Source organism: Polyangium sp. 6x1 (assembly GCF_029946515.1).
GTDB lineage: Bacteria > Myxococcota_A > Polyangia > Polyangiales > Polyangiaceae > Polyangium.
The window spans coordinates 57,672-173,014 of sequence record NZ_JARZHH010000001.1; the positions used below are offsets into that span (position 1 = coordinate 57,672).

Consider the following 115,343-nt stretch of genomic DNA (forward strand, 5'->3'; position numbering starts at 1 on the left):
CGGGACCTGCGGGAGCAGCGGGCAGCGTCGACGACGCGGAACGTCTACTACACGTTCTTCACGCTGTACGCGGATGCGATGGCGGAGGGATGGGTGAACAGTCCCGCGAACCTGGTCGCGCATCCGGCGGTGCAGCGCGAGCTGCCCGAGCTCGAGGCGCGGGCGGTCGTGCGGATTCCGATCGAGTGGGCGCGGGTGCTCATGGGGGATGAGCGGATCGCGCTGGAATGGCGGGCGCGGTATGCAGTGGCGTTTACGAGCGGGGCGCGGGACGGGGAGATTGCCGGGCTTCGGTGGGGGGACGTCGAGATGGAGGCCGAGCCGTCGGTGTTCCGGATCCAGCAGGCCGTGGCGATCATCGGGGCGAAGGGCGAAGGCGGGTTCGCCAAGGTGAAGGGGCCGAAGACGAAGGGGAGCCGGCGGACGATGCCGCTGCATCCGGCGGCGAAGGCGGCGCTCGTCGCGTGGCGGGAGCGGTGGCCGGAGCTGGTTGGGAGGAGGCCGCGGGCGGAGGATCTCGTGTTTCCAGGGCCAGGTGGGGGGCCGTCACGGCCGAAGAGCGCGGCGCAGATGCGGGAGGATCTCGAGCGGGTCGGGTTGCCGGGGGAGATCCGGGGGCAGGCGGTGGAGTTCAGGGCGACGAGGGCGAGTTTTGCGACGTGGTTGGAGGAGGCGGGCGTGGCGGAGGGAGTGCGGAAGCGATTGATGGGGCATGCGGTGCGGGATGTGACGGAGAGGCACTATACGGCGCGGGAGCTGGAGCAGCTTGCGAGGGCGGTGGCTGCAATCCCGATCGAACCTCTCACTCCCGTGCTGCTATCCTCCGCCCATGCGGATTGTTGCCGTCGCTGACACGCACCTCTACCACGCGCAGCTCGTGGTCCCGCATGGCGACGTCTTCGTCCACGCGGGAGACCTGTGCCGGTTCGGAGAGCTCGACGAGCTCGCCGAAGCCGCCGCGTGGCTCCGAAGCCTGCCCCATCGGTACAAGGTGGTCGTCGCGGGAAACCACGACTGGGCGTTCGTCCACCATCCGCGCGAAGCACGCAGCTTGCTCGGCAAGGGCGTCATTTACCTGGAAGACTCCGGGGTCTGCATCGATGGCATCACCTTCTGGGGTAGCCCGTGGCAACCGGCGTTCCACGACTGGGCGTTCAATCTCCCGCGGGGCGCGGCGCTCGCGGAGAAGTGGGCTGCCATTCCCGAAGGGATCGATGTCTTGATCACGCATTCGCCCCCGTTCGGAATCGGGGATCGCTCGTGGAATGGGGATCGGCATGGCTGCGCGGATCTGATGGCACGTGTTCGGCAGGTGAAGCCCCGTCTCCACCTCTTCGGTCATATCCACGAAGACGGAGGCGTGTTTCGCGAGACGGACGTCACGTACTTTGCCAACGTCACGACCTGGGAGTGCGGGCGGGGGCCGACGGTGCTCGATGTCGAGGGTGGGGTGGTCGAGGAGATCGAGGTTCCGAAAGCGCGCCCCTGAGACAGCGCTGACCTGCCACCGCAATCTCTGCCCGCCCCTTCGCCCCCCATCTCCGCCGTCACGCGAGTACGCCAAGACACCGCCAGGGCTTGCCCTCCCCTGTTGGCTCCTGTACCCTTGGGCACCCTTCCCCGAGTCCCGAACGCGTTAGCTCGAACACCGATGAGGACCATGACCAGGTTCCGGCGAATCATCCTCAACAGAGGAGTCCTCGACACATGACAGCAAAAGCGCCGACCATCTTCATCTCCTACGCGTGGGAGGATGATGTGAAGGATTGGGTGCGCGAACTGGCCACCCGTCTTCGGAAGCACGGCGGTGTTGATGTCCACATCGACCAGTGGCATCTTGCCCCGGGCGACCACCTGCCAGCGTTCATGCAGAATGCCGTCCGCACCAACGATTTCGTACTTCTCGTCTGCACCCCCAAATATAAGGCGAAGGCCGACACAAGACAGGGCGGCGTTGGTTACGAGGGAGACATTATTACGGCCGAAGTCTTCACCAAGGCGAACCATCGAAAATTCATACCTCTCTTGCGCAAGGGCGACTGGCAGTCAGCCGCTCCAAGCTTTCTCCTTGGAAAGGTCTATATCGATTTCCGTGGCGATCCCTACCGTGACTCTGCGTATGAGGACCTGCTGAAGACCCTGCACGGGCAATTGGAGCGGCCGCCCACCCTCGGATACGGACCGGCATCGGGCGGCGCGAGCGCTGGGCCGCGAGGAGGGGCGCAGCCTCCGCTCGATGACAGCGCGCGTCCCTGGGGGCCGGCTATCGATAGCGGCAGAAGCCCACCAGCGAGGGCCAACGGTGTCGCCAAGCCATCTGGCGCCAATCGCATCATCTTCGTCGGCCTCATGATCACGCTACTTGTCGTCACCGCCCTTGCTGGTTTCTGGAAGTGGTTGTTGCCAGCGCCGAGCACTCGAGCTGAACTCCTGGGACAACCCGAGCGCGGATGGGTCGAAGCGTACGGTGCAGCGCTCGACTCGGGTGACGTGGACCGTATCATCGCGTTCCACGTGCTGCCCACCCCTCGCTTCTTTCTGGCGCGAAATCAAGATGCAATGCAGCTTCGCCGGCTTTACCAGGGCTGGTTCGACGGTGACGGGCGGATCCGCCGAACAGGCTTCGACGGGTGCTCGCTCGCGAAATTGGCTGATGATGGATCACGTGCCTTGCGCTGCACAACGTATGTGGATCCGCCATTCTCAAATAGCCCATCGAGGGTGCCGACTTGCCTCGTGTTCAGAGCAGATGGAAAGCTATTGTCACGAACGGAGCTGACGAAAAGTGAAGATTGTCCGCCCAACTGAGCTTGCACGAGCCGCATGACGGTCCCCGCTCGACCTCTCACCCCATCACTGCGACGCGCCTCCTCCGGCTCGCCGGCTTTGGGGCCGTGGGGACCGCGCTCGTGGGGAGCGTCCTCCTGGTGCTCATCCTCTGGCGTTGGCCTCGCATCGCTGCAAAAGGAACTGAGGGACAAGGCTGGACGATGCTCCTGTTGTCGAGCGCCCTCTTGCTCGGTGGATTGCATGGCGCGTTGGAGCGGTGGTCAATGTTGTGGCCTGACAGTCGCCGACTATTTCGGTTGACCTCGCGCGTGCTGGTTGCCTGCACGCGCGCCAGCTCGGAAGGGCGCGCGCTTGGACCGGCGCGGAGCTCCTGATCCTCGCCCTCCAGAGTGATGTGCCCCTCCCCGCCTACGTGGAGGCAGCGCGGGAGGCCTCGATGTCCGTATCCTGATTGCCGAAGGGCGCACTCAATGAGCCCTGCGGATCCGATGGCTCGTGAGATCGAGGTTCCGAAGGCGCGACCCAGAACAGGCGAGGAGCCCTTGTGTGCCAGCCCCTGTTTGGCGTACCTTGCACGTGCATGCCGAACGAACCGTCGGGCCCCCGCCCCCCGCCTCACCGGCGCTCCATTTACGTCGCGCCGAACCAGAAGGGCCAGGTCATCCGCCTGGTCCCCCGCTACCACTGGTACTCCGCGCTTCTGCCGAGCGAATGCGACATGGTCGAGATCCGGGTGCGTGATTCGTCCGGCGGGGTGGCCGGCGCTCTCGACTTCGGTCCCGGTGGCGTGCAAGTCGGCAGCCGGCGGCGGCTCGATCTCACGCACCTCCCCCCGACGGTCGACCACGAGATCAGCATCGGCACCGAGCATGCGCGGCACGCGCCGAATCTGCGAATGAGGCTCGATGCGCTCTGCGCGGCGTTCATCAGCGGGGACGCGGGCTCCGTTGCCCGGGCCATAACGATTCTCCAGCTCGACGAGGAGTGAGCTCCCAGCATGGACGTCATCGTTCTCATGTCCGCCGATCGAAAGGGAAACATCGTCGGCGGTTGTCGGTTCGAGTTCTCCATCGACGGTGGCAAGACCTTTTCGCCGGCCCAGGCGGACGGGATGAAGTGGTCCTTTGCCGTTCCCTCGGCCAGCCAGCTCGCTTCGATCATCATCCGCGGAACGCCGACGGCACCTCATTACTGGGCAGCCGACGGGGCTTTCAAGGCCGATTCGAACGGCGCGCTCGTCCCGGCCGGGGCGTCGCCGGCTTTCTTCTTCGTCGAGGGGACGTTCGTCATGGAAGGCCCTGCGGGCCCGGAGCGGACCTGGGGGACGCATACCGTCACCGTGATCCTGTTTCATCTGTCCATATTCCGGGACAGGACGCAGGAAACTTTCGAGGCACTCAAGGCGAACGCTGACAAATGGGTAAAGAACGCCGATGGCAAGTGGTTACCGCCGGGAGAGCCGACCTCTTGGTCCACGCCCACGCTCCCCAAGGGTGAATTCAGCGTCGTCACGCCCGAGGTCCTCGGCCCGACAACGACGCTGGTCACGCCGCCGCCCGGGCGGGAGCCCCACCCCCCCTTGGTGGTGCCCCTGCTCAGCTTCACGCGCGGGCGGTATTCACCCCAAACGACCGAATTCATCCTCGAGCGCAAGCAGGAAGGCTCACTGCCCAAAGCCTTTCTGGTGAGCTGGCCCAGATCCTTGCGGCGCACCGTCGACGCAGGCCCCACGCCGTTTCTCGTCTACTTCACGCACCTCCTCAATCAGAATTTCGAAGAGCACAATCCTGACGATTCTTTCCAGGATTACCCATTCGGCTGGAACTACCTGTATGTTTCGCTGTACGCCTACCTCAACTACCGCGATGATCCCCTGAAGACCTACTCACGTGGTCTTCTCTACCAGATCGCAGCCTCGCAAAAACGGCTGGTACTGGTCATACCCGTCGGCGACGCTCGCTTGAAGAACAGTCGTGAGGTTGGCGACTGCATCAACGCTGCTCTCCTGGAGGAGCTGCTCGAGGAGATCCAATCCTTTTGTTTCCGGGCGGCAGGACTATTCCGTTCCCCTGTACAACACGTCGGTCGCGTGGCCCTGGCGTCGTTCAGCTCGGGCAACGAGCAACTCGCCCATTTCCTGGCGCGAGAGGCGAACAAGGCCCACCCGTTTTACAGAAACACGCTGCGCGAGGTCTATTGCTTCGACATGCCACGCCACCGCGTCGCTGCCTTGGCTGCGCACGCAGCGAACTGGGCCTCGGCGGGCGAGAGGCACGAGGAGAAGGTGATCCGCATCTACGGAACGAGCGCCCCCGCCTTCGTCCCCGTTCATCAAGCGCTCCTCGGCAAACCTCCGCCCCGGGACCACGCCTATGTCGCGAGCACGACGCACCGCACGGTCGCAGTGCTGCCCGAGCATTCGTGGCTCCCCGTTCTTCCCGACCCGTACTCGAACTGGGAAGACCTCGCGCAGCAGGTGCACCAGCTCTTCTGTGGCGCGATGCTCACGGACGCGCTGCGGAGGAGTCCGGGGTTTTGATTGGACCAGGTGCGGGCCCGAACGCACAGCGAAACCCGAGATCCGCTGCTCGCGTTTCGGGCCGTGTCACATTCACTGGGTACCAGGGTACGCGGTCCGCACCGATACTGCGCCACCCTTCTCCCATGATGATGATACGCTCACCATCCGAAGATGGCTCGCCGCATTTTCCTTCACTGTAACACGTGATCGTCGCAGTCCACTCGGAAGCGTTGCCGTAGAGGTCACGCACGCCGAACGCGCTCTCATCCAGAGAAAATGCCCCGACCGGCGCGGTGACAGGCCATCCGTCCGATGTATTGAATGCGGGCCACCATCGGATCGGCAAGCGGCGGCTGAACCTCTGGGCACACTCCGGCCCGCAAAGGTTCGCGTGTCGATGGGTGGGCAATTCAGCCCCCCAGGGGTACATCCGCCCATCCGGCCCGCGGGCGGCCATCTCCCACTCTCCCTGCGTCGGCAATCGCCCGCCGAACGAGCGGCAGTAATGCTCAGCCTGTTGCCACGTCACGCAGGTGACGGGGTGGTCCAAGAGCTCCTTCGCGCTGCCGGGATTGCAGAACGGCTTGCGCGGCACATAGATCGTGCCGTTCTTGTGATATTCGGTCGCCTCCGCAGGCGTGCATGCGCGAGCGGGATCGGCGACGCAGGCGCGATAGGCGCGGGCCGTGACCTCGGTCCTGTCGATGCAAAACGACGACGTCTCGAGGGACCGCGGGGTCGGCTCCAAGGTCAGCGTCAGCTTGCCGCCGGGGATGAACACCATTCCCTCGGGGCAGTCTTCGGGCTTCATCTCGGGCCGTGCCTGCTGCGACGCAGCAGCCGCGGGCGGGGGGGAGCTCGCGGCCATGGACGGGGAAGTGGATGGTAAAGCGGAAGCCGAACCCATGGCGTGCGGGCCCTCCGAAATCCGCGCCCGCTCTACCGGCGCACACGCGGCGCAGCTCAGCAGGAGCCCGTAAATCAAGGGGTGCAACGCCCCGCCGCTGCTCGTATCGTCGGTCGCCATGAACCTCGCCTCGGCTCTCTTATCAGCAAATGGGAAGAATCGCAGAACCTTTCGCTCGGATCTCGCCACGCGCGTGACACAGCCAACATCGTAGCGCATGTTCGCGCCGTGGAAGCCCCCCAAGAAGCGATGCTCGTCGCGTGGCGGGAGCGGTGGCTGGAGCTGGTCGGAGTCAGCGCTCCGGGAGGAGACTCGGCGGCACGCGTGCGTCGCATCGGAAGCGGTGCCCGCCGTGGCCATCGGGTAGGATGCTCCACTCGCCGACGGCGCGGGGATCATCGTTTAACTTCTCGCGACGTCGCGCACTGAGCGCCGCAAACGCCTCCTTCATGCCCTGCTGTGCGACGGGATCACGGAGGAGCGCCTGCACACGCGCGAGGTGCTCCGGAATGCCCCATATTGGCATGGCCATCACGTGCGCATTCCACACCGTGATCACGATCGTCAACGCGTTCCTCGCAGCGTCGACCGGCGGGACCGGTCCGAGCTGCGAGAGCAGCGGCTCGCCGAAGTCGAGGATGGTCTCGGAGATCTTTCGGTCAGGGACGACGGCGCCGTGAATAGCCCCCTTGCGTTTTCTTTTGGTCATGTCTCTGCACGCCGTCTACCCCACCCGTAGCCCGAACACCAGGTGCTTCGAGGCCCCGATCGTTTGCCCACGAGCGTAGCGGACCGCACACCCGTTTGCCCCGGGATCGCGACGAGCCAACTTTCCCTTGACAAGCAGTACTGGAAGGTAAAACCTTCGTGGCCAAGGGCGGTCCCGACGCCCGCGCCCGACCGCCTCCCCTCGCGAGGCACCCATTGAGGGCCGAAGGGGAGTCGACGCCTCCGGGGGTATCGGTTCGTCCATCTTTCGATCCGTACGGCGCGAGCGGCGAGGGCCTCGCATGCCGGATCGAGGCGAGGGTGTGACCGTGACCGTGAAGAAGGATCTGAAGCGCATCATTCGGGCCCGCATGGAGGAGAGCGGCAAAACCTACATGTCCGCCCGCAACCAGGTGCTGCGTGATCGAGAGGAAATCCTGGCAACAGGGCTCACCGCATCGACGGCTCTGCTTTCCGTACCGCGTTCCTCCGCAACGTCCAAAACCACAGAGCAAGAAGGGCTGGTCGATGCCGCCATTCTGAAGTTAAACCAGCGGTCGGCCCGCGTGCGCCTGCTGAGAACCGGCGAACAGGTGACGTTGCGCTCCTCCAACATCATGGAGCACGTGCCTGGACAGATCGTGACAGTCGATATCGAGAGGCGCTGGTCGCATCGAGGTCACGCCTACGCGAATGGCGCAGTCGTTGGGGCTCGAATCGATATCCCCGCGCTTCAATTGCCGCCCCTCGGTCTGGAGGACCACGGCGTCATGAATTGCTGCCAGGTGTACGGGCCGGAGCGCTCGCCGGGGCGAGTGGGCGCGCTCTGGCGGAAGGTCACTGCCAAACCACGCCGGTATTTCGAGCTGGAGCAGGTGCTTCCGGGGGTTGACTACGAATCTATGGACTTCGATGATCCCATCGTCGAGGCAAGCGAGCTCAATGAGGCGGGCGCTTCTCTCGAAGCGGAGGAGGTGCTCATGGATCTCCTGCTCCAGGACCTACGTTGCCTCGATGCACACGCGCACCTCGGGAATTTCGCCTTCGATCGATATCCGGAGCATGCACGACTTCATTACGAAGTGGGTGTCCGGATCGGAGAGCAGGCCTTCGGCGCCGGATTTACGGGCATGCTGCCATGGGCCTGCATCGACAATCGGCCTTTCCTGCGGTGCCTGCATGGTTACGGTCTATCGTTTTGGAGGCTCGGGCAGATGACGGATGCAGAACACGTCTTTGAGCGGATGATTTGGCTGAACCCGAACGACAACCAGGGGGCACGGTTCTGCTGGCTGGACGTCAAGGAAGGTCGACCGTGGAGGAGGGACGAGGAGGGGACGCGCTGAACGAGCCTTGCGGGTCGCGCCAAGTGGCGTAGGAAAGCGTCCGAGGCAGAGCCGTCATGCCGCTCCCCAAAGGCACCTCCCTCTTCTACCGCCCCTCCAAGAAACGCTGGGTTCTCAGCTACGCCGACCCCGTCCGCGGCCAGCCGCAGAAGATCCTCCCCAAGGAGATCACACGCCAGCGCGACGCCGAGGCCTGGGCGGCCGAGTGGCTCCGCTCCGAGAACCTGCGCCCGGATCTCGCCCTGACGCAGCGCCGCGAGGAGGGCCTCACCGTCGCTGCCTGCGCTGAGAAATGGATCAGCCTGCGTGCTGGTGACGAGCGCGTCTCTCCCGCGACCTAAACCCCCTCCGCCATTCCCTGACAACCACGGTCTTGTCGGAGGTGGTAAACCTCGGCGGTCATGAGCCCGTGGCGCGTTGCTCTCCTCTCGACGCTTGGCATGTTGACCACGGTGGTTGTGGTTTACAGGCTCACTCCACAGCAAGCTCTTCCCCCCGTACCGGCGACGCCGTCTCCGAACGAAGTCTCCGTCGCCGACGAACGCCCCGTAACCGACAGGCTAGCCGAGCCGCCGGTCGCCGACGAGCTGCCGCTGGCGCCGCAGCCCGTGACCGCCGTACCGAACGCACCCCAGCGCGTCAAAACGCGCCAGCGGACCGCCCAGGCGCCGCTCCCGGCCCCGCCAGTGATCACAACGCCGGCCCCGCAGTCCGTGACCACTGCCCCCAATGTCACGACGCAGCAGCCGACCGCGCCCGCCCCGCCCACAATCCCCCTGGCCGTGGCCACCGCTGCGCGTGCGGACCTCGCCGCGCCCGAGCTGGGGACGCTCGTCGCTGTGGCCGTGGGTGGCTCCTGTGAGTTCTCCGTGGATGGCCAGTCGATTACCTCGAGCTCAACCCTTCGGCTGACGGTTCCTTCGGGCCCGCACGTGGTCGAGTGCGGGGCGCATACCCGGAGCGTCATTGTGAGGACTGGCGAGACGTCGATGGCATGATTCAAGCTGTAAATGGAGGCGGGCCCGCCACGCGTCCCCTTGCTGAGCCTGTCCACCGAGCTGGGCGCAGCTGCACGGTCCCCCGATCAGTTCCCGGCGATGTGGATCTGCTCGCGTGGATAGCCCTCGAAGATCGAGCTCGCGATCTCACGCGGATCCTCGCCGACGTCGATCTCGCGACCCGACAGCCAGATGAGCTCGCCGTCGCGCGTGTACAGCGCGGTGGTCACGTCGACCAACGAGGTTTCCTCGCACACTTGTTCGCCGGTGCCGACGGAGCCGACCGCGACGCCGTTGCGGTCGCGCACGGTGCCCGCGACCTCGCGGCACTCGTACTTCACGGCATAGAGCGTGACGAGCAGCGACTGCTCTTCGTCGGGTAGCATGCTCTGCACCGCGGCTCGGACCGCCGGCGTGCCTTGCCACTCGAGCTCGCGGTCGCTCGTGTAGAGCTCGGAGCACAGCGCCTCGGATGTGGTTCCGCTCGACGGTGCGCCGCTGCCGCCGGCGGTGCGCCACAGCTCCGGCATGACGTTGGTCATCAACTGCGTCCGCGTGCTGCGCGCGCGCTCGACGCCGCGGCGCTCGTGCGGACACTCGAATGGCAACGCGAGGTGCGTCGGCCTGGGCACGGAGGTCTTGCCCTCGCGATACTTGGGGTTGGTGCGCTTCGCGATTTGCGCGGCGTGGAGCCAGCCACAGCCGCTGCTCGCGACGGAGAGGATGAGCAAGAGGATGACGTTGCGGAACATGCACCCTGGTGCACGGACCCGCGAACAGGTCGCACAGATTTTTGGCAGAGCCGGTACCTCCGCGCGCCGCCCGGCTCAGCGAGGCTGCGCCGCGAGCCACGCATCGATCTCGGCCTTGCGGCGAGTCACACCGGGCTGCCCCTCCAGCGCGGCGCGCGCGGCGATCGCCATCGCGCGTGCCTCGGAACGACGCGGCCCAGCCTCGCCCCACAGCGCCTGCGCGAGCGCGAAGCGACTGACGGCGAGCAGGACCGGATCGACGCCCGCGCGCTCGCGGATCCGGACCGCGCGATCGAGCGCTGTCGCCGCCGCGGTCCATCGCTCGCGCGCGAGCTCACACTTACCGAGCGAGGTGAGGCTGAAGCCAAGCTGCGCGTGCTCCGCGCCCAAGGCGCGCTCGCGCAGCTCGGCGGACCGCGCGAACCCGGCGCACGCCTCGGCGAGCTCGCCGCGGTCTTGCTGGATCAGCGCGATGCCCTCGATCGCGAAGCACAACGTGGGGTGCGTCGGGCCGAGGTGTGCCTCGTCGATCGACAGCGCGGCGCGATAGTGCGGAAGCGCCGCCGCGGCGTCGCCCTTGGCGCGCAGCAGGTTGGCGAGCGAGACGTGGGCGTTGCCGGTCAGGTGGTGTGTGGATCCGAGGCTCCGCTCTCGAATCGCCAGCGCCCGCTCGAACAGCGCTTGGGCTTCGTCATAGGCGACGGTGCTCTTCTTGACGCTCCCGAGGTTGATCAGCGGCACGGCGATCATCGGGTGCTCGGGGCCGAGCGCGTGCTCGAGCGTGGACAACGCCTGTGTCAGGTAGGGCACGGCCTCGGCGTACTCGCCGGCTTCCTTGTGCAGCCAGCCGAGCGCGTTGAGCACCTGCCCGACCCGATAGTCGCGGTCGCCAACCTCGGCGCGCCACAGCGCGAGCGCTCGCTGCTGGTGCTCCTCCGCTTCGGCGCGCTTGTCCATGTCGCCGTAGATCAGGCCGAGCGTGTACGAAAGCTCGGCCTCGAGCCGGCGGTTCACGCCGACGCGCGTGATCGCGGCCTGCGCGGCGGCGCCGAGCTCGAGGCCGCGGCCGTGCTCGGCGCGCTCGCGACCGACGACGCGCGCCAGCGCGATCCATACCTGCGCGGCGAGGCGATCGTCGTGCGCCATCGCCGCGAGGGGGATCACCTCGCGCAGCGTGGCTTCCCCATCGGCGAGCCGCCCCGCGCCCACCTCGAGGCGTCCGCGCGCGTAGAGTGCTTGCCCGAGCAGCTGCGGATCGTCGATCGCGCGTGCCGAGGCGGCGGCGGGCCCGGCGATCGCGAGGCCATCGTGGAAGCGACCCGACGCGTGCAGCGCCTCGCCGTGCGCAACCGCCTCGACGACGGGCGTCGCAGTAGGTGGCAGCGGGCGCGAAGCTTGCGGGTCATCACAATCGGCGAGCGCCGGCAGCTCCGCGACGATCTCCACCGCGTGCTCGCGCGTGTCGTCGGTGGCGGGCCCCGCGAGCACGTCGACCGCCGCGCGCAACGCGATCAACCGGCGTTCGAGGCAGCCGGCTTTGAGATCGAGCAGCCGCGCCGATTGCTCGCCGCGCGCCGTCGCCTGACACGATCGCTGGTGCCGCTGGCGCCACGCCGCGGCGTACGCATCGAGCTCTTCGATCGCCCGTGTCGCGGTCGCGACGAACGGCTTGCCACCACTCGCGAGGCTTTCGCGCACGCGCTCGCGCTGCACCGGGTTCCAGACCGGTGCGAGCAGCGCCTCGCCACCATCGCACGTAGGCGCGGGATCGCCGCTCCACGCGACGGCGGCGAGCACGGCCGCTGCACCCGCGGCGGTGACGACCACCGGCACCGGCCAGCGGCGCCTGCGCGGTGCGAGCTGCGCGAGCAGCGCCGGCATCGACGGCCACCGCGCTTCGGGCGCGACCGACAGCCCGCGCAGCAGCGCGCGCCGCACGCGAGAGCTCACGTGCCGCGCGTGCGGCGGCGTGGTCACGCGACCCGCGAGCACGGCCTCGGCAATCTCCGGCCACGTCTCCCCGGCGAAGGGCCGCACGCCGAACAGCGCCTCGTACACCAGGACGCAGAACGCGAACTGATCGGTCGCCGGCGTGGTGCGCCGGCCTTGATGCTGCTCGGGCGCCATGTACGCCGGCGTACCCGCGATCTGGGTGCGCTCGCCGCCGCTCGCATGCGAGCGCGCGAGGCCAAAGTCGGTCACCAGCACGCGACCGTCGCGGCTGCACATGATGTTCTGCGGCTTGACGTCGCGATGCACGAGGCCGACGCGATGGGCCGCATCGAGGCCGCGCCCGGCCTCGACACACGCGGCGAGGATGTCGTCGACGGAGCGCGGCGCGGCGCTCAGCCACGCGTCGAACGTGAGGCCGTCGACGTACTCCATCGCGAGGAACAGCTGCTCGCCGAACGTCCCGACGTCGTAGACGCGCACCACGTTGGGGTGGGTCAGGCGGGCCATCGCGCGCGCTTCCTGCCGCACCTGCGCGCTGACCTCGTGACCTTTGACCCACTCGTCGGGCCGCACGATCTTGAGCGCGACCTCACGATCGAGCTCGACGTCGCGCGCGCGAAACACCACGCCCATGCCACCCTGCGCGATCCGCTCGCATGCCTCGTAGCGCTCCGCGAAGCGCGGCTCGGCGGACGGCGGCGCATCCGGCTCCGGCTCGACGCGCGGCGTGTCGCCGACGATCGACGAGAACGCGCCGATGCGCGTGAGATCCGAGACCACGCGGCGGCATCCGGCGCAGGCATCCAGGTGCGCGTCGATCTCGGCGATCTGCGCGCTCGACAGCACGCCGGCGACGCGCTCCACGGCGGTGTTGTCGTCGAGACAGCGCCGGGCGTCGAGCACGCGTCACCCTACCGAGGCTCTTTCGCCCTGGCGATTCTTTTCGCTATGCTTCGCCGTCGATGAGCTCGGCGCTGCGCGAGACGGCCGCACGCATGCTGCGCGAAGGCCACGCGCAGTGGCCCGGCGTCGCCGTCGATCACGCTCGCTTCGAGCCGTTCCTTGCGGCCAAGCTCGCCGACGGCGCCGATCCGAGCGCGCTGTACGGGGCCGATCTCGTCCTCGCGTGCGCGTGCCTCGCGGGTGACCCCGCCGCAGTCGCGCACTTCACGCGCGTCTACGTCCCCGATCTGCGCGCGGCGCTCGGCTACCTGCGCAACTCGGGCGGGGTCATCGACGACACCGTGCAGCAGGTGCTCGAGCTGCTGTTCGCGGGGGCGAGCCCGCACGTCGCGACCTACGCCGGGCGCGGCCCGCTGCGCGGCTGGGTGCGCGCGATCGGCGTGCGCATCGCTGCCCGGAGCGCCCGTGCAGCAGGCGCGCCGGCGGCGGCCGCCGACGAGCTCGTCGCCGTCCCCGACGTCGGCGACGATCCCGAGCTGCGCCACCTCAAGGCGCTGTACCGCCCGACGTTCCAGCGCGCGTTCCACGACGCGCTCGCCGCGCTGCCCGCGCGTGCACGCACGTTGCTCGGCCAGCGCTACCTCGACGGCCTCAACATCGACGAGCTCGCAGCGCTCTATCGCGTTCACCGCGCGACGTGCGCGCGCTGGCTCGCCGATGCGCGCGACGAGCTGTTCACAGGCACACGAAAGCGGCTGCTCGCGGCGCTCGGCGCCTCGCCCGACGACGTCGACAGCATCCTGCGGCTCGTGCAGAGCGACGTGGACCTCAGCTTGCGCAGGATCTTGGCCGCTAGCCCGCTGTGATCCGTCGACGATGGGCAGCCGCAGCTTGCCCTCCGCGACCACCGGCGTGGCCGCGGCGTGCTTTTGCGTGCGGCCTCCTCCCTCGCATTCGAGGGCAGGAGCTAGTGCATTAGGGCCCGAAATAGATCGAAACTGGGTCCAGAACGTCATCTCGCTGAAGCTCGCGGTCGATGACCGGCGCGCTCACGAAGGGCACCGAAGGGAACGAACTCATGCTTGCCGAGAGAATCCTGATTCTGTTCGCCGTTGGCCTTACTGCATGCCAAAGCTCACCCGCGCCGGTCCCGAGTGAATCTCCCAAGAGCTCCGTAACCGAGGCGCCCGCAGTGAAACCGAACGCCGCGGCGACCGAGTCGCCGGGCGTGAAGCCGAGCACGACCGCGCAGCACTCTGGCCTCTACCCGGTTCGCCAGATGAGCGCAGACGCGAAGACGCTCGTCCCCAACGAGGGAGACCATGTCGTCAATCTCCAGGGAATCGACGGCACGTGGTACATGCTCGGCGTGCGCGAAGGCGTTCCGTTTTCGCACGCAGCCAAGATCACGAAGGATGCCCCTCGCGGGGGGACCCACTACGATCTGCAACTCGACGACGCTGGCACGAAGCGGCTGACCGAGCTGACGAAAGCTCAGGTCGGCAAACGAATCGCCGTCGTCGTGAACGACGTCGTCGTCATCGCGCCCGAGACGAAAGAGCCGATTCAATCAGGGCAATTGAAGGTCTCCTGCGCGGCCATGGAAACGCGATGCTACGAGGCGATGGAATCACTCCTTCGCACCAAGGGCGGCCCAACGACCCCCCAATAGTCGTCCAGTCTGCTGCACGTAGCGCTGCGTGGTGGACAGGTTCGTGTGACCCGCCATCCGCTGCACGACGTGCGCGGGGATACCCACCCGCAACCACATCGTGATCGCGTAGTGCCGCAAACAATAGACCGACCACCCCCGACCCCGACCTTCCGCCGCCCCCTCTCAAACGCCTGCACAATCCCGTACTGCCCCCACGCCCTCCCCCGCTCATTCAGCGCCACAAAGTCCTCCCGCCCCGCCCCCGCCGCCCCCTCGCCCCCCGCACGCTCACGAACCCGCCCACGACCCCCCTCCCGCCGTAGCCGCACATCCCGCCACCGTAGCGCCTGCACCTCCGTTCGGCCGCAGCCCCGCGTACGCCATCAACGCGAAGCTCATCCGATTCCGCTCGCTCGCGGCCGCGAGGATCCGCTCGACCCCCACGTCCGACGGAATCTCCAGAATGCTCTGCCCCACCGCCTTGGGCCGCGGCATCCCCTCGGGCATCGCGCGCAGATACTTCCGCGCCACCGCGAATCGCAGCACCGACCGGATCACCACCTGCACTTTGTAACCGAATCTAGGTCAAACAATGTCCGGAGAACCGGCTTTTCATGTGCCGCGTGCGCCATGGACGGTGCTATCCTATCGATACCTCGCGCGCCCCCCCGTTCTGGATGGCGCATGACCGCGCTGGTTGTCATGCGCGTCGGCGCCGCGGGATGATCTCATGAGGTGATCCATGTCCCAAAGCCCTCATATCAAGCAAAAGTTCGAGATCCACGAGCTCGTTGCCAGGTTCGCCGATCTCGTGAACCGCAAGGCGATGAATGAAATGCACCACCTCCTCACGCCGAACGCGGTGCTCGACATCCCCGGCCATCACGTCGCCGGCCGTGACAACATCGTCACGTTCCTGGCCGACATCCTGAACAAGTGGAGCACCATCATTCAGGCGGTCCACTCCGGCACCGTCGAGCTCGTTCCGGAGACGCACCCCCAGCGGGCCACGGGGCGCTGGTACCTGAGCGAGTTCGGCGTGCTGGAGGGCGTCGACACCAACGTGGGCGGCGTCTACAGCGATGAGTACGTGCGGACGGCGAGCGGATTCCGGTTCACCCGGCGTCGGTTCGATCTCCTTTACATGCGCTCCGGGACGAGCGTCACGGCCCAGCCGTTCCCCTCCGACCTGCCCTGAAGAGCCTGCCGAGCGCCGGCATCGAGCCATTGCGCCGCGTATGTCGAGCGGGTTGGGCGCGGATACATGAGGGAAGCGAAAAACCTCTCGCGCTGAAGCGTCACGCGGTCAGGTGGCTGTGACGCGCGAGGCAATCGACGAGCGCGACCTTCCCGACCGCGACCTCGCCGAAGTTCGGCAGTAGCGTCCCCTCGAGCAGCACCGCATCCCCTTGCTACTGGGAATCACCCATGCTCTGCCAGGGGACGGCTTGCCCGCAGGTGCGTTCCACCCCCGTCGGAAACGATGGAGATCAAGGTGTCGCCCCCGTCCCTCGCAGGCTGGGGACGCACGCGCTCCAGGGGGTCAACGATAAGGCCCCCGGGTGCGTTCTACCTCGGATTTGATCGCATAGCCGAACGTGCGCTTCGCCTCGTTCAGGAGCCACTCGATCCGCTCGGGGTCGGCCCCTTTCGCGAAAACGATCTTGCGGACCTCGCGCTCCGTCTGCACGCGCAGAAAATACCCGCGCCGCAAGGCCGATACAAGCACGTAAATTCCCAGACCCGCGAAGGCGCAGCCCGTCGGGAGCAGTTTCGGTATGACGCCGCCATCCACGAGCCACCAAAACAAATACCAGGCGCAGCCGATCCCGATGCCAATGCACACGAGCCCGAAGAGGATCTGGGCCGGCAGACGCTCGCTGACAGTGCCCCAAGACAGGGAGACGCTTTTGATATCGGCGCGGGGGATTCCCTCAGCGCGGCCCCGCGGCCCTCTCGGCCGCGCTGCGGATCACGGGATCGTCGTGGCGTAGCAGCCGATCGAGGCGCGCGCGCTGGTAGCCGCCCGGGCGGCCGCCGTAGAGGAATGCGACCGCGGCGAGCCCGCGCAGCACCTCTGCACGCTTCGCCGAGTCCAGGAGCCCGGCGAGGCGGCTGTCCACCGTCGGGAGGCGGCCAACGTTCACGATCTGGGACGCGAGCGACGCGCTCCGCGGTCCCTCCACGAGCAAGGCGCGGAGCGACGTCTCGGGATCGAAGCGATAACGTACCCGCGCGTCGGCTCCGGCCCACGTCGCCCTGAGCGGCTCGACGGCGTCGCGGCTCGGCTGGATCGAGGCCGCGACGACATGGAGCCCGCAATCGTGCAAGCAGTTGTCGATGTCGTGGAAGCTCGAGTCCGCCGCTGCCACGAGGCGCGCCTCGCGCTCACGATCGGGCGGCGTGCGTATCGCGCGCTCGAAGACGTCGGACGGCATCTCGCCCTCGGCGGCGGGCGCGGCGACCGCGGGCGCGACGGCCGCGGGTGCGACGGCCGCGGGCGTGATCCACGTCAAGAACTTCGCGAGCAGCTTCCGCGTCGTGCCGTCGTCGAAGCGCACCGCGATCATTTTTCGATCGCCGTCGTTCTCCTCCGCGATCACGTCCCCTTCGCCGAATTTCGTGTGCCGCACGCGCGGGCGCGCCGGCTCGGCGACGGCGATCCCTCGCTCGCGCAGCGTCCCGATCCGGACCTCGAGCGCGGCGAATTCGTAGACGAGGGCGTCGAAATGCTCGTTGCCGAAATAGCCGGTGGCGCTCACGTCGGCCTCGTGAATGAGCGTCGCCCACGCGCGCTCTCGCCACGCCCAGATCTCGCCGCGCTCCTCGAGCAGGCGGTCGGTGATCGTCGTGCACGTTTCGTAGCCCTCGTCTTCGTCGGGGATCGGGCGCTCCCCATCCGCCGCGAGGCTGATGACGTCGGGTAGCGAGCCGATCTCCTTCGAGGTCAGCGCGCGATCGAGGCGATACGTCATCGGCGCGGCCCAGGCGACGACCGGCCGATGCTCTCGCGCGTGTTTGCCATCGAGAAACGCGAGGCAAGGACGGACGACGAACGACAAACCCATTTCGCGCAGGAGTTCGGCGAGGGCGCGATCGACGCCGCGGAGCGTATCCTCCGAAATGCCGCCCGCGTCGCTGCGACGGCGCGGCAGGATCACACGCCGCGCGCAGGGGATCACGAGGGCGCCGCCGGCAGGGAGAATCTCGCGATCGCCGAGGCCGCGGACGAGCACCTCGCGGACCTTCGCGACGCGCTCGACGTCGCGAGCACGCGCCCCGCCGCGGAGCGATAGGGCGTAGGTGAGCGTCACGCGGTATCCGCTGGTGACACGCTCGATCTCGTGCTCGACGTCGCCGGGGAACGCGACCCACCGGAGCGATCCGTCGGGCACGCCTCCCCACGCGATCTTCTTCTCCGTCGCGCCGTCGCGCACGATCATCGCGCCGCCTCCGTGCGTGATCGGTAGGCCGACGACGAGCGTGCCGACCATCTCGGCCTCGCGCGGCGTGTCGCGGTGCGCGGCGAAACGGCCGCCGGGCGGGTAGACGAGGACGTCGGTGAGCGTGGCCGCAAGCTGCTCGCCAGGGGAGAGCGCGCGCTCGATGGCGTCGAGCAGCCCGCCGTCCCTCGGGTCGAAGCCGCCCACCTCGACCTGGCCGCGCGCGATCAGGCGCAACCCATTGCGGACCTCGGGGTCGACCCGCGTCTTCGCGCCGTCGCCGAAGGGCGCAGGCTCGGCGTGCGCGAGCAGGGCGTCGACGAACGCGCGATGCTCGTCCTCGGTACGGCCCACCGAGACGACCGGCCCGCCCGGGATGCGCAGCGAGACGGGCGCGGGCAACGTCCACGAGCCGCTCACGAGCAGTGGTTCGGTCACGGCGTCGAGCGCCGCGGCGAGCGCCTTGCCAAACTCCGTCGCAGGATCCATCACGGGGCGAAGATCGCCGCCCCCGAAGATGACTCCTGCCCGGCTCACCCTTCTTTCGCTCATCGGCGCCACGTGTCAGGCTCCGTGCTCAGAATGCCTGGCTCTGCGGCTTTTCACCCTCGGTCTTTTTGCGGAACACCAGGTAGCTGTGACGGGATTCCTTCCTTATTGACCCTCGGTACTCCACGTTCGCCGACGTGTTGACGAGCACGACCTCGCCGCCGAGGGCGCACGCCTCGGGCTTGAGCAGCGAGAGGATCCGTGGGTCGTTCGGCGCTTCGCCGATCTCGCCCTGGACGTTGACCGTGCCCACGGCGTCGTAGCTGGAGAGGAGCTCCTGGGTCATGATGCCCGTGCGCAGCTCGAGCGCGCAGTCCGCTGGCCGCGGCGGAAACACCCCGCCCATGCGCACGGTGGACACAGGGTTGCTCGAACACGCGAGCATCGCCGGAAGGAGCACGAGGAGCCACGCTTTTGTCATGTGTGGCCTCTAGCAACGTGTGCGCGTTGCGGTCAACGATGAATTTCACGAGGAGATCACGGTGGCGCAAACGGCGGGATGAATGGCGCAATGGATCAGGCGGCCGCCCCGTGAACAGGCGCGGCGACACCTCAGAACGTATACAGAAGCGAGCTGGCGCCGGTCGCAACGGGAACCAGGTGTTCCCAAGGCGAGAGCCCAAAGAAATCAAAGTGGGCGCCAACCAGCGGTAACACGACCTCGACGTCCACGCGTGCCGTCAGGTGTGATGAGAGCGGAAACTCCAGCGCGGTGCGCGCCCCCGTGCCGAAGAAACCACCAGCACCCCTCCATGCATAGTCCCTGCTCGACACCGCCGTACCCACGATCCCACCCGTGACCAACAAGCAGCCAGTTGCCGAACGGATACATCTCAAGCGACCCCGCCGAGGACCTGGACGAGGCGTGGCCGTCAGCCGTGGATTCGGATTCGCTTGGCCACGAGATCGATGAACGCGACCACCTTCGGCGAAAGCTGGCGCGTCGTCGGGTAGAGCGCGTGCACGGGCACGGGGGCGGGCGTGCCCCACTCGGGGAGCAGACGACGCAAATGTCCTTTGCGAAGGCCGTCCGTATAGAGGTGCTCGGGGAGCCAAGCGATCCCGACACCCGCGAGGACGGCCTCGCGAATGAGCTCCTGGTCGTTCGCGGTCAGCCGCGGCGTGATACGAACCTCGGACCGCTTGCCGCCGGATTCGAAGACCCAGACGTTTGGCGTCGCGTTGATACCAAAGGCGACGCAGGTGTGCTTCTGAAGATCGGACGGGGTCTGCGGCGTGCCGTGTCGCTTGCAATAACTCGGCGCCGCCACGAGGGCGGTCTTCGCCGTGCCGAGGTGACGTGCGACCAGCATCGAGTCCTGGAGCGGCCCGGCCCGGATGGCCATGTCGAAGCGCTCCTCGACGAGGTCGACCCTGCGGTCGGTGCAGACCATTTCGATTTGAACGTCTGCATGCCGCTCCAAGAACTCGGCGACGATGGGCCCCAGCATGTCGAACCCGAGCGGCACCGTCACGCGCAGCAGGCCGCGGGGGGTCGCTTGCAAGCGACCGACCGCCTGCTCGGCCTCCTCGATTTCGCCGAGGAGGGACGCGGTGCGCTCGTAATAGATACGCCCTGCATCCGTGAGGCTGAGCTTGCGGGTCGTGCGCTGCAGCAGCCGCGCGCCCATCCGTTCCTCCAAATCCGATACCTTGCGGCTCACCGTCGATTTCGGCATGCCCAGGTGCCGCGCCGCCGCGCTGAAGCTGCCGGCCTGCACGACGCGCACGAAGACGAGGATCTGGTTCAGGTCCATGTCGTTCCGGAGGTGGAACGGTCCTACCCGGAATCCCCCCCTAGTGCAAGGGGAGGAACACCGGCATGGTCCGCACGCGTCTTCGACGACGAGGCGCTCGCGACGTGCATCCCGCGTGCGACGAGCGCCAAAAAGGAGATTTCATGAGCGGTTCAAGGAACGCCAGGGTCGGGCTCGATGCGCTGCTGACGCCGGAGAACTCCGTACTCCTCCTGATTGACCATCAGCCGTATCAATTCGCCAATCTGCACAGCCACGAGCCGACGATGATCGTGAACAACGTCATCGGCCTGGCCAAGACCGCCAAGGCGTTCGGCGTCCCGACCATCCTGACGACGGTGCTCGAAGAGCGGGGCGGCTACCTGATCAAGGGGCTGCAGGACGTGTTCCCGGAGCAAAAGCCGATCAATCGGACGTTCATCAATACCTGGGAGGACCGCCGCGTCGTCGAGGCCGTGGAGAAGACGGGCCGAAAGAAGCTCATCATCGCTGCCCTCTGGACCGAGATTTGTCTCGCCATGCCGGTCATCCACGCGCTCGGCGAAGGCTACGACGTCTACATCGTGACCGATGCGTCGGGCGGGGTAACCGCCGAGGCGCACGATATGGCCGTGCGGCGCATGGTCCAGGCGGGGGCCGTGCCGATCACGTGGATGGCCGTGGGCGGAGAATGGCAGCGCGACTGGGCCCGCGAGAAGACGGTGGCGGGCATGGCCGATCTTCTGGGACAACATGGCGGCGCGACCGGCGTCGTGACCGCCTGGGAGTGGCAGCTTCTCGGCATCCATCAGGCCAAATAGCTCCGCGGAGCTCCCGCGACCCGCCGGGCGCGCCTTTGGGTTTGTCCACGGGTCCGGGGGAGCATCACTCTTCTGTTGCTCCGGCCCGCCCCGCGGCCCGGCCGAGGCGCTCGGCCAGGCGGCGGAGGTGCTCGATGAGCTCCACTGGCTCGTGCACCTCGAACTCGAACCCCATGAACCCGAGGTGGAACGCGAGCGCCTCGAGGCTCCCGCCGCCGGTGTGGACCACGCAGCGGTCGGGCGCCAGCGCCTCGACGCGCCCCGCCACGCCCGACAGCCGCTCCGAGACGGCCTGCGCTGGGGCGTGCACCGTCACGCGCGCCCGGTGCGGGTACGCGACGGTGGAGACCGACTTCGACACATAGGCGGCCACGTCCTCCGCGGGCAGGGGGCGCGGCTTGAAGCGCCCCGCCGTCTTCGGCCTGCCCTGGATGCGATCGACGCGGAACGTCCGCCATGCGCCTCGATCGAGATCGTACGCGAGCAGGTACCAGCGGTGGCTCGTGTGCACGAGCCGGTACGGCTCGACGGCGCGCACGCTCGCGGCGCCGCTATGGCTGCTGTAGTCGAAGCGCAGGACCTCGGCGTCGCGGCACGCGTTCGCCATCGCGGCGAGCGCGTCCGCGTCGACGGTGGGTCCGCCGTCGCCCAGCCGCACGCTCACGGCCTCGAGCGCGCTCACCTTGCGCCGGAGCCGCTTGGGGAGCACCTGCTCGAGCTTCCCGAGCGCGCGGACCGACGCCTCCTCCAGCCCCTTCACCGGTCCGGTCGCCGCCGCGCGCAGCCCCACGGCGACGGCGACGGCCTCGTCGTCCTCGAGGGGCAGCGGCGGCAGCTCCTTCCCGGCGCCGAGCTGGTATCCGCCGCCGATGCCGGTGGCCGCGTGGACGGGGTATCCGAGGCTCCGGAGCCGGTCCACGTCGCGCCGGACGCTGCGCTCGGTGATCTCGAGCTCGCGGCCGAGCTCCGCGCCCGTCCAGAAGCGCCGGGATTGCAGCAGCGACAGCAGCTTCAGCAGCCGCGCGGAGGTCTGGACCACGTACCACCTCTCTCCTTGCGGACCGAATCTGTCCGCAATCCAGTGTAGCTTCCTCTCGTCCCTCGAGCGAGGCGTCCCAAGGCGTCCCGCCCCCATCCCTGGAGCTACCGCCCATGAGCCATGCCGCTTCCGAGCACACCACGACGACCCCCGGCCCCCGGACCTACAAGGGCAGCTGCGTTTGCCGCGCCGTCCGCTTCGAGGCCGACTTCGACCCGAGCGCCGGGACGGCGAAGTGCAACTGCACGATCTGCGCGAAGACCCAGTGGTGGGGCATCATCATAAAGCCGAGCGCTTTCCGTCTGCTCGCCGGCGAGGAGGTCCTCGGCGACCACTCGCGATCGGAGGCCGGCCATGCCCGGTTCTGCAAGACGTGCGGCATCCGCGTGTTCGGGCACGGAAACCTCCCGATGCTCGGCGGCGATTACTGCACCGTGAACCTAAACTGCCTCGATGACGCGGACCTCACCGGCGTTCCGGTGATGTACATCGACGGGCTCCACGACACGTGGGCGCCGATCGGCTCCACGACGTATGTCGATCCGTTCTCCGCCGCAAAGGGGGCTTGAGCCGGAGCACGCCGCGGCTCGGCCTCGCCGCGACGATGGCGACGGCGCTCTCGGCGTGAGCGGCGCTCAGCGCCCGCCGGCAGAGCCCGCTGCACCGCTCCCTGACGGTCGCGGTACTACACCTCGCGGTTTTTCGGCAGGATGTGACCTTGAAAGGGGTGGCGCTCAGGGGCTATCGGCAGTGATGCCGTGGTGTCACCGCGACAGCTTCACGAACGCCGCGCCGCAGTCCTCTCGAGCCGACTCGGCGTTGTAGCGCGGGCTGTAATACAGAGTCTCGGAGAACGAGATGCAGCCGCCCACGACTCCGCTCTCCGCGCAAGGTTCGCTCGATACCTTGCCTCCCTGATCGGCGCACCGGCGCGCGGCCTCGCTCTCTTCGGTCGTGCTTCCCACGCGAAAGACGCCGCAGCGGCCCTCAATGTGACAGACTATATCGGTCCACGTCGAGGGCGTGTCGTCGCCGGGAGGCGTACGGCGGCCGGTGGCGCCGCAGTCGGTGGGATAGCCAGGTGGCTTTACCGAGGTGTAGCGGAAGGTTCGATAGCCGGCATAGGTACAAGCGTCGACGCGGCCAGCCGGCTCGCAGGCGACGCCCGCGTGGAACTCGCCGCCGAGCATGGACTTGCAATATTGCTCGCGGAGATCGGCGCGGCCCACGAAGTACTCGGTGCAATGCGCGGGAGCTCCCTCCTCGACGAGGGGCTTCATCCAGCAGGAGCCGATCACCTTGGCCGGAGAGGCGTTGGCGGCCCTGACGGGGGTGAGCGCGGCCGCGCTGGAGGCGATGGCAGGGTAAGAGGTCTCGACGACCGGAGCCGCCTCACGGACAGGCTCATTGTGCGAGCACGTGGCTGTGGCGAGCGAGGTCGCGAGCAGCGCGGCGCGTAGACGCTTCATCGCGCGTGTCGTCGATCGGAGGGCGGGCGTCGTCAAGAGGGTACTCGGTATTTCAGGCGTAATGACGGTCCCTCCGTACCTCGAGGTACCACCGACCCCCCCAAGCTTCTCCTCTTGCACGCCGAGCGGGGGCAATGTCGAAGGCGAGGTCGTGCTCGCGGACCCTGTAACCGTATGCTGCTACTTGCCCGCCAGCTGAAGCGTGGACCCGGCGTATGTTGCTTGCGATGAGCGCGAGCGCGCGCTCGTCAGCGTCAATTCGGCCTGCACGCGTTGATGTTCGGGTCGAATCTGCTGCCCGCCGGGCATTGGCATCCGTACGTCGAGCCGCCCGGGGGGATCGCGCAGGTCGAGCCGCCTCCGCAGTGGATCGGCGGCGGCCCGCCGAATTCGCAAACCCAGTCATAGCCCTGCGTGTTGGTGCACGACACGTCGTCCCACGAGCCGTCGCTTTGGTTCATCGCCGAGCAGTCCTGGTATCCGTCCTCGATTCCGTCGGAGTCATTCGGCTCTCCAGAGCTAAAGGCGGAGTACGAGAGGGGAACGCCATTGGGCATGACCCAGCCGGCGCTCGTTACCGCCTGGCCGCTGAGCTGGCGCGGGCCGAGGAACGTCCGCTGATCCACGAGCAGGCTCTTCACCGCGCCATTCTCGGCGGAGGACATCGGGGTGGCGAGCTGGCCGCCGATCGCGGCGCAGAACGCCTTGGCGTCATTCGCGTTCGCGTCGCTCGCGGCGAAATTGAAATACGTCTTCGGGCCGCTCGTGGTGGTCCTCTGCGGGTCCGTCGGCGTGCACGAGCCGCCCCCGATGGCTTGCTCGGCCTCGGCGGTCATTTCATCGGCGGTCATTTCATCGGCGATCGTATCGTCAACTTCACCCATGCACCCGAGGGCGAGCGACGCGGTCGAGGCGAGCAGGATGGCGGAGAGAGCGGCAATCGATCGGTTGTTCATGACAGGCTCCTTATCTTGGTGTTCGGGATCCGGACCGAATCCCGTGGCTCGGGAGGACCCAAAGCAGGACGTGTGCCACGCGGCGATTCGGCCGTGATCTGCGGGAAATCATGGGTGCTGTGGCGCGCCGATGCGGTTATCGGGGCGAGGGATGGAGGTTGCAGCCTCCATCCTGGAGGCTGCAGCCCCAGCCAGCTCGGAGCGACACCCCGGCGGCGGCTCCGCGGGTCGGTCTCGTTACCCCTCGGGCACGACGTTCACCCCTGGGCGCGACGTGGTCGCTTCCCGACGACTTCCGCCACGCGGATGGGGCTTAGAACGCGTATACGAGCGATACTGCGCCGGACGCGACCGGCGCCGTGCTCGACGGGATGAGCGGGGATCCGCGCCCGTCCACCGCGCGGAACGTCGAATTCACGAACCTCCCCAGCGTCATCTGCGTGCCCTCGAAGCGCGTGTCTTCCACGGTCGCGCGGCGAAACCCCACCTCCACGAGGTTACACCGCGTGAAGGTCGAGCGCCGGATCGTCGCGAGCCCGAGCGCCACGAAATTCATCGCGGTCTCGACGATCGTGCAGCCGAGGAGCTCGACGTTGTTCATGTTCGCGGCGCCGAACTTCATTTTCAAAAAACGACAGTCTTCGAAGCGCGCCCCGACGAGCGTCTCGTTTCCCACGGGAAAGTGGCTGAAGCGCATCCCCTTCACCTGGATGCGGCTCGGAGAATCATCGATGCGCGCGGGGTCGAGCGTCAGCCCCACGTCATCCGGATCGCTCCTCCCGCGCTCGAGGGCCCATTGGCGGTGCTCGATCAGCCGATCATGCGTGATGACGTCTTCCCAGTTCATGGATTCTTCGGCGAGCGGCGCTGCCGCTTCGGCGTCGGGCGCTTCTCGGCCCACGTGAGCAGCTCGTCGAGCGCAGGGCACAGCGACTCGCCCCAGTCGGTCAGGTGGTACTCGACCTTGGGCGGCACCTGCGCGTGGACGATGCGCGCGACGATGCCGTCCTGCTCGAGCTGCCGGAGCTGCTGGGTCAGCATTTTCTGCGAGATGCCCGGGATGGCACGCTCCAGGTCGGAGAACCGCGGCTTCTTTCCGCCGAACAGGTGGAAGAGAATGATGAGCTTCCAACGGCCCTCGAGCATCTGAATGGCGTCCTCGATGCCGCTGGCCGCCGACGCGGGGGTGTGATGGTCATGCTTACCCAAAGGTATGTACCCCACTTTTTGGTGCGTTCTTGCGCAACGGAAGCCTACTCCTTAAAGAATGGGCCATGCAAACGAACTCCACGAACTCTTTCGAGCTGCCTGCGCCGATAGCAAGCTACTTCGCCAAGGAGACGACCGACGCACAGGCCGTCGCCCGGTGCTTCACCGAGGACGCCCTCGTCGTGGACGAGGGACACGAGCATCGCGGTCGCGCTGCCATCGCGAACTGGAACGCCGACGCCACAGCAAAGTTCTCGTTCACCACCGAGCTGCTCGCGGCAGAGACGGACGGCACGCGCGCCACGGTCCGCGCGAAGGTGACCGGCAACTTTCCGGGCAGCCCCATCGAGCTTCGCTTTCGCTTCACCCTCGCGGGCGCTCTGATCGCCCGGCTGGAGATCGCGCCATGAGCTTCGACCTCGAACTTCAGAACCGCCGCGCGCTCGTCACGGGCGGCACCAAGGGCGTCGGCGCGGCGGTCGTGACCGCGCTTCGCAATGCAGGGGCCCGCGTCGTCGCCATCGCTCGCTCGGTGCCGAGCGACGCGGACGGTGTGCACTACGTCGCGGCGGACGCCACCACCGCAGAAGGCTGCGCGCTCGTCGCGCGTGAGGCGCTTGCATACCTCGGCGGCGTCGACATCCTGGTGCACGTCCTCGGAGGCTCGAGTGCGCCTGCGGGCGGTTTCGCTGCGCTGGGGGAGGACGAGTGGAAGAAGGAGCTCGACCTCAACCTGATGCCTGCCGTGCGACTCGACCGCGCGCTCTTGCCGTCGATGCTGGCGCAGGGGTCGGGCGTCATCGTGCACGTCACGTCGATTCAGCACGAATTGCCATTGCCCGAGTCGACCACCGCCTACGCGGCCGCGAAAGCAGCGCTCTCGACCTACAGCAAGGCGCTTTCGAAGGAGGTGAGTCCGAAGCGCATTCGCGTCGTGCGCGTGTCGCCGGGCTGGGTGGAGACGGAGGCGTCCGTGCGCCTCGCCGAGCGCCTCGCTGCCCAGACAGGCACGGACTACGAGGGGGGCAAGAAGATCATCATGGACTCGCTCGGCGGCATCCCGCTGGGGCGACCTGCGAAGCCGCGCGAGGTGGCGGACCTCATCGCCTTCGTCGCGTCACCACGCGCAGGCTCCATCACCGGCACGGAATACGTCATCGACGGCGGCACGGTGCCCACGGCATGAGTGGCAAGCCGATTCGTCGCGCCGTCACGGGCCCTGGATCTTCGTGAGAAACCCCGCCTTCCTCGGGAGGCATGAGCAGAACTCGGGCCAATGCTCGGGCGGCCGATTTTCAGGGCACGAGCCCGCGTGCTGGAATCGACGCGTCAATCACGCGCGGGTGACGCAACAGCGTCCGGCTGACCTGATCCTCCCGCATCGCGGAGGCGCGTGGACCTGGGCCGGGGACGCGTGGGGTTGGCTCGGGAGCGCGTGGAGTCGAGCCAGGAGCGCGTGAAGCTGACCAAGGAACGCGTGAAGCCGACGCGGAAGCGTGATGGAGGTCACACGGCATCGCGTGAGGTTCGCGAGGGGGCGCGTGGACCCGAGCCGGGTGCACATGCGGTTCACGAGCCGGGCAGGTGGACCTCGGAGCCGAGCGGCTGGACCTGGGCGAGGGCATGCGTGGACCTCGTCCGGGAGCGCCCCAGGTTCATCGAAGGGCGCGTGGACTTCACGCGGCAGGTGCGTGGAGCTCAGGGAGGCACGCGTGGGGTTGGAGCGAGGGCGCATGAAGTCGAGCCGGGCTCGACCGCAGCTCGCGAAGAGGCGCGAGGGGCTTTGCCGTGCGCGCAGGGGCCGATGGAAACCACGACGATCACAGCGTCTTGACGAGCGCCGCGCGGCCTGCGTCCACGAATGCCTCCACCCAGCCCTCGACCTCGTCGCGCGAAACACCGAGACGTGCGGCCATCGTCGCGGCGGACGCCGTGCCCCGAAGCACCGCGAGGACGGCATCTTCCCTGCGAATGACCTCCTCCATTCTCCCCGGTGCCGCTCCTGCTGGCGCCGCCCGTCGAATGCCTGCGGGGCATCGCGCGATGGGGAGCCTTGCGGCCGGGTCGCCGAGGAGCACGTAGGCCGCGAGATCCTGTCGTTGCATCCAGAGGTTGGCACGACGCACCCGGCTCGCGTGGTCTTCCGCGAAAGCGGAGGAAAGGCTCGCGCGGTGGGCGCGCTCCTCATAGGAAATCGTGAGCTCCGTGCTCACCGAACGAAAGAATCGGACGAGCTCGTGGTGCGCGACGCCGAACCGATGCCCATGCACGAAGGCCTGGAGGATGCCCTGGAAACGTTCGGCGCGGCTCTTCGGGACGAGGCTGCCGCCCTCGATGTCGTAATCGAGAAAGCTCCAGGTCCATGCGAGCTCCACGTGACCCACCACGCCGAGCGGCCCCTCGGGGTTCGCGAGCGCGGCCTGCGGCAGGGCCGCGACGAAGGGCGGAGCGCCTGCTTGGGGCAATGCGGCGAGCACCTGGTCCGCTGCGTTTCCGATGACGCCGAGCTCGTGGAGCCTGCTCAGCCAAGGCAAATACGCGCTGCGCGAAGGGGTGCCCGCACCGTAACAAGCGAACATGAACCACACGCCGCCGGGCAAAAACGGACCGCGGGCGATGTCGTTCGCCGTGAGGAGGTCCCCCGCACGACCGAGGACCATGGCGCCCTGGTGGGCGTATTGCTCCTCGAGCGATCGCCATCCCGCCCGCGGGATCCCCGCGCCGTGGCTCATGGTGAACAGCACCCCGGCGCGCGTGCGTGCCGCCTCGCGGAGCAAAACACCGGCGGCGCTCGACAGGTCGAGCGTCGTGCCCGCGGGATCCGTCGGGATCTCGACGATTTCATCGGCGTCGAACGTGCCCGCGGCCTGGCCCTGCCGCGCCATTTCGAGGCTCGGCTGCACGAGATGACGATCCCCCTCGACCATCGCCCGCGTGCCGTCCATCACCGCATGATAAAGTGTCCGCGCGCGCGGCGCCTCCATGGCGTCCGCCCAGCGGAGCGCCTTGTCGACATAGGCTTCGTATTCGCGGTCGGTCCTGAATGCGAGTCGACCGACGAACGCCTCGCCGCCGAGCATCTGCTGGAAGTCCCAGGAAATGAGCTCGGGGCCTCCGAGCAGGAGGAGATATCGAGGCCGCGCCGCCTCGCGCCGCCGGACGGCGTCGCGATACTCCGCTTGAATCCAGGCCGCGGCGGCGACGGGATCCATTCCGGGATCGACGCGGTACACGAGCGCGTCCTCCCCTTGCTCTTCCTCACGCCTTTTTCGCAGCGGCTCGAGCAGGGAGAGCAAACGGTCGCCGGCGGGGCCTTTGGGGGCGACGAGGGCCCAGCGTTGCTCGGGGAGCGCGTCCGACGGAGCGTGTACGTTGGCCAGGCGCTGCGGGGCCTCGGGAGGCGCGCTTTGCGCAGGCGCGTCGAGCGTCGCGACGAACGGGAGGCCCTCGGCGAGGACGGGGCGGTGATCGTCGGCGTGGGCGAGGAAGAGCTGGAGTTCGGTCAAGGGGCCCTCGAATCGCAACCATCGTCGTCGAGACGAGCGGAGCGCGCAACCCTCTTCGTGGCTTTCGTGCACGCCCCGAGCGCGCGAGGGCCCCCATTGGATCGATCCGTCAGCCGCAGAAGCCGCTCCAGGACGACATGATGCCCGGAGGCGAGACGGACGCCGCGGACGAGCAGCTCGCGCCGTAGGTGCCGCTCTTCGTCACGCCATAGGTCCACGGGGTCGAACAGACGACGCGCGACGACGAATACGTCGGGGAGCAGCCGAAGTTCGTGCAGGCTTGCGCCGAGATCGTGAACGTCTGGCAGCCACCGGTGCACGCGACCTGCGCGAGCGCGGCCGCGCCGTAGTACCCCGCGTAGGGCGAGCTCGGGCCGGTATAAAAGGCGATGTCACACGAGACCGTCAAATTCGTACCGACCGGCGCCGCCGCGATGTTCTGCGCGGCCTCCTGGAGGTTCGCGAGCTGCGCCTGGAGCTGCTCGATCGCATCGTTCACGGCAGGATCTTCCTCCGCCTGCGAGGCGCTCCGCGCCTGGAGCTCGGAGATCTCCTTTTCGGCTTGCTCGATCGCCCACTTGTGCCCCTCGGCGCCGGCGACGATGCGGCTTCCGCCGTCCTGCGCCCCGTTCTCCCAGACGCCCGGAGCGAGCTCCTTCCACGCCGCATTGGGCACGAGCGAGAGCGCCTCGCCTTCCCCCGTGCGCTCGAGTCGCATTTCACTCTCCGTGGGGATGGAAAGCGCCCCGCTTTCGTCGACGAGCGCCTCCTGGACGTTGTCGGGCCCCAACGAGGCGTCCATACAGCCCGCCATCACGGCGCTGCTGGCGATCAGGGCCGCGGAGAAGAAACGAATCGCGAAGGTCGAACGTGCATTGTTCATGGTGGGGCTCCTTTTCTTTGCTCGGTCGCGTTTGCGGCCGCTGTCCCTCCTCATTGCACCGAGCATGCCAGGCCTGCCGGGCCCCCGCGCTTCCCTTTTCGGGCGAAAAGGGGCGTGACGCCGGGCGCTGACGCGTCAGGAGCCGGATTGGACGTCTGCCGAGGGGATTGTCGCGTCAGCGCTCGCTGACGTCTGAAATCACGAGGCGGAGCTCGCGCACGCGGCGCAAGAGCGCCCGCTCGGAGACCTCCAGCCGCTCGGCCATCCGCGCGAGATCGCCGCCGAGCTCACGGTGGCATTGAACGATCTCCGGCTCCGTGAGGTTACCCGCGGTGCGGAATCCGGGAAGTCGCTCGATGATCATGTAGATGGCTGCCCGTGAGATGCCGAGCTTCTCTGCGGTCGCGGCGAAATCCCAGCGACACGAGCGCAAGGCCTCCCGGAGCTCGGCCTCGGTGATGTCGGCGGGCTTTCGGCGAGTGGCGCTGCGTGAACGGGACGCGGCCTCGTCGCTCGGGGCCTTGATGGCGGCCGGCGGAGGATCGGACGCGGGGGCTTTCGGAGGATCGGGGGGCGCCTGCAGGACGGGCTGCGAGTTCTCCGGCTCTCGTGGAGGTTGCTTCACGAGCAGCCGCTCCACGGCGGGCGTCATGTCCGCACGATTGCGCCCACGATTGCCGACGACGATTTGCCGAACGACGTTTCGCAGCTGTCGCACGTTGCCAGGCCAGTCGGAATCGACGAGGCGCGCGACGAGGGACGCAGGGAGCCACGGCTTGGCGCCGCCAGCCGGAGCTGCGAGGCGCTGCAATTCCCCGACCTCTGCGAGATCCTCGCGCAAGAACCGCACGAGGAGCCGACCAATGTCGTCCCGGCGCTCGCGGAGCGGCGGAATCCATATTTCGTACGCCGCGAGCCGGTTCAAGAGCGGCGCGCGAAACGAACCCGACGCGACCTTTCCCTCGAGATCCGCGTCGGTGGCAGCGACGACACGCACGTCCGTTTTCCGGAGCTGCGTGGAGCCCACGGTCTGGATCTCGCCCGTCTCCAGCGTACGCAGCAGCGCGACCTGAAGCTCGACCGGTGCCTCGCCGACCTCGTCGAGGAAGAGCGTGCCGCCGTGCGCCTGCTCGAAATAACCGACCTGGCGCCGGACGGATCCGGTGAACGCGCCCTTCTCCGCGCCGAAGAGCTCGGAAACGGCGAGCGAAGGTGCAATGGCGCCCAGGTTGACGGCGACGAACGGTTTGTCGCGGCGTGGACTCGCCCGGTGAACCGCGCGGGCGACGAGCTCCTTGCCGCTGCCGGTCTCGCCGCGGAGCAGGACGGGCAGGTCGAGATCGGCGATGCTCTGAATGTCCCAGAGCACGCGGCGGAGGCCGTCGCTCGCACCCACGAGCTCGCGCGTTTCGTCGCCCCCGCCTCCGTCGAGGACGCCTTCGGGCGTGCCGACGTGATGTGCGAGAAGGACAACCCGGTGGCCGAGCTCGATCACGGCGCCGCGAGCGAGCTCCTTGGCAGAGAGCACCGTGCTCCCGACGATCCGCTGGCCGCGCACGGCCACCGCGGTGCTGCTGTCGCCCACATCGATACGGACGCTCCCGTCGGAGGCGGCCGTGAGCAGGATCGGTTTGCGGCTGAGGTGCTCGTCGCCGAGGGGCTCGCCGTCCCCGAGGGCGCCGGGAGGCGCGAACCCCGGCTCGGTGCGAGACAGCGCCAATGGGCGCCCCGAAGAGCCGTCGACGAGGACACGATCTCCCACGCGGTCGAGGGCCGGGTGGTAAACGACGGTCAAGGCAAGGGTGGGAGCGTCGTCGCCGGATGCGGTGGCGGTGCCGCGACCCACGAGGGTGGTGCGCGTGAGCCCGGTTCTCCTGGCGATGGGCATGCGCCGCCGATGGTAAAACGGGGGGAGCGGCGGGGGCAAGGGGAAGCGGCAGCGGTCACGCCAGACAAGGAAGGCGCGCATTCTTCAGCCGCGTGCTGAGCACCGGCTCCTGACGTTCGCCCGTGGCAGTGCGTACGTCATCACAGACCTCTGCGTAGAGGACCCCGAGGTGGACCGTGCGGGCCCCGTCACGCTTTTTCGTGAGAGCTTTGAGCAGATGATACGTGAAGACGCCATGGCCCACGCCGAGGTTCTCCATCGCCACCTGGTCTCGATCCGCAGCGGAGAAAATGGCCTGCCCCTGACCGAGGTCGAGGTCCCGGAACGTGAGGGGATCGGGATCGTCGAATTCGAGATATCCCGGGATCTTGGGGCTGCTCTGCAGGACGGGCCCGGTGAAGGTGCGCCCCCCCGCGGCGCCGCTGAAGCACGTGTCGAGGAGAAGGACGACGAGCTTGGCCCCCGCCTCCGAGAGCCGCTCGAGCCAGCCGGGTACGTCGCGGTCCATGTCGATCGCGGTGGCGTAAATGCGCTGATAGTCGGTGTCGTGGGGGATGAGATAGAGGGAACGGCGATCTCGCGAGGAACGTCGTTCGGGGCTCCCGTGACAGGCGAAGTAAAGCAGCACCGTGTCGCCCGCCTCGACGATGCTCGGAAGCTCATCGCCAATCGTCGCCATGATGTTCCGCCGCGTGGCCCGCTCGTCCTCGAGGAGAACCACGTTCCGCTCGCCTGACGGAATACGACGCTCGAGGAGGCCATGGAGCGCACGAGCATCGGACCGCGCGCACGAAAGCCGGGGGATGGATGCATCCTGGTACGCGTCGATCCCGACGATGACGGCATGAATCATGATGACCTCTCCTTCGTGCCTCGGGCCCGGCGGAGCCCTCGCTCCCACCACCAGAACGACAGACGGCCCACGACGCGAGAGACGAACCCCCCGAACCGGAGCCCCGTCGCGCCCATGTAACGATACTCGAACGAGTCCATCGAGCCATGCTCCCCGAGCGCTTTGCTTGCATCAGGATTTTGCGCGACCAGAGTGCTGCCGTGGGTGCGGAGCACCTCCAGCGTGCGCTGCAATGCCTGCTCCGCGGGCAAAAAGCGCAATGCCCGGTAGAGCACCTCCGCGAAGAGCGGCGCGAGGAGCTGCGGGATCTTCGTGAGCGGGGCGATCACCGCTCCTGCCCCCGCATCACAGAATGCTTGAGGAAAACCTTGCACGGGGTTGGTTCGTCGATGGTCCATCCACCCGGTCCAGCAGCTTTGGAGGACCACGAGCTCGCAGCGGCGCAGCGGCATTCGAAGCACGCCTGGCAACTCGAGGCGCCCGTTCTCCTCGATACCGAGGCGCAAGGCCGGCGAGCGTCCGAAGCCACCTCCTTCATCGCCATGACAGAGAAAGTGCAAGAGATCGAACCCGGGCGCTCGTCCGAGGAGCTCTGCGAGGCTCGTCGCAGCGCCGTCGACCGCTTCCACCCGCGCGAGCGAGGCGATGGCCCCAGCGCCCGAACGGATGGCCTGCTCCTCCTCCGCGGCACAATCCACCTGCGGACCGAAGAAAAACCCCAGAACGGGCCGCCGCCCGAGCTGGGCACGCCCCGCCTCCGCGCTCTCCGCCGCGAGCTGGCCGGTCGGGTGCAGGCTCATCGAGAAACGGTGCAGGAGCGGGCCTTCCCTCGTGACGAGCCTGCCGAAGGGAATCCGGTAAAGGACATCATGGGGTACGATCCGCAGGTGGCGCACGCCGGCCATGGCCAGCGCGTCATCGATCTTGGCCGGCAAAATCAAGGCATGGAGCTCGGCGAGCGCCGCGTCGTCCTCCGGGTGGCCCTCGCCCTGCGTCCACCCGCGGAGCGCACGAAGGAGCTCGTCGAGCCTGCGATGGGCGGGCTCCAAACGAGGGCTCCCTTCGGCCTCCGGAATGGCCGTGACATGCCATTCGAAAAAGCGAGGACCGTAGGCGAACACGAGCACGTACCGACCGAAGACGAAATACTGGAGTACGGCGTCCTCGGGGCGAAGCTTCTGACAGAGAGCGTCGACGACGATCCGCGCCTCCCCTTCCATGGCAACCGCGAATCGGTGCGGCACGGTGCGGCCGTCCTCGAAGGCGATTCGGGCCTCCGCGAGCGCGAGCGCCTGCGATTGCTCGGCGAACGTGTGGAGGACGCGGCCGAATCGAAGAAAACTCCCCCTCGGCGTGTCGGCATCGAGGTGCGGCTCGGGCGCGCCGAGCGGCGTCTCGACGAGCTCGCGGTGGCGACCGACGATCCGCAGCGCGCCCTCGGTATGAAGATCGATCACCCGGTCGATGACGGGCAAGAGGCTCGCGAGCAGCGACCGCTCCCTGCCCTTCTTCGCGCCGGGATCGGCGTTCTCCGCGAGTATCTTCAGCGCAATCGAGGCCGCGCCGGTGCTGTCCGTCACCGCGCCTTTCCAGTCCGGAGGGCTTTTGCGGGCGCGGAGCACCGCGCGCTGGTCGAGGGTGAGCATGCGTAATGGATCGAGGTCGAGCCGCTCGGCGGCCATGAGGGCCTGCTCGAGGATACGTTCGCACGTATCGAACATGTCGTTCTGATCGAGATCCACCAGGAGCCTGCACCACAGCAGCTTCAGGCGCACGAGCTCCTCGGGATGGACCGCGGCCTCGGGGCGAAGCAGGAGCGCCTCGGCGCGACGGAGGACCCTCCGCAAGGCTGGAATGCGACGCGTGGGATCCTTGAACCGACGCGCCTCACGCTCCCGGTGGAGCAAGCGGGATAGCGTGGTCGTGGGAGCTCGACCCGCACGACATAAACCCGCGGCGCGCGCGGCTTGCCGAGCGCGATCCTCCAGGGCGCGCAGGTGATCCGCGGGCAGCTCGAAACCTGGCACCAGCGGCGCCCGCGTGGCCTCGCGGAATGCGCGGTACGTCGCGCGCGCATGGCGGCTCGATCCCCTGCCGGAGCTCACGAGCGCATGCAATCTGGCGCAGAGCAGCTGCACGCGCAGATGTCCCCGAGCTGCGCCCTCGATCGCCCCAAGGCGGCGCAATGCATCGCGGAAGTTGCCTCGCGCAATCGCGTCCTCCGCGAGGGCCAGGGCGACGCGCAAGGCCGAGGGATGGTCCGCGGGCCACATGGCCTGGGCTTCGACCGAAATTCGATCGTGTACGTCCCGGGCCCCTCGTGCCGCGGCGAGCGTGATACGCGTGAGAATGGCAGAGACGACCAGCGGACTCTCCTCTTGCCAGCTTTCCTCCGCGGGGACCGGCTCGAGGAGGCGGATTCGGTCCCAGGCAATGGCGGGCCCCTCGCGTAGCCACACGACGCGGGCGGCCTCGGAGGCGACGAGCCATCGCGCGCGTGGCGGCGCAGCATCGAGCGCGACATCGAGCGCCGCGAGCGCCGACGCGTGTTCCTTCCGGCGCGCGAGGTGGAGACGCACCAGCGCGAGCCACGCGTCGACCGCCGGCAAAACCTCGGCCTTGCTCGCGAGGAGCGCGTCGAGCTCGCGAAGCGCGCTCCTCCCGCGGACGGCCGCGGATGCAAAGAGTGCATCGAGCAAGGGCAGAAGGCGGCGCGCTGCACCCGCATCCGCAGGTGCAGCGACGAACCCGCCGAGCGCGGCCGCAAGAGCATCGAAAGCGCGCTCCCCGGCCGCCTGTCTCGTATCGTTCATGGCGCCTTCGGGGCCGTCCCCGCCGCTGCCGCGTCCCTGCGCTTGCGCAGCGCGTCGAGGCAATCACGCTCCGGCGCGGTCGTGAGCCGTCGATCGCCGTCCAGATCGCATTTCATCGTCTCCTCGTACCTCTGCAATTGCTCGGGCGAGGGCCGCTCGTGGCAGGGAACGACCGCCGGGTCGTGATCATTGCAGGGTACAACCACCCGGATCGGGCGCCTCACGCCGAAGAGCAGGCGGAACGGCGAGCCGACCGCGCCATACTCCAGGGATGCGTCCTTCCCTGGCGCGTGCTGCTTGTACTTGGTGCCGCCCACCTCGATCTCCGCGGGCAAACGCTGCGGCGCCGCATGGTAGATCGCACGCGTCACGTACGCCTCCTCGGGGAGAACGACCTTTCGAGGCGGGTGCACCGCCGGCGGAAGCTCGGCCATGACCGAATAGGACGCAGGCGCATACACCGCGACCTCTCCCTTTGCCGTGCCCCCCAGCGACGCCTCGGCGGGTCCAGGCGATCGAAGCCTGGCCTCGGCGATCGCGAGCCTCATCACCTGCTGCTCGAGCGCGCTCGCATCGCGGCCTTCACGCGCGCGGACGACGGATTCCCTCTGGAGCTTCTCCCCATACGATGAAAGCTCGGCGGGGGACGTTCCCTTGCGAATGGCCTGCTCCACCACCCGCCCGCTCATCGTGTCATTGCCTGTCCCGAGCGCGTGGTCGAGCACGTATGCGCGGGCCGCCGGCGAAGGGCTCTGGTCGAGCGCCTTCATTGCGCCGTCGATGTCGCTGCTCCCGAGCTTGCCCTTCACCATGGCCAGCGTCGGGTCCCGGTCCTCGATGGGCTCGCCTTTCCGCTCTTTCAGCAGGGCTTTGGCCGCCCCCTGGGAGAGGATCGACACCAGCGCGACAGGGGCTCGGAACGCCTGGGGGCTTCCTGGGCGGTGCGACGCCCCGTCGGGCACGCCCACCGAGAAGCTCGCCTCGACCCCGCTCGACGGGGGACCACGATTGCCAGGGCCCGATTCCATGTGCACCCATTTCGTGGCTCCCCCGATCTCGGTCCGCCACACGATGGATCCATCGTCCAGGCGCATGACCGTGCCCGGCGGCCCGAGCACGAGGGCCGCGTCGGTGAGATGGACGCCGTCCGCCGACATGCGCTCGGTGACCTTTTGCGCCTTCGCCTTCACCTCGAGCACGGTCCCCAACCCCAGCTTCACCTCGACGTCCCCCGCCCTCTTGTCGGAGATCCGGAGCTCTGCGCTGACGAGCCCGTTCTTGCGCTCCGTGGCGACGAGCGCCTTGTCCTTGATCTCGACGGACTTGTCGATGTGCTTGATCGGCGTTCGTTTGTCCCACGCGGACGTGACGCCGACCTGCGAGACCTCGGTGCGGATCTCGGCGGTGAATCTGGTCTTCGTCGGTTGGCTCTCGATGCTGACCTTTTCCAGCGTGCCGCCGCTGCGACGAACCGTATCGAATCGGACGCGCCCGGCGTCCACGACGACGGGCGCCGTCTCCGCGCCCAGGCGCCCGAACTGAGCGGGCGTCGTGACGGCGCGCGTCTTCTTCGCTTGCACCATCCCCAAGCTCGCGGCGCTGACGCCGCCGGCGATACTCCGGGTGTCGTTCCCGCAGGCGGAATAATGCCGGGACTCGAAGAGATCCATGCACTCCGGATCATCCGGCCGCTTCGCGACGCCCTTGGGCGGCGGAAGAAGGCTCACCGGACCGTGCCACCGAAGGTCGTTCGTCTCGGCGACCCACTTGTCGATCCGGTGATCGCTCCGGACCGGGGCACTGTCGAGGGGGGCGAGACACGCGTGTTTCCCGGCGACAACGGCATTCTGGATCACCACGGACCACTTCATGAGCTGGTTGAGGACCTCGTACTGAGGTTCCCATGAAGCGATGGCCGCGAAATGGTCGTCCCACCATTGGACGAAGCGCTTCGCCGCGACGGTGGCCTCGAACTCCTCCTGCCTGGCCCCGACGTTCGAGCTCCTGGCGAAGATCCGGGTGGCTACCGGCCCGAAATGGACTGCGCCCGAAGCCTCCCGCGTGAAGTTCTCCTCGCGCACGCCGAACCACATCCGGGTGTTCTTCCCGGCCATGTCGTCGCAGGACGTCGTCGAGGGCGCCTCGTGAATCGCGCTCTGGAAACCCTCGATGCGACGCTCCGGAGCGGCCCCGTTCCAGTCGATGTACCAGATCTTCGCGAGGAGATCGGTATAAAAGAACGTCATCCCGGTCGCGGTGCCGAAGAGCGGCCCGTCGTAACGCGCGCACTGCTGCGTGCTCTCTTGCCGGACGACCTGCATCAGATCCTCGGCGACGGAGTTACCGAGCGATCTCGGGAGCGTCGCGGAGAGGATCGACTCGGCCTCCTCGGGGGTCGCCTTTTGGAGTTTCTTGCGCGCCGCGACGAGCGCCTCCTTGGCTTCGAGCGCGAATGGCTCGTTCGTCGAGCTCGCGAGGTCGAGCAGCGATTCGGCGCGCTCGTCCTCGTCGAGCCCGCGAAGGATGGCCGCTACCTTCTGGACATCCGGAAACGCAGCGATGACGTCGTCGAGCACGCGCCCCGCGAAGGACGGGCTCGTGTGCGGATCCAGCGAGAAGCCCGGCCTGCCGAGCGATTTCTCCTGGAGCTGCAGCGACATCATCAACGCCTGCATGGGCACGCCGGGGTTCTGGCGCTTCCATGCGAGGAGGATCTGGATGTCGGGCGGCTGTATCTCGATGGGCGCTCGCAACGACTCGAGCTGCCGGGCATTCGCGTCGAGCTGCGCCCGGTTCGATACCTTGTCGAGGGAAAACCCGAAACGTTCGAGCGGGATGTACCGGGTGCCCCGCGCCTGCGCGAGCGCGGCAATGTGCTCCACGGTAATGGGCGTCTGCTTGGTGCGCGGCCGCTGCCGCCCCGTCACCGTGAGGCCCGCTTCGGTGCACTCTGCCGCGAGAAGATCGACGCCGCCCGAGAGAAACCTCTCGAGCTCCGCGAGCGTGGTGATGGTCGCCTGGCGATGCCGCTGCGCCGCGCTTTCCAGCTCGGCCCGCGAAAGCGGCTTCATCGCGCACACGTCCGCGCGCGCCACCTCGGGCAGGAAAACGTACTGGTATACCTGCGTCTCTGCCGGAGTGCTCCCGAGGTGGAGCGCCTCCTGGTCGACCGCCTCGGCCACGTCCGCGGCCATCGTCTCCGCATCGGCCGCCTCCACGAGGACGACGGCTCCGCCGCTCTTCGTCGACGTCGAGCGTGTGGGCCCCGATTGCATGTGGAGCACGTGCGCGAGCGCGTCGTCGCGCACGAGCGGCGCGTCAGCGACCCCGGCCAGCACCTCGTCGGCCCCGCTGCGCTCCGCCAGGCGCCCCAGCGTGACCGTGAAGATCCAGTCCCGCAGCTGCTCGCGTTGCGCGTCGAGCGTGTCCTGCGGGAGTTTTTCGATCGCATCGAGGAGGTCGATACGGAACCTGTCGCCGCTACACCCCGAAAGCTCCGTCACGCGAACCTTGGCGGCAGGGGCGGGAGAGGCGGCAGAGGCGGCGACGACCGCCGCCTTTCCAGCACCTGCAGCGCCGCACGCTTGCGTGAGCACGAAGAGGGCAAGCAGAAGGATTGCTCTCGAGATTCGCATGGTTTTTCCTTGTATCACGCCAAACCGCTCCCGGTCTATCCCTCGATAGAGCACCGGACGTGCCAGCGGGGATTCCCATCCGGGGCCGGGACGAACGTGCGCGACCACGAGCCCGGGGCGATTGACGCATCAGCCCGCCCTTCCCGGCGTCAGCTCCGTTCACTGACGCGTCAGCGATGCCCGAGACGAGCCCTTTTGGGGTCCGGAGCAACCGGCATGGAGCTTGCTGACAGAGGTGGAGAGACGCGGAGCGGAGAGGAGTTCGTCATGAACAACGTCCTGGGGATCCTGGTCAGCCTGAGCATCATTACACTGATGGTTGCGATCTTCGCATCCCTGTGGGGGATCTTCAAGAAGGCGAACCATCCCGGATGGGCGATCTTGATTCCGCTCTACAATAGCTACGTCCTGCTGAACGTCGCGGGGATGTCAGGGTTCTGGCTGCTCGCGCTCCTCGTGCCGTACGGCATTTTGCCCGTCTACGCCCTGGCGCTGTTCCGGCTCGCGGGCGCCTTCCGCAAGGGCTTTCTTTTTGGTCTCGGCCTGGTCATGTTGCCGTTCATTTTTCTCCCGCTGCTCGCGTTCCGCGAGGAGGAGAAATGGTACGGCGCCGTGGCTTGATGGCCGACCGTCGCCACCTGCCAGGCACGGAAGCTGCTCTGAGCAATGACAAGACACTCGACCCATTCTCGAGAGGTACCATGCTTCACGACATTCGTTACGCGATGATGCTCCTCTGTGCCCCCTTCGCAGCGCTTGCGATGGGCTGCGGCACGACCGCCACCATTTCGAGGATCAACGAGCCCGAGATCGAGGGGAAGATCGTCTCCTCCGCGGACGATATGCTCCTCGTCGAGACGCGGGCAGGAAACGAGACGATCGCGGCCCGGAACGTCACGGACATCGATCATCCGGGGAACGTGGCTGCGACGATCGGCACCCTGCTCACCGGCTACGGCGTCGCGAACATCGTCGTCGGCGCACCGCAATGCGACAGGGGAGGAGCCGCATATTGCTTGGGGGTCTTTCTCCCAGCGACGATCGGGGTGCCGCTGATGGCCTGGGGCTTCGCGACGTGGGGCCGATCCAAATACGCCGCGAGCGCAAGCTCGAAGTCGAATGACGTGAGCTTCAACGTGGTGCCGGCGGCGTCGTTCCAGAAAAACAACACGTTTCTGGGGGCGAACGCGACGGTCTCGTTCTGAGCCGCGTTCTTCAGGGCCTGCCCACGTCCCTGACGATCTCGACCGCCACCATCGTCGCCGTCCACCGCTCCGCGGGCGCCTCCTCGTCCAGCAACATATCCCTCCGAGCCCCGCGGCTCGCTTCCTCGAACGACTCTTTGACCCGCAAGTACCCGAAGTCCACCTCGGGAGACGTCGTCCCCACGACGACGAGCCGGTCGACATTGGACGACCGACCCGCCGAGACCCTGCACGAAAATGCCCGCCCGAGATGCCCTCGCAGCCAGAACGCCTGCCGCCGCCAGGGCGCGACCTCGAGCTGCGTTTGTCCGAGGAGCTCGACCCGCCCGCTCGCGGCGCAATTGATCACCTGCGCAAAGATGGGCGTCGACGAGCGGTTCTCCACGGAAAAACACACCGGCTCACCATCGACGACCCGATACCGATATCGGCGCCCGGGATCGGGCTCCGCCTCGGGGAGGGGCGGGTCGGCGAGCTCTTCGGGCGCAAGCTCTCCAACGTTCCGCGCGTCGAGCACCCGCATGCGCAGGATGCCCGGCCAATCATGGCATCGCCGAACGAGGCGAAGCGGCAGGTTGTAACGTGCATAATGCAAAAGAGCTCGGAGGAGCGCGTGTCGGTCCTCCCCCGGCACCCACGCGAGCGGGGCTTCCCCCTCGGATCCGGCCGCGTCGAGCCCGTACACCACGTCGCCAATCCAGCGTCGCCCATCGGGCGAACGACCCACGAAGACCTCCCACGCACGCTCCCCGCGCCCTTCGGCAGGCACGACCGAGAACGGTCCCTCCGCCGAGAGCCACCGCGCGAGCTCGTCGTCGAAGGGATCGAGGCCCACGACCAGAGCGTCCATTTTCCCTGGTTTGACGAGACGACCCCTCGCCCCCTCGCCGACGCGAAATGCGCCCCCGACGGGCACCGCCATGGCAGACGAGAGGGTCGCGCTCTCGACGCGCAGGAGCCCGCGCCTCGCGCCGAGGTCTTCGGGAGAATGTAAGGGCGGGAAAACCTCTGGCGTCGGCCCGTAGATCGCGACCGTGGCCCCCGGGCCGAGCCCGACCAGCGCTCCTGCATGAATTTGGTATTCCCCGTCGATCTCGCTGACCGGATACCCGGGGTCCTGCCTCCGGAAGGGTCCGCCGAACAGGCGCCTCTCGCGACGCCCGAGGAGACATGGGTGCTGGCTCGGAAACGAGGACGTGACGCGCGCGCGGAGGGCTTGCCAGACATCCGTCCAGCGGAGGGCATGGATCCTCTCGTCGGGCTCTCGGGCGAGCAAGTCGAGGAGCGCCGCCGTGAATGCCCCGTGGCGAATACCACCGGCATCGAGCCCCTCGTGCGCGGGTTCGCTCGATTGCGCGGACGCGACGACCAGGAAACCAGGATCCGAGGGATCGAACGACGAGAGGAGCCCCGCATCGAGCTCCCCCCCACCTCGCAGCGACACGGGAGAGAGCAGGTCGGGATCGTCGTCCACAGGGCAAAAACGAATGGCGCTGTCCTCTGGGCGCAAAGCGGAGCGCGTCGCGCCCGCGGAGCAGCAACAATCCAGGACGACCGTGAGGTCACCGGTGCGCGCGGCAATACGACGGAGCACGTCGTTGACCTCGTCATCGAAGAGCAAGCTTCCACCCGCGAGCGCATCGACCGGCACGAGCGCCTCGCGCGTGGTGCGTGTGCCGCGAGGCGACACCTGCGTGCCGTGCCCCGAGTAATGGATGAAGACCCGATCCCCTGCACCCACCCGATCCCCCGCGAGCACCTCGAGCGCCGCGCGGAGCCGCTCGGCCGTGGCGCGCTCCTCCGGCACGCGAGATCGTCGCGACGAACCGGGGTGGGGCGCGACGAGCTTGGTGATCGCCTCGGCCGGCACGGAGAGCCTATCGAGGAAGAGAGCCTCCAGCGCATCGACGTCATTGACGCACCCACGGAGAGGCTCGACCCGCTCATAGGCGTCGATACCCACCAGAAGCACATGGTAGCGGGGCGGGGGATTCATTCTTGGCGTCATGAGACCAGAAACCCCGCCGTTCGTAAAGGACGCCCTGGACTTGATGGTCGGGATACAACCGCCTCGCGCCGACGTCCATCCCGTGTGCTGACGCGTCAGACGAGGCCCAGCGGCGCGAGGCGAGCCTCGGCGCTCCGCGGCCGAAACCTGGCACGCAGGTTGCTATTTCCACCCATCTTCGGTGTGAAGCATTGAGCACCTGAGCGCGAACCGTGTATCCTCGTCGCTTTGACGCCGCCCGCAGTGGGCCGCGAGCCGCGTTCGTCCCACCCATGCCGACCATCGCACCCTCGAAGATCAAAATCCTGTTCCTCGGAGCGAACCCTTCCGATACCACGCGTGTGGCCTTGGGGCGTGAGGTCCGCGAGATCACGGAGCGCCTTCGCGCTTCGCCGCAGCGCGAGCGCTTCGATTTCGTACCCGAGTGGGCCGTGCGCGTCAGCGATCTTCAGGCAGCGCTCCTTCGACATAGGCCACAGATCGTACACTTTTCCGGGCACGGACGAGGAGAGCGAATCAGCAGCGCACCCAGGTCCGACGTCACCCGAGAGATGTTGCCGGCCCACGAGCAAGACGAGGATCCCACGGCCGGCGAGATCCTGGTCGAAAACGACGCTGGGAGGGCGGAGCCGATCCCGGCTGCCGCATTGGCCAACCTGTTCGGGATTCTGGGCGATGTTCGTTGTGTGGTGCTGAATGCATGCCATTCCGCCGCCCAGGCGGAGGCGATCCGGCCCCACGTGGACGCCGTGATCGGCATGAGCCAATCAATCCAGGACGCGGCAGCCATCAACTTTGCGTGGGCGTTCTACCAGGGGCTCGCGTTCGGGGAATCGGTGCACAAGGCCTTCGACCTGGGCCGGAACCAGATCGATCTGGCTGGACTCGGCGACGGCAAGGTGCCGAAGCTCCTGACACGCCAAAGCGCGATGGATGCGCGGGTTTTCCTCGCCGATTCGACCGTTCCAGCGAGCACACGCGACACGGCCCTGCGGGTCCCCATCGACGAGCGCGTGCTCGCGATCCTGGACCTCGCGAAGAGAGACATGGAGCGCCAGAATCTCCGCTTCTTGACGCCGAGCCTCCTGCTCGTGCTCCTCGGCCTCCACCGGCCGGTGAGCTGCTTCGAACGCGTGAGGCCCGGGCTTTCCACCTTGCTGCGCAATCGATTGATCCATTACGTCACCCAGAAGCTTCCGGGCGAAGGGATGTCGTTCGTCCCCTTCGCGTGGGGCGATCTCGATCAGGTCAAGAAGGCACAAGAGGCGGCGCGACTCGACCGGTGCCCGATGATCACGGACAAGCATCTGCTGCTCGGCGTGATCGAGTCGGGCGGATCGACGATGAGGAGCCTGCAATCCATTCTCGGGGAGGATTTTTCGCAGCTCGTTCAAGTCATCCGCCATCTGCCGGCAGTTGCCGACGGACCGCTTCTCCACACACCCGGTATCGAACTGGAGTGACTGTCATGGCAAACGTAACACCCGGTGATCCGCTGGCGCCCCCCGATCCTCTCGCGTCGGACGCCCTTTTCGCTGGCCCGGACGCCGCTCCGGGGGCGCTCGGGCGGCTCGGCAACAACTACGAGATCCTCGAGATCAAGCGTGGAGGGATGGGTGAGGTCTACATTTGCCGGAGCGTCTCGGAGGACGGGCCGAGGCTCGCATTCAAGACCTATCAGAAGCGGTTCTTCTTCAACCGCGCGACCCGGAGCGCGTTCGAGCGCGAGGTCAGCGTCTGGATACGGCTGACGGGCCTGGAGCACATCATGCCGGCAGCCGGGCTCCATCATTTCAATGGCCTGCCCTTCGTGCTCATGCCGGCGGTGGGGCCCGGCCCCTCGGGCGAGGTGACCCTGCGCGACCTTCTCCGGCGGGGGCCTCTCCCCATCGACCTCGCGCTTCGGTTCGCCGGGGAGGCCGCGAGGGGCCTGGGTTACGCCGAGGAGCGGATCCCCGGCCTCGTGCACGGCGATCTCAAGCCGGAAAACCTGCTCGTCTGGGATGGGATGGTTCATGTCTCGGACTTCGGCCTCGCGCGGATCGTCACCGACCCGGACAGCGGTGAAGCGCTGGAGGCGACGTGGGCCTACCGCGCCCCGGAGCTCTGGGAGAAAGGCAAAGAGTCGTCGCACGCATCGGACGTCTATGCGTTCGGCGCGCTCTTTTACGAGATGCTGACAGGGACGACGCCATTCTCCGCGACGACGCGCGAAGGGTGGGAGAGGGCGCATCGCGAAGACGACCCTCGACTGCCGGAGGGTTTTCCCGTCGAAGGGACGATGGCCGACGCCATGAACCTCGCGCTGCGCGCCCTGGCAAAGAGACCCGAGGACCGGCCTTCGGGGTTTGCAGCCATCGCCGAGCAGATCGTGGAAATCGACCCGGCGAGTCATCTGATGCACCTGCTCTCCCGCGCGAGGAAAGCAGCGGAGGAGAGCCAAAACAAGCAACATGAGCCCCGGGAGGACCGGGAGCGTGGCATTCTTGGCTTGCGCGTACGTAACCTCCTGGAGCACGGTGAAGCGCAGCAAGCGCTCGCCGAGCTCGACGCGGCCCCGCCGGACCTCATGAACGCCGAGTTGATAATGACCCGGGGCACGGCGCTCTCGCTGCTCGATCGGGACGAAGAGGCCCTTCATTGCTTCGAGGCCGTGCTGAGAGATGACCTGTCCACGGAGATGCGGCAGGGCTGCCTGAGCGAGCTCGCGCTCTCGCTCAAGCGGCTGAAGCGTTTCGACGAGGCCATTCGGATCTACACCGACCTCCTGGCCGAGGTGCCCGAGGACAGGGTGGAGGGCGTCGTTTCGAACCTGGGCACCGTTTACCTCGAGGCCGGAAGGCCAAAGGATGCCGTCGATTGCCTCCGTCCATTCGCGAGGAAACACCCGGAGTCGTACCACGCGTGGGCGAACCTCGGGAAGGCGCACAAAGATCTGAAACAATACGCCGAGGCCGAGACCGCCCTGAAATGCGCGCTGCGCGCGGCTCCGAGCTCGGGCCTCCTGCTCGTCCTCCTGGCCGAAGTTCACCTGCTTCAAAAGCAACTGCCCACGGCCCTCGCCGCCCTCAATCATGCGTACCAACAGGGATACACCAGCCGCAGATGGCTCGTCGCCCTGCAAGCTTGCTACCTCGTGCTCGGCGAAAAGGATCGCTTCGACGCGCTGCGCGAGCAGGTGGGCGCCGATGTCCCCCCTCGCGAGCTCGAAGAGCTCGATCGGGACATCCTCGAGCTCACCCAGATGGCCCTCGCCGAGCCCACCGATGCCCCGAGCGACGCCGAGGCCGAAGGCAGCGCCGCCGACGACGAGCCCGCTCCTCCCGCCGAGCACGACGCCGCCCCGGAGGAAGCACAAGGCTTTTCGATGCCCTTCGTGAACCTGCGGTTCATCATGGGCGAGGGGGCGTTCGTCGTCGATTTCTACGACGACGTGCAATCGAAGGATTATCCGAGCGCGTTTCTCCGCGTGTTCCGCCGCGTGACGCGCGATCACCGGATATCATCCACGCTGCGCGAGACCCCCTTCTATTTCACGCTCTGCCGCCACTGCGAGCTCGTGATTCTGACGAACCGCGATCGGGGCAGGAGCCTCCGGTGCCGGCGTTGCGATCATCGCCACGAGACGACGCCCATCACCGATCGAGCGGATCTCTCGGCGCTCCTTCGCGAGGTCACGGAGGCGATCGGCAAGAAGCCTGCCACCACCACCGCCTCCGCGATGGTGGTCGTCCTCCTCAAGCCGCTCCAAGACGGCAAGATGGATCGATTGAACGAGCTCGCCGAGCAGGCGGGGTTCGACCCGATATCTGCGCATCACCCGGCGGCCATGTCTCTCCGTACGGAGCTGTTGAAGAGGGGGGCACTCGCGATACGAGACGAGTATGTCGCGTATCAGAGGCGCGCCGATGGCGAGCCGATGGTCTACGAAGGAGACACGCCGCCGGTGGTGGAGCGGCTCCTGCGGGAGGTCTATTCCGAATGCGGACCCGTCGTCTCTGCCTCTTTGACCTATGATCCCACGAGCACCGCCCTCGGTGATCTCTTCCTGCAAGACCGGCTCGACGACACCATTGCAGCGCTGCGTGCACAGGTGGCCGAGAGCCCGGGAAATGTCGAAGCGCTCAGCGAATTGATACATGTGCTCACGTGGAAGGGGGACCTCGCGGAGGCGAGAGCCTATGCCGAGCTCGGGACGAGAGCCTACCCGGAGAGCGCATACCTGTGGTCCGCGCTCGGCATGGTCGAGCAGCGGCTGGGGAGAGCGCAGGAGGCTGCGGCCGCGTGTGAGACGGCGCTCCGGCTCGATCCGTTGGACAGGATCGGCCTGGTCACGCTCATCCTCGTCTATCGCGAACTCGGTCGCGGCGCCGAAGCCGCCGAGCTTCACGAGCGGCTCGAGAGCTTCGGCGCATACGAGTGACCTGACACACAGTTGTCGCGTCATCACGTAGGCCCGGGGCGTTGACGCGTCAGAAAAGCCGGGACGGGCACGTTCGCAGCTGACAGCCTTGGCATGGCGGCTGCAATATCGGACCTCGGAGGAGACACGATGACCACAACGGGCCTGCTCGATCTCGGCGCTGCCGAGATCGTCGATCGAAGGACGGGAGAGCTTCTCGGGTACGCATTCACCGTGGCGCACGGCAAGGGCCAGCTCCAGCGCTGGCTCCTGTTCCGCCACCCGCAGAACGAGCTCGAAATCCGGCCGCCCCCCGCGGCCATGGCCAATTGGTCCCTCGCCGATTGGCAGGCGAGCGTGCCTGGCCTCTGGAGGCCCAATGGATTTTACGTCTGGGCGCAGGCGGACGTGTACCAGCAAGGCGGCACGTATGACGGCGTGACCTGGACCCAGCTCCCGCCCGCCTCTCGCCTCCCCAAACCCACGTTCCCCGAGCGCCCCGGGAGCAACTACCAGCTCGATTGGACGGGCAAGGTCGCCGACGTGCTCCAGGAAGATTGGCGCGGCCGTGCCTTCGTCGTGCGGGGCTTGACGCAGGCATCGAGCATCGAGTACTGGTCCTTGCCCGCGCGATATCAGCCGGCAGGGAACACCCGTACCGCCGCAGTCGCCGTCGGGGTCGAGGAAGCTTCCTCGCTCGATGTGTTCGTCGAGGAATGCAACAGGACGTGGAGCTCCGGCGGCACGTTCGTCATCACCGGCTGCATCAACTACCACGGCCCCGCGGCGCCCTTCGCGCCCTGATCTGCCCCGTTGCATCGATCGCCGAGGGCAAGTACGCTCGGGGCATGCCCCCGGCGGTCGACGCAGCCGCGACGCAGACGGAGAGCGAGCCACTCGAGGAGGACTCGTCTGCCGCGGCTCATGAAACGGCTCTGGCGGACACCTTCCTCGCCAATCCGCCAGAGCATTCAGAGGCCGCCTCCGCGAGCGTCGACGAACCGGGACGCACCCTCGAGGATCGTTATGCCCTCGTCAGACACCTCGGCCGCGGCGCACACGGCGACGTATGGGCGGCCGACGATCGCATCCTCGGCGAGCAGGTCGCGCTCAAGTGGATGCGCGTGGCCCATGGATCCATGCTGGCCCGTATCCGCCGCGAGATCACGACCCTGCGCATGCTGCGTTATCCCGGCGTCGTGCGGCTGATCGACGAAGGCATCGCCGATGGAAGGCCCTTCCTCGTGATGGAGCTCGTCGAAGGCCGGCCTTTCCCGGGCGCGGAGAAGCCGCCCGGGACGCCTCGCCGCATGCCATGGCGAACCCTCGCGGGTTCGGCGCTCGCGCTTCTGGAGACCCTCTCGCACGTCCACGCCGCCGGCGTCGTGCACAGGGACCTCAAGCCCGAAAATGTCCTCGTGCGTCCCGACGGGCGCCCCGTCGTGCTCGATTTCGGTATTTCACAACTGCAGGCGCCCGGCTCCGAACGGTTGACGAGCGCAGGGCAGCTCGTGGGCACGCCGCTTTATGTCGCGCCCGAGCAGATTCTCGGTCGTACGGTCGACGCACGGACGGACCTTTATGCCATCGGCGTGATGCTTTACGAATCGCTCACGGGTCGCGTGCCCCACGAAGCGCCAGACGTGCCTTCGATGCTGCGCGCCCGCCTCATGAAGCCGGCGCTGCCTGTGGAGGAGCTCGCCCCGGAGCTGCCGGCCGTCGTGGCTCAGGTCATCGATCGATTGCTCGCGACACGCATCGAGGATCGATTCGGCTCTGCTGCAGAAGTGCTGGCAGCGCTTCGCGGCGAGTCGACGAACCCTTCCGCGAGGCTCCCGTGGCTCGGTCGTCGGACGGCCGTGCACGAAGTCGTCGAGGCCGTACAGGCGGGGCGCTCCGTCGATATCGTGGGCCCTCGCGGGTCGGGCCGTTCGCGTTGCATGCAGGAGGCCTCCCGTGAGCTCGCGGCCCGAGGTTGGTCTGCGGCGTGGACGCGTCCCTCGCGGGCACCGCTCGGGAGTATCCTCCCATTGCTGGGAGAACCGGCCGGCGGAGCCGAGCTGCGACTCGAAGGCGCGCTCGCATGGGCAGACGACGCGCTGTCGAGGGAGCTCGGCGAGCGCGCCGTCCTGTTCGTCGATGACGCGGAGATGCTCGATCCCTGGTCCGCAAAGATCCTCGCGCGGCGGAAGGGCCCAGGCGGCGTCGTCCGCGCCGTCGTGTCGCGGCCTCCCGGGGTATCGTCCGAAGAGGTCGTGGAGGTAGCGCCGCTCGACGAGGCCGCGCTCGCGCAGCTCTTTTCTGGCCCGGACAAACTGTTTCATCTGCGGGAGGACGCTGCGCGGGCCTTGTGGGAGCGGACCGACGGGCTCCCCGCGCGAATCGAGGCGGAGCTCCTCGCGTGGACACGCCTGGGCCTCGCTCGCCGCGACGGTCCGCTTTTCGCGGTCGATCGTGACGCCCTGAGCCGGCTCCACGCGGGGCTCGTGGTCGTTCCGAGCGCGGCAACGACGGCGAACGACCTCGACGATCCCCTGCACGTCGAGGAGACGCTGCGCTGGCTCACGCTCGCCGGTCGCCCCCTGACACTCATGCAGCTCGCGCGCGTGATGCAGTGCGCCCCGTGGCGCGTCGAGGCAGCCTGTGACGCGCTCGTTCTTCGCGGTGCCGTGAGGCGCCAGAGGCACGACGGTTTCGAGGGGCGCGGGCGCGTGGATTTCCCGTGGAATGAGTCGCAGCGCGCCGAGGCGCACCGGGCCATCGCAGCCATCCTCGAGCCCGGCGACGAGGGACGGCTCCATCACCTGCTCTCCGCGGGGCTCGCCCGGGAGGCGGCGCGAGAAGCAGCCGTCGCCGCGCGGCGATATGCGGTCGAGGGAGACCTGGGCGCCGCGACGGCAGCACTCGCCGAAGGCCTCCGGGCTGCGCGCGAACAGGGCGCCACGCCCGAAGAAGCGGAGATCCTGGCCACATGGTCGAAGAGCGCCTTTGCGCAGTACACACCACGCGCGCTCGATCGGGTCCTCTACGAGCTCACGCGCGCTCGAGCTCGCGGCGCTGAGCTCTGTCGGCTCGAATCTCTGCTCCGCGCGGGGCTCGCTGCGCCGGGGGCAGGCGGGCTCAATGCCCTCGAAATGGCTGACGACATCGAACCATTTCAGGATCCGGAGCTCGAGCGGCGACGGCATCGAATACGCATCACCGCGGTGGCGGCCCGCGCGTCGGCTTCCCTCCTCGCGGTGGTGCTCGAGGAGGTCGAGGCCTGGGCGGAACAGAGCGGCCATCCGCTCGCCCAGCTCAGCTTGGTCGAGGGGCGCGCGCTCCAGCGATACCACGAGGGCCGTTTCCAGGAAGCGGCGGCGCTCCATGCGCAGGCCGCGACGCTCGAGCCGTGGAAGACGGGGCGCATCTCGCTCACGCTCAACAGCGCTTCGGCATTGCTGGAAGCGTTCCGCCACGCCGAGGCTGCCGAGCGCGCCGCGGAGGCGCGGGCGCTCGCGGCGCAATGCCGGAACCCCTACTGGGAGGGGCGCGCCGAATGGTTGATTCGCGCGGCGCGATATCGAATGGGAGAGCTGGAGGGCCCCGATCTCGAGTTCGTCGATGCCGTCGCCCGGGTCGGCGCGCTGGACCTGGAAGCGCTGGTTTGCCTGAACGAGGCAGCAGCAGCCATGCGCGCGGGGATGCTGGCCGACGGCGCGGCGCTCGCGGGGCGGGCAGCCTCGGTATGGCATGGGCTGGGACGGTCTTTCGCGACGATGCTGGCCCGCGCGCTCGCCATCGCCTGTGGCGCAACCCCGGACGCGGGAGAAGTGGAGACCCTCGCGGAGCGGGCGGTGGCTTGCAAGGTCCCTGGCCTCGGGATTCAGGCGCTTGGCCTCCTGGGTCGCGTTTTTCCTGAAATGAAAGGTCGACGGAAGGATGCCATCGCGGGGCTCGTGCGGGAGATCCCGAAGACGAACTGGGACCGGTGGATGGATGTGCTCTCCGTGAACGAGTCGCTGGAGGGAGTCGTCGACAGGCCGGAAGAGATGCTCAGTGACGACGACGGGAACGACCGCAGGCCGACGTGAGATGCTGGACGACGAGGGCGACCGACGTTTTTTGCCACAACCGGGTCGCTCAGCGTCGTTTCCCATCGCGTCCCGTCCAGTCTTGCTCGCACCCTCCCTATCGCAGAAGCGCCTTCGATCAGCCTGTTTTCCATGCGGTCTTCAGAACGCAGGCTCGGCGTTGCTCTGCCTATTTCCAACGGGGCGCTCTCGCTTGCCATGAGGTAGGCTGCCGCCGTGCTCAGACTGCTCGGAGGACTTTGATGCGTGACGACCCGGCTCCGATCCCCGAAGTCCTCGAGGCGGCGAGCGCTCCGGACGAGCGCAAGCACCTCGGCCGCCGCGTGCGGGGCATGGCGTGGTTCGCCGGCGCGGTGCTCCTCGGGCTCACGGCCCGCAGCGTGCACCTGCAAGTCGTGCACGGCGCAGAGCACGCGCGCCGCCTCGAAGCCGCCAGCGTGAAACGAGTGCGCCTCGCGCCGAGCCGCGGGGTGATCCGCGACGCGCGCGGCCGCGTCGTCGCCGAGGATCGCGTCGCCGTCGACGCCTACGTCGTCCCCGATCGGATGCTCGACCGACCCGAGGAGAAGGTGCCCCGCCTCGCCGCCGCGCTCGGCCTCAGCGATGACGAGCGCAGCCGCCTCCGCCAGAAGCTCGACGCCGTGCCCGCTGCGAAGCGCGGTCAGTTCCTCCTCGTGCGCCGCGACGTCCATCCCGAGCGACTTCAGGCGATCCGCGACGACCGCGCGCTCTCCTGGATCAAGCTCGTCGAACGCGCGGGGCGACACTACCCGTTCGGCTCTCTCGGCGCACACGCCGTCGGGTACATGAACGAGGTATCGCCGGCCGACATCGCGAAAGATCCAGGCAAACGGCCGGGGGATCGCGTCGGCCGCACCGGCGTCGAGCGCGCGCGAGATCGCACCTTGCGCGGCTCCCCGGGCCACGCGTTCGTGGCCGCGTCGCGGCGGATCGTAAGCCCGGTGGCGCCCACGGGCGAGGCGCCGCGCGCCGGGCACGACGTGACGCTGACGCTCGACATGGAGCTCGAACGCGCGCTCGACGAGTCGTTCACTCGTCACGAGCAGCGCAAAGGCGCCGCGGTGCTGATCGACGTGCACACCGGCCACGTGCTCGCGATCACGTCACGCCCCGCGTTCGATCCCAACCTGCTCGATCGCGGCGTGGCCGTCCCCGCGGCGGGCTCCGAGCTCGACCGGGCGCTTCTGCAGACCGAGCCGCCGGGCTCGACCCTCAAGCCCTTCACGGCGCTGGCGGCGCTCGCCTCGGATCGCGCCGCTGCCGAGCATCCGGTCGAGTGCAAGGGCTTTTACCCCCTCGGGCTCCGGTTGTTCCGCTGCACGCACACCCACGGTCGGGTCGATCTCGATCACGCCCTCGCCGAGAACTGTAACGTGTGGCTCTACGATCAAGCCGCGCGCCTCGGGCTCGACGCCATCGTCGGCAAGGCCAAGCAATTCGGCCTCGGCGCGCCCACCGGCATCGAGATGGGCCGAGAGCTCGCCGGGCTCGTCCCGACACGCGCCTGGTTCGAGCGCGCCGATCCGGGCCCCTTTCGCGCGGGCCACAGCCTCAACGCCGCGGTCGGGATGGGCGTCGTGCGGGTGACGCCGATCCAGCTCGCGGTGGCCTACGCGGCGCTCGCCAACGGCGGCACCGTGCGCACGCCGCAGATCGTCGTGAGCGACGTGCCCGCGCCCGCGCGGCAGGTGGACGTTCCAGCCGCGGATCTCGCGCGGGTCCGCGCCGCGCTGCGCGCCCGTGCGAGCGAGCTGGGCGGGTTGCAAGCCAGCGTGGCCGGCACTCCAGGCGCGTCCGACTCGCGCGAGCTCTTCCTGATGCCCACGGCCTACATCAAAGCGGAGGACGCTCCACCGGACGACGAGCCGCCCGCGCGCCCCATCCGCATGCCGGAGACGAACGGCTGGTTCGCGGGCTTCGCGCCTGCGGACGCCCCCGAGGTGGCCATCGTCGTCCTCGTCCAGGGCCGGTCCTTCGCGGATCACCGCGTCGCGACCGCCATCGCGGACGACACGCTGCGCGCCTACTTCGCCGGCAAGGAACGAGGCTCCCGATGATCCGCGCCGTGCGAAACCGTCCCCTCCTCGTCGTGGTCGGCGCCGCCGTCGCGCTCGCCGCCATCGGGCTCGCGACGGTGCGCTCGGCGGGGCTCGCCCTCCCCGAGCAAAGCCCACTTTGGCCCCGGCAGCTCGCGTGGCTCCTCGTCGGTTCGGCCGCGGCGCTCCTCGTTGCGCGCGCGGATCTCCGCCGGCTCCAGGACCGCCGAGCGCTGCTGATTCACGGCGCGCTGATCCTCGCCACCCTCGCCACCTTCGCCGCGTCGGGGGTCAACGACGCGCACCGCTGGTTGCACCTCGGGCGCCTCAACGTGCAGCCGTCCGAGCCCCTCAAGCTCGGCCTCGTGCTCGCGCTCGCGAGCTGCTTTTCCCGTCCTGCCCGAGGCCCGCGACCGCTCCGCGATCTCGCGCTCCCCGTGGGGCTCCTCGCCTGCACGCTGATCCCCGTGCTGCTCCAGCCGGATCTCGGGACCGCGGTGGCGCTCGCGCTCGTCGCCGCGTCGGCTCTCGCGCTCGAGCGCTTCTCGCGCGGCGCTCGGGCCTCGCTCGCGATCGGCGTGATCGGCAGCCTCGCGACCGTGTGGTTCACGCTGCACGACTACCAGCGCGCGCGCCTCGCCGCGTTCGTTCACGGCGCGGATCCGCAGACCGCCGGCTACCAGAGCGACCACGCGTTGCGGCTCGTCGGGGCCGGGCGCCTCCTCGGCGGAAGCCCCTTCGCGGGGAGCGAGCCTTACCCGCTGCCCGAGGCCCACGGCGACTTCGCCTTCGCGGTATGGGCGCACGAGCACGGCTTCGCCGGCACGGCGCTGGTGCTCGGGCTCTATCTCGCGCTGGTGCTCGCGGCGCTGCAGATCGCCGCGGTCGCGCGCGACCGCTTCGAGGCCCGCATCGCCGTGGGCGTCGCGGCGCTCTTCTTCTGGCAAGCGACGATCAACATCGGCATGGTGATGGGCCTGCTCCCCGTCGTGGGCGTCACGCTGCCGCTGATTTCGTACGGCGGATCGAGCGCGCTCACGTGCCTCGTGGGCGTCGGGCTGCTCGCGAGCGTGGCCCGGCGGCCTACCGCGGCATAACCACGGCGTACCGAGCCTCGCCAATACGGAGCCCGCCGCACCTGGTTCAGCGCGGCGTCCGTTCCGTTCGACATGACGGTCTTGCCCGCTAGGTCGTCCGTCGGTTTCGGGGCGCACGCCTCTTTCATGCCCTTCCTTTCGCCACCCTGGTAAGGTCGCCGAAACGCCATGAATCGAACGCGGAAGACGGCGCGCGGATGTATTGCAATCACAGCGGCAGTCCTCACGTGCGCCTGCGGGTCCGAGCCCGCGCCGCCCCCGCGCCGGGCCGAGCCCGCGCCGCCCGCGACGCGGGCCGAGCCGCCTCGGGCGCCCTTGGCCTACCCCGCGGCGCACAAGGGTGATGTCGTCGAGACGCTCCACGGCGTGCCCGTCGCCGACCCTCATCGCTGGCTCGAGGACCTGAGCTCGGCCGAGACGCGCGCGTTCATCGAGGCAGAAAACGCGTTCACGCGCCGCTGGTTCGAGGGCGTGCCGGAGCGCGAGCGCCTCGGCCCGAAGGTCGCCGCCGCGGCGAACGTCGAGCGCATCTCCGCGCCGCAGCACAAGGGCAAGCACTGGTTTTTCCTGCGTAACAACGGCCGGCAAGATCAGCTCGTGCTCCACGTCGCCGACGCGCCCACGGCCGAAGGTCGTCCGCTCGTCGACTGGAACCAGATCTCGCCCGACGGCAAGCTCGCCTTCGCGGGTTTCTCGGTGAGCCCGCGCGGCACCTACGTCGCCTATGGCCTGTCGCAGGGCGGCTCCGATTGGGTCGAGTGGCGGGTGCGCGAGGTGGCCACCGGGCGCGACCTGCCCGACCGCGTCGAGTGGACCAAGTATTACGGGCCCACCTGGGCCGGCGACGAGAAAGCATTCTACTACAGCGGCTTCCCGAAACCGCCGAGCGGCCAGGAGCTCGCGGCCAAGGACCTCGGCTGCGCGGTACGCGTGCACCGGATCGGCGCTCCTGCCGGCCCCGATCCGGTCGTCTACGAGCGCCCGGAGCACCCCACCTGGCAATACGCTCCGGAGGTCACCGAAGACGGCCGATACCTGGTGATCACCACCGGCGACGGGCAGGTGGGCGACCGGGGCGTCGAGGAGGTGCACGCCATCGACCTCACGGCCAAGTCGGCGAAGCCGGTGCCGCTCGCCGAGGGGTTCGACGCCGAGTATCTGTACGTGACGAGCGAAGGCGCGACGTTTTACCTGGAGACCTCGAGCGAAGCGCCGCATGGGAGGGTCATCGCCGTGGACCTCCGCGATCCGGCGCGGCCCGTGCGCAAGACGATCGTGTCCCAGGGGAAGGCGGTGATCAGCAGCGTCGCGCGCGCGGGCGACCGCCTGCTCGTCGCGACGCACGTCGACATGTCATCGCGCCTGCACGCCTACGGGCTCGACGGGCGGGACGCGGGCGAGATCGCGCTGCCGGGGGTTGGCAAGGTGTACCCCGTCGGAGGCGGACGCGCCGAGCGCGCGGCGTTCTACGTCTACACGAGCTTTGACGCGCCGGCGACGACCTACCGCCTCGATCTCGCGACCGGCCGCAGCGAGGTGTGGCAACGCCCCAAGGCCGCGCTCGACCTCTCCGCCTACGAGACCCGACAGGTCTTTTATACGAGCAAGGACGGCACGCCCGTGCCGATGTTGCTCGTCCATGCAAAGGGGCTCGCCACGGACGGCAACAACCCGACCTACCTCACCGGTTACGGCGGCCGCGGGGTGTCGATGGCGCCCCATTACAATGCGGAGTACGCATTCTGGTTGAGCGTCGGGGGCGTTGTGGCCATCCCCGGATTGCGCGGCGGCAGCGAGTATGGCGAGGGTTGGGCGCTGGTGGCCGAGAAGACGCGCAAGCAGGTCACCTTCGACGACTTCATCGCGGCGGCCGAGTGGCTGGTCGCGGAGAAGATCACCTCGCCGCGCAAGCTCGCCATCAGCGGCGCCTCGAACGGCGGCCTGCTCGTCGCGGCGGCGATGACGCAGCGGCCCGACCTCTTCGGCGCCGTCGTCGTCGAGGTGGGGGTGCTCGACATGCTGCGCTTCCACCTCGTCGGCCAGGGCGAGGGCTGGACGGGCGTCTACGGCTCGCCCACCGTGCCCGAGGAGTTCCGAGCGCTGCTCGCCTATTCGCCCGTGCACAACGTCAAGCCTGGGACGAACTACCCGCCGACGCTCGTCGTCACCGGCGAGAACGACACGCGCGTGGTCCCCTGGCATTCGTACAAATTCGTGGCCGCCCTGCAGGCCGCGCAGGCGGGGCCGGGGCCGATCCTGTTGAACCTGCAGACGACATCCGGCCACGCCGGCGGCACCACACTCTCGGCGAAGCTCCGCGGCCGGATCGACAAGTACGGGTTCATCATGAAGGCCCTCGGCATGACATTGCCGCCCTGAAGGTCCGCGGCATCAGACTACTGCGAGCCGGCATGCCGTTCGCCGATGAAGCCTCGATGAAGGCGCCGGGCGGCGACAGGAAGCCGCCCGGCGCTTCAGGGATTACCGCGCCTTCGGGAGCTGGAGCATCACGCTGCTCCCGGGCTCGATGAAGGACGACGTTGCGCTCGACCTCCAGGACTCCGCAATGCCGCCTGCGCCGCGCAGGCCGGTGTAGAGGAAGTCAGACCTCATCGTGTCGCGAAACTGGGCGACGGGATCGTATTTCGCGGCCCCGAGCCCGCTGCCTCGGCTCCACGAAAGCTCGAACGTCGCCGCTCCGGCTGCCGAATGCTGCGCGACCTGCCCCCCCGTCGGGCCCGACCCGCCGCCGCCGGAGCCATTCAATGCACTCCAGACGGCACGCGCGAACCCGGGGCCGGGGCTGGGGATGCCCCCTCCACCCGCATTCTTGCCGCTTATCTCGGCGAAGGCGAGGTCGAGCCCCACGCCGAGGCCCACGTTGATGCCGAATTCCTCTCCGCTGCTCCCCTCGTCCGAGAGGAACTTGAGCCCCTCGTTCGTCGAGTGTTTGAGGATGGATCCCACCAGCATGCCGCCGAAATTTTTCGGCATCGCCGCGCCCAGGAGCCCGCTCGCCGCGCCCGCGACGATGCCGACCCACGTCTTCCAGCTCTTCCAGTTCCACTTCGTGATGTCCCACGTCCCATTCACGGCCATCCCGCCCGTGACCGCGCCGACGACGGCGTCGACGATGGCCTCGATGAAATCGAGGAACTTGTGCCCCGAGGGATCGACGTAAACGACTGGGTTGTTGCCGGCGTACGCGTACGGGTTCAGCGAGACCGCTTGGGTCTCGGGCCCGCCGAAGAGGTACGTGTCGGCCGTGAGGAAGCGGCCGACCGTCGGGTCGTAATAACGCGCGTTGGAGTAATAGAGGCCGCTGTCCTTGTCCCACTCCTTGCCGGTGAACTTGGCGCGGAACATGTCCGTGCCCGGGCTCGCCGCGTCGATGAGCTCGCCGTAGGGCTTGTAATGGGCGCGGGCAACCTCCTGGCCGGCGGCGTTCGTGACCACGCTCGACGAGCCGATGTGATTGTGGTGGAAGTAATACGTGCCGCTCACCGGATTGCCGGCGCCGTTCGAGCCCGCGGTGAGGGCATCCTCGGTGGAATCGGTGGAATCGGTCGGCTCCGCCGGCTGGCCTCCGCAAGCGGCGAGCATGGACGCGAGCACCACCGGCACGGCGAGGGCGAAGATCGGGTGTCGACGCGCCCACGGGGTCGCCTCCGGGAGGAGGATCCGGCGGAGCCGCGCGAGCGGGCGTCCGAGGTGCTTTTGCGCGAGGGGCCGACGCGCGAGGCGCGCCAGCGCGAAAACGAGGGCGAGCGTGAGGGTCAGCGCGGCGGCCGCGCGCGCGTTTCGATCCATCGCCCAGAGGGAGACACGGTTCTGGGCATGACCGAGGAGCCCGGCCGCCGAGCCCTTGTCGTAGAGCGAGCCCATGCTGTCGAGCCCGCGCTGCTCGAAGAGCGCCGTTTGCCCGGGGAGCACGGAGCTCGTGATGGATGCCACCCGGCCGGCAGGCGCGGTGATGTATTTGGTCTCGTGGCGCGAGCCGTCGGGGCGGAACATCACCTCGAAGTCCGGGGTCACGTAATGGGTCTTTGTCCCGTCGGCGTCGATCTTGATGACGCGCAGGCCCTCGAAGTCGTACGCGAATCGATTCACGACCACGCCGTTCGTGGTCACCGAGGTGAGGTGGTGCTCGCCGTCGTAGCCATACGACGTGGGGGCGCCGTTTTTCCACTGGCTCGTGCGGTCTCCCGTGCTGCTGTATCCGATGCCGGCGGAGACGACGCGGTGGCCCACGTAGCTCAGGACGGCGCCCTCCTTGACGACGAGGTTGCTGGCCGAATCGTATTGGTATTCGGCGACCCCATAGAGCCCCGCGGACTCGGCCCTCACGAGGTACCCGGCCGGGGAGTACGAGAACGTCTGGCTATGGGCCGGCGTGCGGTGGTCGGTGATCGTCGTGATCCGGTTGTCGTCGTCCCACGTGTATTGATGATTCAAGAGGCCGCCGGAAGCGTTGACGGTGCCGAGCCACGTCAGCCGCTGGCGATCGTCGTAGCCGTAGCTGTTGTTCGTGTTGTTGCCGTACTTCACCAACCTGGGCTGGCCGGTGGCGGTGAAATCGTATTGCCGGAGGTGCTGGACCCCATCCATCGTGAGCGCGACGAGGCGACCGTAGACGTCGTAGCTTTCGTTCAGCACCTTCCCGTCCGGGTAGGTTTGGCTCGTGACGCGCCCGGCCGGATCGTAGGTGCGGCTGACCGTGTACGTGGCGCCGTCGAGGGTGATGGCCCGGCTCGCAATGCGGCCGTCGGCCGTGTAGGAGAAAGCGTACTGCTGCGAGGGTGCGGTCTGCCCCGAGGGCGTGATGCTGACGCGCGTGAGCCGCCCGGGGCCGTAGGCGTACGCCGTCTGGTCGTAGGTGTAATCGACCGTCTGCTTCGACTGGACCTTCTTCTGCATCACGCGGCCGAGGCCGTCGTAGATATACGAAACGGTGCTCCCGTCCGAATCCACGGTCTGGGCGAGCTGGCCCGTGCCCGGGGTGAACGTCGCGGCGAGGCTGCCGCGGTCGGGTGAGTTTGTCGAGACGATCCTTCCCACGCCGTCGTACGTGATTGTCTGGGTCGCCAAGAGGTTTGCGACGCGCGTCCGCCGGCCGAGGGCGTCGTACTGGAACCAGTTCTCGCGCCCGTCCGCGTCGCGCTGCTTCGTGACGCGGCCGCGCGCGTCGAGCCACTGGTAAGACGTCGCGCCGAGCCCGTCGGTGGTGGAGATGAGGACGGCGCCGAAGTCCACGGACCGCGCATAGGTGCGCTTGCCACCGGGGCCGTCGACGCTCTTCGCGTGCCCGAAATCGTCGTAGGTCGTGACGGTGCCGGCCTTGGTATAGCCTTGGTAGCCGGGCAGCGACTCGTACGTGACGCGCCCGTCCATGTCGAAGGTGCGGTCCACGATGGTGGGCACGTCGCTCCCCTGGGCGTTGTTCTTGACCTCCTTGTAAACGCGGCCGAGGCCGTCGAGGTATTCGTCGGTCACCTGGTACGAGGTGCCCTGCCAGTCGTTGTACTCTCGTTTCCGTCGATAGGCCTTGCCGGCCGTGTCCTTGGCCCAGGTGACATCGAGCAGGAGCGCGAGCGTGCCGGTCGGCGAGGTGCCGCGGACGGCGACCTCGCGGCCGAGGCCGTCGACCGTGACGGTGCGCGTGCCGCCGGCGGGATCGGTGGCGCCGACGCGCGTGCCGAAGCGCGGATCGAAGGCGAAGGTGCTGCCGAGCGAGAGGCCGCCGCCGCTACGCGTCTCCGTGACGGGGTACGTTTGATAGGCGCTGTCGTACCCGAGCGTGAGCACGGTCCCATTGGGCTCGGTCCGGGTGAGGGGATTGCCGAGCGCGTCGTAGGTGAAGCTCGTCGTCTGCCACGAATCGCCGCTCTCCCAGCGGGACACGGACAGGAGGCTCATGCGGGCCCCGTTGCCGTACTGGAACTTGGTGTGTTCGACCTTGCCCTCGCAGATGCAGGCGTAACCCGTCCACTGGCACCACGATCCAACCGTACGCTCGGCCGGATAGTCCAGGCGCCAATTCGCGAGGCTTGCCGTGTCCTCTACGAACTGGGTGCACACATCGAATTCGTCGTACTGGCTGTTGACATTGCCGAGGTCGCGGACGAGGATGGCATTGCCGTAGGCGTCGTACTCGAGGTAGTCCTTCCCGGTGGTGACGACCCCACCGGGAGCGGCGATTTCGCTCCTCTCGCTCGTCTTCCTGACGTTGTACACGGGGAGCTCCCAGGAATACGTGGTCCCGTGCGCGTAGGTGTAGGACTGCTTTTCGTAGGCCCCGCCCGAGGCGCTCGCGACCTTCTGCGAGGTGAGGAGGCCGGTGTACGGGAAGGCGGGGTTGTAGGTCCTCGTCGTCTTCGCCTGCGTCGACGGCAAGGTCTCCGTGATCGTGTCGAAGCCCAAAAACCCGCGCCCGTTCACATCCATGCTCGGGGCGCCGTAGGTCACGTTGCGCACGGCGGAACCGCCGCGGCCGTCGCCCTGGGTGTACTGGTCGACGACGTAGATGCCGGAGAGCTCGGCGCGTTTGCCCGGGCCGCTCGTCGGCGCGCCGGAGAGGATGGGCGCGTAATGGATGGCGACCGTGGCGCCGAGGCCGGTGGTGACGAGCGTCATCTGGTCGACGGGCCGAGGCTCGGCGGGCGACGCGCTGCCACGGCCGAAATACACGTCGAACGAGTTGCTGCTATTGCCCCAATCATCGTCCCAGTCGCCGTGCTCCTGGCGGAGGAAGTCCGACTTGCCGTCACCGTCGAAGTCGCCCGGGATGATGAATGCGCCGGGATCGTTCTTGAGCGCGATTTTATAATCGACGTCGAGCGGCGTGAGCGGCGTGATGATCCGGAACGTGCCGTCGCCGAGCGAGATGTAGACGTTGAAGGTGTTGTTGTCGTCGTCGTCCCAGCCGCCGTGCTCCTGGCGGAGGAAGTCCATCTTGCCATCCCCGTTGTAATCGAGCGGGATGAGGAAGGCGCCAGCGTTGTGCTTCAGGTCGTTCTGGTAGGCCCACCCCTGGGGCGTGACGATGTCGAAATTGCCGTCGCCCCGCGAGAAGTACACGTTGAAGGTGTTGTTCCCGTCTTCCTCCCAGGAGCCGTGCTCCTGGCGGAGGAAGTCGGTCTTGCCGTCGCCGTTGTAGTCGCCGGGGATGATGTGGGCGCCGTCGCCGGACCGGAGCTCGAACTGGAACCCCCAGCCCGTGGGCGTGGTGACGTTGAACGTGCCGTCGCCGTTCGAGAGGTAGACGTTGAAGTTGTTGGCGGCGTCGTTGCTCCAGCCGTTGATCTCCTGGCGAATGAAATCGGTCTTGCCGTCGCCATTGTAGTCGCCGGGGATGATGTTGGCGCCGAAGGTGCCGCTCAACCACGTCTGGTAGATCTCGGCGTTCGGATCCGGCGTCACCCCCTGGAACGGCACCCATTGCTGCGGGACGCCGTCGGGGCGGAGGATCTCGTAGCCGTTCCTGAACGGCCGCACGACCTCGAAGGTGCCATCCCCATTGGAGAAGTAGACCTCGAAGTTGTTGCTCTGGTCGTTCGCCCAGCCGTTGATCTCCTGGCGGATGAAATCGGTCTTCCCGTCGCCGTCGTAATCGCCGGGGATGATGCGGGCCCCGTAGTTGGCGCTCAGCCACGTCTGGTAGACGACCCCCGGCGGGGTGATGAACTGGAAGGTGCCGTCGCCGTTGGAGAGATACACATTGAAGTTGTTGCTCTGGTCGTTGGCCCAGCCGTTCTGCTCCTGGCGAATGAAATCGGTCTTCCCGTCGCCGTTGTAGTCGCCCGGGATGATGCGCGCGCCGTAGTTGGCGGTCAGCCACGTCTGGTAGATGTGCCCCGGCGGGGTGACGACCTGGAAGGTGCCGTCTCCCCTGGAGAAATAGACATTGAAGTTGTTGCTCTCGTCGTTGGCCCAGCCGTTGTGCTCCTGGCGAATGAAATCCATCCTCCCGTCGCCGTTGTAATCGCCGGGGATGAGCACCGCGCCCGGGTCGTGGCGGAGCTCGGTTTGATACCACGGGTCGTTCGTCGGCATGACGACGGCGAAGTCCCCCGCCGCCTCGGCCTGCCACTGGAACGTGGTGGCCGGGAGGCAAACCCCGGTGGCGTCGCACTCGGTCAGACCCTGAAGCAGGCTGCGGCTGGTGGCAGCCGAGACCGCGTAGGAAAGTCGATATTGCCGCGCCGTCGAGGGGCTGTACGGGACGCCGACGGAGGTGGTGATGGTCGAGAGCCGGAGCTTCGTGTCGATACGCGTGCCGGCGAAGTAACGCGTGTTCCAGTCGCTGCGGGCTTCATACGTGAAGTGGACCCGGCGCTGGTGGAGCGAAGGGAGCGCGTCGTGGAGCGTATAAAGGATCTGCTGCGGATAGATCTGGCCGCCGTCCGCGAGGTAGCTGACCGTGTAGTAGGCGCCGTTTGGGCTCGTCATCCGCGAGAGGCCCCAGGAGCCGACCGTGCCGCCGGCGAGCATGAGCCGAGCGTCCGCCGTGCCGCCGAAGATTCGCTGGTTGCCGTGATTGTCGGTGACCTCGAATCGACACGGCCCCGTCCCGCACACGCCGAAGGAGCGGACGCGTTGGTAGCTGTCGACTTCGGTCTTGTACGTGGTCCCGTCGTCGCCGTCGTAGCCGCTCACGGCGATGAGGCGCTGGCCGTCGAGGCAGAAGCGATCGTCGCGGTTCCCGTTCACGCCCCCCGTACGCCCGTCCTGCGCGAGGGTCTGGGCGCAGCGGGTGACGGAGCCGAGGCCGGAGAGCGCGAAGTGCATGCCGAGAGGGCCGCTATCGCCCCAGCTGCTGTAATCGATCGAGAGCTTGGGCTCGACGCCGCCCGTGCCAGGCGGCACCACGATGGGGAGGGTGTACGAGGCGCCGCCGCGGGAATCGACGGAGAAGGTGCCGGGCGTCGAGCCAATCGGGACCGTGGTCGCCGTCGTGGTGACCGACGCCGTGGCCGTGACCTCATCGGCAGCCTCGTCGACGACGTCGCCCTCGTCGATCTCGACGTCGGCGTCGTAGCCGCCGCAGCCCGGCGCGAGGAGGGCCGGCAGCAGCGCGGAGAGGAGGAAAAGGGTGCGCGTGTGACTCATGCGCGCCGCCCTCAGCAGCGACCATGCCGGACCGCGCGCCGCGGTCGAAACCGCGTTCCGCCCTCGAGCCCCGAGCCTTTGACATGTCAACGCGGCGCCGTTGACATGCCCGTCGCATGTCAACGCCTCGGGTCGAGCCCCAGCTCTCGCAGCCTCCGCCGGAGCGCCTTTTCGGACACCTCCAGCCGCTCGACCATCCGCGCGACGTCGCCGCCGCAAGCGCGGTGGCAGCTCGTGATCTCGTCCACCGTCAGATCACCCGCCGTGCGGAAGCGCTTGCTGCGCTCGATGAGCACGTAGATCGACGCGCGCGTGATCTGGAGCTGGCTTGCCGCGGCCAAGAGGTCCCAGCGACTCGCGTGGAGCGCAGCTTCGAGCTCGGCCTCGGTGATCTCCGACGGCTTGCGCCGCGACGAGAGCGGCTCGCTCGCTGCCGCGGGCACGCGGTCAGGCGCGGACGCCGCGAGCGCGGATGCGGGCTCGTGGAGGAGGCGCTCGACGGCGGGCCCGACCGTCATGCGATCCTGCCCGCGGGAGCCGAGCACGATCTGGTGTACGACATTGCGTAGCTGCCGCACATTGCCGGGCCAATCGCCATCGGCGAGGCGGGCCACGAGCGACGCGGAGAGCCAGGGCCGGCCGTCGGGGGCGCGGGAGGTGAGGCGGTGCCCTTCGCCGATCGCTTCGAGCTCCTCGCGGAGGAAGCCGAGGAGCAGGCGGCCGATGTCGTCGCGGCGCTCGCGGAGCGGGGGCATCCGGATCTCGAGCGTCGCGAGGCGGTGGAGCAGCGGGGCGCGGAAGCTGCCGTCCCGGACCTTCGCCTCCAGGTCCGCGTCGGTGGCGGCGAGGATCCGCACGTCGACCTTGTGCACGCGGCCGGCGCCGACCACCTGCGCCTCGCCGCTCTCGATGGCGCGCAGGAGCATCACCTGCACGTCGGGCGGCGCTTCGCCGATCTCGTCGAGGAAAAGCGTGCCGCCGCGGGCCGCGTTGAAGTACCCCTGCCGCTCCCGCACGGCGCCCGTGAAGGCGCCGCGCTCGACGCCGAAGAGCTCCGCGCTCGCGAGCGTGGGCGGGACGGCGGCGAGGTTCACCACCACGAAGGGCCCGTCGCGCCGCGGGCCGGCCTGATGGATCGCGCGGGCCGCGAGATCCTTGCCCGTGCCCGTCTCGCCGCGGAGGAGCACCGGCCGGTCCTGATCGGCCACGGTCCGGATCTCCCGCCGCACGAGGTGGATGCCGGGGCTGTCGCCCAGGAGCCCGAGCGTCTCGTTTTCGGGCGTGTCGAACACCTCGACGCGGTGGATCAGGAGCACGATCCGGCCGCCGAGCAAAAGGACGGCGCCCCGCCGCAGATCCTCGCCCGAGAGGTCGAGCGCGCCCTCCACGGTGCTCCCGCGATGGACCACGCTGGTGCGGCTCTCGACGACGTTCACGCGCACGCCGCCGCCCGGGAGCGGCGCGAGCCGGATCGGAGTGCGGCTCACGCACGCGTCCGCGAGCGGGCGCGCGGCGGGGCGGGTCGGGGGCGTGAACGGCGGCTCCTCGCGCGAGAGGACGACCTCCCGCCCGACGTTCAGCTTGGCCAGCACGGCGCGCTCGCCGATGCGCTCGACGTCGGGGTGGCAGAGGATGGTGAGCATCACGGCCGTGATCGGGCCGGAGGCGCCGTCGCGCGTGGTCGAGCCGTCGTAGGTCTGCCTGGTCGGATCGTCGGAGCCTATGGGCACGTCAGCGTCCCTTCGAGCTTGCGCGACCGCGCGCGGAAGGTCATTCCCGATCGGATCGGGCGCGGCTTCTGGCCCGGGCCTCCGGGCGCGACGCACCAGACCGCGTAATCCGCGGTGGCATCCCCCGTCTCGACGTCGAAGTCGAGCGAGGTCTGGGCGCCGTCGAGGTCCACGTTGCGGCCGCTCGTGAGCGCGTAGAGCGCCGGGTAGATCCCGCCCGGGCCGACGTCGAGGTGTTCGCCCGGCGAGAGCAGGCGCGGGATCATGCGCGCGAGGGCCGGCCCGGTGACCTTCGCGTCGCCGAGCGCCACGGTCGCGTACGCGAGCAGGTAGAAGGCGTCGTAGGGGGCGCTCGTCAAGCTCCCCGCGGTCTGCGGCGGCGAGAAGACCTCGTTGTAGCGCGCGAGGTATTTCGCGGCCGCGGCGTTCTCGTCGACGGTATCGACGAACAGCATCCGCCTCCGCGCCTCGGGGTGCTCCTGCACGAGGTCGAGCAGGTCCGCGTGCACCAACATGGTATCCCAGAGGTATCGCGGGAGGTGGCGCGCGCCGGTGGGCCAGGCCCGCTCGATCGACGGGATGAAGTTGGGCTCCATGCCCGCCGAAAGGATCACGTGCGGCTGGTAGGCGGCGATCTCGGCCGCAGCGCGCGAAAGGATGGCCTCCTCCGTGACATCGCCGACGTCGGGGATCACGAACATGCGAAAGTCGCTTCCGTTCTCGGTCACGTTCCGCCCATTGATGCGGAGCGCCCCGACGAGGTGATCGGCGATGCTCTGCCCCGAGGGGTTGCCGACCCGCGCGAGGGCCACGCGGATCGGCGCACCGGGACCGAGCAGGCCGGGCGCGCGGCGCAGCTCGGGCTCCATCACCTCGGCGAGCACGTCGCGCACCGCCGGAACCGCCATGTCACCACTGACGGTCACTCGCCACACGAGGCGCGGCTCGCCGGGCGCGTGCGGGATGTCGCGCAGCGCCGAGGCTGTGTTCGCGGCGAGCGTCAGCACGCCCTTCGGGAGGAAGAGCGCGCTCGCGAGATCGAGCACCTCTTTGCTGCGCGCGAAGCCCAGGATCGCCGGGACGCGCACCTCGTTCACGAGGTGCTCGGCTGCGCGGGTCGCGTTCGTCGCGTCGTCGCAGAGCACCACCGCAAGCGGACGCCGCGGCCCGCCGGGGCGCGCCGGGGGCAGGCCGCCGGTGGTCTCGGCGAAATCGCGACGAGCGAGGTCCACCGCGTTCGCCGCGCGGGGACCAAACGCCGTCGGATCGGGCAGGCGAAAGGGGTACATCGCGCCAAACCAGATCGTCCCCTCGTTCTCCACGTCGCCCGGGCCGGCGAGGACGCGACAATCCTCCGTTTCGAGCGCGACGCACACGCCGTCGTCCTTGCGGCACAGCGCGGGCTTGCCGCCGTTCGCCGCGACGCACGCTTGGTGGTCGGCGCAGCCTGGCCGCGGGGCCGCGGCCACGGACGCGCTGGGAGCGCTCGGCTGCGCGACGGGTGCCGGCCTCGAGATCCACGCGCCAACGAGTGTCGCGAGCGTCGCCATCGCGAGGAGGCCCACGGCGAGCCGTCGGCGCGGGCGGTCCGGGCGCGCAGGCGGAAGCTCGTCCGGTGCAGGCGCATCCCCTGCGGTCGGGTGGATGGTGGGCGTGGCCGGTTTGGTGGACATCGCCGAAGGATCGGGCGGTATCGTGTCCAGCGGCGTGGGCGCGACGCTCGGCGGATCCAGGGTGGCCACGCTCGGCTGATCCAGGGTCGCGACGCTCGAAGCCCCCTCCCCGTCCCGAGAAAGTCTGTCCGAGGCGGGCGACTCCACCTCCGCAGGCGGCGCGAGCGCGGGCTCGATCGAGGCCGAGGAGATGGACTCGCCGTACACGGCGGCGTGGGCCTGCTCGATCGCCTCCTGCATGGCACGCGCGTTCGGCCAGCGATCGTCACGCGAGAAGCGGAGCGCGCGATCGACCACCGCCACGATCTCCGCGGGCACGTCCTTCGTGACGTCGGCGAGGGAGCGGGCGGGCTGCGTGGCCACGCGGACGATGCTCTCCTCCGCCGTCTCGGCCTCGTGCACGACGCGCCCGGTGAGGAGCGTGAACATCGTCGCGCCCGAGGCCCATACATCGGCGCGCCCGTCCACCTGCTCCCAGCGGCCGAGCGCCTGCTCCGGCGGCATGAACGCGGGCGTCCCCAGGCGCACGCCGGCGTGCGTGGCCATGCTCCCCGGCTCGTGGCGGATACGCGCGATGCCGAAGTCGAGGACCTTGAGCGCGCCCGCCGACGTGAGGAAGAGGTTCTCCGGCTTGATGTCGCGATGGACGATGCCCTTGTCGTGGGCCGCCGCGAGCACGTCGAGGAGCTTGTGGCCCATCACGAGCACCTCGCGACACGGCCGCGGGCCGAGGCGCCGCAGCCGCGCGCCAAGCGACTCGCCTTCGAGCATCTCCATCACGAGGAAGGCGGCCCCGTCCTCCGCGACGTCGTCGTCGAGCACCTGCACCGCACCCGCGTGCCCGACCGCGTTGGCGACGTAGCCCTCGCGAACGAAGCGGGCGCGCACGTCCTCGTGCACGCAGAGCTCGGGGTGCAGCACCTTGATGGCGACCCGGTGGCCGTTGCGGTGCACGCCGAGGTACACCGCGGCCATCCCGCCCACGCCGAGGACGCGCAAGATCCGGTACTTGCCGTCGAGGGTCGTGCCGACTCGGGCCGCGGCGCGCGCTTCGATCGGCGGGACGGGACGGGACATCGTGACCGCGACAATACCAGACGAGACGTGGGACGCGCGACGTGCGCCGCGTGCCCCGACACGTCCATCACGCGCCGCCCCGGGGGCCGCTGCGGTTCAGGCCCGAATGCTCGCGCCGATCTCGAGGAGCAAAGGGGATGTGACTTGCCGTGCGTGGCATGCCCGACCTCCCCCGCTCAAACCAGCGCCCGAAGGCGGACGCCCGGCGCCTGGCGATCGGTCAGAAGCACCCGAGCGCGTTGAGCTTCTGCCGCCATTTGGTCGCCATCCAGGCATAACCATTGGCATCCGGGTGGATACCGTCGGCGGCGAGCGTCGCCGTCGGGAAGCCGGTGTTCATGTCGACCACGTCGACCTTACTATAACCTTGCGCCTTCAGCGTCGAGACGATCCCGTCGACGTAGACATTGTACGCATTCACCTCGGCGGTGAGCGGGACGGCGTACACGCCCGCGAGCGGGATGATCTTCGCCACGAGGATCCGCGCCGTCGGATTGAACGCGATGAGCCAGCGGACCATGATGTCGAGATCGTACGCCGCATTGAGGTGACCTTGCCCCTGCAAGAGGTCGTTCGTTCCGGCGTGCACGAGGATGACGTTCGCGCCGACGTAATTGGTCTGGATCCACGGCGTGAGCTGATCGACGCGGAACCCCGGATATCCGGAGTGCAGGTGCTGGCCGGCCGCCCAGAGGTTGTACGACGAATAATCGCCCGAGAGGCCCGCCATCCGGATCGGGGCCCCCACGGCCGGGGGAAACAGGACGAGCTGGCCGCGGTACCCGTCGATCCCGCCGATGCCCGCCGTGATCGAGTCGCCGAAGGGCTGGATCTTGCATTCGACGCCGAGCTCGGATTCGGCCTCGGCGACGTCCTCGGCGACGTCCTCGTCGTCGATCGCGAACGCGGCGTCATCGTCGGTCATCTCGGGATCCATCGAATCGACGGCGCAGCCCATCGAAGCACAGGAGAGGAAAGCGAGGGTCAGGCCGAAGAAAGAATTCGAGAGCGTCATGGGAGCCTCCGCTTGGGTTTGGCGTTCAGGGGTTCGGCGCGCCGGACTCTCCGTCGCGCGCTTCGGGAGGACGCTATCGCAACGCTCATGCCACGACGCGAACCCGCGATATTGCTCGAAAATCGGCGACGCGGGCGCGGCGTATGACCCCGCGTGTCCGGACATCACGGCGAGGTGTCCGGACACGCGGCGAGGCCACGCTTGCAGCGCGCCGGGAGCCTCGCCTAGGATCCCGCCTTGCGCATGGCTCGGCCCCTGCTGACGACCCAAACGGAACAGGAACATTCGGTCCAGCAGAAGACCGTCGGCCTGCTCGTCTTCGTGCTGCGTTACGACGATCTCCTCGCGGCCGATTCGCGGCTCTTGCCCCCGATCACCCGCGAGGGCGCGAAATACGAGGTGGGGCGCGCCCCGGAGGTCGGGCCCGTGGCGCTTGCGGGGAGCACGCTGCTCCTGCCCGATCCCTTCGTGTCACGCGCCCACGCGCGCCTCGTCCGCCGCCGCGGCGCCGACGTGATCGAGGACCTCGGCAGCAAGCTCGGGACGTTCGTGAACGGCGAGCGCATCGAGGGGCCGCGGGACCTCGTCGATGGGGACCTCCTCGAGATCGGCCACTCGCTCCTCGTGTATCGCCTGGTCGAGCCACGCGTGGCGGTGCGTATGGCCTCGCTCCCCCAGGGGATCCAGCACGGCCCGACGCGCACCTTGTGCCCCGAGCTCGCGAGCATGTCGACGGATCTCGAGCGCATCGCGCGGACCGACCAGCCGGTCCTCTTGCTCGCGGAGACGGGCGCGGGCAAGGAGATCGCCGCGCGATTCGTGCACGAAAAGAGCGGTCGTACAGGGCCGTTCGTGGCGGTCGACTGCGGCGCGATCCCGGCTCACCTCGTCGAGGGAGAGCTCTTCGGCCACCGCCGCGGGGCATTCAGCGGCGCGGTCGAGGAGCGAAGAGGCCGCATCCGCAGCGCCGAAGGGGGCACGGTTTTTCTGGACGAGCTCGGCAATCTCCCGGAGAGCGCCCAGGCGAGCCTGCTACGCGTGATCCAGGAGCGCGAGGTGACGCCGGTGGGCGGCGAGCGCGCGCAGAAGGTGGACGTACGCTGGATCGCCGCGACAAACGAGGCCCTCTTCTCCGAGGACAGCCGGTTCCGGGCGGATCTCCGGGCGCGGCTCGCGGGGTACGTCGCGCTCCTGCCGCCACTGCGAAGGCGGCGGGAAGATCTCGGGTTTCTGGTCGCCGACATCCTCGGCAAGACGGGCTTGCCGAGCGTATCGATCTCGAAGCGGGCGGCGCGCGCGCTCTTTTTCGGCGAATTGCCCGGGAACATCCGCGAGCTCGAGCGAGCCCTGTCGAGCGCGGCCGTGCTGATGGGCGACGGTCCGATCGACGTGCAGCACCTGAGCGTCGTGGCCGCGCGCGCGGCGAGCCGGGCCTCTGCGCGGGCCGAGGGCGCCGTCGCGGACGCGCCGCCCGCGGATCCGCCGTCGGGCGAGCCGCAGCGGAGCTCTTCGAAGCGCCCGACGCGGGAGGCCCTCGAGGCTGCGCTGGTGAGAACCAACCGCGTGCAGGGCGAGGCGGCGCGGCTGCTCGGTGTCCACGAGCGCCAGCTCACCCGGTGGATGGATGCGTACGGGATCCCCCGCGCCAAAAAGAGCTCTTCGGAGGAGTGAGGGCTACGCGCGGGACGTGCGAGCCTCAGAAGAGGCCCTCGTGTGATTTGCCGGTCGGCTTCGTCGTGGGCGCGGAGGGCGCCGGCGGCACGGTCGCCGATGGCGCGCTCGTCGCCTTCGCCCTCGTGCTGGATGTCGAGGTCGTCGCCGCGCGGGGAGCGCTCGTGGGCTCGGGCGGCGGCGCGGCCGGCGGCGCCGTCACGGACGCGGCTGGCACCGCTCTCGCGCCGGGCGAAGGGGCTTCTAGCGGCGCGGGCGGGGGCAAACTCGACGCGGCGAGGGGGAGGCTCGTCGTGCCCGACTCGGGTTCGACGCCGGCGCCGCTCGGGGCTGGGAGGGGGGGTTTGCCTTGAAACACATAAAGCCCGATTCCGACGAGGGCTGCGCAGCCGACCGCGACGGCGACCCACGGGGGAGACGCGCGCCGTGGAGGCGCAGGTGCGACCTCCGGCATGGTCCTGCTCAGGGGCGATTGCGTGGAAGCGGATCCCTCGGACGCACGCGCGGGTGCGAACGCCTCGGGCGCCACGCTCACCTTCGAGGGAGGCTCGACGCTCGTGGTCCGGATGGCCGGCAGGAGCTCCGCGAGCTTTTCCGGCACCTCGGAGAGCGTCTCGACCGAGGCCGCGGGTCGCGCCTCGTCAGGAGGGGCTTGCTGGGTGGATTCCTCGAACGCCGGGGCGGTGGGGGCCGCGGCGAGCTCCGCCGACACGGCCCCCTCGCCGAGCAGATCGGTGAGCGGCGTGAGCATGCTGTTCACGCGAAGAAGGGAGCGCAAGGCGGCGGCGAACTCGCCCATGGTCGCATATCGCTCCTCGGGGTTCTTGCGCAGGCAACGGCCGACGATCACGTCGAGCTCGCCGGGGAGCTCGGGCCGGATCTGGCTCGGGAGCGTGGGCTCGTGCAGCATGATCGCATGCACGACCTGCCCGATCCATTCGCCCTGGAATGGGACCCGCCCGGTCGTGAGCTGGTAGAGGACGACGCCCATGGCCCAGATATCGCTTCGAGGTCCAACGGCTTTCGCGTCCGAGACCTGCTCGGGGGACATGTAGAGCGGCGAGCCGAGCAGGGCGCCGCTCGCCGTGAGCGACTGCGACTCCTCGGCCATACGCTTGGAGATGCCGAAATCGAGGAGCTTGAGGCAGAGTTTTCCGTTCGGCCTCCGGGTCAGGAACATGTTCGAGGGCTTGAGATCGCGGTGCACGATGCCGAGCCCGTGCGCCTCGATGAGGGCATCGCAGGCCTGGAGCACGAGGCCGGCCGCCTCCGTGACGGCGAGCGGGCCGCGCCGCTCGATCACCTCGGCGAGGTCTCGACCTTCGAGGTACTCCATGACCATGTACGGCCTGCCATCGCCCAGCTGTCCGACGTCGTAGACCTTCGCGACGTGCTCGCTCTTGAGGCGCGCCGCATTACGTGCCTCACGGAGGAATCGGTCCCTCGCCTGCTGCGCGCGGCCTTCGCCTTCGGGCCCGAGCATGAGTTTGATGGCGAGCAGCTCCCCGAGGCCTTCGTGTCGCGCCGCCACGACCATACCCATCCCCCCCTGGCCGAGGACCCGTTCGACGCGGTACTTGCCCAGCAAGGTTTCGCCCGGCGTGACGATGGGATGCATGGGGGTACCATAGCCGCTGGATCCCTTGACAGGAAGCATGTTGTCGTGTGTCCTCTCGCCCGTGAAGATACGTCGGCCCGTCTCCGACGCACGGTTTCTCGCGGCTCTCTGCGGGGCGTTGCTCGTCACGCCGGCCGCGCGCGCGGAGCCGAGCGACGCCGAGAAGATTGCCGCCGCGCAGGCGCTTTACGACGAGGCCGTCGCGGCGATGGACGCCAAGGATTACGCGACGGCGTGCCCCAAGCTCGCGGAGGCGGTGAGGCTCGTGCCCGAGGGTATCGGCGCCAAACTCACGCTTGCCGAGTGTTACGAGGAGAGCGGCAAGCTGGCGAGCGCCTGGTCGCACTATGCGGTCGCGCGCTCCCTCGCGGAGCGCGCGGGGCAAAAGGACCGCGCCACGCGAGCGGCGGCGAAGGCGGAGGCGCTCAAGGGGCGGCTCGCGAGGCTGACGATCGAAGTGCCGGACGTGGTCCGCAAGATCCCGCAGGTCACGATCACGCGCGGCGGCGTGGCGCTGGGGGAAGCGCAATGGGGGACGGCGCTGCCCGTGGACGTGGGGCGATACGAAATCGTGGTCACGGCGCCCGGGTACGAGACGTGGACGCGGGCGATCGAGGTCGCGAAGGACGGTGAGGCCATCTCGGTGCGCGTCGAGGCTCCCGCGATCGATCTGCGCGCGAGCGCGGCCGAGGAGCGGAGGCGCGCGGCGTCGACGGTGGTGATCCAGAACTTTGCAGCCGAGAGGCCATGGCAACGTCCGCTCGGCATTGCCGCGATGGGCGTGGGGGCCGCGGGGCTCGTCGTGGGCGGAGTGCTGGGCGGGCTCGCGATCCAGAAGAACGACGAGAGCAACGCGGGTCTCTGCGACGCAGACGATTATTGCAAACGCGACGGGCTCGCGCTTCGAAGCGACGCGGTGGGGCTGGGCAATGGCTCGACGGCGGCACTCGTGGTCGGCGGCGTCGTGCTGCTCGGCGGGGTCGTGCTCTTCGCGACGGCGCCGGCGTCGAAATCGAAGGGGAGCGCGGAGAAGGGCCCGCGGGCGGGGATGGACGCGACGCTCGAGCTCCTTCCGACCGGGCTGCGGGTGCGAGGCGCATTCTGATTCGGCGAGCGCGTGGCCGCGCGACCCCTTGACAGGGCGCGTGGTCTCATGTGTCAATCGCACGGGTGAAGCTACGTCGTTTCGAGGCACGGAAGCTCCGCGGCGGCGCCTCTATCGCCACCCTCGCGTTCCTCCTGGCCGGGTGGGTCGCCTGCAATCAGGTCGCCGGGATCCGGGAAGGAAAACCGTATCCGGACGCGTGCGTCACCGCGGACGACTGCTCCGTGCCGGAGCCCGAATGTCGGGCCGCGGCGTGCATCGACGAGCGTTGCGTCTATGACGACAAACCCGCGGGCACGCCGCTCGCGGCGCAGGTCGCGGGCGACTGCTTGGAGGCGCAGTGCGACGGGGAGGGCCGAAAGCGGCTCGTGCCCGTCGCAGCGGACGCCCCGAACGACGGCAATCCATGCACGTTCGACCATTGCGTCGGGAGCACGCCCACGCACGCGCGGCTCTCGTTCGCGCCCTGTTATACGGGGCCAGCCACGGCGCGCGGCGTCGGGGTTTGCATCGACGGAAAGCAGGCCTGTGGCGAGGACGCGAAGCCGACCGGGTCTTGCCTGGGGGAGGTCTTGCCGAAGGAGGAGACGTGCCTGTCGATCTTCGACGAGGATTGTGACGGGGACGTGAATGAATCCGGACTTGGCTGCGTGTGTGTCCCCGGCACGATCGGCGAGTGCTTCGGCGGGCCGGAGGCGGCGCTGGGGAACACGCCCTGCAAGCGCGGAAAGCAGCTCTGCATCCCGGATGGGACGGGGTACGGAGAATGCGTGGGGCAGATTTTGCCTGCGCCCGAGGTCTGCAGCTCGAGTGGCATGGACGACGATTGCGACGGTCGCGTCGACGAGGAGGGCCTCGACTGCGTCTGCGGCGACGGCGTCGTGTCGAACGCGGAGGTCTGCGACGACGGGAACACGGACGAGAGCGACACGTGCACGACGACGTGCGTCGTGCCGGGCTGCGGCGACGGCATCGTGCAGGGCGGCGAGGCGTGCGACGACGGGAATCTGCTCGACAGCGACGCGTGCACCGCCCAATGCCAGATGGCCACCTGCGGCGATGGGCTGCTCCAGGCCGGCGAGGCGTGCGACGACGGGAACATGATCGACACCGATACGTGCACGTCGTCCTGCCAGCATGCCGTGTGCGGGGACGGATTCGTCCGGCAAGGGGTCGAGGAGTGCGACGACGGCAGCCCCACGGCGACGGAGACGTGCCAGCCCGATTGCCTCGCGGCACCGGTCGAGCTCTTCGCGGGCGGCGTCTCCATGTGTGTGCTCTTCGCGAATGGCCGAGCGAAGTGCTGGGGCGCGAACGAGAATGGTCAACTCGGCCTGGGGGACAAATGGCGGCGGGGCGACACGCCGGCCGAGATGGGGAACAACCTCCCGTTTCTCGGGCTCGGCGACGGTCGCACCATTACCGCGATGGCCCCCGGCACCGCGCACACCTGCGCGCTGCTCGACGACCAGACCGTCAAGTGCTGGGGCGGGGGCGGGGCGGGTCAGGTGGGTCTAGGCGATATGCTGGCTCATGGGGACGAGCCGGGCGAGATGGAAGACGATTTGCCCCCCCTGGACCTCGGCGCGGGCCGGACGGCGAAGGCAATCGGCAGCGGCTTTGCCCAAACCTGCGCGATCCTGGACGACGACACCCTCAAGTGCTGGGGGTACAACGCGAGCGGTGAGCTCGGCCTGGGGGATACGATGATCCGGGGCGACCAGCCCGGCGAAATGGGCGAGGCCCTCCCCGTGGTCGCGCTCGGGACGGGCCGATTCGCCCGGCAAATCGCGGGTGGACACAGCTTCCAGTGCGCAGTCCTGGACGATGATACCGTGAAGTGCTGGGGGAAGAACATCTGGGGACAGCTCGGCCAAGGCGATACGACGCAGCGGGGAGACGAGATGGGTGAAATGGGGGACGCTTTGCCCCCGGCGACCTTCGGCAACGCGGGCGCAATCCTCTCGATCTCGACGGCGTTCGGTCACTCCTGCGTGCTCCTGACCGGCGGAAAAGTGAAATGCTGGGGGCTGAACGTCGTCGGTGCGCTCGGGCTGGGCGACATGGCATTCCGGGGGGACGGGCCGGGGGAGATGGGGGACAACCTGCCGTTCGTCGATCTCGGCAGCGGCAAGACGGCCACGCGCGTCGCGACGGGCGGCCCTTGTTCGTGCGCGATCTTGAATGACGGATCGGTCAAATGCTGGGGGGAAAACGATCGGGGTCAGCTTGGCCAGGGCGACAAACTGAACCGCGGCAAGGCGCCGGGCGAGATGGGCGACGCGCTCCCCGCGATCGATCTCGGCGCCGGGCGGAAAGCCAGGAAGATTGCGGTGGGCGGCAGGTTCGCCTGCGTGATCCTCGACGACGCGACGGTCAAATGCTGGGGACAAAATGATTTTGGTCAGCTCGGCCTCGAGGATACGTTCGATCGCGGCGACGACCCCGGCGAGATGGGGGACGCCCTTCCGACCGTGAAGCTCCGGTGATCTCGATGGACCGGAGACGCCCTCGGTCGAACCGTTTGGGGTAGACATTGTTGCGGTCGACGTTCCCATCGGCCCCAATGCCGATGGTGCCGTCCGCGTCCTCGCGCTGACGCGACAGCACGAGGGGCATGAGGCCGTCGGTGTACGCCTCGTCGCCGGAGGCGTTCGCGCGTGTGAAAATTCACAAAATGTAAAGGAATCCGTCCCTGGTATGTGACGTGCTAGGATGGCTGGTTACCGCTGCATGAGGTGCAACGGCAAGGAGATGTCATGCATCCTTTTGTCAGAAGAGCTTGCGGGGCGCTCGCGGGCTCGGCGCTGCTGCTCGGGGCATCGGCAGTTCTTGCGGATAACCTGCAAACCGTGCACGTCGTGCTGGCGCCCCGCCGCGGCCTCGATAACGCGAGCAATGACGGCCGCTTCGACAAAGCCCTCCCCTCGGGCGAGCCGTTCCGCGTCGAGGTCAGCATCAAAGATCTGCCCCGCCGGGTCGACGGCGAAGCTTTTGGCACCCTCGACGTCTGGCCCAAGCTCGCCACCGGCAACAAATGCAAGCTGACGGGGGACGACGACATCCCGCAACACCACAAGCTCGCCCTCATCGCCTCCGGCGAAGGCGATAACGTCGTGCTCAAGGCCGAGGTCCCCGCCCTCCAGATCGGCCAGGAGTTCTGCTTTCTGTTCGACGTGCGCGCGCGTCCCAGCGCGGCGACGGTCCAGCAGATCGCCTCCCTGGCCGCCGAGGCGCTGGTCGACGATGTCCTGGCGGATTGCACGACCGCCTCGACGGACGACGCCTTTGCCAAGGCTCTCAACAAAGGCATCGAGGCGGTCAAGCTCGAGAAAGAGGTCAAGCCCGAGTCCGCGAGCCGAGCGCACGTCAGGTTCCAGCTCGAAGGCTCCGAGGCCTGCAGGGCCGCCGCCAAGCTCGCAAAGGACGAGGACGCGCAAGGGGACGAGATCGAGCGCCTCGGCGGCGAACACGACAAGCTCGTCAAAAACCTTGCGACCCTCGACGTGCCCGAGGGCCTGCAAGTCCCCATGTTCGCGGATGCGGGCTTCCTCGTGCCCATCGATCGACTGCTCGTGAAGAACGTCGACCCGAACAAGCTCGCGGCCGCCCTCCAGCAGCTCAAGGTCCGCATCAGCGACCCTGCCTATCTCGACCAGAAGACGATTCATCAGGGCTGGATCAGGCTCCTCGAGGATTTCCGCGACGCCCTCGCCAAGGCCGACGCCGACAAGGCTGCCGTCGACAAGGCCGTGGCCGACGCGAAAGCCGAAGCCAAGAAGCTGCCCGCCCCGGAGCTGCCCGAAGTCTTCCTGGTCGACAAGTTCATCCCGCTCCGCGCCATCCTGGAAGCCGCCAAGAAGCCCGACGGCATGCCGGATGGCTTCAAGCCCCTGCCGATCGCCGGGCAGATCCGCGACATGGAGCAGGCTTACAAGGACGACAAGAAGATCGCCCAGCTCGAGCTCTGGGTAAAAAACCTCCGCGATATCGCGAGCGTGGAGAAGAGCCTCGAAGAGGCCCGCAAGGAGAGAAAAGAGACGCACGCAAAGGCGATCGCCGCGCGAAAGGAGCTCACGAAGAAGCTCGTCGACGCCATGAACATCGCCGACGTGCGCCACGATATCGAGCAGAACGTCGGCCACGTGGACACCGAATACAAGCTCGGCCGGGCCAAAACGCCGCCCGTCGGCAACATCGCGGCCATCGACGTCGGCGCCGCCCTCGCGATCCCCATCGACGCGGCCACCCAGCCCTGGCTCGTGCCCTACACGGGCATCAATTTTTATTTCACCCCGATCGATCGCGTGATCCCCGTCGGCCAGCTCGTCGGCAGCTGGTTCCTCCAGCACGTCTCGCTCACCGTCGGCATCACGCTCACGGCTCCGACATTGCCTGGACGAACGCTCAAGCCGATCATGTTCGAGCGCTACCCGCTGATCGGCGCGGGCATTCGCTGGAACAACTACTCGCGCGTCTCGCTCGGCACCATCATGTACCAGATCGCCGACCGGAACCCGGCATCCACAGACACCGACCTCGGCTTCGCGCCCTTCCTCTCGGGATCGTTCGACGGTGACGTCATCGACCTGCTCAACAAGGCCATCAAGAAGTAACCGCGGAAAGGACTCGGGATCCCATGTCAGGAACAGTCACGCTCACGAGCCATGGCTCGACGAAGGCCGGCCAAGATACGCGGCTCTCGGTCGAGGTCGAAGGCGGGCGGGCGCTCAGCATCGTCACCGTCATCCTCGAGCACGAGAGCGGAGCGGGGCCGCTTTTGCCTCGCCAAACCAAAGACGTCCGCGTCGACTCCAGCGGCCATGCCTCGGCGAGATTCACCGTGAACCTCAAGGGAACGGGACACGCCATCTTCGTCGCCAAGGCGCAGGACACGCAGAACACGTTCTTCAAGCCGAGCTCCGAGGGGGTGGAGGTCCGATGAACCGTCGAATCCCGCTCCTCTCCCTGAGCTCTCTCGGGGCCTTGTTCTCGCTCTCGTCTTGCAGCGCTCCCGATCCGATCGTCACCACCGACATCTTCACCTGGCGGCTCTGCTCGGATGTCTCGCAAAAGGAGGCGCTCACGCCGTGTGCCCTCAACGCCGACGGCAAATCCCTGGGCACCGTCGAGATCTGCCTTGCCGATGGAATCGAGGCCCCGGCCACGACCATTCCCTTCGAGCTGCGCCTCTCCTCCGGCAAATGGGCTGTCGGCGCCGACGCGACGAATCCCACCCTCTTCAAGGGTGACCTCGGCCGCGGCGGCTGCCTCCGCCCCGCGTTCCAGACCACCACGACCCCGGGCCTCGTCCGCATCGACGCCACCGCGCTGAGCTTCACCGACACGAAGTACGCCACGATCGCCGAGGTCCCCATCGATTTCGATTTCCGCCTCTGCTCCGACGTCTCCGACAAGGAAGCGCTCACGCCTTGTGATCCCCGTGCCAACGGCAGGTCGAGCATGACCGTCGAGGTTTGCCTGCCCGAGGCTCTGCCCACCGAAGAGCAACCGAGCGCCGTCGAGCTGCGCCTCTCCGCTGGCAAATGGGTCACCGGCGCCGACCCCGCCAACCCCGCCTTGCTCAAGGTCCAGGTCCCTCGCGACAAGTGTGTGTACCCCGCCTTCCAGACCACCACCACGCCCGGCGCGGTGCGCGTCGACGCCACGTTCCGCGGGGTGACCAAATCGAGTCATGCGACGATCGCCGAGGTCCCGGTCGATTTCACCCTGCGCCTCTGCTCCGAGCCCCCGGGTGCGGGCGAGCCGTTGCCAATCTGCGATCTCGTGGCCGACGGCCAGTCGTCAGCGACGGTCGAGCTTTGCCTGCCCGACGATCTTCCGACGGACAAGCTCTCGACGCCCGTCGAGCTGCGCCTCTCCGCGGGCTCCTGGGTGGCGAGTGGCGATCCGGTGATGCCGTCGTTGCTCAAGACCGACCTTCACCTCGGCGGGTGCGTGTATCCCGCATTCAAAATGACCACGTCCACCACGCCTGTCCGCATCGACGCGACCGTCCTCGGGCGGACCATCAGCAAATATGCCGGCATCAACCCGACGCCCGTCGAATACGTCGCGCTCACGTCGGCCCCTGGGAAGCTCACGCCCGACAAGTCGACCGAGCTCCAACTCGCCGCCGAGGTGCGCAGCAAGGCGAATGGAAAACCCACGGATGGCACGCTCGTCACGTTCTCCGCGACGGTCGAGCCGGCGGGGACCGCGCTCTCATTTTTGCCATCGAAGGTTTATCTCTCCAATCCCACGACACGCGCGGAGACCAAGCTCTTCGTCGGCGCGGGGGCCACCTCGGTCACCATCACCGCGAAGGCGACGCCGCCTCCCAAGGTCGACGGTACCGTGGTCCCGGGCGCCGAGGACGCACTCACGCTGCAAGCATCCCCCTGAAAAAGCGCCTTCGTGGCCCCACCCTCCCGTAAAAGGCTCGGGGGCTTGGCCATCCCATCTGTCCCCGATCACGCGCGCCCGCACCAGTGCGCGAGCGCAGCCCGGAGATCGTCGAGGCGCGTCGTGTGCTCGCTCGCCCAGGCGACGTGCCCGTCCGGCCTCACCAGGAGCGCATTGATACCAGAACCATCGGTCTGCGGGGCCGCGACCTTCGCCTGGATGACGTCGACGCGATCCCTCCACGCCTCGCTCACGGCCTGGACCTGGGCGTCGTCGGCGAAATCGAGCAGCACGTACCGGCCCGCGTGCAAGAGCTCGTAGAGGCGCGCCGCGCCGCGCCCCGTCTCGAGCGCGCGGTCGGGCGCCCTCTTGCCGACCCATGCGTGCGCCCCCGCGCCCTCGGCCGGAGGATAAGCGATGTCGAGCGCGCTGATCTGCCCAGCGAGGCGCCGATTCACCGCTTCGATGCCGAGCAGGTCGCTCATCATCTCGCGGAGGGCCAAGCCGGGTTCCGAGACGTCCATGAGCCTGATCTGCGCCTCCGTGTTGCGCAAAAGGGCGCGGCCGACGGGGTGTCGCTCTTCGTGGTAGCTGTCGAGCAGGTGGGGCGGCGCCCAGCCTTTCACGGCGGCAGCGAGCTTCCAGCCGAGATTCATCGCGTCCTGCAGACCGACGTTGAGCCCCTGGCCGCCGGCGGGGAAATGGATGTGCGCGGCGTCGCCTGCGAGAAAGACGCGCCCTGCGCGATATCGCTCCGCCAGCCGCGTCGCATTGCCGAAGCGCGACAGCCAGCGAGGATCGCGCATTCCGAAATCCGTGCCGAGGATCCGCTGCACGGAGCTCCGCAGCTCGTCCAGCGTGACCGGCTCGGACCTGTCCGCGTGCATCCTCCGCGGATCGAAGACGACGAAGCGGTAGCCTCCGTCGCCGAGAGGAACCACCATCACGCCGCCTTGCGGGCCCACGTGAGAGCCCGGCCGGACAGCGGGCTCCGCGACCTCGACGTCGCCGAGGAAAGCCGTCAGCGTCGTCTCGCTCCCCGGAAAGCCGATGCCCATCGAGCGACGCACCACGCTCGCCGCCCCGTCGCAGCCCACGGCGTAGCTCGCGCGTTCGTCGCGCAGCCCCTCGGGCCCCTGGACCCGCAGCGCGATGCTCCCTTCCCGCTCCGTGATCTCGACGACCGCGTGGCCACGCAGAATCTCGGCGCCCAGCTCCCGCGCCCGCGCCTCCAGGAGCTCCTCGCTGCGGGCCTGGGGCAGGAACAGCGTGTAGGGGTGCCCCGTGTCGAGGCGCGAGAAGTCGAGCCGGGTGTCGAGCATCGCGAAATGCCCCGTGGGGATCGGGATCCCGCGTTCCAGGAAGCGGCCCGCGATCCCGCGCTGGTCGAGAATCTCGAGGCTGCGCGGGTGCAGCGTGAGCGCGCGCGACTGCTCCATCCGCGCTGTCCGCTGCTCCAGCACGCGTACCCGGACCCCCGCGAGCGCGAGCTCGCACGCCAGCATCAGCCCGACCGGGCCTGCCCCCACGATCACCACGTCCGTATCCATACGAACCCTCCAGGTCTCAAAATCTAACAACGTTAGAGTGACTCGAACGGTGTTAGAGTCAAGGCGTCACGTAAGGAACGAGGAGCTGCGATGCGACTACGACGCGAGCAGGTGGTTTCGACGGCGCTGGGCCTCCTGGACGAGGTCGGGCTCGACGCGCTGACCATGCGCCGGCTCGGGCAGGAGCTGAACGTGCAGGCGGCCACGCTCTACTGGCATGTGAAGAACAAGCAGGAGCTGCTCGACGCCATGGCGGAAGCCATGCTGGCGGACTGCGTGGCCCGCGCCCCGGAGGGGCCCACGTGGATGGACCGGGCGGCCCACATGGCCGAGCGGCTCCGCCGGGCGCTGCTCGCGCACCGCGACGGAGCGCGGGTCTTTGCGGGGACCTACGTGACGCAGGAGAACACGCTCCGCTTCGCGGACACGTGGGTCGGCGCGCTTCGCGAGGCGGGGCTCTCGCCGCGCGCCGCCGCGTGGGGGACCTGGACGATGGTCTACTACACGATTGGCTTCACCCTCGAGGAGCAAGCCCTGGCGCCGCTCCCCGGTACGGAGGGCGGCAAGGTCGAGCCGGAGCACCTCCGGGCGGCGCTCGCCCGCGGCGCGTACCCGCACCTCGGAGAGGCCTCCACGCACCTGCTCGATGCCGACCTCGATGCGCGATTCCGCTACGGAATCCAGCTCATTCTCGCGGGCCTCGAAGCAGCGCCGAGAGACGAGCCGCTGGTGCGCGCGCGCGCACGGGATCCCTCATCGACGCGATGAGACCTGGCGTGTCACGACGACCTGCCCCGCTGCCGGAGTCGCTCCAGGCCGTCGAGGATCAGCTCGAGCCCGAACTGGAAGTCGTGCACGCCGCGGTGGGTGCCCTCGATGACGAGCTCCGTCAGCGCGCGCATGTAGGGGTATTCGTCGGCAGGGAGGCGCGGGAGGAACATCTGGGCCGCGCTCGCGTACTCCGATGGATCGAGCGGGAAATTGAGCTCCTGGATCGTGAACCCAAAGATGTGGCTGTCGATCGCGTTCCACGCGCGATCGGCCATCTCGTACGAAAAGCCCGCTTCCTTGAGGCAGCCGAGGGTGGCATTCACGTAGCGCAACATCGCCGGCCCGACGTTGACGCGTGAGCCGATGAGCATGGGCGCCCACGGGTGGCGCAAGAAGACCTCGTGGGCCGAGATCGCGCGCCTCCGCATGGCCGTCTTCCAGTCGGCGTGGATGGCGGGCACTTCGATCTCCGCGACGACGAGGTCCACGATGCCGTCGAGCAGGTCGTCCTTGCTGGCGACGTGGTTGTAGAGCGACATCGCCTCGACCCCGAGCTCCTGCGCGATCCTGCGCATGGAGAGCGACGCGAGCCCCTCTTCATCGGCGAGACGTATCGCAGTGAGGAGGATGCGCTCTCGCGTCAGGGGCTCACGCCGGGGCGCGCGTCGATCGGTCTTCCGGACTCGTGCCATCTCGTTTCGCACGCCCACCTTGACAGACTTACGCTGTAAGTACAAGCTGTACTTACAGCGTAAGTACCGCCGTCGCCTCGAAAGGACAGCGGCGCCCACGGATACGACGCCCTCGCGACCAGGAGACAGACCCATGCCCGCAGCGACCCCCTCGAACACCACCATCGACGCCCCCCCGCCCGTGGCGGTGGGGAAAAGGGCCATGCACGCGCTCGTTCAACCCGAGTACGGCTCAGCCGACGTCTTGCGGCTCGAGGAGGTCGAGACGCCGGAGATGGGCGACGACGACGTCCTCGTCCGCGTGCACGCAGCATCGGTGTCCAAGGGCGACGTGCATCTGCTCACCGGCAAACCGTACCTGGTGCGCCTGGGCTTCGGCCTGCGGCGGCCCAAGTACCGCATTGCTGGGCAAAACGTGGCCGGCACGGTCGAGGCCGTCGGACGTAACGTCACCACGATGAAGCCGGGCGACGAGGTCTACGGCCAGGTGACCTCTGGGTTTGCCGAATACGTGCGTACGCGTGCCGACGCGCTCGCGCCCAAGCCGACGAGGCTCTCGTTCGAACAGGCGGCCGCGATGCCCGACTCGGGCATGACGGCGCTGCAGGCGCTGCGCGACGCGGGACGGCTGCAGGCGGGACAGAGGGTCCTCATCAATGGCGCGTCGGGGGGTGTCGGATCGTTCGCGGTGCAGATCGCGAAGTCCATGGGCGCAGACGTGACGGCCGTGTGCAGCACGCGGCACGTCGACAAGGTGCGGTCGCTCGGCGCCGACGAGGTCGTCGATTACACGAAAGAGGATTTCACGCGGCAGACCGGTCGCTTCGACGTGATGCTCGACCTCGTGGGCAACCGCTCGCTTTCGGCGTGCAGGGAGGTACTGAAGCCGACGGGCACGTACGTGTCCTGCGCGGGTTCGCCGGGCGGACAGTGGGTCGGGCCGATCGTCTGGATCATGAAGGTGATGCTCACCGGAGCATTCGCGAGCCAGAGGATGACGTCGTTCCTCACCAAGCCGCGGCGCGAGGATCTGATTGCATTGAGCGATCTGGTGGAAGCCGGGGCGCTTTGGCCAGTGATCGAGCGGCAGTACACGCTCCGTGAGGCCGCGGATGCGGTACGTCACGTGGCGGAGGGGCACGCGCAGGGCAAGACCGTCATCATCGTCCAACGGAGTGGGCTCCACCCCGCGGCGTAGACCAGAATGCTGCACGAGACTCGGTCATATCGTATGGAAGTCGCAACCATGACGACCGCCGGCCGTGGCACTTCCCACCAATGCCTTTCTTCCAACCGACCCGGCATCCCCTCCATCGTGCGATGCGTGGCATTCCTGTTGGCGTTCCTGTCGAGCGGGGCGCGGGCCTCGGCGCAGCCTGCCGTGCGCCCCGCGTCGACGCAGGCCTCCCCGGCCCAGGCGCAGTCCGACGCGCGAATGCTGTCCGCAAGCCCCGACGCCCCTGTCGCGTCGCTGGGCTGGCGGAACACACTGCGCGGCGCAGTGGGGGTGCGCATGCCCATCGTGGGTGCGCTCGCGGGCACGGGGTTCTTGTTGCAGCTGCCGGCGCTCATCGAGCTGCACAACACATCGCCGACGCAGGCCGTCCCGTGGGAGTACTGGCGCGGCCGGCTTGCCATCGAGGCAATCTACCGTCGCGAGGTGGCGCTGGGCGCACGCCAGGCAGCGTTCGCGGGCGCGTTCGCGGCGGAGCACGAGAGCGATCACTCGTCCAAAGGGCACCCGGGCTTCGTGAACCTGAATAGCCTTTCGCTGCGCGGCGACGCCACCGTCGCGCTCGGGATCCACGCGCTGTCGCTGGCGCTGGTCACTCGGCTCCACGTGCTCACGTGCACCACGCACGCCGTGACGTGCGGCAACTACGGCGGAAAGGGCGGCTCGGTCACGTTCGAGACCGCGATGGACGTGGTCTTCGACGGCACGTTCGTCAAAGGGTATCCCTACCGCTTCTTCGTCGCGCTGCACGGCGCGTGGCTGGTGCACAACGAGCTCGCGGCGACCGAGCGGCGCCTCGTGCTCGATACGGGCGTCGCGCTGCGGCCGGCCACGCAGGGGCTCTATCAGCTGTATTTCACCGCGCTGGCCGGCAACGAAGTGGGGTACTACCGCATGACTCCCGCGGTCGTGCAGGCGGGCTTCGGCGTGCGCTGGGGGTTCTGACAGCGTCGTCGTCCGTTTGGGCGCGTTCAAGCCCCATTCGTGGAAACGGACCGCGGGCTACCGAGACAATGACAAGGTGGCTGACGTGGTGACGTTCATCAACGAACGATCACGCGCACCGGAGAGCCGGGCAGACCTTGCAGCCCCGCCCGCACCGGCTTCTTGGACACGAGCTCGAAGCTGTAGCGCCGCAGCAGCGTGCCCAGGACGAGCTTCATCTCGTACAGCGCAAAGGCGGCCCCGATGCAGCGCCGATTCCCGCCGCCAAACGGCAGGAATTCGAAGGGGGAATAGGTTCGCTCGAGGAATCGCTCGGGCCGAAATACATCCGGCTCCGGAAATACCGAGGTATTGTGGTGGGCCCAGATGATTTGCGCGAACACGCCTGATCCGGCCGGCAAATCGTAGCCCGCGACCTTCATCGGCGCATTCAGCTTGCGTCCCACCCCCGGGCTGGGCGGGCGCAGGCGCATCGTTTCGTTACACACCGCTTCCAGATACGGCGCCTTGGCCAGCGCCTCGGGCTCCGGATCCGCGCCCAGCGCCGTCAGCTCGTCCTGCAGCCGGCGCAACGCGGCTGGCGCGTGTCCGAGAAAATAAAGCACCCAGGTGAGCGCGGCCGCGGTCGTGGTGTGCCCCGCGAAGAGCAGCGTGTGCAGTTGCTCGAAGATCTGCTTGTCGTCGAGCGCCGTCCCGTCTTCCTGACGGGCTTCCAGGAGCAGACTCAGGATATCGGTGCGCTCGGCGGGGTCTTTGCGGCGGCGGGCGAGCTCCGGATCGAGGAAGCTGCGCAGGGCTTGGGTCGCGCGCTGCCTGCGCGCCCACGGGCCGAAGCCCCCGAACTCCCGGCGCAGCCAGGGAATCATGAGGGTGATGTTCAGGCCCAAGGAGAAGCTCTTGCGCAGCGCCTCGAGCAGCTCCTCGAGGCGCGCCACTTCCGCCGGTGCAGTGACTCCGAACACGAGGTGGATGATCGTCTGCAGCGAGATCTTGTGCATGAGGTCCTGCGCCACGATCTCTCGGCCCGGCCTGAGGTCCCGGGAGTGCTGCAGGGCCAAGTCGCAGATCTGCTTCCCATAGAGGCGCATGCGCTGCCCGTGAAATGGCGGCATGAGCAGCTTGCGCATGGCCGTGTGCCGCGCGCCCGAGAGCACGAACAGCGACGACTCTCCCATCGCCGCGGTGAAGCTCTCGGCCAGCATCTGGTCGAGGGCCTCCGGCGGCACCGCGAACACGGAGCGCAGCCCCTCCACGCTGCCGGTGGCCAGCACCGGTTTGCCGTTCATCTTCGGGCACGACATCGGATCGCCGTAACGCTCCCGCAGGCGCAGCGTGTAGCCGATCGGGTCCATGATCCCCTGGATGTTCACCAGGATGTTGCTCGTGGGGCCTTTGGGCAAAGTGGTCATGGGGCGCGTTCCTTCCATTGTACTGCGAGTTCAGGCTCACGGCGACAGGACCGGCAGGACGATTGCCGAGGGCGCCTCGCGCGAGCGCGCGAGCGTCTGGGTGGCGGCGACGAAATCGGACTCCTTCGCCGCAAAAATGCTGTCCACGTAGCGCTGCGGATTGCGATCGATGACCGGGAACCAGGTGCTCTGCACCTGCACCATGATCCGGTGCCCTTTGCGGAACGTGTGGGCGCGGGTCTCGAGGTCGATGGCATAACGCAGCACCTTGCCGGACGGGATGGGCGCGGGCTTTTTGAAGCTGTCGCGGAAGCGCCCGCGCAGGACCCTGCTCGCGACCATGAGCTGATAGCCGCGCATGTCGGCGGCCGGCTCGGCGTTTTTTTCATCGTCCGCCTGCGCCTCGGGCGGAGGCTTCGGATCGCCCTCCGGGTAGACGTCGATGAGCTTCACGATCCAGTCGCTGTCCGTGCCCGACGTCGACGCGAAGAGCTCGGCGACGATATCGCCGGCCACCGTGAGATCCGCGTCGAGCGGGTCCGTCGAGAAGGTCAGCACATCGGGCCGGTGATCGACGAAGCGCTGGTCCTGCACCAGCCACGTCCGCCACTGGCTGCTGCCCGTGAGGAGCGGCTGGATCGGGCGAGGGACAAAGGGCACCGGGTTCTGCGGATCGGAGACGTAGCTGTCGGCGGCGCCCCGGCCCGTCTCCGTGGGCGGCTCGAACGACAAGGCCCGGCCCGCGCGCAGGTAGAGCTTTCTTTTGGTGACGCCGGCCTCGGGCGGCCAGCGATCGAAGGTGCGCCAGCGGTTCGTGCCGGTCTCGAAGATCGTCGCCTCGGGCTGGTCCTCGATGGGTTTGTCGTGGAGCCAGTGGGCGAGCCAGGGGACCACGATTTTGTCCCGGTAATGCACGCCGGTTTCGCTGCCGAAATCCACGGGTCCGAGCTTGCGCCCGGGGCTGCCCCATCCGCCGTGGTTCCAGGGGCCCACCACGAGGTGGTTCTTGCGCGCGGCGTCGCTCTTCTCCAGCGTCGCGTAGATGCCGAAGGGCCCGTAAAAATCCTCCTGATCCCACCAGCCCGCGACGTTGAGGATGGGGATCGTCGCCTTGCGCAGGTGCGACACGATCGCGCGCCGCTCGAGAAACGCGTCCAGGTTCGGGTGCGCGACGAAATCGTTCCAGGTCGGCATCTTGCCGTGGAAATGGCGCGCGTCGGCGTTGGCGAGCGGCCCGAGGTCGAGGAAAAAATCGTAGAGATCGGAGCGGCCGTACGAGAAGACCGAGTTCGCCTCCTTGCTCGTCTCCATCCTGGCGACGTACTCGAAGCCGTAGGCCAGCCGGAATGCGCCGTTGTGGCGGAAGTCGTCGCCGGTGAACTCGTCGGCGGGAGAGGCCTCCTCGATGATCGCTCGCAATGCGGGGTGCGGCTCGAGCAGGGCCATGGTGGCCGTCCAGGCGAGGTACGAGGTGCCCATCATCCCCACGCGGCCATTGTTGCCGGGCACGTTCTTCACGAGCCATTCGATGGAGTCGTGCGCGTCGGTGGCGTCGTCCACGCCGCGCGGGTCGGCCGGATCGTGCGGCGGCGGGGTGATGACGAACGTCCCCTCGGAGCCGAAGCGCCCGCGGCAGTTCTGGGCCGCGATGATGTAGCCGTCCGCGCGGAGCGCGTTTACCCCGGGGTTGTCCAGGTCAGAGGGGTCCTCGGGGATGCCATAAGGCGAGCGCATGAAAAGCACGGGCAATGGCTTCTTCGCGTCGACGGGCGAGAAGATCGCCGTCTCGAGCTTCACCCCGTCGCGCATGGGGACCATCGCCTTCGTCATCGTGAAAGCGGGGAGCCTGGGCGCAGGCGCGGGCGCGGGTTGGTCGGCCCGGGCGGGCGTGGGGGGGTTTTCCGCGGGCTTCGCGCTGGAGGGCGGAGGGGCGCACGCGCACGCGAGCGCGAGGAGCGGGGCGAGGAGGGCGGCGGCTTGGCGCACGGGCGAAGCGTAGCATGTCATAGGCATCCACCTCGCCCTCGTCGCGGTTCGGCCGGGCGCTTGACCGGCGCGTGGCCATTCTGGTCAAGCAGCACGCGCGACGGGTGCAATCACGGGTTTGCCCCCCTCGGCGCGCATCGTCGCGAGCTCGGCCGCGTAGAGCTTTCGGAGCGATTCAATCTCGTCGGGAATGGTCTCGACGCTGAGCCCCACCATCGAACGCGGCGGGAGCACGCGGATTCGCACGTGGCCGGGGTCGGTGGTCCAGCGGTTCGGCGGATGTAAATCGAAGGCGCCTTCGATGACCACCGGGACGATGGGCGCGCCGCTGTCGAGGGCAAGAAAAAACGCGCCTTTCTTGAAGGGGAGCAACTCGTGGGTGCGAGCGCGTGTCCCTTCCGGCGAGATGAAGACCGTGAGCCGATTACGCTCCATGCGCTTGCAAGCCTTGGCCATCTGCTTTCGACTGCGCGCGCTGTTGCGTCGGTCCAGAAAAACGAAACCACAGAGGTACATGGTGAAACCGAGGATCGGATAATAAAACATTTCCCGCTTGACCGCGGCGACGCTCCCGCTCGGCATGATCGACGCGATGAGGAAAGAGTCGAGCAGCGACCCGTGGTTGAACGTCGCAATCTTCATCGTGTCCGAGGAGAGGTGCTCGGCGCCCTCGACCGAGACCGTGACCCGCGCGAGCCGTAGCATCGACTTCCCCCACGCCCGCACGATCCACGGTGACAACGTTCGCGAGAAGGCGCCGAACGTCAGGAGGGTGATCGTGGAGCCCACGATCCCGATCCCGATCCCACAGATCCAGCTCGCGAGGAGTTGCCAGAAACGCCGGACGCTCATGCGCCTAGTCTTTCACGCTCCTCCTAGAAACAGCAAGGCAAAACACGAACGAGCTCCGCACCGACGGCGAGATCGGCGCATTCGCCTTGAAATGAAGCCCGACGCGCGTCGACGGTGAATACGAAACACCATCCCCGCCGAGAAGACCGATCTCGCCATGGGACCGCAGGCGCTCATCGGGAGGGTCGCGCGGATCGCGGACGCGTCATCCGTCGTGTGATGCCTGGAAGGTTCAAACGTACATCGGCAATGTGACGTCGCTGGCCGCGCTCGCCGTCATCCGCTCGAACACGCCCGCGAGCGGGCGGGATGTGAGCGCTCGGTGCATCACGTTCCGGAGGGCGATCGCCGCGCGGGATCGCGGCGCGAAAAACGGGCCCATGTGGCGCGCGGTGGCCTGACAGCCGCGCGCGTAGCCCGCGATGGTGGCCTCGTAACGCGCGAAGGCCCGCGCGTGATCGACCTCTCTCGCGAGCTCGCCAGCGAGCACATACGCAGCGACGACGGCGACGCCCGTGCCCTGGCCCCCGATGGTGGCGCCGTAGCCCGCGTCGCCGAGGAGGACGACGCGGCCACGCGACAGCCTGTCGACGTCGACGCGACTGATGGTGTCGGTGTAGAGGTCGCTCGCGCCGTCGAGGTACGGGAGCAGCCGCGGCATTTCCCAGCCCATGCCAGTGAATCGCGTGCGGAGCGGCTCGTTCGAGGGGGTGAAGACGAGCATGACGACGGCCTCCTCCACATTCCGCGTGCTGCTGACGAGGACGGCCCTCCCGGGCTCGCTGTAGACGAGGCCCCTCCGCTCGAGGCCGAGGAGGTTCGGCATGCGGAAGGTGGCGACGGAGTACCCGTGGTGGCGCACGTAGCGGCGCTCCTCGCCGAACGCGAGCGCGCGGACGCGCGAGTGGAGGCCGTCGGCGCCGACGACGAGATCGAAGCGGCGCGGCCGTTCGCGCTCGAAGGTGACGTCGACGCCCCCGCCATCCTGCGAGATCGAGGCAATCGAGTCGCCGAAGACGTATTCGACGCCATCGCGGCTTTTCTGGAACAACACGTCGACGAGATCGCCTCGCTCGATTTCGAGCTCGCCGCTCGCGAAGGATGGCGGCAACGTGAAGACGACACGACCCCTCGCGTCGACGAATTGCAGCGCGCCCATGTGCGTTCGCCGCTCCGCGAGCGCCTCGAAGACGCCCATCTCGCGCAGGACGCGCATGTGCACGGGGCCGCGGAAATCGACGGCTTGCCCGCCGCGCCGCAGGGCGGGGGCGCGCTCGACGACGGTCACGGAAAAACCCGCGCGGGCGAGCCGGCACGCGAGCGCGGGGCCGGCGATACCTGCGCCGGAGACGAGGATGCTACGAGCCATGGGACCTCCTCGCGTGCGAGGCACGCCGAGCCGCGCGCACCACACGCGGAGCTGCGTGCACTGTACGCAGCTCCGTAAGATCGTCGAATGAATCCTCTGCAATTCGCAAAAATTCTGTGCTAGTACAGAGTGATGGATCGCGGGGGAGCCTCGCAGCGAATCGTGGCGGAGCTCAAGCGGCAGGTGGCGACTGGCGCCCTCCCGCCGGGCGCGCGTGCGCCGTCGACGCGGGCGGTGAGCCGGCGCTTCCGGGTGGCGCACGCGACGGCCGCGAAGGCGCTTGCAGCGCTGTGCCAGGAGGGTGTGCTCCTCGCGAAGCCGCGGGTCGGCCACGTCGTCGCGCCGCGGGAGGCCCCGGCGGAAGAGGGCCTCGGCCGGGCGAGGATCGTGCGGGCGGCGATGGCGATCGCGGACGCACAGGGAGTCGACGCCCTGTCGATGCGCGCGGTCGCGGCGGTGCTGTCGGCGCCGCCGATGTCGCTCTATCGCCACGTACAGAGCAAGGCCGAGCTCATCGCCGCAATGGTCAACGCAGCGTTCGGCGAGCTCGAGCTGCCGCCGCCCGCGCGCTCGTGGCGCGAGGGCCTCGAGGTCTCCGCGCGTGGGCTCTGGACGCTCTACCAGCGCCACCCCTGGCTCGCCCACGTGATGACGGTGACGCGCCCGCTCACCCAGCCGAACGTGGTCGCGTTCGCGGACTGGATCTTCCAGGCGCTCGAGGGATCGGGCGTCGACGCACGCGGGCGCCTCGAGCTCCACCTGCTCGTCTTCAGCTACGTGCGCGGCGTCGGTGTCGATCTCGAGGCCGAGCGGCGCGCCGAGGCCGAGAGCGGCGTCGACGGGGAGCACTGGAACGAGGCGCAGGCGCCCGTGTTCGCCGAGCTCGCGAGGTCGGCCCGCCACGCGAGCTTCTCGTCGGTGCTTCGGGATCTCGGGGAAGGCTACGACCTGAATCTCGACGCGCTGTTCGAGAGCGGCCTCGCGGCGCTCCTCGACGGCATCGAGCAACGGCTCCCCGCGCGGCCGGCTAGCACGTCGCGTGTTGGCACATGCACAAAACTTGCAGGGCAAGAGCCGTCGATGTTAGGACGCCCCGGATGAAAGCCGGGGATCGACTCGGAGACAAATACCGCCTAGTGCGCCAGCTTGGCGCGGGTACCATGGGTGTCGTCTGGGAAGCAATGCACGAGACCACCCAGCGTCGCGTGGCCATCAAGCTGCTCGCCCAGCCCTCCGAGGACCTCCGGCACCGCCTGCTCCGCGAGGCTCGCATTTGCGGCGCCATTGCGCACCGAAACGTCATTGAAGTTTACGACACCGGGGCGACGCACGAGGGGGAGCCCTACCTCGTGATGCAGCTCCTCTCCGGCGAAACGCTCGCCGAGTTGCTTCGTCGGCAGCGTCGGCTTTCGCAGCCTCTCGCCGCTCAGATCGGGCGTGACATCGCCCGCGCCCTTGCTGCTGCACACGCCGTGAACGTCATTCATCGGGACCTCAAGCCTGCCAATGTATTTCTTCATCAGGAGGCCGGGGTCGACGGGCTCGTCGTGAAGGTGCTCGACTTCGGAGTCGCGAAGAACCTCGCGGCGAAAGAATTACTCGTGACGGCCGTCGGCGGCGCCGTCGGGTCCCCAGCATACATGAGCCCGGAAGCCATCAGGGGGGCGCTTGATCTCGACGCTCGCACCGACATCTGGTCGCTGGGCGTGGTGCTCTCCGAGATGCTGACGGGCACGAGACCCTTCCCCGGCGGTGGACAAGAACTGCTCATTCGTATCCTCAGCGGCCCAATTCCTCGTCTGTCCCAGACCGTGCGCCACATCAATGCGGAGCTCGACGATATCGTGGCGATGTGCCTCGAGCGCGACCGTGCCAAGCGTATTGCATCGGCCGCGGTGGTCGAACGCCTGCTCCAGGCCCACGTCGGACCCGATGAGGGCTCACGTATTCCCGTGGGGTTGCTGGAGCGGGCGATGGCGGGTTCGTCGCCCGATCTCGGCAGCGTGGCGCCGGCCGTGCCGCAACTGGCGCCGGCCACTGCGCCAGTGATCCGGAGTGCTCCGCCGATGCCCGACTCGACGATGCGGTTGAATGGTCCCGCTCCGGCGCAGACGCCAATGGCTGCCATGCAGCCGTGGATGGCCGCGGGCGCTGCCGTGGATGCCACCGCGCCGCTGCCGCCCTCGTCTCGGCAGCAGCCCCACGTGGGTAAAGCCGGGACCCTGATCATAGGTCTCGAGACATCGAGGCCGGCGACGGGGCCCCGGGGAACCGAGCGCATGATCGACAGTCGAGCCGTGCTGGCGCAGGCAGCCTCCCGACCACTCCCGGCCCCGTCGCTCCCGCCTACGAATTCAAATACGCCGGTCTCGCCACCTGCCAAGCGGAAGGTCAAGCGCACCCCAATGCTTGGAATCGTCGTGGGCGCAATCGTGATCATGGGGCTCGCAATCAGCCTGATCGTGGTCCTGACCAAACGCCCCGTTGAATCCCGGTCACAAGACGCACCAGCAGCATTACGGTTGTCACCGTAGCACTATACCGTACAGTTGGGCCGTCACGTGGGATCGCTGAACGTGCGACCAGAGCAATCTCCGATCGTCACGTGAGACTCGCGCAGACATGGTGGTTCGTGAGCGGAGCACGGCGGCAAACAAAATTCTTGTGACACCGCTCGCTTTCATGGAATGCTTGCGGGACCATGAAATCGGGGGATCTCCTCGGCGGTAAGTACCGGCTCGAACAGGCGATCGGCCAGGGCGCGATGGGCGCCGTGTGGGCGGCGTTCGATCACGCGACGAACCGCAAGGTCGCGCTCAAGCTGATCTTGCCGCAGCAGAAGGAGCACCTGACGAACGACCTGCGCCAACGCCTCCTGCGCGAGGCGCGGGCATGCGGGAAGCTGCGCCACCGGAACATCGTCCAGATCTTCGACGTCGGCGAGACGCCGCAGGGCGAGCCCTTCCTCGTCCTCGAGCTCTTGCAGGGCCAAACCCTCGGCGAGCTGCTCAAGGAGAAGCGGCGCATCGAGCCTGCGATCGCGGCGCGCATCGCGGGTGAGGTCGCGAGTGGGCTGGCGGTCGCGCACGCCGCGCAGGTCATCCATCGTGATCTCAAGCCCGCGAACATCTTCCTCCACCGCGAGGAGGGCATGCCCGAGGGCACGTTCATCTCGAAGATCCTCGACTTCGGGGTGTGCAAGAACCTCGACTCGGTCGACAGCGTCGCGACGCAGACGGGCACGGCCGTGGGGTCACCCGCGTACATGAGCCCCGAGCAGGTGGGCATGCGCAAGGACCTCGACCACCGCACGGACATCTGGTCGCTCGGAATCGTGCTCTACGAGATGCTCACGGGAAGCCGTCCCTTCACGGGCTCGGTGCAGGACGTGATCCGTCACATCCTCATCACGCCCGTGCCGCCGCCTTCGGCGAAGGTGCGCGACGTGCCGGCAGAGCTCGACGAGGTCGTGGCGCGTTGCACGGCGGCGAAGCGAGACGCGCGGTTCCCGAGCACGGACGAGCTGACGCGCACGCTCCTCACGATCGCGGGGATGCCGCGGCCGATGACGCGCAAGGCGACGTTCACGGGGGTGGATCAACCGATTCCGCAGGCGTCGGGGCCCGAGCGAAAGCCAACGTTCACGGGGGTGGAGCAGCCCGTCCCCCAACAGACGGGCCCACAACGAAAGCCGACGTTCACGGGCGTGGAGCAGCCGATCCCGTCGTCGATGGGGCCGCAGCGCACGCCGACGTATACGCCGATGGACGTGACCGCGCCGCTGCCCGGCGCAGCTCCCCGCGCGGCGATGAGCTCGACGCCGGAGGAGGACGACGACAGCGAGCTCGCGGCGACGCTGCCGCTGCAGGGTCGGATGCTGATGGACATGCGGCGAGGCGCGCCGCCAGCAGGGCGCGGCGAGGACGCCTCGACGGGGACGCAGCTCTTGCAGCCGAACCAGCCCATCGCGTCTCCGGCGCCCGCGTGGAAGGAGGAGATGCAGCAGGCGATCGCGGCGCATCGGCAGTCCTACGCGGTGCTGGAAGGGGTGGTGCCGGAGCAGGCGGCGAACGGGCAGACGCAGATGCTCACGCCAGAGATCCAGGCGACGCTCGGGGGACGCGTGGATCACGCGGGGACGACGTCGGCCGCAGGCGCGCTCGCCCACGCGACGGGTGGATACCCGGCGCCGCCGATGCCGGTGATGGATCCGGCGGTGGCGGGGAGGCGCAAGCGTGGGAAGGGTGTGCTGTTCGGGGTGATGGGCGCGGGGGTGGCGGCGGCGATCGGGGTGGTTGGGTTGCTCGTGATGAGCGCGAGGGAGCCCGCTGCGACAGGGCAGCCGCCGAGCTCGCCGACGACAACCCCCGAGACGAAGGCGGAGGGAAGCAGCGCGGCAACAACGAAGGCGCCGGAGCCGACGCCCGAGACGGCTCCGGCAAAGGATTCGGTTCCGCTACCTCCTGTGAAGGCGGAGGAGTTGAAGCCGGAGACGCCGCCAGCGTCGACAGCACAACCGGAAGCGCAACTTGTCGCTCCTCCCGTGCAAACGGCGACGGTGTCGGCGCCATCTCCGACGCCGAAGCCCACGTATCAGGCGCCGGCATCGAAGCCGACGGGGCTGACGCAGAAGGCAAAGACGCCCGTTTGCACGGGTGTGGGGCTCTTCAAGAAGTGCAAGTGAAGCCGACACTTGCAACGTGGTGTTTTTGCGTTTCTTCGGTTTTTTAATGGCCAGTGCAGCAGGAACGCTTGTACCGGTTTCCCGCGCCGCTGTGAGGAATCGTCGCGACTAAAAGAGCCGCGTCCGTCCTGACGAGGTCGGTGGTGCAGTCGGCGTGGCGGTCGCCGTGCCACCGGTCGTTGCTCGTGGCTTATTTTTCACATTTCCCGCCGGCTTCGCCGGTACCGTCCCCACCGGCTGCTCATCCAAAATCACCGGCGCATCCTGCATCTTCACGCTCGGCGCTGCTGCTGGCACCACCGTCGGCGTTGCCGTTCCCACCGGCTTCCCCGTCGCCACCACCGTCCCCGCGCTCCCCGCCCCGCCCGGCACCTCCTCCGGCACCACCGGCGCCGACCCAATCCACACCGCCGCAATCCCCCCCATCACCGCAATGAACACCCCCACCCCGATCAACGTCGTGAACTGACTCCGCCGCTGCTTCTTCTTCAGCTCCGCCGCCAAATCCACCTGCGGCAACCCCAACCCCGGCGTCGCCCCCGCCTTCTCCACCACCTGAACCAGCCCGCCGAGCCCCGCCGTCTTCCCCGCCGGATCCTCCACCGCCCCCGGCACCTCTGCCGCCGACTGCGCCCACGGCCGCGCACTCTGCGACGTGGGCCCCGGTCTCACCGAACCGCTCCCATTGCTCGCCGTCGCCGTCGCCGGAGCCGGCGCCCCGGCACCATTCCCCTTCGCCTGCTGCTCCTGGATGTACCGCCAGTCCATCCGCTGCAGGTCCAGTATCTGCGATGGGCGCACCACGTGCGCATTGAAAAGCTGCGCCGCGATCTCCGCCGGATCCTCCGGCACCTGCTCCAGGTACATCAGCACCACGTCCGCGGGCTCCGCCGTCGCCTCCCGCCGCGGCACGAAGCGCACCGTCAAACCGCCCACCACGTCCTGCTCGCGCCCATTGGAAATAGCCGTCCACTTGATGTCCGACTCCACGAGCACGTTCGCGATCCGGGCCATGCAATACGCCAGCGTCGCGAAATCCACGCGGTCCGGGTACACGATGACCACCCGCCGCGGCGGCGTCGAGTTCTCCACCGTCCACCGGAACGACAAACCGCTCGGCCCCGGCGTATGCAGATCCTCGAAATCCGCCAGATACCCCTTGAGCAGCGGGAGCAACGCGTCCGCGTTCTGCGCGTGCTGGACGTAGGTGTGATACCAGCCGCTCCCCTCCGCCTGCGACTCCTCGTCCGGCAAGAGCTTCTGATAAAACTGCACCGCCGTCCCGTAAATCGCCTCCCCGTCGAGGTGCCGGTCGATGAGCGCCGCAGAGTGGCAAAACGGCGGGTCTTGTCTCCCTGCGTGGTCCTTCGCTCCCTTGATGCGCAGCCCGAAGATCAGCGCGAGCCCTCCGTGCCCCGGCTCGTATTGCGTATCATCGCGCGACAGGTTCCCGATCGCGAACGCGTACGCGCTCCCGTGCCGCGGCTCGATGTACTTCACCAGCCGCGAGAGGTGGCTGAAATGCTGCCGCGTCAGCGGCTCCTGCGGCACCTGGGGCCGGTAGATGAAGTCGATCTGATGCCCCGGCACGTTACCGTGGAGGAAATGGAACCAGGCCGCCCCGTAGGGCACCTTGTAGGTCGGGACTTCGTATCCCGCAGAAACGACGTGCGTCTCGTCCATGTCCCCCTCCGCTCAACCCTTCCGCGGCATGGGCGGCTGTCGATTCAAGAGCGGCGCTGTTGCTTCCATCGGGTTGAGGGCGTCGAGCGGCAGCGTCGTCTTGGTGTTCGGTTTCTGCCCGAACCCCGGCCGCGGCCCGAAGCCCGGCGCGGCCGGCTGCGGCGCGGGCGTATGTTGCGGCGCCTGCCCGTAATGCTGCGGCGCCGGCATCTGCCCATGCCCATTCGACGGAGGCAACGCGTGCGGAATCTGCGGCGCCGGGAACGACGGCTGCGATTGCGAAGCGGGCGCGTTCATCCCCGGCGTGATCGTCGAAGCGCGCGACCGGAACTCACTCTTCATCCGCTGCAAGAGCTGGTTGTCGTAGGCCGACTTCGGCAGGATCTGCTCGACGAAGTGCGAGAACAGGACGTGCGTCGAGTGCCCGTAGCTCGCCGACCCGACGAGCACCTTCACGTCGATCTGCGTCGCGTATTGCCGCAGGCTGTCGATGAGCGGCGTGTAGAGCGCCCTCGCCTGCGCCTCCGCCTGCGCGGGTGAGCCCGGAATGAGGTCGCTCTTGTTGATGAAGAGCACCACGCTCTTGCACGACGCGACCGTCTTCGGGCTGAAGAAGTATTTCAGCGCCTGCGGGTTGAACTCGTTGAGCTGCTCGCCGATGCGGTTCGTGTCGACCTGCTGCGCATCCTTGCCGCCGAGGTCGACGACCATCAAGAGCCCGTGGATCTCTTCGATGATGAGCTCCTGCTGGGCGTCGACGATGTGCTCGCCGCCCCAGTCGTGCACCTCGAACACGTGCTCCACGAGCGTGTCCTTGTTCCGCACGTGGCTCACGGTGCGCTCGTACCGCTCGATCTTCGTCCCCTCGATCGTCCCGAGATCCACGAGCGGGTTCGACCACTTCAGCGTGAGCGAGCTCTTGCCCGTCGCCTTCATGCCGAGCGTGAGGATCCGGTAGACCTTGCGATCGATCTTCGGCCGCTTCTCGAGCTCGGTCTTGTGCCAGTTGAGCTCCTCTTCCATGTGGTCGAGCCAGCCGATCTTCTTCTGGTTCTCGGTGCCGAGCGTGGTGGCCTGCGCCTGAAGCTCGCGGTTCGCCGCGACGAGCGACTGGTTCTTCATCTCGGCCGTCTCGAGCTCTTCCGTGAGCTTCGACGCGCGCATGCCGAGCACGATGAGCACCACGACCAGCGCCGTGATGATGATGCCGATGATGATGAAGACCGTCGTCATGCGCTCCTCGCCTCGGACATGGTTTGGCTCGTGCCATCAGATCACGCAGACCCCGAAGCAGGCAAGAAATCTTACCACGAATCGTTACACGGTTCGAATGGTACGCTACGATGCTCCACATCGGCGAGATTGCCGGACACATCCGCCCTGACCAACGATGAAAGCTGGAAGCACGATCGGGAAGAAGTATCGCCTCGTCCGGTCCATCGGCGCAGGCACCATGGGCACGGTCTGGGCCGCGGAGGAGATCGGGGCGCGCCGTGAGGTCGCGCTGAAATTGCTCTCGAAGTCGACGCCGGAGCTCCGGCAGCGGTTCCTGCGCGAGGTTCGGCTCTCGGCGCGCCTGTCGCACCCGAACATCGTCCGCTTGCTCGACGCGGGTGAGACCGACGACGGCGAGCCGTTTCTCGTGCTCGAGCTTCTCTCGGGCGAGTCGCTCGCCGACATGCTGAGGAACAAGCGGCGCATCGAGCCGAAGGTCGCCGCGCGCATCGCGCGCGACATCGCGAACGCGCTCGAAGCGGCACATCAGGCGAAGATCATGCACCGGGATCTCAAGCCCGCGAACGTCTTCCTGCACCACGAGCCTGGCGCGGCCGAAGGCACGTTCGTCGTGAAGGTCCTCGATTTCGGCATCGCGAAGAACCTCGGCCCCGGCGAGGAGACGCAGGCGACCTTGACGGGGATGGTGGTCGGATCGCCCGGGTACATGAGCCCCGAGCAGGTCGCGCTGCGCGCGGACGTCGATCAGCGAACGGACCTCTGGTCGCTCGGGATCTTGCTTTACGAGCTGCTCGCGGGCGTTCGTCCTTTCACGGGGTCGGTGCAAGACGTGGTTCGTCAGGTCCTCGTCGCGCCCATTCCCCCGATCTCCGCGCGGGTGCGCGACGTGCCCGAGGAACTCGAGGACGTCGTGATGCGGTGCCTCGAACGAGACCGCGACAAACGTATCGCGAGCGCCGGCGATCTCGTCGCGCTCCTCACGCCGCTCGTCGAATCGAGCCGCATCTGGAGGGCGCCGTCGAGTGCATCCCTCTCCGCCCCACGACCCCCGCAGTCGTCCTCGCCGCTGCTCGTGGCCTCCGACGCGACGCCCGCCGGAACGGCGCTCTTGCAGGCGGACGCGCCTGTGCCCGACCCGCTGCCGCCATGGCGACGCGAGATGCAGGAGTCGCTCTCCGCGCATCGGCGAAGCTCGACACTGACGGCGGGGATCCCCTTGCCTGCCGCGGAAGCCACGGCGCCGCCGACCGTGCGCGAGGAACCGGCGACGACGAGCACGACCGTTCTTCGTCGCCGGCAGGGTCGGATGATCCGTCTTCTGTCGTTCGGGCTGGGCGCGGCGGCGATGCTCGCGCTCGTCTCGCTCGTCGTCGTGATGCGACAGCCGGAGAGCGAACGAGCGGCGATCACCGAGGCGTCCGCGTCGACGACGGTCGCGGAAGCGTCGGTCACGAGGCCGTCCGTTCCGTTGGAGCACAAACCATCAGCCGCGCCGACGACGTCCCCGGCACCGACGCCACCGGCGCCCTCGTCGATGCAGACGGCTGCGCCAAACGCCGCGCCTGCGCCCACGGTCGCGCCTGCGGCGTTGTCCTCCACGCAGGTGGTCGCGTCTGCGAAGCCCACGTCGACATACAAGCCCTTGCCGCCGTGCACGCTGACGCTTCGGGTCGGGTGCAGGAACGTGAACAAGTCCAACCGTACGTTCTCTCCGTCTGGCCTCTGAGCGAGCGCGCCGCTCGTAGGATCACGGCCGCGATCCACATCTGTGTTCGTTCTTGCTACGAATTTGTCCTTTTAACGCAAACACTGCTAGCGCCCTGTGCATGATCGCCGGGAGCCGACTCGGGGGCAGATATCGCTTGTTACGCCCGCTCGGAGAGGGCGCGATGGGAATCGTGTGGGAGGCCGAGCACATCGCGACGTCTCGTCGTGTCGCGGTGAAGGTCCTCCGCGTCGCGTCCCTGAGCCACCGGCATCGATTGCGTCGGGAGGCGCGCCTCTGCGGCGCTATCGCGCATCGTCATGTCGTCGAGGTCTACGACGCGGGGGAGACGGACGTCGGCGAGCCTTTCCTCGTGATGCAGCTCCTCCACGGCGAGACGCTCGCCGATCTCTTGCGCCGGAGGAGGCGCCTCGAGCCACCGGAGGCTGCGCGGATCGGCCGCGACATCGCCCGCGCGCTCGCGACGACGCACGCGAAGAACATCATCCACCGCGACCTCAAGCCGTCGAACGTCTTCCTGCACCAGGAGCCCGGGACCGAAGGAGCCGTCGTCAAGGTCCTCGACTTCGGTGTGGCCAAGGAGCTCGACGCGGACGACACGCTGGTGACCGAGCGCAACGGCATCGTGGGAACTCCGGCCTACATGAGCCCCGAGCAACTCGCCTCGCCGCACGACGTGGATGCGCGCACGGACGTCTATTCGCTCGGCGTCGTGCTCTTCGAGATGTTGACGGGCGTGCGTCCGGTCTATCCCTTCGAGCTGAAGGAGGGCAACGGCCTGCGCCTGCGCCCGACGCCGCGCGTCTCGGACTACGTGAAGAATACCGACCCCGAGCTCGACGCGCTTGTCGCCTATTGCCTGGAGCGTGATCGCGAGCAACGGATCGCGACGGCTACCGGCGTCGCGGATCGGCTCGACCTGTATCTTGCGCTGCAAGCATGCACGGCGCCGCGCGTGAGGGACGCGTGGCCGCGCGTGACACGCGATGGGCCGGTTCCGGAGCCGCGAATCACGCAGTCCTGGTACGGGAGCGAGGGCGCGTCGTGGATTCCCGAGACGGTGCCGTCGCGGCCGGAAGGATCGACAGCGGCGGCGATGGTCCGATCGCAAGCGGAGTCGACGAGATCGGCTCCGGCCACGATGCGGATGGGGTCGCAGATGCTGAACGTGCTCGGGGGGCTCACGTCGCTGCTCTTGGTGGCGGTGATGGTGGGGGATCGGATGCAAAGGCCGGGGCCGGCAGCCGCGATGGCGGAGCGGGGCATCGCGAACGTGACGGCGGAGATCGTGGCGATGCCGCAGCCGAAGTGCGTCGAGGAGCCGACGCGCGGGGACGCGTCGCAGGACGCAGAGAAGGTGCAGGGCATCCACACGAAGAAGAAGTAGGATTGGACGCAGCCATGGAACTCGTTTGTCTCTGCCCCCTTCGCGCGTCGACGGTCGCCTGGCAGGCGCATACCGGAGCGCATGCGTTGACGGTGATTGTCAAGGCTACCTTCGTGGTACAGCCGGGGGAATGCGCGCTCGCGCCGGAGCAGGACCCGGTGCACGACGAGGACGGGCACGGGAATGACGACCCGGCGCGGAGCGTGGTCACGCCGAGCGACAAGGTGCCGTACAAGCCACGAGCGGACGTGATGCTCGTGGGACACGCGTATTCGCCCGGGAAACAGCCGGTGCGATCGGCGATGACGCGGCTCATCGTGGGGGAGCTCGATAAGTCGATCGAGGTGTGGTGCGATCGAGGGTTCCGCGTGCAGGACGGGCAACTGCTGGAAGGGCCGCGGTTTTTGAAGATGCCGCTCCGGTGGGAGCGCGCGGCGGGCGGGCCCGAGACGAAAAATCCGGTCGGGATGAGGTTCGACGCGGCGCCGGATGCGTATGGCATGGTGCCGATTCCGAACTTGCAGCCGCCGGGGATGTTTGTGTCCAAGCGGTCGGATACGTTTGCCCCGGTGGGGTACGGGCCGATGGGCGGGGCGTGGCCGGCGCGGAAGCAGCGGCTGGGGCATTTGGCGGGGACGTTTTCGCCGGCGAGGTGGGCGGAACAGCCGCTGCCGGAGGGGCTGGATGCGACGTATTTCCAGGCGGCGCCGATCGACCAGCAGGTGGCGGGGATCCGGCCGAACGAGCGGATCGTGCTGGAAGGGTTGCACGCGGAGCATGCGCGGGTGGTGACGAGTTTGCCGGGGGTGCGGCCGAGCGTGGTGGTGAATCGGGCGACGGGGGAGCGAGAGGAAGTGCAGCTCGTCGCGGATACGTTGTGGATTGACACGGACCGCGGGGTGTGCTGCGTGGTTTGGCGGGGGAGGATCGGGCTGCGTCGTGCGGATGAAGCGGGGCAGATTGCGGTGAGGATGGAGGGGGCGGCGGGGGCCGCGGAGGAGATCGAGGACGATTTGCTGGAGACGATTCCGCCGGCAGCGCTGGCGGCGGGGAATGGGGACGAGGGGGAGGACCTCGCGGCGATGACGCTGGTGCCGGCGTTTGGGGCGAAGGCGGCGGGGCCGGTGATGCCGTTTTTGGGGGGAGCGAGGCCGTCGGCGTCGGGGGGCGCGTCGGAGTCGCGGGGGGCGGGATTGCCGTTCGGGCAGTCGACGAGTTTGGCGGCCCTTCGGGCGGTGGAGGCGGCGGCGGTGCCGGTGGCGGGGGATCAAACGATGTTTCCGACCACCGCGAGGAAGGCAGCGACGCCGGCCCCGAGCGCGACGCCGATTGCGCCTCCCGCGTACGTTCCGCCGCCTCCGCCGGTGGCGGCTCCGCGCGCGACGGCGGAGAGCGTGTGGTCCTCGGGCGCGCCGGGTACAGCGGCGCCATCGCGGGAGACGATTGGCTCGACGGCTGCGGCGGCTGCGGCGGCTGCGGCGGCGATTGCGACGCCAAGTGTGGATCGTGCGAGCCAGGAGGGGGCGCTGGCCGCGTCGAATGCGGCGGCGGGCGCGGTTCCGTGGAGCGTGCCGAAGCGGGAATTGCGTCCGGCGATCACGGAGAGCGAGGCGCTCGGCGTCGAGCCGGCGCGGGAGATGTTGCAGCTCCTCTGGTACGACCCGGAGAGCATCGCGCGGATGCGGCGGGTGCCGGCGTGGAAGAAGGTGTTCGAGGAGCTCGAGCGGAGTCCGCGATCCCGCGAGATCGAGGTCGTGGATGCAGCACGGGAGCCGTGGGAGATCGAGGATCGGCAAGAGGTTTTTCAGATCCTCGTCAAGGCGCCGCGGACCGACGGCAAGGGCTTGGAGGAGGCGCTGGAGGGCGCGATCGGAGAGGACGGGAAGTTCGTCCCGCCGATGGTCTTGCTCGCGGGGGAGATTGAAATGCCGTTCGACGAGCTCGAGGCGCTCAAGGCGGCGATGTCGACGGCAGCGCCGCTGGTGACGGCGGCGGATGAGGGATTGAAGGCGGCGGTGGGGGTGGCGAAGGATTTCGTGCAGATGCCGGGGTTGTCAGCGGCACCGGCGGTGTGCGAGGGGTTGACGACGCGGATAAGGGACGCGTTTTCGAGGGAGAAGAAGGGGTTGCCGGCGGATTATTTGGAGCAGCAAATGGAGAGGGTGCTGCTCGGGGGGAGGCATTACCAGAAGAGAGAGGTGTTCGGGGGGAGGTTCTTGCGATGTTTGATTTGGTTGCCGGGGGAGAAGGGGGCAATCGTGGGGTATTTGCCGGAGGAGGTGGGGAAGAAGGTGCCGATGTGGAGGCGGTGGCGGGGGAGGGTGGTGGCGGAGGTGCATCCGCAGCAAGACCAATTCGAGGGGCGGGGGCGGGCGCTCCGGGTGGTGGCGGTGGGCAGATCGGGCGGGGTCGCATAGGTTCGTCGCGTACGAGGAGCGTGCCATGGGCAAAGGCGATCATGTCTCCAACAACGTCGTAGCCAAGTTGACCAAGGCGTTTGATGCCGGTCTCGCGGCCTGTTTCGCCAGCATCAAGAAGCCGCTGCGCGACGAGAGCGGCGAGCGGTTGTCGCAGAACGCGAACCTGCGTGACGCGTGGATGCGACGGAACATGCCGCGGACCTGGGCGGCGTTGCACCATTTCAAGGACCATCCCGAGCTGGTGGTTCTGCGCGAGAAGCTCCAGACGACGACGTACGTGGGGGGCGACGTCAATACGAGGGCGTACTCGGAAGCGTGTGTGCAATTCGAGGAGACGGTGAACCGCTTTTTCGAGAAGCTCGCGCGGGGGCGAGCGCCGCTCGACGCGAACGCGATGTTACCGGATGTCGCGTCGGTCCGAAGAGCATTCTTCCACATGACGCAGGTGGCGGAGGATCCCGGGGCTGTAGCGAGATTGCTCGAGCATTACAAGGACAATCCGCGGGAGCTGAAACAGGTCGAGGCGGAGATCGAGCAGGTGCGCGAGAGCATGCGCTGGGCGTGGGGAAGGTGCGAGTACTTGTTTCGGATGGTGACGCAGGAGATGATTCAGGGGTGAGCAATCGGGGCGATGAGGGGGAGGTTGACGGGGGAGCTCGTCGGGACGTTTCGGAGGGTGGGGTGGTGAGGAACAGAACCACACTGGGATCCAGTGAACTAAATTGGTTAGAGTTTGATGTCGCTCTTCCGACCGCTATGAACTGTTGAGTATCCCAGGGTTCCAGCGACCTTCAACCGATGACTTCCGTTCTGGGGAACCCACTCCGTAGTGGAGGCGTCGGCCCAGATCGCAAGGCCGGTGTCGAGGTTCCAGTGCCGTCGTAGCATGGGGCAGATCTTCTTCTCTGGTGTAAGTTGAGGGTCGCCGAAGTCTCGTTGCTCCGCCCGCATGTACGTATCGACCTCCATCCACAGCGCGTGCGTTCTAGTTATCGCCTCGTCAAGATACACATCAAATAGCCCCTTGCTCCGCAAGGCGCCCCCCTTGTCGTAGCTTCCTCCCTGCACGAGTTGGGGACAGTCGTTCATTGTCTTTGCAGACGGCATTGTTCCATTATAATAGTTCTTGACATCGATCAGCCAATTCCCGTTCGTAAAGAACTGGTACTTCCACTTCTCTAGATTGGTGCTATAGTTTCGCTCGAATTGATAAAATCCACGTGCGTTGCGAAGCAAGAACCACTCGTTCGCATGGGCGGAGTTTAGGTAGTAACTGCTTGCAGCGACGGCGATGTTGACGTTTTCCCAGTCTTGTCCGAATTTCTCCAGTCCAACGAATCGCTTGTGTAGAACATAAGAATCTTGGTACTGTTCAAGGGTGTTGTGGAAACGCCAGATGTTTTTGGTATTGACGCCACGGGCGTCCTCGAACAGCTTCTCGTTGTCGGGGTACGCCCGGACAATGCTATTTACGTAGGGGTGCACAGTGATGTCCGCGGCGATGTGGCTGATGTGGCCGATGCAGTAAGCAAATTGCATCAACAAATCTGGTCTTTTGCCACCCACCACTGCGGCGTAGCTCTTCTTTATGTCCCGAAGGCACCAAAGCATGTATAGACTGGGCTTGTTGTAGTGCATGAGGTCAGCTATGAACTGCCCCTTGTTCGTGTCCTCGAGGTAGAAAAGGTCCGGTCCGCAGGACCCAAGGTAGCTGGCCCCCGCAAATCTACACGCATCGTCTTTGGTATAGCGCCCGTGATCGTTCCTTCGAGCGTGCTCAACAGCCTTTGCATTACTGGACTGAATCTGGCTGAAGAGTGGTGAGCTGCCAACAAATGACTCGAGTGCCTTATATAGCACGTATGTGTGAGTTGTCAGTCCCGGCATGGTTTTGACCCCAATATTAATAATGAAGTGAATAGATGTTGATGCGTGAGCGTGGTGCCCGATCATAGCCGTAAACCCGTGGTGCCTCGTTCAACGGCATGACCAGATGCTCCGCGAGCCCAAGAGGGCCGTCTTGTACGGCTACCGGTGCTACGGCGTGCGTCAACATGAAATCAGGAGCGGGCCTGTAATCCTTCACTACATCTTCGAGCATCAATGTGAGGCACTCGCCCTCGTCTCTAACGACCTGAACCCGTGTCACGTTGTTGCAAGCCAGGAGAGCTGTAAGCACTCCTTCTCCTAGCACATTGGCTAGGTGAGCTTTCTTCATCATGACAATGCTATGATCAATCTCCTGGCGCTGGGCGGAATTTAGCTCTAAGGTGCCGAAGATGAGCATGGCTTCATTTTCAGCGGTTTGCTCAATATCTCGTTTGACGTCGTTCGTCGCATGCTGTGTGAATAGTTGACCGATCATTGCCGCCAGGTCGACACAAGAGCATGATACAATGATCAGTCCCGGTCGTCGTGACCCGTGGCTTGGACCGGCGAGCATCGCCACTCTCAGACTGTGATTCCAGGTGCATGACGACCACCCTAACTGCAATGAACCGCATATTTGCAATCTCTTATCGAGCCGGAGTAGCACGCCATTGGCCTCGTCAACAACGTACAAGAAATCTCCCACCGTGACCAAACCAGTTAGGCAGGAATTGCGTGCAAACGCAACTGGGACTTGCTTTCCGGTCAGCGTATCGATTCGTACGAGGCGGTCTGTTCCAGTGCTCATTATCAATGCGTCAAGTGGCTGGAAGAGCGCGAGCCACGCCCGATCCTCAAACGGAGGCTCCGGTGGAGGCTCGTTGGGAAAACCAGAGATGGGCCTTCCCGAATTGACGTCAAATGCGTGAACGCGCCCAGAGGACATCAGTACGAAAAGTTTTTCTTGCGCCGAGTCAAATATGGGCGGATGCGATGCGGGCGATTCTTGAAGACTAATGGGATACCCCTGTCGCTGCTGACCGGTACGATCAAAAATACCTATGGCATCGCGCGAACCGGTTCCGATCGTAAAATTATGGCTGAGCAGAAGAATACGATTGAGTCCTGTTTGTGCGCATCGGACCAGCTGAGGTGGGGCTGCAAGGAGACCATGGATTGGTGTGCGAAGCGGGATGAACTCCGGCTCGGAGCCCGGGATGCGGAAACTTGCGATGCGACCATCGAGATCGACGACCAGTAGCTCCGGTGCGCCGTCCATGTCCCAGTCGGCTACGCCCACCTGCGCCGCCGGCGCGACGAGATATGGGCGACGGCGCAATGCTGGAAAACCGGGAGCTGGCTCGCCATGAGGTGCGTATACATCGATAGCAGTAAACTTGTTGTGGTCAGCATCTTCTGCCCCACTAACAAACGCGATAAGCCACGAAACGGACGCGCGGGGGCGCCACACTACCGGCGCTGAAAAAATTGACAGATCGAAGGAAAGTTGAGTGGTAAGACGCATGACCTGTGCCCTTGTACACTACGATAGTTAGCCGCCGCTAAGGATAGATGCGATCACCGTCGCAGTGAACCTCCGATACGTAAAAATAGCCGCCGGACTCCTCGATAAGTATGTGAACCTGATGGACGCCCGGAATAAGTGGCATTGCGGTACATTCCGCATCTGTGTACTGAGCTTTGGTTATGAGTTTTGCGGATTCGTACTCCTGCGGGGGCAGCACCAAGGGCACAATAACCCCGTCCACAATTGGGTAGATCCCAAGTGTCCCATTGAGCTTCATCTTTACGTAAGTGTGGACATTGGTGCCGAACTTTTCGGTCGCCAGTGGCCCGGTCGATCGTTCTAGATCTGAATATCTGAACTCAGAACTGGCGCCAATTCGAGGCGTAAAGGTGTGTGTGCGATTTACGTGTACTGCCAGCCCGCACCCTAGATTGTTGTTGAATGCCGAATCCGAACTCCATAACTGGGCGCGATAGCCAAGTCCTTCCTCGGATCGCTCCAAGGAAGAGATCGTTGAAAGGCCTAGCTCGAAGCGACCGGCTGCAGACGCAGATTCGCCTATTCCGTAAATTTCAAAAAGCGACAGTGGCTCTGGCAGTATTTTCACTATGGGATGTGGCTTGTATGGCCCACTCGTCGTTTTTTTATGGAACGTTTCTACATTTTTAGGATGAGGCGGCACATGAAAGACCCCAAGAGCTAGAGACGTAGTGCGCCCTTCGACTGGATACTGCTCCAGTCTAAACCATATCCCCAAGTGGATGGGCTTGATAGGCTTGCACGTCTGTGTAACACCCCAAGCGCTCTGTTCATTTGAGCACTGCCGATCCACGCTTTCTTCGGCTGCCTGGAGTTTGTCATGCTTGCTCACGTAGGCCCTTCCTCCCCGCTCACTCTTGTGTGTTCTCTGAACCCTGTTCGCACTTCAAGCCATAGACGGCTCAGGCGGACTCCCGGGGGCAGATCGAGGCGACCGAGGTGCTCCATAGCCCAGGATGCACGGTCGAACATAGTGTCCTCGAATGCGAATACAAGGTGCACGAATCGCGCAACATCATATTCAGTTTGAAGCCCGTGCTCCAATGCTCGTTTGCTCGCCTGCTCTATAATCGTATTAATATCTCGGTTGCTCAGGCGGGCGCACTCCTCTACCCAGATCTCCACGACCTGCATGCTTATTTTGCTGATGAATGACGCGTGCACCGCTTCGCCGAAGCATGCGCTTTGGCTCCGCCTAATTACCAACATTTGCGTGTTCCTCGCTGCTCACCGCATACTATGAACCTTGGTCCCAGGCCTCCGGCTCCTCCGGCTCCTCCAGCTCCTCCGGCCCCTCCGGCTTACTCCCCTTCCCCTTCCCCGGCGTCCCAGAGACATTGATCTTCACCTTCGTCCCCTGAATCGTCACCCCATTCCCATCGAACCGCAAAAACCCGCCAGGCCCCCTCAGCGTAAACGCCTCCCCGGCCTCCCCAACATACTCCTCCCCCGTGAGGTAATGCGCCTCCTTCCCCACCCGCAGCGCATACCCCCCTTCCACCTTCTCCTGCCGCTCCTCCACCACCGTCAGCGATTGCTTCCCGTCGATCTGCTCCCCGCGGTCCCCCTTCACCTCGAGGCTCACATCGACGTCGACCCGCTCCCGCTTCTTCTTCTTCGTGACCCCGTCCGCATCTTTCCCCACCCACCGCTTCCGAAACCCGTCCGTATGCTCCTGCTCGTTCCTCTTCACGAGCTTCTGCCGGTCATGCACCACCGTCGCAAATTCGTCATTCTTGACCAGCCGCGTCCGATCCTTCTCGGCCTGCTGCCAGACGAGCTCCTTCTTCGCGAGATCCTCGAACATGACCTCGTTGAACCCACCCGACCCGAGCGACGAATCACTCTTCCACGTGCTGCGCGTCTTGTGCTCCGGCAGCCGATACGGCACCTGCTGCACCGCATTGTACACACGCCCCATCACGAACGGCAGATCCGGATCCCCCTCGGCAAACCCAACCAGCACCTCCTGCCCGATCCGAGGCAGCACGACCATCCCATACCCCATCCCGCCCCAGCCCTGATTCACGCGGATCCAGCACGAGCTATCGTCGTCCTTCTTCCCCTCTCGATCCCAGGGGAATTGCACCCTCACCCGGCCAAACTCGTCCGTGTGAATCTCCTGCCCCTTCGGCCCCACGACCGTCGCACTCTGCAACCCATGCACGATCGGCTTCGGCGTCCTGCGCGGCGGGCGATACGGCACATCGGCAAACACCGCGTGCCCCGACAGCGTCCACTCGCCCTCCGCCGTGCCCTCGAACGTCGTCTCCAGCACGAGCAGCTTCCGACCCACCGAAAGCTCGGCGTGTGGATGCCGATCCATCGAGAAGATCACGCCCGGCGCGAGGTCGAACGTATTCGCCTCGAACGACGCCCCCCGCACCCCCACGCGCTCCGCGTGCAGCGACCGCTCCACGAGCTCCTTGCCATACTTCTCATCGTGCCGCGCGACCCCCTTGTCGTCGGCCACCGGCGTCCCCCCGCCCTTACCTGTCTCGACGAGGAACCCGCCCTGATCAAAATGGTACTGCTCGTTCCGATCCTCGAACCCACCCGCCTGCGGCGCCTCGCCGAATAGCGCAAAATCCGGGTTCCGGAATTCATGGTCGCGCACCGCATACGCGCCAGGTCGCACGTCACGCGCGAATCGCACGGCCGTCACGTACTCCTGCTCGGCGGACTGCCCCGGATGATCCACGTACCGGATCGGCTGACCCGACCGGACGGGACTCGTCTCCAACCGATCGCAGAACGTCAGCTTACCGCCCTGATCCTCCGGAAACGTGAATGCAATCCCCGCCTCCTCCAGGAGCCGGCTGAAGAAGTGGTAATCCGTCTCCCCGTACTGGACCTTGTATTCGAGCTTCGGGTACTTCGCCCGATCGATCTTCCACACCTTGTCGATCGACCACTCGGCGAGGACCTCGTCGACGATGTCAGGAATCGATACGTGCTGAAATATGCGATTCCCCCGCCGCTGCCCAAGCCGGAACAGCTCAGGCACGATCCGCACGTGATATGTGGACAACCCCTTCTGGCCGGCTGCGGGTTGAAGCGCGTGGACCTGCTCGGCATCGACGACAATGCCCTTCCACGTGCGCCCCCCCAAGCCCGCGACGTGCACGTACCCCGGTACCGACCGAAGGGTCGCTGGCTGGTCCAGAATCGCACCGAGGTCGAAGCTGGGATCCGGAGAGCGCCCCCAGATCGAGATGGTGAACAACGACGAAACGGCCTCCCGCACGACGAAGCGCCGCACCGATAGCTCGCCGGAGGCCAGAGACAGCTCAAGGATGGCCATCGACGCCGCTCCTCACATGCTCGATGTCCCCGTCCTCTTGCTCGAGGTACCACGAGCGCGCCCGGCCGAACAGCTCCGCCCGCTGCCCCTCCTCACACGAATCCCAGAACACCCTCATCACCCCTGGATCATAAAACCTAAAATAAACCCGCTCCCCCGACTCCTCCAGCTCCACCATCAGAAACCGCCGCCAATGCCGCCGCACCTCGACAAACCGCGCCTCACTCGTGCACCAGATCCCCCACCGCCTCCCCCACCCCTCCAGGACGAGCTTGTCGAGCAGCCCCGAATCCTCCCGCATCGGCCCCACCAGATACGGCGCGACCTCCTCCAGCGTCTCCCCCTCGACGCCGTCGTACAGCGACCGATGCGGCTCCACGTGCTCCCTCATCAATTCCAAAATACGATCATCCCGCGCCGCATCCACCACCGCATAAAGCTTCTCCCGCTCCGCCACCCCCCGCAGCTCCTCGAGCGCCTTCTCCGCCGCCTCCCGCCGCTTCCGCTCCGCCCGCGCCGCCTCCCGATCCTCCTCGTCGATCTCGTCCTCCGGCGCAGGCGTCTTCCCCTCGACGTACACCATGAAATCCGTCTCTCCCGCCTGAATCCACCCCCCATGCGGGATCTCCTCCTCCCCCTCGATCGCCTTTCCCCCGAGCATCGTCCCCTTGATGCTCCCGAGATCCCTCACGACCGCCCGCGCCCCATCCCACCCGACCTCGAAATGGAGCCGCGACATCTCGCCATCATTCTCGACCACGAAATCCGCGCCCGCCATCCGCCCCACGCGCGCCGTTTGCCCCGACCTCAGCACGATCTTCGTGCCCGCGAGCTTCCCCCACCGAACCTCCACGATGAGCCGCGGCGCTGTCACGACTTCCGCCCCCTCTTCCGCCGCTCCTCGCGCTCCTTCTTCTTCCGCTCGCATTCCTCGCAGAACGGTTTGTCCGTGCGCAGAGTATCCATCTGCGGATTCGACCCAATCAACACCGTCGGACACCCCGAAACGATCCGCCCCCCGTGACTCGTCGGATCCCCTCTCCGCGCCGCATCCTTGTATGCGATGACCACCGTCGGTTCACCCATCACGATGGACGCGCCGCAAGCCTCCATGTCCCCGACGCGCGCCTGCCATTGGTAGCCGACGACGACCGTCTCCTCTCCCGTCACGATCACGTTCGGTGGGTGCAGCGGGCATGTATGTCGATCCAGAATCCTCGCAGCCGGCGGCATCGCTTCGTCCTCCTACTGCCCGATCAGCGTCACGCTGACGTCATCCACCTCGGCCTCGATCGCCTCTTCCGGCTCGTCCGGGCTCGACCCCTTCCCACTCCCCGGCGCCCCACCGCTATTGATCCGCACCTGCCTCCCGCGAATCGTCACCCCGCTCTGGTCGATGCGCACGAACCCGCCCGGCCCCTTGATCGTCAGGTCCTTCCCCGCCTCGATCACGATCGCTGTCCCCGCCGCGACGTGGATCTCCTCGTTCACCCCGATCGCATAGTTCTTCCCGACGAGCTCGTGCCGGTCGCCCTTCACCGTCAGCGATTGTTTCCCCTCGATCCGCTGATTGCGCTTCCCGTACACCCGCAGATGCGAATCCCCCTCGATTCGCTCCCGCTTGTTCTGCTTGATGACGATGTCCTGGTCTTTCCCGACATACACCTTCAAGAAACCGAGCGTCTTTTCGGACTCGTCGTTCTTCACGAGCTTCTGCCGATCGTGCCCGACCGTGATCGTCTCGTCGTTCTTGACCAGCCTGCGCCGGTTCTTCTGCGCCTGCTCGTACACGAGCTCCTGGCCCTTGAGATCCTCGAACATGATCTCGTTGAACCCGTCCGAGCCGAGCGACGAATCACTCTTCCACGTGCTGCGCGTCTTGTGCTCCGGCAGCTTGTAGGGCACCGCCTGCTTCGCGTTGTACACGCGGCCCACGATGATCGGTTGGTCCGGGTCGCCCTCCAGGAAACCCACCATGACCTCCTGCCCGATGCGCGGGATCACGATCATCCCATACCCCGTCCCGGCCCAGCCCTGGCTCACGCGGATCCAGCAGGAGCTGTTGTCGTCATTCTTCCCCTCGCGATCCCAGGGGAACTGCACGCGTGCCCGGCCAAACTCGTCCGTGTGGATCTCCTGGCCCTTCGGCCCCACGACCCGCGCGCTCTGCACCCCCTCGACGCGCGGCTTCGGCGTCCGCTGCGGCGGCCTGTAGGGCGCATCCGTGAAGACCGCTTGTCCGGACATGCTCCACTCGCCCTCCGGCGTCCCCTCCACCGAAAACTCGGTCACGAGCAGCTTCGTCGACTCCGTGATGTCCGCGTGCGGATGCCGGTCGATCGAAAAGACCTGTCCCGGCCAGAGGTCGATCGTGTTCGTGTCGAACGACACCACGCGCCGGTCCACCCGCGTCCCGCCGAGGAGGCGCGTCGCGCGACCCTTGCCGAACCCTTGATCGTACCGCGCGACGCCCTTGTCGTCCGCGGCCGGCGTCCCGCCGCCCTTGCCACCTTCGACCAGGAACGCCCCAGGCTCGTAATGGTACTGCTCGTACTTCGCCTCTTGCCCCTTGGCCTTCGGCGCTTCGCCGAAGAGCTCGAACGACGGGTTGCGAAAGTCGTAGTCACGGATCGTGTGCGCCCCGGGCCGCACCCCGTAGGACAAACGGATCCCCGACACGAACTCCTTCTCGGCCTCCTGGTTCGGGTTGTCCACGTACGGCAGAGCCCCGCCGGGCCGCGGTGTGTTCGATTCGAGCTTGTCGGAGAGCGTGAGCTTCGAGCCCTTCGCGTCGTCGTCCGGAAACGTGAAGGCAATCCCCGCCTCCTCCAGCATCCTGCTGAAGAACGCAAAGTCGCTCTCGCCGTACTGCACCTTGTACTCGAGCTTCGGGTACTTGCCGCGATCGATCTCCCAGGCCTTTTCGATGCTCCAGTCGCCGAGGAGCTCGTCAATGATGTCCGGGATCGAGAGGTGCTGGAAGATGCGGTAGTTCCGCCGCTGCGTGAGCATCCACAGGTCGGGCACGATGCGCAGCGAGTAGGTCGACAGCTCCTTCGCGCCCGACGCGGGCTGCACGGCCTGCACCTGCTCGATCGAGCTCACGATGCCGCTCCAGAGGCGCGCGCCGCCGAGCCGCGCGAAGAGCCATCCGCTCACGATCCGCAAGGACGCCGGTTGCCCGATGATCGCCTCGAGGTCGATGCTCGGGCTCTCGGACCGCGCCCACACCGAGACCGTGAACAACCCCGACACCGACTCGTGCACCGAGAAGCGCCGCACCGACAGCGAGCTCTCTCCGCAGGCAAACGTCAACTCCAAGACCGGCATGCGTGCGACACCTCGTGTTCACCCTAGCAAGCTCAGGGTTTGCCCGTAAGCACCATCGTGCGCATCAGAACAAATCCAAACAACTTCCGCTACTTAGTACGCAACCACTCCACGCTGACCCTGGATCTCACATCCCCCACCAACCAACCACGCCGAAAGTCAACATGTAACCATCCCACCCACACGTCCTCCACGACCAAGCACCCCCTCAAAGCTTACGCATGTCAATCACACCAACGTAGTACGCTTACCTGTTTCCCCAACCAAACCACCCGCTGTACACTCCCGCCTCATGGCATCCACGGGAGCACCCGCAGCCCCTGGCGACGTCGTCGCAGGCCGATACCGCGTCGAGTCGTGGCTCGGGCAGGGCAACATGGCCGCGGTGTATCGCGCGACGCACCTCGTCACCGGAAAAACATACGCGCTCAAGCTCGTGCTCCCGCAGCTCGTCGACCGCGATGAGATCCGCGACCTCTTCCTCCAGGAGGCGCGCGTCGGCGCGCGCATCGGAGAAAACCCGCACATCGTCAACGTATTCGACGCCGGAATCGATCCGCAGCGCGGCGTGCCATTCCTCGCCATGGAGCTGCTCGAAGGCGACACGCTCGATAAATACGTCAAGCACCGGGGGCCCGTGCCGCCGGGCCTCATGCGGATCCTCTTCGGCCATCTCGCCGATGCGCTCGGACAAGCCCATGCTGCGGGCGTCATTCACAGGGATCTCAAGCCCGGCAATCTGTTTCTCACGTACGACCGCGGGAAAACGCCGCTGCTCAAAGTCGTCGATTTCGGCATCGCCAAGGTCCTGGAGGAGGGCGTCCAGGGGACGGCCACGCAGGTCGGGTCCCCTGCATACGCCGCGCCGGAGCAGCTCGGCGCCGGAATGCGGCCCGTGGCCGCGAAGATGGGGGTCACCATCGCGCACGGCATTACACCGCAGACCGACGTCTGGGCCCTCGGCGTCATCGCGTACGAGCTTTTGCTTGGCGTACCGCCCGGGCATCTGTGGACGGGCGAGGGACGCGGGAGCCTCACCGACATCATGATGGGCGTGGCCCTTCAGCCGACGCCGTCCGCGGTCGCTCGTGCGGGCGCCAAAGCGCACCTCTTGCCGCGTGGCTTCGACGAATGGCTGGGGAGGTGCCTACGGAAAGACGCCGCCGAGCGCTGGCCGAGCGTGGTAGAGGCCGTGCAGGAGCTCGCCGAGCTGCTCGATAGCGGGTACGACGACGGAGAGACGCAGCAGATTCGTCCGCACGCGTTGCTCGGGCTCGCGAAAAAACAGCCAATGCTCGCGACGATGCCCCTCCATCCCAGGCCGCGCTCCGTGCCGCCGCCGCCCGTGCAGACGGCTGTGCTTCCTCCGGGGCTCTACGGCGTGCCCGAGCAGACGGCGCCCCTCCCGCATCCCCAGAATGCTCGCGCCGCTGTTTTGCAGACCTTGCCTCTGCAAACTGTCCCCTCCGAGCTTCGCGCGCCGCCGCCTCCGCCCATCGAGGCTCCTCCGCCGCCTGCCGACGCCCGTGCCCCGCAGCCCTCCACCCCCGTCCACGTTGGCCCCGAGCACCTCGCGCTCTCGCCCCAGGCGCCGCGCGCATTTGCATCGCAGCCCTCCCTGACGTCAATCCCTCAATCCGCCGCCACGACCCACGGGCTTTCAGCGACAAACCCGCCGGCCACGCGGAGCGCTTCGAAAAAGGTGGGCGTCATGCTCGGCGCCCTGGCGCTCTTCGGGGCCCTTGGCGTCGTT

At 67.4% G+C, this 115,343-nt stretch carries 82 protein-coding genes (2 of these 82 cut by a window edge); 41 read left to right on the top strand and 41 right to left on the bottom strand.

Annotated features, from left to right (window positions below; all coding sequences use genetic code 11):
* From QHF85_RS00215 to QHF85_RS00235, 5 genes are all read left to right on the top strand, one after another.
* Window positions 1-852: the 3' portion of a tyrosine-type recombinase/integrase gene (locus tag QHF85_RS00215; protein WP_281324944.1), read on the top strand. 381 nt of this gene lie to the left of the window's left edge; 852 of the gene's 1,233 nt are visible here — the last part of the coding sequence; its start codon lies beyond the left edge, outside the window; its stop codon occupies window positions 850-852.
* Window positions 830-1,489 (top strand): metallophosphatase domain-containing protein, encoded by a 660-nt coding sequence (locus QHF85_RS00220; protein WP_281324945.1) that lies wholly within the window; start codon window positions 830-832, stop codon window positions 1,487-1,489. The genes QHF85_RS00215 and QHF85_RS00220 overlap by 23 nt, the downstream gene beginning before the upstream one ends.
* A 218-nt stretch (window positions 1,490-1,707) precedes the next feature.
* Complete coding sequence (locus tag QHF85_RS00225) at window positions 1,708-2,808, top strand: TIR domain-containing protein (RefSeq protein ID WP_281324946.1); 1,101 nt, start codon at window positions 1,708-1,710, stop codon at window positions 2,806-2,808.
* A gap of 562 nt (window positions 2,809-3,370) precedes the next feature.
* The gene (locus QHF85_RS00230) at window positions 3,371-3,778 is read left to right on the top strand and encodes a hypothetical protein (protein ID WP_281324947.1); all 408 of its coding nucleotides are present in this window, start codon (window positions 3,371-3,373) and stop codon (window positions 3,776-3,778) included.
* Between the two features lie 9 nt (window positions 3,779-3,787).
* Window positions 3,788-5,329 (top strand): hypothetical protein, encoded by a 1,542-nt coding sequence (locus tag QHF85_RS00235; protein WP_281324948.1) that lies wholly within the window; start codon window positions 3,788-3,790, stop codon window positions 5,327-5,329.
* Here the strand turns inward: QHF85_RS00235 and QHF85_RS00240 are convergent.
* Both QHF85_RS00240 and QHF85_RS00245 read right to left on the bottom strand, forming a co-directional pair.
* Window positions 5,295-6,122 carry an SUMF1/EgtB/PvdO family nonheme iron enzyme gene (locus tag QHF85_RS00240; protein ID WP_281324949.1) on the bottom strand — a complete coding sequence of 276 codons (828 nt, stop codon included), beginning with the start codon at window positions 6,120-6,122 and terminating at the stop codon, window positions 5,295-5,297. The two genes, QHF85_RS00235 and QHF85_RS00240, sit on opposite strands and share 35 nt — an antisense overlap.
* A 388-nt stretch (window positions 6,123-6,510) precedes the next feature.
* Window positions 6,511-6,927: a hypothetical protein gene (locus QHF85_RS00245; RefSeq protein ID WP_281324950.1), complete on the bottom strand. Its 417-nt coding sequence runs from the start codon at window positions 6,925-6,927 to the stop codon at window positions 6,511-6,513.
* A gap of 328 nt (window positions 6,928-7,255) precedes the next feature.
* On the opposite strand from QHF85_RS00245, the gene QHF85_RS00250 reads away from it, so the two are divergent.
* The 3 genes from QHF85_RS00250 to QHF85_RS00260 are packed head-to-tail and all read left to right on the top strand — an operon-like array spanning window position 7,256 to window position 9,270.
* Window positions 7,256-8,272: a hypothetical protein gene (locus QHF85_RS00250; RefSeq protein WP_281324951.1), complete on the top strand. Its 1,017-nt coding sequence runs from the start codon at window positions 7,256-7,258 to the stop codon at window positions 8,270-8,272.
* A gap of 56 nt (window positions 8,273-8,328) precedes the next feature.
* Complete coding sequence (locus QHF85_RS00255) at window positions 8,329-8,613, top strand: hypothetical protein (RefSeq protein WP_281324952.1); 285 nt, start codon at window positions 8,329-8,331, stop codon at window positions 8,611-8,613.
* Window positions 8,614-8,673: 60 nt separating this feature from the next.
* A complete protein-coding gene (locus QHF85_RS00260; protein WP_281324953.1) occupies window positions 8,674-9,270 on the top strand; it encodes a hypothetical protein in 597 nt (198 codons plus the stop codon).
* A gap of 86 nt (window positions 9,271-9,356) precedes the next feature.
* On the opposite strand, the gene QHF85_RS00265 is transcribed toward QHF85_RS00260, so the two are convergent.
* Complete coding sequence (locus QHF85_RS00265) at window positions 9,357-10,022, bottom strand: hypothetical protein (RefSeq protein WP_281324954.1); 666 nt, start codon at window positions 10,020-10,022, stop codon at window positions 9,357-9,359.
* A 75-nt stretch (window positions 10,023-10,097) separates the two neighbouring features.
* Entirely contained in the window at window positions 10,098-12,878 is a 2,781-nt protein-coding gene (locus QHF85_RS00270) for a serine/threonine-protein kinase (protein WP_281324955.1), read from the bottom strand.
* Between the two features lie 59 nt (window positions 12,879-12,937).
* Between QHF85_RS00270 and QHF85_RS00275 the strand changes: the two genes are divergently transcribed.
* Both QHF85_RS00275 and QHF85_RS00280 read left to right on the top strand, forming a co-directional pair.
* On the top strand, window positions 12,938-13,744 hold the full coding sequence (locus QHF85_RS00275) for a sigma factor-like helix-turn-helix DNA-binding protein (protein ID WP_281324956.1): 807 nt from the start codon (window positions 12,938-12,940) through the stop codon (window positions 13,742-13,744).
* Window positions 13,745-13,914: 170 nt separating this feature from the next.
* The gene (locus QHF85_RS00280; RefSeq protein WP_281324957.1) at window positions 13,915-14,550 is read left to right on the top strand and encodes a hypothetical protein; all 636 of its coding nucleotides are present in this window, start codon (window positions 13,915-13,917) and stop codon (window positions 14,548-14,550) included.
* A gap of 270 nt (window positions 14,551-14,820) precedes the next feature.
* On the opposite strand, the gene QHF85_RS00285 is transcribed toward QHF85_RS00280, so the two are convergent.
* Window positions 14,821-15,093 carry a hypothetical protein gene (locus QHF85_RS00285; protein ID WP_281324958.1) on the bottom strand — a complete coding sequence of 91 codons (273 nt, stop codon included), beginning with the start codon at window positions 15,091-15,093 and terminating at the stop codon, window positions 14,821-14,823.
* 181 nt (window positions 15,094-15,274) lie between these two features.
* Here QHF85_RS00285 and QHF85_RS00290 point away from each other — a divergent pair, with 181 nt between their 5' ends.
* Window positions 15,275-15,730 carry a nuclear transport factor 2 family protein gene (locus tag QHF85_RS00290; protein ID WP_281324959.1) on the top strand — a complete coding sequence of 152 codons (456 nt, stop codon included), beginning with the start codon at window positions 15,275-15,277 and terminating at the stop codon, window positions 15,728-15,730.
* 345 nt (window positions 15,731-16,075) lie between these two features.
* Here QHF85_RS00290 and QHF85_RS00295 read toward each other — a convergent pair whose 3' ends face one another.
* The 4 genes from QHF85_RS00295 to QHF85_RS00310 form a co-directional block, all read right to left on the bottom strand.
* On the bottom strand, window positions 16,076-16,261 hold the full coding sequence (locus QHF85_RS00295; protein ID WP_281324960.1) for a hypothetical protein: 186 nt from the start codon (window positions 16,259-16,261) through the stop codon (window positions 16,076-16,078).
* Window positions 16,262-16,466: 205 nt separating this feature from the next.
* The gene (locus QHF85_RS00300; RefSeq protein WP_281324961.1) at window positions 16,467-18,527 is read right to left on the bottom strand and encodes a 2OG-Fe(II) oxygenase; all 2,061 of its coding nucleotides are present in this window, start codon (window positions 18,525-18,527) and stop codon (window positions 16,467-16,469) included.
* 25 nt (window positions 18,528-18,552) lie between these two features.
* On the bottom strand, window positions 18,553-18,945 hold the full coding sequence (locus tag QHF85_RS00305) for a hypothetical protein (protein WP_281324962.1): 393 nt from the start codon (window positions 18,943-18,945) through the stop codon (window positions 18,553-18,555).
* A 451-nt stretch (window positions 18,946-19,396) separates the two neighbouring features.
* A complete protein-coding gene (locus QHF85_RS00310; RefSeq protein ID WP_281324963.1) occupies window positions 19,397-20,281 on the bottom strand; it encodes a LysR family transcriptional regulator in 885 nt (294 codons plus the stop codon).
* A gap of 143 nt (window positions 20,282-20,424) precedes the next feature.
* On the opposite strand from QHF85_RS00310, the gene QHF85_RS00315 reads away from it, so the two are divergent.
* Window positions 20,425-21,081, top strand: a complete 657-nt coding sequence (locus QHF85_RS00315) for a hydrolase (protein ID WP_348652710.1) — start codon at window positions 20,425-20,427, stop codon at window positions 21,079-21,081.
* A 64-nt stretch (window positions 21,082-21,145) separates the two neighbouring features.
* Here QHF85_RS00315 and QHF85_RS00320 read toward each other — a convergent pair whose 3' ends face one another.
* Complete coding sequence (locus QHF85_RS00320; protein WP_281324965.1) at window positions 21,146-22,120, bottom strand: YafY family protein; 975 nt, start codon at window positions 22,118-22,120, stop codon at window positions 21,146-21,148.
* Window positions 22,121-22,233: 113 nt separating this feature from the next.
* Between QHF85_RS00320 and QHF85_RS00325 the strand changes: the two genes are divergently transcribed.
* Entirely contained in the window at window positions 22,234-22,689 is a 456-nt protein-coding gene (locus QHF85_RS00325; RefSeq protein WP_281324966.1) for a GFA family protein, read from the top strand.
* Between the two features lie 195 nt (window positions 22,690-22,884).
* On the opposite strand, the gene QHF85_RS00330 is transcribed toward QHF85_RS00325, so the two are convergent.
* The 4 genes from QHF85_RS00330 to QHF85_RS00345 all read right to left on the bottom strand — a co-directional run bounded on the left by QHF85_RS00330 (window position 22,885) and on the right by QHF85_RS00345 (window position 25,769).
* Window positions 22,885-23,589, bottom strand: a complete 705-nt coding sequence (locus tag QHF85_RS00330; protein ID WP_281324967.1) for a hypothetical protein — start codon at window positions 23,587-23,589, stop codon at window positions 22,885-22,887.
* A 254-nt stretch (window positions 23,590-23,843) separates the two neighbouring features.
* Window positions 23,844-24,545 carry a lectin-like protein gene (locus QHF85_RS00335; RefSeq protein WP_281324968.1) on the bottom strand — a complete coding sequence of 234 codons (702 nt, stop codon included), beginning with the start codon at window positions 24,543-24,545 and terminating at the stop codon, window positions 23,844-23,846.
* Window positions 24,546-24,858: 313 nt separating this feature from the next.
* Window positions 24,859-25,392 carry a pentapeptide repeat-containing protein gene (locus tag QHF85_RS00340; protein WP_281324969.1) on the bottom strand — a complete coding sequence of 178 codons (534 nt, stop codon included), beginning with the start codon at window positions 25,390-25,392 and terminating at the stop codon, window positions 24,859-24,861.
* A complete protein-coding gene (locus QHF85_RS00345; protein WP_348652701.1) occupies window positions 25,389-25,769 on the bottom strand; it encodes a helix-turn-helix domain-containing protein in 381 nt (126 codons plus the stop codon). The genes QHF85_RS00340 and QHF85_RS00345 overlap by 4 nt, the downstream gene beginning before the upstream one ends.
* Before the next feature lie 50 nt (window positions 25,770-25,819).
* Between QHF85_RS00345 and QHF85_RS00350 the strand changes: the two genes are divergently transcribed.
* Window positions 25,820-26,164, top strand: coding sequence for a nuclear transport factor 2 family protein (locus QHF85_RS00350; RefSeq protein WP_281324971.1), 345 nt, complete (start codon window positions 25,820-25,822; stop codon window positions 26,162-26,164).
* Window positions 26,161-26,940, top strand: a complete 780-nt coding sequence (locus QHF85_RS00355) for an SDR family oxidoreductase (RefSeq protein WP_281324972.1) — start codon at window positions 26,161-26,163, stop codon at window positions 26,938-26,940. The genes QHF85_RS00350 and QHF85_RS00355 overlap by 4 nt, the downstream gene beginning before the upstream one ends.
* 634 nt (window positions 26,941-27,574) lie before the next feature.
* Here QHF85_RS00355 and QHF85_RS00360 read toward each other — a convergent pair.
* The 6 genes from QHF85_RS00360 to QHF85_RS00385 form a co-directional block, all read right to left on the bottom strand.
* Complete coding sequence (locus tag QHF85_RS00360) at window positions 27,575-29,260, bottom strand: hypothetical protein (protein ID WP_281324973.1); 1,686 nt, start codon at window positions 29,258-29,260, stop codon at window positions 27,575-27,577.
* A 109-nt stretch (window positions 29,261-29,369) separates the two neighbouring features.
* Entirely contained in the window at window positions 29,370-30,143 is a 774-nt protein-coding gene (locus tag QHF85_RS00365; RefSeq protein ID WP_281324974.1) for a hypothetical protein, read from the bottom strand.
* Window positions 30,144-30,318: 175 nt separating this feature from the next.
* Window positions 30,319-32,031 carry a sigma 54-interacting transcriptional regulator gene (locus tag QHF85_RS00370; RefSeq protein WP_281324975.1) on the bottom strand — a complete coding sequence of 571 codons (1,713 nt, stop codon included), beginning with the start codon at window positions 32,029-32,031 and terminating at the stop codon, window positions 30,319-30,321.
* Between the two features lie 55 nt (window positions 32,032-32,086).
* Entirely contained in the window at window positions 32,087-32,884 is a 798-nt protein-coding gene (locus QHF85_RS00375; RefSeq protein WP_281324976.1) for a caspase family protein, read from the bottom strand.
* Window positions 32,881-35,697 carry a CHAT domain-containing protein gene (locus QHF85_RS00380; protein WP_281324977.1) on the bottom strand — a complete coding sequence of 939 codons (2,817 nt, stop codon included), beginning with the start codon at window positions 35,695-35,697 and terminating at the stop codon, window positions 32,881-32,883. Before QHF85_RS00380 ends, QHF85_RS00375 begins: the two co-directional genes overlap by 4 nt.
* Window positions 35,694-39,332 carry a hypothetical protein gene (locus QHF85_RS00385; protein WP_281324978.1) on the bottom strand — a complete coding sequence of 1,213 codons (3,639 nt, stop codon included), beginning with the start codon at window positions 39,330-39,332 and terminating at the stop codon, window positions 35,694-35,696. Before QHF85_RS00385 ends, QHF85_RS00380 begins: the two co-directional genes overlap by 4 nt.
* 267 nt (window positions 39,333-39,599) lie before the next feature.
* On the opposite strand from QHF85_RS00385, the gene QHF85_RS00390 reads away from it, so the two are divergent.
* Together QHF85_RS00390 and QHF85_RS00395 are read left to right on the top strand one after the other, a co-directional pair.
* On the top strand, window positions 39,600-39,953 hold the full coding sequence (locus QHF85_RS00390) for a DUF5684 domain-containing protein (RefSeq protein WP_281324979.1): 354 nt from the start codon (window positions 39,600-39,602) through the stop codon (window positions 39,951-39,953).
* 80 nt (window positions 39,954-40,033) lie between these two features.
* On the top strand, window positions 40,034-40,537 hold the full coding sequence (locus QHF85_RS00395; RefSeq protein ID WP_281324980.1) for a hypothetical protein: 504 nt from the start codon (window positions 40,034-40,036) through the stop codon (window positions 40,535-40,537).
* Between the two features lie 10 nt (window positions 40,538-40,547).
* On the opposite strand, the gene QHF85_RS00400 is transcribed toward QHF85_RS00395, so the two are convergent.
* The gene (locus QHF85_RS00400) at window positions 40,548-42,500 is read right to left on the bottom strand and encodes a caspase family protein (protein ID WP_281324981.1); all 1,953 of its coding nucleotides are present in this window, start codon (window positions 42,498-42,500) and stop codon (window positions 40,548-40,550) included.
* 317 nt (window positions 42,501-42,817) lie between these two features.
* On the opposite strand from QHF85_RS00400, the gene QHF85_RS00405 reads away from it, so the two are divergent.
* The 7 genes from QHF85_RS00405 to QHF85_RS00435 all read left to right on the top strand — a co-directional run bounded on the left by QHF85_RS00405 (window position 42,818) and on the right by QHF85_RS00435 (window position 56,553).
* Entirely contained in the window at window positions 42,818-44,008 is a 1,191-nt protein-coding gene (locus tag QHF85_RS00405; RefSeq protein ID WP_348652702.1) for a CHAT domain-containing protein, read from the top strand.
* Between the two features lie 5 nt (window positions 44,009-44,013).
* Window positions 44,014-46,968: a protein kinase gene (locus QHF85_RS00410; RefSeq protein WP_281324983.1), complete on the top strand. Its 2,955-nt coding sequence runs from the start codon at window positions 44,014-44,016 to the stop codon at window positions 46,966-46,968.
* Window positions 46,969-47,097: 129 nt separating this feature from the next.
* Window positions 47,098-47,751: a hypothetical protein gene (locus QHF85_RS00415; RefSeq protein ID WP_281324984.1), complete on the top strand. Its 654-nt coding sequence runs from the start codon at window positions 47,098-47,100 to the stop codon at window positions 47,749-47,751.
* A 44-nt stretch (window positions 47,752-47,795) separates the two neighbouring features.
* Window positions 47,796-51,020 carry a serine/threonine-protein kinase gene (locus tag QHF85_RS00420; protein WP_281324985.1) on the top strand — a complete coding sequence of 1,075 codons (3,225 nt, stop codon included), beginning with the start codon at window positions 47,796-47,798 and terminating at the stop codon, window positions 51,018-51,020.
* Between the two features lie 242 nt (window positions 51,021-51,262).
* Window positions 51,263-53,098, top strand: a complete 1,836-nt coding sequence (locus tag QHF85_RS00425; RefSeq protein ID WP_281324986.1) for a penicillin-binding transpeptidase domain-containing protein — start codon at window positions 51,263-51,265, stop codon at window positions 53,096-53,098.
* An 8-nt stretch (window positions 53,099-53,106) separates the two neighbouring features.
* The gene (locus tag QHF85_RS00430; protein WP_281324987.1) at window positions 53,107-54,174 is read left to right on the top strand and encodes an FtsW/RodA/SpoVE family cell cycle protein; all 1,068 of its coding nucleotides are present in this window, start codon (window positions 53,107-53,109) and stop codon (window positions 54,172-54,174) included.
* A gap of 168 nt (window positions 54,175-54,342) precedes the next feature.
* Window positions 54,343-56,553, top strand: a complete 2,211-nt coding sequence (locus QHF85_RS00435; protein ID WP_281324988.1) for a prolyl oligopeptidase family serine peptidase — start codon at window positions 54,343-54,345, stop codon at window positions 56,551-56,553.
* Between the two features lie 102 nt (window positions 56,554-56,655).
* On the opposite strand, the gene QHF85_RS00440 is transcribed toward QHF85_RS00435, so the two are convergent.
* The 4 genes from QHF85_RS00440 to QHF85_RS00455 all read right to left on the bottom strand — a co-directional run bounded on the left by QHF85_RS00440 (window position 56,656) and on the right by QHF85_RS00455 (window position 68,777).
* Window positions 56,656-63,282: an FG-GAP-like repeat-containing protein gene (locus QHF85_RS00440; RefSeq protein WP_281324989.1), complete on the bottom strand. Its 6,627-nt coding sequence runs from the start codon at window positions 63,280-63,282 to the stop codon at window positions 56,656-56,658.
* 119 nt (window positions 63,283-63,401) lie between these two features.
* A complete protein-coding gene (locus QHF85_RS00445; protein WP_281324990.1) occupies window positions 63,402-65,012 on the bottom strand; it encodes a sigma 54-interacting transcriptional regulator in 1,611 nt (536 codons plus the stop codon).
* Entirely contained in the window at window positions 65,003-67,762 is a 2,760-nt protein-coding gene (locus QHF85_RS00450) for a bifunctional serine/threonine-protein kinase/ABC transporter substrate-binding protein (protein ID WP_281324991.1), read from the bottom strand. Before QHF85_RS00450 ends, QHF85_RS00445 begins: the two co-directional genes overlap by 10 nt.
* 220 nt (window positions 67,763-67,982) lie before the next feature.
* Window positions 67,983-68,777, bottom strand: coding sequence for a GDSL-type esterase/lipase family protein (locus QHF85_RS00455; RefSeq protein WP_281324992.1), 795 nt, complete (start codon window positions 68,775-68,777; stop codon window positions 67,983-67,985).
* Window positions 68,778-69,020: 243 nt separating this feature from the next.
* On the opposite strand from QHF85_RS00455, the gene QHF85_RS00460 reads away from it, so the two are divergent.
* Complete coding sequence (locus QHF85_RS00460) at window positions 69,021-70,448, top strand: sigma 54-interacting transcriptional regulator (RefSeq protein WP_281324993.1); 1,428 nt, start codon at window positions 69,021-69,023, stop codon at window positions 70,446-70,448.
* 25 nt (window positions 70,449-70,473) lie between these two features.
* Here the strand turns inward: QHF85_RS00460 and QHF85_RS00465 are convergent, their stop codons facing one another.
* Window positions 70,474-72,066, bottom strand: coding sequence for a serine/threonine-protein kinase (locus tag QHF85_RS00465; protein WP_281324994.1), 1,593 nt, complete (start codon window positions 72,064-72,066; stop codon window positions 70,474-70,476).
* A 61-nt stretch (window positions 72,067-72,127) separates the two neighbouring features.
* On the opposite strand from QHF85_RS00465, the gene QHF85_RS00470 reads away from it, so the two are divergent.
* From QHF85_RS00470 to QHF85_RS00490, 5 genes are all read left to right on the top strand, one after another.
* Complete coding sequence (locus QHF85_RS00470) at window positions 72,128-73,171, top strand: PEGA domain-containing protein (protein WP_281324995.1); 1,044 nt, start codon at window positions 72,128-72,130, stop codon at window positions 73,169-73,171.
* A 65-nt stretch (window positions 73,172-73,236) separates the two neighbouring features.
* A complete protein-coding gene (locus tag QHF85_RS00475; protein ID WP_281324996.1) occupies window positions 73,237-75,660 on the top strand; it encodes a DUF4215 domain-containing protein in 2,424 nt (807 codons plus the stop codon).
* A 270-nt stretch (window positions 75,661-75,930) separates the two neighbouring features.
* The gene (locus QHF85_RS00480; protein WP_281324997.1) at window positions 75,931-77,787 is read left to right on the top strand and encodes a hypothetical protein; all 1,857 of its coding nucleotides are present in this window, start codon (window positions 75,931-75,933) and stop codon (window positions 77,785-77,787) included.
* A 23-nt stretch (window positions 77,788-77,810) separates the two neighbouring features.
* Window positions 77,811-78,116 carry a hypothetical protein gene (locus QHF85_RS00485; protein WP_281324998.1) on the top strand — a complete coding sequence of 102 codons (306 nt, stop codon included), beginning with the start codon at window positions 77,811-77,813 and terminating at the stop codon, window positions 78,114-78,116.
* Entirely contained in the window at window positions 78,113-79,576 is a 1,464-nt protein-coding gene (locus QHF85_RS00490) for a hypothetical protein (RefSeq protein ID WP_281324999.1), read from the top strand. The genes QHF85_RS00485 and QHF85_RS00490 overlap by 4 nt, the downstream gene beginning before the upstream one ends.
* 68 nt (window positions 79,577-79,644) lie before the next feature.
* Here QHF85_RS00490 and QHF85_RS00495 read toward each other — a convergent pair whose 3' ends face one another.
* On the bottom strand, window positions 79,645-81,126 hold the full coding sequence (locus QHF85_RS00495) for a monooxygenase (RefSeq protein ID WP_281325000.1): 1,482 nt from the start codon (window positions 81,124-81,126) through the stop codon (window positions 79,645-79,647).
* Window positions 81,127-81,216: 90 nt separating this feature from the next.
* Between QHF85_RS00495 and QHF85_RS00500 the strand changes: the two genes are divergently transcribed.
* Window positions 81,217-81,894, top strand: coding sequence for a TetR/AcrR family transcriptional regulator C-terminal domain-containing protein (locus tag QHF85_RS00500; RefSeq protein ID WP_281325001.1), 678 nt, complete (start codon window positions 81,217-81,219; stop codon window positions 81,892-81,894).
* Window positions 81,895-81,905: 11 nt separating this feature from the next.
* Here the strand turns inward: QHF85_RS00500 and QHF85_RS00505 are convergent, their stop codons facing one another.
* On the bottom strand, window positions 81,906-82,589 hold the full coding sequence (locus QHF85_RS00505; RefSeq protein WP_281325002.1) for a TetR/AcrR family transcriptional regulator C-terminal domain-containing protein: 684 nt from the start codon (window positions 82,587-82,589) through the stop codon (window positions 81,906-81,908).
* A gap of 133 nt (window positions 82,590-82,722) precedes the next feature.
* On the opposite strand from QHF85_RS00505, the gene QHF85_RS00510 reads away from it, so the two are divergent.
* Window positions 82,723-83,787, top strand: coding sequence for an NAD(P)-dependent alcohol dehydrogenase (locus QHF85_RS00510; protein ID WP_281325003.1), 1,065 nt, complete (start codon window positions 82,723-82,725; stop codon window positions 83,785-83,787).
* Between the two features lie 48 nt (window positions 83,788-83,835).
* The gene (locus QHF85_RS00515) at window positions 83,836-84,768 is read left to right on the top strand and encodes a hypothetical protein (RefSeq protein ID WP_281325004.1); all 933 of its coding nucleotides are present in this window, start codon (window positions 83,836-83,838) and stop codon (window positions 84,766-84,768) included.
* Between the two features lie 98 nt (window positions 84,769-84,866).
* On the opposite strand, the gene QHF85_RS00520 is transcribed toward QHF85_RS00515, so the two are convergent.
* The 4 genes from QHF85_RS00520 to QHF85_RS00535 form a co-directional block, all read right to left on the bottom strand.
* Window positions 84,867-86,177: a cytochrome P450 gene (locus QHF85_RS00520; protein WP_281325005.1), complete on the bottom strand. Its 1,311-nt coding sequence runs from the start codon at window positions 86,175-86,177 to the stop codon at window positions 84,867-84,869.
* A 36-nt stretch (window positions 86,178-86,213) separates the two neighbouring features.
* On the bottom strand, window positions 86,214-88,163 hold the full coding sequence (locus QHF85_RS00525) for a CocE/NonD family hydrolase (protein ID WP_281325006.1): 1,950 nt from the start codon (window positions 88,161-88,163) through the stop codon (window positions 86,214-86,216).
* Window positions 88,164-88,247: 84 nt separating this feature from the next.
* A complete protein-coding gene (locus QHF85_RS00530) occupies window positions 88,248-89,015 on the bottom strand; it encodes a lysophospholipid acyltransferase family protein (RefSeq protein WP_281325007.1) in 768 nt (255 codons plus the stop codon).
* 232 nt (window positions 89,016-89,247) lie between these two features.
* Window positions 89,248-90,384: an FAD-dependent monooxygenase gene (locus QHF85_RS00535; protein ID WP_281325008.1), complete on the bottom strand. Its 1,137-nt coding sequence runs from the start codon at window positions 90,382-90,384 to the stop codon at window positions 89,248-89,250.
* 132 nt (window positions 90,385-90,516) lie between these two features.
* Between QHF85_RS00535 and QHF85_RS00540 the strand changes: the two genes are divergently transcribed.
* The 3 genes from QHF85_RS00540 (at window position 90,517) to QHF85_RS00550 (ending at window position 95,068) form a co-directional block, all read left to right on the top strand.
* Window positions 90,517-91,485: a TetR/AcrR family transcriptional regulator C-terminal domain-containing protein gene (locus QHF85_RS00540; protein ID WP_281325009.1), complete on the top strand. Its 969-nt coding sequence runs from the start codon at window positions 90,517-90,519 to the stop codon at window positions 91,483-91,485.
* Complete coding sequence (locus tag QHF85_RS00545) at window positions 91,482-92,918, top strand: serine/threonine-protein kinase (protein ID WP_281325010.1); 1,437 nt, start codon at window positions 91,482-91,484, stop codon at window positions 92,916-92,918. Before QHF85_RS00540 ends, QHF85_RS00545 begins: the two co-directional genes overlap by 4 nt.
* 167 nt (window positions 92,919-93,085) lie before the next feature.
* Complete coding sequence (locus QHF85_RS00550) at window positions 93,086-95,068, top strand: protein kinase (protein ID WP_281325011.1); 1,983 nt, start codon at window positions 93,086-93,088, stop codon at window positions 95,066-95,068.
* 108 nt (window positions 95,069-95,176) lie between these two features.
* On the opposite strand, the gene QHF85_RS00555 is transcribed toward QHF85_RS00550, so the two are convergent.
* Both QHF85_RS00555 and QHF85_RS00560 read right to left on the bottom strand, forming a co-directional pair.
* Entirely contained in the window at window positions 95,177-96,751 is a 1,575-nt protein-coding gene (locus QHF85_RS00555) for a hypothetical protein (RefSeq protein ID WP_281325012.1), read from the bottom strand.
* Window positions 96,752-96,763: 12 nt separating this feature from the next.
* Window positions 96,764-97,984 (bottom strand): hypothetical protein, encoded by a 1,221-nt coding sequence (locus QHF85_RS00560; protein ID WP_281325013.1) that lies wholly within the window; start codon window positions 97,982-97,984, stop codon window positions 96,764-96,766.
* A 157-nt stretch (window positions 97,985-98,141) separates the two neighbouring features.
* Here QHF85_RS00560 and QHF85_RS00565 point away from each other — a divergent pair, with 157 nt between their 5' ends.
* The 4 genes from QHF85_RS00565 to QHF85_RS00580 all read left to right on the top strand — a co-directional run bounded on the left by QHF85_RS00565 (window position 98,142) and on the right by QHF85_RS00580 (window position 104,139).
* Window positions 98,142-99,713 (top strand): serine/threonine-protein kinase, encoded by a 1,572-nt coding sequence (locus QHF85_RS00565; protein ID WP_281325014.1) that lies wholly within the window; start codon window positions 98,142-98,144, stop codon window positions 99,711-99,713.
* A 100-nt stretch (window positions 99,714-99,813) separates the two neighbouring features.
* On the top strand, window positions 99,814-101,100 hold the full coding sequence (locus QHF85_RS00570; protein ID WP_281325015.1) for a serine/threonine-protein kinase: 1,287 nt from the start codon (window positions 99,814-99,816) through the stop codon (window positions 101,098-101,100).
* 14 nt (window positions 101,101-101,114) lie between these two features.
* A complete protein-coding gene (locus QHF85_RS00575; RefSeq protein WP_281325016.1) occupies window positions 101,115-103,517 on the top strand; it encodes a DUF2169 domain-containing protein in 2,403 nt (800 codons plus the stop codon).
* A 25-nt stretch (window positions 103,518-103,542) separates the two neighbouring features.
* Window positions 103,543-104,139 carry a hypothetical protein gene (locus QHF85_RS00580; RefSeq protein ID WP_281325017.1) on the top strand — a complete coding sequence of 199 codons (597 nt, stop codon included), beginning with the start codon at window positions 103,543-103,545 and terminating at the stop codon, window positions 104,137-104,139.
* Window positions 104,140-104,246: 107 nt separating this feature from the next.
* Here the strand turns inward: QHF85_RS00580 and QHF85_RS00585 are convergent, their stop codons facing one another.
* From QHF85_RS00585 to tssI (QHF85_RS00615), 7 genes are all read right to left on the bottom strand, one after another.
* Entirely contained in the window at window positions 104,247-105,407 is a 1,161-nt protein-coding gene (locus tag QHF85_RS00585) for a zinc dependent phospholipase C family protein (RefSeq protein ID WP_281325018.1), read from the bottom strand.
* A gap of 16 nt (window positions 105,408-105,423) precedes the next feature.
* A complete protein-coding gene (locus tag QHF85_RS00590; protein ID WP_281325019.1) occupies window positions 105,424-106,914 on the bottom strand; it encodes a hypothetical protein in 1,491 nt (496 codons plus the stop codon).
* 37 nt (window positions 106,915-106,951) lie between these two features.
* The gene (locus tag QHF85_RS00595) at window positions 106,952-107,788 is read right to left on the bottom strand and encodes a hypothetical protein (RefSeq protein ID WP_281325020.1); all 837 of its coding nucleotides are present in this window, start codon (window positions 107,786-107,788) and stop codon (window positions 106,952-106,954) included.
* A 405-nt stretch (window positions 107,789-108,193) separates the two neighbouring features.
* Window positions 108,194-110,260: a type VI secretion system tip protein TssI/VgrG gene (gene tssI, locus QHF85_RS00600; RefSeq protein WP_281325021.1), complete on the bottom strand. Its 2,067-nt coding sequence runs from the start codon at window positions 110,258-110,260 to the stop codon at window positions 108,194-108,196.
* Window positions 110,247-111,188: a DUF4123 domain-containing protein gene (locus QHF85_RS00605; protein ID WP_348652703.1), complete on the bottom strand. Its 942-nt coding sequence runs from the start codon at window positions 111,186-111,188 to the stop codon at window positions 110,247-110,249. Before QHF85_RS00605 ends, tssI (QHF85_RS00600) begins: the two co-directional genes overlap by 14 nt.
* Complete coding sequence (locus QHF85_RS00610) at window positions 111,131-111,493, bottom strand: PAAR domain-containing protein (protein WP_281325022.1); 363 nt, start codon at window positions 111,491-111,493, stop codon at window positions 111,131-111,133. Before QHF85_RS00610 ends, QHF85_RS00605 begins: the two co-directional genes overlap by 58 nt.
* A gap of 12 nt (window positions 111,494-111,505) precedes the next feature.
* The gene (gene tssI / locus QHF85_RS00615) at window positions 111,506-113,590 is read right to left on the bottom strand and encodes a type VI secretion system tip protein TssI/VgrG (protein WP_281325023.1); all 2,085 of its coding nucleotides are present in this window, start codon (window positions 113,588-113,590) and stop codon (window positions 111,506-111,508) included.
* Between the two features lie 292 nt (window positions 113,591-113,882).
* Between tssI (QHF85_RS00615) and QHF85_RS00620 the strand changes: the two genes are divergently transcribed.
* On the top strand, window positions 113,883-115,343 hold the 5' portion of the coding sequence (locus QHF85_RS00620; RefSeq protein WP_281325024.1) for a serine/threonine-protein kinase. 609 nt of this gene lie beyond the right edge of the window; only the first 1,461 of its 2,070 coding nucleotides appear in the window; its start codon is at window positions 113,883-113,885; the stop codon falls past the right edge of the window.

Excerpts from the sequence above, each read along its gene's own strand:
- QHF85_RS00545 (WP_281325010.1), top strand. The coding sequence starts at position 91,482 with ATGAAAGCCGGGGATCGACTCGGAGACAAATACCGCCTAGTGCGCCAG.
- QHF85_RS00310 (WP_281324963.1), bottom strand. The coding sequence starts at position 20,281 with ATGGACCTGAACCAGATCCTCGTCTTCGTGCGCGTCGTGCAGGCCGGC.
- QHF85_RS00365 (WP_281324974.1), bottom strand. The coding sequence starts at position 30,143 with ATGAACAATGCACGTTCGACCTTCGCGATTCGTTTCTTCTCCGCGGCC.
- QHF85_RS00420 (WP_281324985.1), top strand. The coding sequence starts at position 47,796 with ATGCCCCCGGCGGTCGACGCAGCCGCGACGCAGACGGAGAGCGAGCCA.
- QHF85_RS00455 (WP_281324992.1), bottom strand. The coding sequence starts at position 68,777 with ATGACGCTCTCGAATTCTTTCTTCGGCCTGACCCTCGCTTTCCTCTCC.
- QHF85_RS00380 (WP_281324977.1), bottom strand. The coding sequence starts at position 35,697 with ATGAACGATACGAGACAGGCGGCCGGGGAGCGCGCTTTCGATGCTCTT.
- QHF85_RS00535 (WP_281325008.1), bottom strand. The coding sequence starts at position 90,384 with ATGGCTCGTAGCATCCTCGTCTCCGGCGCAGGTATCGCCGGCCCCGCG.
- QHF85_RS00575 (WP_281325016.1), top strand. The coding sequence starts at position 101,115 with ATGGAACTCGTTTGTCTCTGCCCCCTTCGCGCGTCGACGGTCGCCTGG.
- QHF85_RS00555 (WP_281325012.1), bottom strand. The coding sequence starts at position 96,751 with ATGGACGAGACGCACGTCGTTTCTGCGGGATACGAAGTCCCGACCTAC.
- QHF85_RS00350 (WP_281324971.1), top strand. The coding sequence starts at position 25,820 with ATGCAAACGAACTCCACGAACTCTTTCGAGCTGCCTGCGCCGATAGCA.
- QHF85_RS00220 (WP_281324945.1), top strand. The coding sequence starts at position 830 with ATGCGGATTGTTGCCGTCGCTGACACGCACCTCTACCACGCGCAGCTC.
- QHF85_RS00265 (WP_281324954.1), bottom strand. The coding sequence starts at position 10,022 with ATGTTCCGCAACGTCATCCTCTTGCTCATCCTCTCCGTCGCGAGCAGC.
- QHF85_RS00225 (WP_281324946.1), top strand. The coding sequence starts at position 1,708 with ATGACAGCAAAAGCGCCGACCATCTTCATCTCCTACGCGTGGGAGGAT.
- QHF85_RS00410 (WP_281324983.1), top strand. The coding sequence starts at position 44,014 with ATGGCAAACGTAACACCCGGTGATCCGCTGGCGCCCCCCGATCCTCTC.
- QHF85_RS00460 (WP_281324993.1), top strand. The coding sequence starts at position 69,021 with ATGGCTCGGCCCCTGCTGACGACCCAAACGGAACAGGAACATTCGGTC.
- QHF85_RS00485 (WP_281324998.1), top strand. The coding sequence starts at position 77,811 with ATGTCAGGAACAGTCACGCTCACGAGCCATGGCTCGACGAAGGCCGGC.
- QHF85_RS00495 (WP_281325000.1), bottom strand. The coding sequence starts at position 81,126 with ATGGATACGGACGTGGTGATCGTGGGGGCAGGCCCGGTCGGGCTGATG.
- QHF85_RS00510 (WP_281325003.1), top strand. The coding sequence starts at position 82,723 with ATGCCCGCAGCGACCCCCTCGAACACCACCATCGACGCCCCCCCGCCC.
- QHF85_RS00440 (WP_281324989.1), bottom strand. The coding sequence starts at position 63,282 with ATGAGTCACACGCGCACCCTTTTCCTCCTCTCCGCGCTGCTGCCGGCC.
- QHF85_RS00505 (WP_281325002.1), bottom strand. The coding sequence starts at position 82,589 with ATGGCACGAGTCCGGAAGACCGATCGACGCGCGCCCCGGCGTGAGCCC.
- QHF85_RS00355 (WP_281324972.1), top strand. The coding sequence starts at position 26,161 with ATGAGCTTCGACCTCGAACTTCAGAACCGCCGCGCGCTCGTCACGGGC.
- QHF85_RS00240 (WP_281324949.1), bottom strand. The coding sequence starts at position 6,122 with ATGAAGCCCGAAGACTGCCCCGAGGGAATGGTGTTCATCCCCGGCGGC.
- QHF85_RS00300 (WP_281324961.1), bottom strand. The coding sequence starts at position 18,527 with ATGAGCGAAAGAAGGGTGAGCCGGGCAGGAGTCATCTTCGGGGGCGGC.
- QHF85_RS00590 (WP_281325019.1), bottom strand. The coding sequence starts at position 106,914 with ATGCGTCTTACCACTCAACTTTCCTTCGATCTGTCAATTTTTTCAGCG.
- QHF85_RS00245 (WP_281324950.1), bottom strand. The coding sequence starts at position 6,927 with ATGACCAAAAGAAAACGCAAGGGGGCTATTCACGGCGCCGTCGTCCCT.
- QHF85_RS00280 (WP_281324957.1), top strand. The coding sequence starts at position 13,915 with ATGACCGGCGCGCTCACGAAGGGCACCGAAGGGAACGAACTCATGCTT.
- QHF85_RS00540 (WP_281325009.1), top strand. The coding sequence starts at position 90,517 with ATGGATCGCGGGGGAGCCTCGCAGCGAATCGTGGCGGAGCTCAAGCGG.
- QHF85_RS00235 (WP_281324948.1), top strand. The coding sequence starts at position 3,788 with ATGGACGTCATCGTTCTCATGTCCGCCGATCGAAAGGGAAACATCGTC.
- QHF85_RS00375 (WP_281324976.1), bottom strand. The coding sequence starts at position 32,884 with ATGATTCATGCCGTCATCGTCGGGATCGACGCGTACCAGGATGCATCC.
- QHF85_RS00390 (WP_281324979.1), top strand. The coding sequence starts at position 39,600 with ATGAACAACGTCCTGGGGATCCTGGTCAGCCTGAGCATCATTACACTG.
- QHF85_RS00370 (WP_281324975.1), bottom strand. The coding sequence starts at position 32,031 with ATGCCCATCGCCAGGAGAACCGGGCTCACGCGCACCACCCTCGTGGGT.
- QHF85_RS00425 (WP_281324986.1), top strand. The coding sequence starts at position 51,263 with ATGCGTGACGACCCGGCTCCGATCCCCGAAGTCCTCGAGGCGGCGAGC.
- QHF85_RS00580 (WP_281325017.1), top strand. The coding sequence starts at position 103,543 with ATGGGCAAAGGCGATCATGTCTCCAACAACGTCGTAGCCAAGTTGACC.
- QHF85_RS00395 (WP_281324980.1), top strand. The coding sequence starts at position 40,034 with ATGCTTCACGACATTCGTTACGCGATGATGCTCCTCTGTGCCCCCTTC.
- QHF85_RS00450 (WP_281324991.1), bottom strand. The coding sequence starts at position 67,762 with ATGTCCCGTCCCGTCCCGCCGATCGAAGCGCGCGCCGCGGCCCGAGTC.
- QHF85_RS00610 (WP_281325022.1), bottom strand. The coding sequence starts at position 111,493 with ATGCCGCCGGCTGCGAGGATTCTGGATCGACATACATGCCCGCTGCAC.
- QHF85_RS00335 (WP_281324968.1), bottom strand. The coding sequence starts at position 24,545 with ATGAACAACCGATCGATTGCCGCTCTCTCCGCCATCCTGCTCGCCTCG.
- tssI (WP_281325023.1), bottom strand. The coding sequence starts at position 113,590 with ATGCCGGTCTTGGAGTTGACGTTTGCCTGCGGAGAGAGCTCGCTGTCG.
- QHF85_RS00570 (WP_281325015.1), top strand. The coding sequence starts at position 99,814 with ATGATCGCCGGGAGCCGACTCGGGGGCAGATATCGCTTGTTACGCCCG.
- QHF85_RS00385 (WP_281324978.1), bottom strand. The coding sequence starts at position 39,332 with ATGCGAATCTCGAGAGCAATCCTTCTGCTTGCCCTCTTCGTGCTCACG.
- QHF85_RS00260 (WP_281324953.1), top strand. The coding sequence starts at position 8,674 with ATGAGCCCGTGGCGCGTTGCTCTCCTCTCGACGCTTGGCATGTTGACC.
- QHF85_RS00560 (WP_281325013.1), bottom strand. The coding sequence starts at position 97,984 with ATGACGACGGTCTTCATCATCATCGGCATCATCATCACGGCGCTGGTC.
- QHF85_RS00565 (WP_281325014.1), top strand. The coding sequence starts at position 98,142 with ATGAAAGCTGGAAGCACGATCGGGAAGAAGTATCGCCTCGTCCGGTCC.
- QHF85_RS00465 (WP_281324994.1), bottom strand. The coding sequence starts at position 72,066 with ATGCATCCCATCGTCACGCCGGGCGAAACCTTGCTGGGCAAGTACCGC.
- QHF85_RS00325 (WP_281324966.1), top strand. The coding sequence starts at position 22,234 with ATGAGCCATGCCGCTTCCGAGCACACCACGACGACCCCCGGCCCCCGG.
- QHF85_RS00480 (WP_281324997.1), top strand. The coding sequence starts at position 75,931 with ATGCATCCTTTTGTCAGAAGAGCTTGCGGGGCGCTCGCGGGCTCGGCG.
- QHF85_RS00290 (WP_281324959.1), top strand. The coding sequence starts at position 15,275 with ATGTCCCAAAGCCCTCATATCAAGCAAAAGTTCGAGATCCACGAGCTC.
- QHF85_RS00435 (WP_281324988.1), top strand. The coding sequence starts at position 54,343 with ATGAATCGAACGCGGAAGACGGCGCGCGGATGTATTGCAATCACAGCG.
- QHF85_RS00405 (WP_348652702.1), top strand. The coding sequence starts at position 42,818 with ATGCCGACCATCGCACCCTCGAAGATCAAAATCCTGTTCCTCGGAGCG.
- QHF85_RS00520 (WP_281325005.1), bottom strand. The coding sequence starts at position 86,177 with ATGACCACTTTGCCCAAAGGCCCCACGAGCAACATCCTGGTGAACATC.
- QHF85_RS00605 (WP_348652703.1), bottom strand. The coding sequence starts at position 111,188 with ATGCGAGCGGAAGAAGAAGGAGCGCGAGGAGCGGCGGAAGAGGGGGCG.
- QHF85_RS00275 (WP_281324956.1), top strand. The coding sequence starts at position 12,938 with ATGAGCTCGGCGCTGCGCGAGACGGCCGCACGCATGCTGCGCGAAGGC.
- QHF85_RS00315 (WP_348652710.1), top strand. The coding sequence starts at position 20,425 with ATGAGCGGTTCAAGGAACGCCAGGGTCGGGCTCGATGCGCTGCTGACG.
- tssI (WP_281325021.1), bottom strand. The coding sequence starts at position 110,260 with ATGGCCATCCTTGAGCTGTCTCTGGCCTCCGGCGAGCTATCGGTGCGG.
- QHF85_RS00230 (WP_281324947.1), top strand. The coding sequence starts at position 3,371 with ATGCCGAACGAACCGTCGGGCCCCCGCCCCCCGCCTCACCGGCGCTCC.
- QHF85_RS00340 (WP_281324969.1), bottom strand. The coding sequence starts at position 25,392 with ATGAACTGGGAAGACGTCATCACGCATGATCGGCTGATCGAGCACCGC.
- QHF85_RS00330 (WP_281324967.1), bottom strand. The coding sequence starts at position 23,589 with ATGAAGCGTCTACGCGCCGCGCTGCTCGCGACCTCGCTCGCCACAGCC.
- QHF85_RS00530 (WP_281325007.1), bottom strand. The coding sequence starts at position 89,015 with ATGAGCGTCCGGCGTTTCTGGCAACTCCTCGCGAGCTGGATCTGTGGG.
- QHF85_RS00515 (WP_281325004.1), top strand. The coding sequence starts at position 83,836 with ATGACGACCGCCGGCCGTGGCACTTCCCACCAATGCCTTTCTTCCAAC.
- QHF85_RS00415 (WP_281324984.1), top strand. The coding sequence starts at position 47,098 with ATGACCACAACGGGCCTGCTCGATCTCGGCGCTGCCGAGATCGTCGAT.
- QHF85_RS00255 (WP_281324952.1), top strand. The coding sequence starts at position 8,329 with ATGCCGCTCCCCAAAGGCACCTCCCTCTTCTACCGCCCCTCCAAGAAA.
- QHF85_RS00585 (WP_281325018.1), bottom strand. The coding sequence starts at position 105,407 with ATGCCGGGACTGACAACTCACACATACGTGCTATATAAGGCACTCGAG.
- QHF85_RS00305 (WP_281324962.1), bottom strand. The coding sequence starts at position 18,945 with ATGACAAAAGCGTGGCTCCTCGTGCTCCTTCCGGCGATGCTCGCGTGT.
- QHF85_RS00500 (WP_281325001.1), top strand. The coding sequence starts at position 81,217 with ATGCGACTACGACGCGAGCAGGTGGTTTCGACGGCGCTGGGCCTCCTG.
- QHF85_RS00550 (WP_281325011.1), top strand. The coding sequence starts at position 93,086 with ATGAAATCGGGGGATCTCCTCGGCGGTAAGTACCGGCTCGAACAGGCG.
- QHF85_RS00490 (WP_281324999.1), top strand. The coding sequence starts at position 78,113 with ATGAACCGTCGAATCCCGCTCCTCTCCCTGAGCTCTCTCGGGGCCTTG.